Source organism: Prochlorococcus marinus str. MIT 0918 (genome assembly GCF_027359415.1).
GTDB lineage: Bacteria > Cyanobacteriota > Cyanobacteriia > PCC-6307 > Cyanobiaceae > Prochlorococcus_E > Prochlorococcus_E marinus_C.
The window spans coordinates 1371101-1486443 of record NZ_CP114780.1 but is presented as its reverse complement, the minus strand read 5'-3'; the positions used below and the strand labels follow the sequence as shown (position 1 = coordinate 1486443).

Below are 115343 nucleotides of genomic sequence, written 5' to 3'. Positions count from 1 at the left end.
AGAGAAAAAATTTCAATAATAACTAAAAGTATTGAGGGTTGAATTTGAACTCGTTTAACATTTTACAAAAAATATTTCGTAGAAATATACGAGCAGTAAGAATTTGGAAATCAGTGTTTTTATTACTATTTTTTCTATGGTATGACTCTCAAAAATGGAGCTATGTAACTGGCTTTCAAATTCACAAACAAGAAAAACGGCAAAAGGACAGAGCTAAATGGCTCAAACAAGAACTACTTGCTCTTGGCTCTGCATTTATAAAGCTTGGCCAATTAATCTCATCAAGACCTGATATCTTGCCCAAAAGTTGGATTATCGAATTAGCAGGCTTACAAGATAAAGTCCCACCATTTAACTTTGAGACAGTTCAAAGTTTATTAGAAATCGAATTAGGCGAACGCTGTAAAGAAATTATTGATCTGGATGAGGTCCCCATTGCTGCAGCATCAATTGCACAAGTTCATAAAGCATGCTTACGAAGTGGAAGACAAGTCGTTTTCAAGATTCAACGCCCTGGGTTAGAAAACTTCTTCAAGCTTGATCTTGAGGTCATGAAACAAGTTGCGGTTTTACTTCAAAAAAGTAAATATTTCAGCAAAGGTCGTGATTGGATAGCGATCGCAGATGAATGTAAAAGAGTTTTACTTAAAGAACTAGATTTTCGAATAGAAGCTCAATATGCAGCAAGGTTTCGACAACAATTTCTAGAAGATCCACAAATTAAAATTCCTGGAGTGATATGGGAATTAAGCTCACAAAAAGTTATCTGCTTAGATTATCTCCCTGGTATTAAAATCAATAATCAAGAGGAAATTTTAAAGAATGGTCTAAACCCTAAAGAAATTGCAGAACGAGGAGCATCCAACTATTTAAAACAACTTATTGAATTTGGTTTTTTTCATGCAGATCCACATCCTGGAAATTTAGCTATTTCTTCTGATGGCTCAATTATCTTTTATGACTTTGGAATGATGGGAATGGTCTCAGATGGTTTAAGAGAAAGACTTGGTAAAATGGTACGTGCTGCAGCATTAAAAGATGCCTCAAAACTAGTAAAAGAATTTCAGGAAAGTGGCCTACTTGAAGAAGGTATAGATTTAGGCCCTGTAAGAAGATTAATTAGAATAATGCTAAAAGAGCGTCTGACTCCTCCATTTGGCAAAGATACTATTGAAAAATTATCGGCAGATCTTTATGAATTAGTTTACAATCAGCCTTTTAGACTACCTGTTGAACTAATTTTTGTTATGCGCGCCCTCTCCACTTTTGAAGGAGTAGGAAGAAGTCTTGACCCAAGCTTTAATTTAATAGCGATAACAAAGCCATACTTAATTCCTCTCATGACATCAAACAATCCTAATGATCTCATTAATGAAATAGGTAGACAATTTGGTGAAATAGGGACGAAAGCTGTTGGTTTGCCAAAGCGTTTAGATGAAAGCCTTGAAAGACTTGAACAAGGAGACCTTCAACTTCAAATAAGACTGGGTGAGTCTGACAGGCAACTTCGTAGAATGATTAATGCGCAACAATCAATGGGGCAATCTATTTTACTTGGATGTCTTGGAATATCAGCAGCACTTTTAGGTTCTAGCAATAAGGCTATTTATTCATTATTACCTATCGCTATTGCGTTCCCAATAACAATGGGTTGGTTAAAGTTGCAATTGAAAATTAGAAAAGAAGAAAAACTTGAAAAAATTCAAGGTAACAAGTAAAAACCCCTTTTAACTCATTGATTGTTAATTAAAAAATTCAAATCGCTTTTCCTCTTGGTCCCAACCCTTTGGATCCTGCATATACTGCCTGTGCTCCTAATTCATCTTCAATACGAAGCAGTTGATTATATTTCGCCACCCTTTCACTTCTACTTAATGAACCAGTTTTTATTTGTCCAGCCCTTGTCGCAACGGCAAGGTCTGCAATAGTGGTATCCTCTGTCTCACCACTTCTATGACTAATAACACTTGTATATCCTGATCTAGTTGCAAGATCTATAGCTTGCAAGGTCTCTGTTAGAGAGCCAATCTGATTGACTTTTATAAGAATAGAATTAGCTATATTCTTGTCAATTCCTTTACTTAAACGAGTTGAGTTGGTAACAAATAAATCATCTCCAACAAGTTGAATTTTTCCACCTAATTCCCTAGTCAAAATTTCCCATCCGTCCCAATCATCCTCAGCCAATCCATCTTCTATAGAAATGATTGGATAAGAATTAACTAACACTTTTAACTCTTCTATCATTTCTTCACTAGAAAAATTACTGCCTCCAAAGCTATAAAAACCATCTTTGAAAAATTCAGTACTGGCCACATCCAAAGCTAATGAAACATGTTCTCCCGGAATAAAACCAGCTTTCTCTATTGCTTGAACAAGCAAATCCCCTGCCGCTTTATTACTTGAAAGATTTGGAGCAAAACCACCTTCATCTCCAACTGCTGTAGATAAACCCTTATCACTCAGAAGATTTTTTAGAGTATGAAAAACTTCCACGCCTATCCTCAACGATTCTCGAAAAGTCTTAGCACCATGAGGAACTAACATAAATTCTTGAAAGTCAAGATTGTTGGCAGCATGAGCACCTCCATTAATTACATTCATTAATGGCACCGGCAATAATGTAGACATAGGATTGCCCAAGTAACGATAGAGAGGCATATCAAGAGCATTAGCTGCAGATCTTGCCGTAGCAATACTTACAGCAAGGATTGCATTTGCTCCAAGATTCTCTTTATTAGCGGTTCCATCGAGCTCCTGCATTACAGAATCAACAGTAACTTGATCAAACGCTGATAAACCGCAAAGAGAAGGAGCTATACGTTCTTCAATATTTTCAACTACTTTTGTAACTCCCTTCCCCATATATCTTTTGCCACCATCTCTAAGTTCATGGGCCTCATAGGCCCCTGTACTTGCGCCACTGGGGACAATTGCTCTTCCCTTTGCTCCTCCTTCTAGTAAAACTTCAGCCTCAACAGTGGGATTCCCCCTTGAGTCTAGAACCTCTCTCGCAAAGATTGTATCAATTACTAGATCAAGAGAATCAATCACGTGAAAAATTAGCTTTTCTTCAATCTTATGAGTTCTTAGACCCATTGAGTCACTATTTTTTAAGTTTAAGGTATTTGCAAAGCTTGGAAGAAGCGAAATTATTAAAGGAAAAAGATATAAATTATCCAAAAATAGGCATCACAACATGCAAATACTTCACACAATGCTGCGTGTTGGAGATTTAGAAAAATCCATTTGGTTTTATACCAAAACACTTGGCATGAAACTTTTAAGGCAAAAAGATTATCCCGCTGGTCGATTTACGCTTGCATTTTTAGGATATGCGTCAGAAGAGGAGGGCACAGTACTTGAACTTACTTACAACTGGGATACAAAGAATTATGATTTGGGCAATGGTTTTGGTCATATTGCTCTTGGAGTTGGAAATATATATGAAACATGTGCATCAATTAAAAAAAATGGTGGCACAGTAACTAGAGAACCTGGGCCAATGAAACATGGGACAACAATTATTGCCTTCATAGAAGATCCAGATGGCTACAAAATTGAATTAATTGAAATTTCCTCAAGAAATTTGAACCAATAAATCAGATCTCTTATATGACCAGCCAAAAACAAACCATGTCCAAAAGCTTAACCACTAATCCTGACTGTTTTAGTGATGATGCATGGAATCTAATCCTTGCTAGCGAAGAAGAAGCAAAAAGGTGGAGACATGAATACTTAGATATAGAACACCTGCTTCAAGTCCTTTTTACAGAAAGAATCTATCAGGAAACAATTAATGCATTACCAATTAATCAAGCTGAACTTTTAGATAAGTTAGAAGAGTTTCTTGCAAGTATAGAAACTACAAAATCAAATAAATTATTTGTTGGGGAAGATCTAGAAATTCTTTTCGATACAGCAAATAATTTTCGCTGCAGGTGGGGTTCAAAGTTCATAGAGATATCACACTTACTTATAGCTATTGGAAGAGATAAAAGAATTGGTACTGAAATTTTTAACGAGTTAGGCCTCACTAGTGAAATTTTAGAAGGGGAATTAAGGCGGTTACCTAAAAATATCAAATCGAAGAAAATATTAAATAGAAATACTACGAATAGCAATTTTTCAATTAAAAATGATCAAACCAGGGAAATCAAACCGTCCAATATCATTAGGAGTGATTCAGTTGAGATTGTAAAACCATTAAAAATAGAAAATCAGCCTAGTCCATTAGAAATCTATGGGAAGGATCTTACTCTGGCAGCTAAAAAAGGAGAATTAGATCCTGTCATTGGTAGAGAAGAAGAAATTCATTTAACTATTAAAGTTTTATCTAGAAGAGGTAAAAATAATCCTATTTTAATTGGCGCACCAGGAGTAGGGAAAACAGCTATAGCTGAATTATTAGCACAAAAAATAGTAGTTGATGAAGTTCCTGATTCAATAAAATCTTTGCAACTTATTTCATTAGATATTGGTGCATTAATAGCAGGTGCAAAATTTAGAGGTCAATTTGAAGAAAGACTTAGATCTATTCTTGAAGAAGCAAGCAAAACGAAATCAGGTGTTGTTTTATTTATAGATGATTTGCATACAATTCTTAGTCCTGAAAGATCTAGTACTGATGCTGGAAGTATATTAAAACCAATTTTGGCCAAAGGAGATATTAGATGTATTGGTACAACTACTCCAGAAAATTATCGTAGAACAATTGAAAAAGATCAAGCATTGAACAGACGGTTCCAACAAATAATGATTAAAGAGCCAAATATTGACTTAAGTGTAGAGATTTTACGAGGAATTAAAGAGCGTTATGAGAGCCATCATGGAGTTAAAATTACTGATGAAGCTTTAATTGCTGCAAATCGTTTTGCAGACAGATATATAAGTGATCGTTGCCTGCCTGACAAAGCTATTGATCTGATTGATGAAGCATCAGCACAATTAAAGATGGAAGCTAATAACAAACCAAAGATTATTTTAGCAACTGAGTCTAAAATTAATGAGTTAGAACTTAAATTAATAGATAGAGAAAAATTTAGTCAATTAGGAGAAATAGAAAATATTGAGAAAGAAATAGATTTAACAGCTATACATCTAAATAATTTGCTTAAGAAATGGAAACAAGAAAAAGAACTAATGGAAGAATTAAATGAATTAAATAAAGATGAAGAAGACACTAAAGTATTACTCGCAAAAGCAGAAGAAGAAGGGAACCTGGAAGAGGCTGCAAGACTTAAAAATGAAACCTTAAATGATCTCAAACAAAAAATATATGAAATTAACTATTCTATTGAAAATGATAATACACTTATAAAATATCAAGTTGAAGAAGAAGATATTGCAGATATAGTTGCTCGTTGGACTGGAATACCGGTCAACAAAGTCCTTGCGGGAGAAAAACAAAAGCTATTGGACTTAGAAAAAGATTTGGCAAATAAAGTAATTGGCCAGCCTGAAGCTGTAAAAGCAGTTGCTGCAGCAATAAAAAGAGCTAGAGCCGGCATGAAAGACAAACGAAGACCTATAGGCTCCTTCCTCTTTTTAGGGCCTACAGGAGTAGGTAAAACAGAGCTTGCTAAAACTTTGGCTGCTTCATTATTTGACGAGTCTGAGGCACTGATAAGACTAGATATGAGTGAATTTATGGAAAGGAATGCTGTCGCAAGATTGATAGGCGCACCTCCTGGATATGTTGGATACGAAGAAGGTGGACAATTAACCGAATCAATTCGCCGAAAACCATATTCAGTTCTTTTGTTAGACGAAATAGAAAAAGCTCATTCAGATGTATTTAATATTCTTTTACAAGTCCTTGATGATGGACGATTAACTGATTCTCAAGGAAGAACGATTGACTTTCGCCATACTGTTGTTGTAATGACAAGCAATCTTGCAAGCAGAGCAATCTTAGAGAATGCGAAGTTATTACAACAACAAATCCAAGCTGAAAATGATCTTGAAGCAAACCTTGATGCAACTATTGAAAAAGCATTAAATCAACAATTTCGACCTGAGTTCTTAAATCGCATAGATGAAATCATTCGCTTTAGTCCTATTAACAAAGAGAATTTAAAGAAAATAATTCAACTTCAATTAATAGATCTCACAAATCTACTTGCTGAACAAAATTTAGAATTTCGAATTGATAACGCAACTATAGAAGCACTGGCGCTAGAGGCCTATGAACCTGAGTATGGAGCAAGACCTTTAAGCAGAATTCTTAGAAGGCGCATAGAAAATCCCTTAGCCACAAAATTATTAGAAGATAAATTTATAGGAGCAAAAGCTATTAGAGTAATAACTTCTGACGAAAATCCAAATTCTTTAGAATTTTTGGCAGAAAATTAAAATAATGATATCTAGACTATCAATTAGGCTATTAGCTTGCCGGATGAATAATTCTCCTGCATGCAGGCCATATTAGCCTCAAGCTTAAACACCGTGACAAGTTCAACTCCTCAAGAAAGCCCAAAACCAGATTCTATTGATAGTGAAGATAAACCTTCAATTAACAAAGGTTTTCTTAGCTCAACTATCGATGAGTTAAAATTAGTTGTCTGGCCCAGTCGGCAACAACTTTTTAGTGAATCAATAGCCGTAATATTAATGGTTTCACTATCTGCAGCATCAATTGCAGCTGTAAGCCGTTTTTATGGTTGGGGCGCATCACACATTTTCCGTTGAACCAAGAATTTTCAACTTTTCCATCCACCTAATTCCTCTTAACAGTGTCAGAGATTGATCCCACGATTCAAGAACCCTTAGAGATAATGGATCTACCTAATTCTCAAGTAGAAGACGAAGGTATTTCTTCAGCTAAAACCAGTATCGCAAGATGGTATGCAATTCAGGTTGCATCCAGTTGTGAAAAAAAAGTCAAAGCCACACTTGAACAAAGAGCAGTGACTCTGGGAGTTAGCAATAGAATTATAGAAATTGAAATTCCTCACACACCTGCTGTAAAATTAAAAAAAGATGGCAGTAGGCAATCTACCGAAGAAAAAGTATTCCCTGGATATGTACTTGTTCGAATGATCCTTGATGAAGACACTATGATGGCTGTTCGGAGCACTCCTAATGTAATTAATTTTGTTGGAGCTGAAGATCGTCGCTCTACTGGGAAAGGAAGAGGTCATATAAAACCAAGACCACTAAGCAGGCAAGAAGTAAATAGGATTTTCAAACGAGCAGCAGAAAAGAAAACTGTTGTTAAGCTTGATTTGACTGAAGGCGATCAAATTATTGTCACTTCAGGACCTTTTAAAGATTTCCAAGGCGAAGTAATAGAAGTCTCTGGAGAAAGAAGCAAACTAAAAGCTCTACTCTCAATTTTTGGAAGAGAAACTCCAGTAGAACTAGAATTCTCTCAAATTAATAAACAGAATTAACTAACTGATTCCTTGTTCATGCATAATTAGTTCTGGGCATACAAACCAATAGGTTGACCAAAACCTTTTAACAAACTTTTCCTTTAACCAGGCAATTCGTAATTAATCCCTTTTCAAGAAGATGGCAAAGAAAACTGTAGCTGTGATCAAGTTAGCCCTGCAGGCTGGCAAAGCTAATCCAGCGCCTCCAGTTGGCCCAGCTTTAGGTCAACATGGAGTCAATATTATGGCATTCTGCAAAGAATACAATGCCAGAACTCAAGATAAAGCCGGTTTTGTTATCCCTGTTGAAATCTCTGTCTTTGAAGATAGAAGTTTTACTTTTATCACCAAAACCCCCCCTGCATCAGTCCTAATTACTAAGGCTGCAGGAATCCCTAAAGGATCAGGGGAATCAGCCAAGGGGCAAGCAGGTAGTATAAATCGTGCTCAGCTTGAAGAAATCGCCAAAACCAAATTGCCCGATCTCAATTGCAACAACATAGAATCAGCAATGAGGGTTATTGAAGGGACTGCTCGGAACATGGGCGTTTCCATAACGGATTAATTTTCTCTTTATTTCCTTTTCAAGTAGGCTTCCCAACTATCAAGGGGGAGACAAATTTGTCGACAGCACCCCTACTCTCTTATGAAAAAACTCTCCAAAAGAATGACAACCTTATCTTCAAAAATAGAAGATAAGCCCTATTCACCTCTAGAAGCAATTTCTCTCGTTAAAGAAAATGCAACTGCAAAATTTGATGAAACCATAGAGGCTCATGCTCGTTTAGGAATTGATCCTAAATATACTGATCAACAAATTCGAACAACAGTTACTCTCCCAAAAGGAACAGGGCAAAAAGTACGTATAGCTGTTATTGCTAAAGGTGAAAAAGTAGCTGAAGCAAGTGCAGCAGGTGCTGATTTAGCTGGTGAAGAAGAATTAATTGAATCTATAAACAAAGGAGAGATGAATTTTGATCTTTTAATTGCTACACCTGACATGATGCCAAAGGTAGCCAAATTAGGCCGAGTACTTGGACCTAGAGGTCTAATGCCCAATCCGAAAGCTGGAACTGTCACAACTGATCTTGGGAATGCAATCAAAGAATTCAAAGCTGGAAAACTTGAGTTCAGAGCAGACCGTGCAGGAATTATTCACGTTCGTTTTGGGAAAGCAAGCTTCTCAGCAGAAGACCTTCTAGAGAACTTAAAAGTTTTACATGGAACAATTGATCGAAATAAACCTAGTGGAGCAAAAGGCCGTTACTGGAAAAGTCTTTATTTAAGTTCCACTATGGGGCCTTCCGTAGAGGTAGATATGGCTTCGTTGCAAGACAGTGCAGACGAAGGGTAGCCCCTTTGCTGTATCTTAGAGAGATTGGCTTAGCCAAACGGGCATGCGCCCGGCCTAAGACAGCAGGTTTAAAATTACTAAATACCACATTTAGTGATTCTATATAAAAGTCCTGCCGAGGTAGACGCAACACGATTTTCCTAATTGGTTTGAATCGACAGCGGCCTCGTCTCTTTCACTAGAGAAAATACGGCCGTATGTCCGGCTTCTTCCCCCGATTCGATCCAATTAACTATGGGCCGCACGCTGGAGAGCAAAAAACAAATTGTCGAAGAGATTAAAGGCCTCCTCGATAAAGCTGAAATGGCTTTAGTTCTTGATTACAGGGGCTTAACCATTAAAGAAATGTCAGATCTGCGAACTCGATTAGAGCCCAGCAGCGGCATTTGCAAGGTAACTAAAAACACCTTGATGCGCCAAGCAATTAATGGTAATTCTTCTTGGTCAGGCCTTGAATCGTTGTTAAGTGGCACAAATGCATTTGTTCTTGTAAAAGGCGATGTAGGTAGTGCTCTGAAAGCTGTCCAAGCTTTTCAAAAGGAAACCAAAAAATCCGAAACAAAAGGCGGCCTCTTTGAAGGCAAACTCCTTAGTCAGGACGAAATAAAAGCAATAGCTGCATTGCCTTCCAAAGAAGTCCTTATGGCTCAAATTGCTGGTTCAATCAATGCGATTGCTACAAAAATTGCAGTTGGCATTAATGAGGTTCCTTCTGGTCTAGCCAGATCACTAAATCAACATGCTGAGAATACTAAAAGTTAACTCAGCTCAACCTTCGACTAAATCTTTTTCTCCCTAAATATCTGCCGTATTCAAATCATGTCTTCAAAAACAGACGAGATTCTCGAGTCCTTAAAAAGCCTTTCATTACTTGAAGCCTCAGAGCTTGTTAAGCAAATAGAAGAGGCCTTCGGTGTTTCCGCCGCCGCATCTGCTGGCGTTGTCATGGCTGCTCCTGGCGCCACTGGTGGCGATAGTGAAGGTGCCGCAGAAGAAAAAACCGAATTTGATGTAGTGCTCGAAAGTTTTGAGCCATCAGCAAAAATCAAAGTCCTAAAAGAAGTTAGGAATGCAACAGGGCTAGGATTAGGAGACGCAAAAGCTATGGTTGAAGCTGCTCCTAAAACTATTAAAGAAGGTGCATCCAAAGAGGATGCAGAAGCCCTTAAGAAATCTATAGAGGATGCAGGCGGAAAAGTAACTCTTAAGTAAATTCCAATTGCTTCTGACTAAGAATTTCTACAACCAATAACAAATGCCGGTCACAATGACCGGCTATTTTTTTCACATGATCAAACAGCATGGTCTAGTAATCGCAGCAGCCACTGATGGGGCATGTAGTGGAAATCCAGGCCCAGGAGGATGGGGTGCAATATTACGTTTTGAAGACGGGACCATAGAAGAGTTTGGAGGTTTTGCAGAAAATACAACGAATAATCGTATGGAACTTTATGCAGCTTTATCGATTTTAAAAAAACTAGAAAATCTCCCTAGACATCCAAATCTAAAAATTCGTACTGACAGCAAATATCTTATTGATGGCTTTGAAAAATGGATAATAGGATGGAAACAAAAAGGTTGGAAAACTGCTGCAGGTAAAAAAGTACTCAATCAAGATCTTTGGAAAGCATTAGACAACTCTCGGTTGCCGGATGTGTCTTTAGAATACGTAAAAGGTCATAGTGGCGATCCTGATAATGAAAGAGTCGATTATATAGCTGTGAGCTTTTCAAAAAGGATTGCGATACAACTGCAATGTGATCATAAAAATCAAAATGAATAGTAGATCACGTTCACAACTGTTCTCCAGTGAATCAATTTACAAGCAACTCATCAGTCCAATACTGGCTAAAGATGAAGGTCTAGACGCAGAACAGTTAACTCAATTCACCCTTAACAATCTTGGCAAAATCTCTTTACTTCGAAAATGGCCTGTCATATCTCAAGGCCTAGCTGTTTTAGCTAAGGAATTACAACGTAAAGACAATAAACTAGAGCAAAGATTATTTGGATGTCATTTTAAAAATCCTATAGGTCTTGCAGCAGGTTTTGATAAAAATGGAATTGCAGCTTGTATTTGGGAAGATTTTGGATTTGGATTTTCAGAGCTTGGGACAGTAACTTGGCATGCTCAAGAAGGAAATCCAAAACCTAGACTTTTTCGCCTTTCAAAAGAAAAGGCTGCTTTAAATAGAATGGGTTTTAACAATAATGGAGCAAAAGAACTAAGAAAAACTCTAGAAAGGCAAAGAATTGAATCCCCAGGGAAGAGATCTTCTATTGTTGGCCTCAACTTAGGCAAATCAAAAATAACTCCTCTTGAGCAAGCTGGTGATGACTACGCCTCTTCATTAGAACTTTTATCAGATTTTGCTGATTATGTAGTGATTAATGTGAGCTCACCCAACACACCAGGGTTAAGGAAGTTACAGGATTCTACTCAATTACGAAAATTAATTAAACGATTAAGGAGAATACCTTCTTGCCCTCCTTTGCTGGTAAAAATTGCACCTGACTTAGACAATCACCAAATTGATGGGTTAGCTCAAGTAGCTTTTGAGGAAGGATTAGCGGGAATTATTGCTGTTAATACTAGTCTCAATCGTTTAGGCCTTGAAGAAAGAATCATTTCACAAACCGGAATACCTCTAAGTAAAGAAGAAGGGGGGCTCAGTGGTCGCCCTTTACGAAACAGAGCAGTGGAAATCATACGACGGCTACGTAAAAACTCAGGGAAAGAGCTTCCTTTAATTGGAGTCGGTGGAATTGACTCCCCTGAAAGTGCCTGGGAACGTATTACAGCTGGAGCTTCTCTTATCCAAATCTATACAGGGTGGATTTTTCAAGGGCCAATCTTAGTACCTAATATTCTTGAAGGGTTAACATCTCAACTTAGTCGTCATGGATTTAAAAATATCTCAGAAGCTATTGGAAGCGATGTGCCATGGATTTAAAAGCTAATCAGTATAATAATTCACTATCAGCATACATGCTTCAACATGGTGGAAATCTAGAAGAAGAAGCAAAAAATTTAGGAGTAGATATAAATTCACTTATAGATGCGAGTGCATCTATAGTCCCTTTTTCATTACCTTCAAAATTACATCGACATTTGCATGAAGCAATTGATAGCCAAATAATCAGATCCTATCCAGATCGAAATCACAACGACATACGAGAAGCACTTGGCCGTTATCATCAAGTTTGTCCGACCATGATCCTACCTGGGAATGGTGCGTCAGAATTAATAACTTGGGCAGCACATGAAGCATCAATACATGGAATCAGCATATTACCTTACCCAGGGTTTTATGATTATAAAAGAGCTCTAGATTGCTGGGGTGGAAAATACATCCAGAAACCACTGCCTCTACATTGGGATAAAGAATATCCTAAACCTTTCCCATGGGCAACTAAAGCAAAAGTGCTTTGGATAACTAATCCACACAACCCTACTGGTCACTTTTGGAGTAGGCAATCTATAGAAGAACTACTAAAAAATAATAGTCTTATTATCTGTGACGAAGCTTTCTTACCATTAGTCCCTAATGGAGACAAAGAGTCATTAATACCATTAGTAAAACATTATCCAAATTTAATTGTCCTTAGAAGCTTAACCAAGCTATTTGCAATAGCGGGATTAAGAATAGGGTATGCAATTAGCTCTGAAGAAAGACTTTGGCGATGGCAAGCATTAAGAGATCCCTGGCCTGTTAATGGATTATCTATATCAATAATAAAGGTCTTAATGAATGAAAAACAAATCCTGACAAAAAGAATTAAAAAGGTCCATCACTGGGTAAGAAAAGAAGGCGAATGGCTTCACGAAAATCTTCAAAAAATCCCGGGTATTATTTCTCACCCCTCATCAACTAATTTCCAGCTAATTGAAAGCTATAAGTCCCTATCAAAACTAAGAGAACAACTTGGTTATAAAAATATTTTAGTGCGCGATTGTAGATCCTTTAAAGGGTTAGGAGAAAATTGGCTGCGTATTAGTCTTCAGAGTAAATCAAATAATCGACGTATTGTAGATACAATGAAAAAAATAATCACACATAGCTTATAAGTATTTTTACTAATTTCAAATGGGCTTTTGAACTAGCTATTCTTTTCATTCCTTTACTCATTTGTTCTAACAAGTCATTCTGAATAGAATTGTTAGATAAATAGCCTCGGAATAAAAGTTCTATAGTCTTCTGTAATGTTTTTGAGCTGGATTGATGTTGATGAATAATAAATGCACCTCCATGTAATGCTGCATATACAGCATTACATTCTTGATGGTTATCTGCTGCATATGGATAAGGAACAAAAATTGCAGGAGTACCACATACAGCAAGTTCGCTTAAAGCACCAGAACCGGCTCTAGTAATTACAAGATGAGCATGTTGAAATAAGCCAGGGATATCATTAGTAAAAGTCTTTTCAACTAAATTTCGATTCTTAATTCCTAATGCCGAATTCTCACCTGTAATATGAACAATTCGAAACCCTCTGCTCAATAAGGTAGGTAATATCTCTTTAATAATGTTATTTAACCCTACAGCTCCTTGACTACCACCCATCACAACAATTAATGGAGAACATCCTTGAGGTACCCATCGAGGTAATGCATGTTTGAGAAGAAATGATTTTCTAACAGGTGTCCCAGTACAAATCGTTTTGCAACTTATTAATTTTTCTTTTGCATGAGGTATCCCCAAGGCAACCTCATCACAAAAAATTCCCAAGAGCCGTGTTACTTTTCCAGGGAAAGCATTAGATTCATGTAAAATAACTTTCACGCCACAAATTTTTGAGGCAATTATTGCAGGGGCCGCAATATACCCTCCTGTTGAAAATACAACTTGAATTCGTTTCCTCCTAATCAAACGAATAACCAAAAAACTAGATGCAATTAACTTGATCAATTGAAAAACCTTCTTTAGACCATTCCCTTGTAAACCATCAACTGGTATTAATGTCATCTGAAATTTTTTTGGAACTAATACGTTCTCCAAACGACTAGGCACCCCTAACCAGCTTATTTCCCAAGAAACAGGCAATTCTTCTGCTACTGAAAGAGCAGGGAAAATATGTCCCCCTGTACCACTAGCAGCAATAAGAAGCCTAACCATAAAAACAGTACTCAAAATGGTCTACGGTTAAGTTATAGGTAACTAAAAACTCACTAGGTGCACAATTTACTTAAATCTATTTTTTCTTCAGGATTAATGGTCATGTTGGCTTTCTATCCAAGCACTTTGGTCGAAGCCAATGAAATTGAAGCCTTTGGCAATAAAGTAGAAAAAGCATTAAATAGCAAAAAAAAAGCGGATCTCTACCAATTATTTGCAACTAAAATAGCTGATGAACTATATCAAAAATATAATTATTTTAGGGAATCATTTCCAAATGCAAAATGGTCTATAAAACATTTAAAAAGTAAGTCAAATGCAAAGCAAATGCTATTAATAGATATAAAAGGTAAAGAACAAATAGGTGCATATGAATACTCACTAAAAGCCGAGAAAGTAATTGCTGTTAAGCTTAGTGATATGAAAGCTATTGCTACAGAATTAATTAGTGAATACTCAATATTAAAAACAATTAATAGCGACATAGATATAACAATAGGTATACCGAATATAGTTCTTACAGGAAGTAGTTATGATATTGATATTATAGTGAATAAACCCCTAAAAGATTCAATTTTAGCAGGTGGTTTAATAGCTATAAATTCAAAAGATTTACACTCAAATAATCATCAAGAAATTGAATTAGTGCCAATGGAATCTGGAGGAATCTTTAAGAAGGTAAGGGCTCCTTTAAAACCAGGTATACAAAGGTGGGGGGCTCTTTTAGCCCATCCAAATGGGATTGTATCTATAACTAAAGCAGTTAAAATTGTATCTAAAAAAGAAAATTTAATCCTTAAATAATTACAGATAACTTTGCTAGAAAAATATTGTTTAATTAAGCTTGATTGTCAAGCGCTGCAACCCCTGGCAAAACCTTCCCCTCAAGCAACTCAAGACTAGCTCCTCCACCAGTAGAAATATGAGACATCTTGGATGCAAGCCCAGCCTTTTCTACTGCTGCAACAGAATCACCTCCTCCAATAATTGTGCAGCATCCTTTAGCACTCAATTCAGCCAATGTTGTTGAAATTGCATTTGTTCCATTCGCAAATTTATCAAATTCAAAAACACCCATAGGACCATTCCAAATAACAGTTTGACAATCACCTAAAGCTTTTTGGAATAGCTTTATTGATTCAGGTCCTATATCTAAACCCATCCATCCTTCTGGTATTGAATCTATGTCTGAAATCTGACTGTCAGCATCTGGAGCAAAATTGTCTGCTAAGACGACATCATTAGGTAAAAGCAACTGCACCCCCTTAGCTTTTGCCTTTTGTTCTAAAGATCGAGCAAGCTCCAGCTTGTCATCTTCTACTAAACTTTTGCCTACGGACAAACCTCTAGCTTTATAAAAGGTAAATATCATTCCTCCACCAATTAATACCTTGTCACACTTATCAATCAAAGACTCTAAAACTCCGATTTTACTACTTACCTTAGAGCCACCTACAATTGCAGCTAAAGGACGCTTAGGTGAATCGATAGCCCCTTGCAAATATTGCAACTCTTTTTCCATTAAATATCCTGCAACACTTGGATTTAAAAAGTTTGTCACTCCTTCAGTGGAAGCATGAGCTCTATGCGCTGCACCAAACGCATCATTCACATAAATCTCAGCTAAAGCGGATAATTGTTTTGAAAACTCCGAATCATTTTTTTCTTCCCCTGCAATAAATCTGACATTCTCCAAAAGAATAACTTCTCCATTACTCATTTCTTGGACTTTTGCTTTTGCATCAGGACCAATGCAACTATCAGTTTTTGCAACAGTCTGGTCTAGTAATTCACTCAATCTTTTAGCGACTGGGGTAAGGCGCATACTTTCATTCACCTGACCTTTAGGTCTGCCAAAATGAGCTGCAAGAATTACTTTGGCTTGATTCTCCATTAAATGTTTAATAGTTGGGAGAGCTGCACGAATTCTTGTGTCATCGGTTATCGAACCTTCTTCATTAAGAGGGACGTTAAAATCAACCCTAACTAAAACTTTCTTCCCACTGAGGTCCTCAATTCCGAGACTTGAGAGAGAACGCTTTGACATGACTTAACTTAAAATCTTGATCGCCGACAATAACCCGATACAAGTACAAATGGATTCTGAAGGAGCCAGACAATTCACCTGGCCACAACGTTAAACTCTGAAAACCATTGGTATTGCAAGAATTAGGTTTTCTAGTAATACTGTTTCTTATTACAATGAGATTAAAATGATAGATCTAGAACAAGAATTTATGTCTATATCACAAAAATAATTTTCAGAGAAGAAGCAAGTTTCAAAACTATGAAAAGTCCAAAAAGAAATAAAAGTAGAGTTAACAAGAACCTCTGAATTAAAGCCGTCAATAGATAGCAACCTGCATATGATCATTTCTGATATTTCCCAAATAATCATAATTCATGTAATTATTATAAAAAGAAAGATTAATCTCCATAAAAACCATCAAAGTACGCTCTCCAAAGTGATCAAAATTGCATCTTCTCAAATTTAAAGCCTTCGTGAAAATGCAACTTATTCAATGGTATCCAGGCCACATAGCAAAAGCCGAAAAACAACTTACTACTCATCTAGAAAAAATAGATCTAGTTATCGAAGTAAGAGATGCTCGAATTCCACTTGCCACTTCACATCCTTATCTTCAGAAATGGATCAAAAACAAAAAGCATTTAATGGTGATCAATCGAAAAGATATGATTTCAAACAAGGCTATAACTTCGTGGGATAAATGGTTTAAACAGCAAGGGCAACCATTTTGGTGGTGTAATGCTAAAAATGGTGATGGAATAAAGCAAATTAAAGAAGCAGCTATTGAACTTGGAGAAGAATTGAATCAAAGACGATCATTTAGAGGTATGCGTAATAGAGCAGTCAGAGCACTTACTCTTGGATTCCCAAATGTTGGGAAGTCCGCTCTAATCAATAGATTAGTCAATAAAAAAATTGTGCAAAGTTCAAGAAAAGCTGGGGTAACAAAATCTCTGAGATGGGTTCGAGTTGGACAACAACTTGATTTATTGGATTCACCTGGTGTATTACCTCCTAAATTAGAAGATCAAGAAGCTGCGATCAAACTTGCTATATGTGATGACATCGGACAAGCTTCTTATGATGTTGAATCAGTAGCAATAAGATTCTTAGAGATAATGAATGAAATCAAACTAATAAATATTGCTGGCATACAATCAGATATCCTTAATAGCCGTTATGGAATAGATATTAAAAAACATCGCACCAATCCACATCTATGGCTAGAAGATGCAGCTAACTATCACACGTCAGGGGATAAATGTAGAATGGCACAAAGACTACTAGATGATTTCCGCAAGAAACTAATTGGTCCCATTTCTCTGGAACTTCCATAAAATTACAAATGTCTGAAGATCCAACACAATCATTTGGGAAAGGAGAAGGGGAGCTAATAGCACTTCATTACTCTAAACCTTTACCTATGCGTCTAGATCGATGGTTAGTCAGCAAGCGGCCTGATGAAAGTAGAGCAAGGGTCCAGAAATTCATTGAAAATGGATTAGTGCTTGTTAATGGAAAAGAAGGAAAAGCTAAAACACCTCTTAGAGAAGGAGATGAAGTTCAATTATGGCAACCACCTCCTGAACCATTACCATATTTGAAACCACAAAAAATGGATTTAAATATCCTTTTTGAAGATGAGCATATTATTGTTATTAACAAACCAGCAGGTTTAACAGTACATCCAGCACCAGGCAATAAAGATGGCACACTAGTTAATGGATTATTGCATCACTGTTCTGATTTGCCAGGAATAAATGGAAAGCTTCGCCCTGGAATAGTGCATCGACTTGATAAGGATACAACAGGCTGCATTGTTGTAGCAAAGTCACAAGAAGCTTTAGTTAAGCTCCAAGTTCAAATTCAAAAAAGGATTGCATCTAGAAAGTACATGGCTATAGTACATGGCGTCCCTAAAGGAGATAAAGGCTCTATTATTGGCGATATAGGTAGACATCCGGTTGATAGAAAAAGATATGCTGTCGTTAGTAATGACACTGGGAGGTATGCATGTACTCATTGGGAACTCATTGAGAGACTTGGTGATTACTCTCTTTTAACGTTTCAATTAGATACTGGTCGAACTCACCAAATTCGTGTTCATTCTGCTCATATTGGACATCCAATTCTAGGAGACCCTACATATAGCCGTTGTAAGAAATTACCAACTAATGTTAAAAGTCAAGTTTTACATGCTCGCCATCTCGGATTAAAGCATCCTATCAAAAATAATGAGATGCTTTTTGAAGCTCCATTACCGCATACATTTGAAAAGATTCTGACTATCTTGAGAAAATAAATTACTTAACTAATTAAAAGATCTCACTCTTGGTGAAGAACTCACTAATTTTTGAGTGAAAGTAGTAGTTGGAGAACTTATTATTTGCTTAGCAAAACCTTCTTCAACAATTTTACCTTTATTTAAAACAATGATTCTGTGACAAAAAGAACTTGCCACAGCCAGGTCATGAGTAATAAAGAGAATTGCTAATCCTAAATTAACTTGTAATGAGCGAAGTAATGATAAAACATCCGTTTGAATCTCAGCATCTAACATGCTTACACTTTCATCACAAATAAGAACTTTCGGTTTCATCGCAAGGGCTCGAGCAATAGCTACTCTTTGTTGCTGACCACCTGAAAGCTGATGAGGAAAACGATTCTGAAAATCTTGTGCTGGAATAAGACCGACTTGCTCTAAAAGCAACCTTGTTTGTTCTTTTGCACTTGCTTTGTTGGCCAAACCATGAATAAGAAGAGGGTCAGAAATAGCTTCTAATACTGTCATCTTAGGATTTAAAGAAGCAAAAGGGTCTTGAAAGACCATTTGGATTACTTGTTTAGCTTTTTTTAGAGAGTTGTCATGTGAATCTCTTAAATTTCTTCCATACAATTTAACTTCGCCTCCCCTAATAGGAGTTAAACCTAAAAGAGCTCGACATAAAGTACTCTTCCCACATCCAGAAACTCCAACCACACCAAGCGTTTCTCCAATACTTAAAGAAAAACTAATTTCATCAATTGCCTTGACCCAAGTGTTTTTCCAAGGTACTCCTGGCAAAGGATGCCAACATCGTAATCTGTCAACTTCAAAAATGACCTCCCTTTTCTGGTCGAATGATTGAGAACATTCTTCACGCGCTATAGCTGCACTAACCAATTTCTTAGCAAGAACTGATTGAGGAGAAATAAAAAGCTTGCGATTTGATTGCTCTTCAACAATTTTTCCTTGGTCAAGGATTGCTATTCTTTGAGACCACTTTGAGGCAAGAGCTAAGTCATGAGTAATCAATAAAAGAGAACTCCCCAACTCATCACATAAAATACTTAATTCGCTCATAATCTGATTAGCTATTACAACATCAAGGCTTGAAGTTGGTTCATCAGCAATGATTAAAGGAGGGTTTAAGGCAATTGCCAAAGCAATGCATAAGCGCTGACGCATACCACCACTAAATTCATGAGGATATGCATTAAACCTTTGAGGATTAATGCCAACTTGTTCTAATAATTTTTCTGATTTAAGTTTCTGAACAGTCAGTGATTGGTTTTGTTGATGAGCCTTGAAGGTATCTAAAAGGTGTTCTCCAATAGTCATCAATGGATTCAAACGTGAGCCAGGATCTTGAAAAATCAATCCAATCAATTCACCTCTTAGTCTTTTCAAATCTTTTTCATTCAGGCTCAAAAGATCTTTATTTTTCAATAAAAGTTGTCCTCTACAAATACTGCCTGATGGAAGTATTTGTAATAAAACTTTCGCAACAGTGCTTTTACCAGACCCTGAACTTCCTATTAAAGCAAGGCGTTCACCTGCCTTAAGACTCATATTCAGATCCTCTAAGACCCAATCAGAAGAACCTGGATAAGAAACACTTAAGCCTTTTATATTTAAAACATCGTTTTGAGAACAATTCATAAGTTTTAGCAAGGCTGCTTACACATGAATAAAATAAATTAAAGTCTTTGGCCTGATGCTAAACGCCACATCTGCGTCTAATGAAGCACAGACCAATTTGTCCTGGGATTTGCCCATGTTTGCAGGGCCTCAACTTAGGTCTGACGGAATCAAACTCCCAGAAGATTATGGGATTGAGTTGCCAGAATGGTTGATCAATTGCTTAGAAGTAGTTCCTCCTGCCGTAGGTGAATGCTGCCCTACAGATTCAAAAGCATTACTAGCTTGTTCGTTTGATCTCGCTTTTAGACTACATAAAGGTCAATTTCGCGCAAGTGGAGATCCATATATCGTTCACCCTTTGGCCGTAGCAAACTTATTAAGAGAAATAGGAGCAAGCCCTAAGGTCATAGCAGCCGGTTTTCTACATGATGTTGTGGAAGATACCAGTATCACACTTGAATTATTAGAAGGGTATTTTGGTAATGAAGTTAGTGGATTAGTTGAAGGAGTAACTAAATTAGGCGGTATTCACTTCCCCAACAGGACTGAAGCTCAAGCAGAAAATTTACGGAAAATGTTTCTTGCCATGGCCAGAGATATTCGTGTTGTTCTGGTGAAATTAGCGGATAGATTACATAACATGCGTACTCTTGATTCACTTCAAGCAGATAAACAACAAAGAATTGCACAAGAGACCCGAGAGATCTATGCTCCACTAGCCAATAGATTGGGAATTGGACGTTTTAAATGGGAGTTAGAAGATCTTGCTTTTAAACTTTTGGAACCAGATCAATATAGAGAGATCCAACAGGAAGTAGTGACTAAAAGGAGTGAACGAGAGAAGCGTTTAGCACAAACAGTTGAACTTCTACGAGAGCGATTACAAAATTCTGGTCTAAAAAAATTTGAAATCAGTGGAAGACCTAAACATCTGTTTGGTATCTGGAGCAAAATGCAAAGACAAGATAAAGCATTTCATGAAATTTATGATGTAGCAGCCTTAAGAATTATTGTTCCTAATTTAGAAAGTTGTTATAGAGCTCTAGCAGTTGTTCATGACACCTTCAGGCCTATACCTGGTCGTTTCAAGGATTACATAGGCCTTCCAAAGCCTAATGGATACCAATCTCTTCATACAGCGGTGATAGGTCGTCATAGGCCAATTGAGGTGCAAATCAGAACACCTGAAATGCACCAAGTAGCTGAATTTGGAATAGCCGCTCACTGGAAATATAAAGAAGGTGGTTCTCCTGCTGTAGGGAATACAGAAAAATTTAGCTGGTTGCGTCAATTAGTCGACTGGCAACAAGAAGAAAATAGCTCTGATCATAATGACTATCTTTCATCAATCAAAGAAGATTTATTTGACGAAGAGGTTTTTGTGTTTACTCCTAAAGGAGATGTCGTAGGCTTAAGGAAAGGCTCTACAGCTATAGATTTTGCTTATAGAATTCATTCAGAGGTAGGTAATCACTGCTATGGAACACGCATTAATGACAAACTATGTCCATTAGCAACAAAGTTAAACAATGGTGATTTTGTAGAGATTATTACAACTAACACAGCACATCCTAGTCTTGATTGGCTTAATTTTGTAGCCACTCCAACTGCCCGAAATCGTATCAGACAATGGTACAAAGTTAGTCATAGAGATGAAACGATTCAAAGAGGTAAAGAGCTGTTAGAACGCGACCTGGGCCGGAAAGGACTTGATTCATTACTTACCAGCGAAGCAATGAAAAAAGTTGCTGAGCGGTGCAATCTTAAAACTACTGAAGATTTACTTGCTGCACTTGGTTTCGGAGCAATTACTCTCCATCAAGTACTAAATCGGCTACGAGAAGAGATTCGACTACAAAATATGAATACACATATTCCTGAAACCAATAATGAAATTGCTAAGCAAGTCTCGACCAATGCAGAATATGCATCCCCTAAAGAATCCTCTGTAAAAACGTCTCCTATTCTTGGTTTAGAAGGGTTAGATTATCGCTTAGGAGGATGCTGCAGTCCTCTCCCTGGAGAAGAAATAATTGGTACTGTTGCACTTGGCAATCATGGGATAACTATTCATCGACAAAATTGTGCGAATATTAGTAACATACCCAGCGTCAGACAATTACCTGTTAAATGGAATGAGGAATTATCGAGTCATGATACAAAGTTCTCTACTCAACTAAAAATCGAAGTAATTGACCGAGTTGGTGTTCTTAAAGACATTTTAATGCGATTATCCGACAGTAGTATTAATGTTAGTGATGCACGTGTTCAGACTTCCTATGGGAAACCTGCATGTATTGACCTTAGAATTGAATTAAAAAGTTCAGCGCAGCTAGCCATGACCATAAATAAAATTCGCGCAATGGCTGATGTCATAGATATTGCCAGAACAGGACTAAGTTAATAACTCAATAATTATTTTTTATTACTAAATAATAGCTATTACCTACATGAATAACTAAGTATTAAAAAATCAAGATTATATAAATAGTTATTTATATAATCTTGATTTAGCTTTAAAAAATTGATATGAAATACAGCCAAATAATAATCCAAATAATAATCCGACAATTGTTGATCCTAATAAGATTCTACTACTAATAATCCAACCTTGGGTCCACAATCTATATTGAGTCAGTTCTCCCAAACTACTTAAATTATTAACTTCACCTAAAAAAAACTTTCCAACTTTATAGTTGAACCAATAAAGAGGAATATATGTAAAAGGATTACTAATCCAAGTTCCTGTTATCGCAAGGAAATGATTTCCTCTAAAGAGACTTGCCAAAAAAATCCCAATCAAAGACTGGAATCCAAACAGTGGGAAGCATCCGCTAAAAACGCCCACCCCTACCCCACGAGCTCGATAGGCTGGAGTACCATGCTCTTCCCAAAACCAACGAACAACATTCCTAACCTTTTTAATTAATCTAAAGAAGACATCAATCATGTTAGAGCCTACAGGTTTTGAAAAAACTAGCCTCCTAGTGATAGTAGACAACGGAAGAAGAATGTAAATTTATGAACTCTGCATTCACTACAGAAGAAACAATCGCAGCAATCGCATCTGCAGTTGCCCCAGGACAGGGAGCAATTGCAATTATCAAAGTCTCGGGGCCATCATCTCAACAAGCCGTCAAAAGCATTGTGACCATCCCAGGAGAACAATTGTGGAAGAGTCATCGAATTTTATACGGACATGTAATAAACAAAAAGACTAAAAAAAAGATAGACGAAGTTTTAATCTTAATAATGGAAGGACCTCGAAGCTTTACTGGTGAAGACGTAGTAGAGATTCATTGTCATGGTGGTCTCATTGTTGTTCAACAAGTCCTTGATCTTTTACTTACACAAACCAATACACGAAGAGCTCTGCCTGGGGAATTTAGCCAGCGTGCAGTCCTAAATGGAAGGCTTAACCTTACTCAAGCCGAAGCAATCAATGACTTAATCAGTGCAAGAAGTGAAAAGGCAGCACAACTTGCCATAGCGGGTATTAATGGGGAAATTACTACTCAAATCAACTCATTAAGAGACAAACTTATTGATCAACTTAGTGAAATTGAAGCAAGAATTGACTTTGAGGATGATCTCCCCAATCTTGACGAACAAACTTTAATCGCAGAAGTAATATCCATAAAGGAAAACCTTTATAAGCTTATTTCTGATGCTAAGCAAGGTTCTTTCATAAATAATGGATTGAAAATTGCGCTTGTAGGAACCCCAAATGTCGGAAAAAGTTCACTGCTAAATCTTCTTAGTAAAAAGAAACGAGCTATAGTTACAGATTTACCAGGTACTACAAGAGATCTTTTGGAAAGTGAAATTGTACTAGAAGGAGTTCCTATCACATTATTAGATACTGCTGGCATTAGAGAAACACAAGATGCAATTGAACAAATCGGGATCTCTCTTAGCCAAAAAGCTTTAGTGGTAGCAGATGTAATTGTATTGATTTTTGATATCAGCCAAGGATGGACTAAAAATGATCAAAAACTTTTAAATGAAATCCCAAAAGGAACGCCAACACTCTTATTGGGCAATAAATCAGATATTCAAATTAAATCGACAATAGTAAAGCCTGATGCAACAATTAGTGCATTAACAGGAGAAGGTGAAAGTGAAATGATTGAAGCTCTATTAAAATTATGTGATGCCAACAAGATCGAAAGTCTTGAGATTGCATTAAACCAAAGACAACTGGACCTAGTTCAATTAGCCGCAAGTGCGTTAGAAAAAATTGAGACTGTAGCAGAGCAAAAACTACCCTGGGATTTTTGGACTATAGATTTACGAGAAGCGGTTTTCAGACTAGGTGAATTAACTGGTGAAGAAATAACCGAAGCAGTGCTTGATCGAATATTTTCAAAATTTTGTATTGGTAAATAAAAGAATCTATATTTAAATATTAAATTAGATTTTTATAGTATTACTTACGAAAACACTCAACTTTTCAAATCGAACACCTCGTCACTCTTACCTTTTCTTTTCTAAAATCTTGAATATACTTCCACCAACAATCAATCATCTTTTAGATATTTGGCTTAATGAAGATGTAGGTCGCGGAGACCTTACTCAGACAGCCATTAGCAATGACATTGTTAATGCACATTGGATAAGTAAACAAGAAGGGGTCTTTTGTGGCGGAGACATAGTTAAAACCCTATATAAACGTCTAGATCAAAATGTCAAAGTGGATTTAAAAAAAAAGGATGGGGAAAATTTTAAAATAGGAGAGAAAATCTTGGAGCTTCAAGGCCCTGTGTCTGTTCTATTGGCAGGTGAGCGTACATCTCTTAATCTTGCAATGCATCTCTCAGGAATAGCTACAAAAACACAAAGTCTCGTTTTCGAGCTGAAAGGGACTGGAGTTCGATTAGCAGACACAAGAAAAACAACTCCTGGACTCCGTCAATTAGAAAAATATGCCGTCAGATGTGGTGGTGGTTTAAATCATAGATTGGGGCTAGATGATGCAGCTATGCTAAAAGAAAATCATATCGCCTGGGGCAAGGGTATTAATCATTCCATTAAATGTCTTCGAGAATCAATTCCATGGACTACAAAAATTATTGTCGAGGCAGAAACAAAATCCCAAGCAAAAGAAGCTGTTATGTCAGGTGCTGATGGAGTACTTCTTGATGAGATGACTCCAGTAGAAATAGTTCATCTTGTTCCGCATTTGAGAAAATTAGCAGCACAAATTTCTAAAGAGATAGTGATAGAAGCCTCAGGGATTGACCCTTTAGAAATTAAAAACTATGCCTCTACAGGTGTTGATATTATTTCAAGCAGTGCTCCCATCACTAAAAGCACTTGGATAGATTTCAGCATGCGCTTCAATTCAAATACAATTAATTAATAATGCAAAGAGTTTTCCAATTATTAAAAAAAGAAATTGAAAATACAATCTTAAGTATTTTCCCTGAGACAAGATGCTCTGAAACAAAATCCGGCTTTATTTTAGACTCTCACATAGTGCCAGCATCCAAACCAGAGTTTGGAGATTTTCAAATTAATAGTGCACTTAGTTTAGCTAAGGTTATCAAACAACCTCCACGTCATATTGCCGAAGCAATTGTAAAAAAACTTGAGCAAAATCAGTCTTTCAATGATTTCTGTCTGCCAGCTCAAATAGCGGGGCCAGGTTTTATAAATCTAACAATTAAAAATAACTGTTTAGCCGATGAGATACAAACCCTACTTAAAGATAGTCATCTAGGAGTTCCTCGGGCAACCAGTGAAACATTAAAAAATACAGTAAAGCCTACAATTATTGATTTTTCCAGTCCAAACATTGCAAAAGAGATGCATGTTGGACATTTACGTTCAACAATTATTGGAGATTCAATTGCCCGTATTTTAAAATTTCGTGGCCATCCAGTTATTCGTTTAAACCATGTAGGAGATTGGGGAACGCAATTTGGAATGTTAATTACATACCTAAAATTAGTTGCTCCAGAAGCATTAAAAACAGCAAATGTAGTTGACCTTGGTGATTTAGTCGAATTTTATCGTCAAGCAAAAAAAAGGTTTGACGAAGACACTGATTTCAAAGCATCTTCGCGTAAAGAAGTAGTCAAATTACAAGCGGGGGATGAAGAAAGTCTAAGAGCTTGGAACTTATTATGTGAACAATCTCGTAAAGAATTTCAAATACTTTATAATCAGCTTGAAATCGATCTTAACGAAAGAGGCGAGTCTTTTTATAATCCTTATTTAGAACAAGTAGTTCTAGAACTAAAGCAATTAGACTTGTTAGTTAGTGATCAAGGCGCTCAATGCGTTTTTCTAGAGGGTATAACTTCAAAAAATGGTCGCCCCCTACCGCTAATTGTACAAAAATCTGATGGAGGTTTTAACTATGCCACAACAGACTTAGCAGCTATCCGTTATCGTTTTCAAGCCAAACCAAATGGAGATGGAGCAGACCGCATCATTTATGTAACGGATGCTGGCCAAGCTAACCATTTTTCAGGTGTATTCCAAGTTGCAGAGCGTGCAGGATGGATTCCAGAGTCTGGCCGCTTAGATCATGTTCCATTTGGTCTTGTCCAAGGAGAAGATGGAAAGAAATTAAAAACTCGTTCTGGTGATACAGTTCGCCTCAAAGACCTTTTGAACGAAGCAGTTAATCGTGCTAAGCAAGATGTAGAAAAGCGATATCAAGAAGAAGGACGAATAGAAAGTCCAGAATTTATAAATGAAGTCGCAACTAAAATTGGTATTGGAGCCGTAAAATATGCTGACCTTAGTCAAAACAGAATTACTAATTATCAATTTAGTTTTGATCGAATGCTCTCACTACAAGGGAATACTGCACCATATCTTTTATATGCTTTAGTTCGGATCAAAAGTATTTGTAAAAAATCAGGAGGGTTCAAATCTTCCAACCTTAACCTTGAATTTCATCAAGTTCAAGAGTGGAACCTCGTACGACAAATTTTGAAGTTTGATGATGTCATTATTGAGGTTGAAGAAGAGTTATTACCTAATCGTCTGTGCAGTTATTTATATGAATTAAGCCAGGTATTCAATCGTTTTTATGATCAAATACCTGTTTTAAAAGCGAAAGATCCTTCAAGATCTTGCCGTTTAATACTATGTCAACTGACTGGAGATATATTAAGTACAGGCTTAAATCTTCTAGGTATTTCAACTTTGGAGAGAATGTAGTGGAACCTAATACAGATTTCCCCTCTCAAAAGCCTCCTTTAGCATGTAGTGAAGTAGAGGGAATGCTTCCTTATTCAGCCCCTTTGGAAGGTCGGAGGCTCCTGCTACGTCTTGATTTTAATGAAAATACTATTGGCCCTAGCCCAAAAGTTATAGAAGCGATTAAAAACATCTCCTCAGAACAAATTTCTATTTATCCTGAATATGATGGTTTGCAAGAAGCAGTTTCTCAAAACCTCAACGCTTCAGGGCTAAGTCATTTACTTACTCCTAAAGAGGTAGGCCTCTTTAATGGCGTTGATGCTGCAATCCATTCAATTTTTTATGCTTATGGAGATAAAAAGAAAAAATTTCTCACAACACAACCAACTTTTGGTTACTACCAACCTTGTGCTTCGATGCAAGGAATGGAAACCATTCAAATTCCATATGAAGGCAACAGATTTTCTTTTCCTTTTAACAAAATCTACCAATCTTTAATCAAACATAACCCGAAGATATTAATTATATGCAACCCTAATAATCCAACAGGCACTCATTTATCTCCGACGAAAATTATTGAATTAGCGAAAATATCTCCTCAAACACTAATAGTCATTGATGAACTCTATGAAGCATTCTTAGGAAAGAGTGTCTTGTCAACAATCAATTTCAAGGCAGTCCCAAATATTGTTGTACTAAGGTCACTTTCCAAAACATCTGGACTTGCAGGATTGCGCATAGGGTTTGCCATAGCTCATCATGAAGTAATTGATCGTATTTATCGTGTCACTGGTCCTTATGATGTTAATAGCTTTGCGGTAACTGCAGCATTTGCAGCTCTTAAAGATCAAGCATACATCGATGATTACGTCGCAAAGGTACTCAAGGCTAGGGAATGGATAAAAGATCAATTAGAAAGTCACAATATAAAGCATCATCTAGAAGCCGGTAATTATTTCTTGCTTTGGCCAAACAGATCAGTTAATAGCGTAGAATCATCTCTAAAATCATCAGGGATACTAGTCAGAAGCATGGCAAACAAACCGCTTCTTAATGGTTCTCTGCGTGTCAGTATTGGAACGACTAGTCAAATGAAAAGCTTTTGGAAAGCATATCTACAAGCAGACGATATTAAGGCATTAAATGAATAGTGGTCTTTTGAGGAAGACTCCTTGGAACACTATAGGTTTTACCAACATTACGAACTTCTATCCCTTTAGTAGCTTCTAAGAATGGCTTAATACCTGATTGATCACAGTTTTTAAGTGTTTTACCTCGAAGATATTGTACTGGTATAACAATTTTTGGATTCAATTCATTAATCACTGCTGCAGCTTCTTTAGCGTTATATACTTTAGCTCCACCTCCCACTCCGATAACCAAAATATCAGGGCGTCCTAAAAGTAACTTATCTTGATAGTTAATAGGGCCAGCAATACCTCCTAGATGTGTAATATTAACTCCTTGTTGTTGCCATTGCCAAAATGTACCATAACCAAAACGCCTTCCCCCTAAACGGTCATGCAATGCAGAGAAGCCTTCCAAACGTAAACGACCAATCCTATAAGAACCGGGTTTGACAAAAAATACACCTTTTTTATTCCAATGTCCTTCATCTGCCAACTCAGAACTTGCAAGAACAATATCTGCATGAACATTGGGCTCGGCTAAACCTTCCGCACACCCCACAGCTTTAAATGGATTTAATAAAACTGAATGTCCTCCTCCCTTAATTAATAATGAACTATGGCCAAAACTTGTAATTTCTAAAGCTTTCACAATACTTGGTAAAGTCAACGCTGTAGTTGTCATTACTAAGAAAGAACATACTGGCTTAAAAATGGATCGTAATAGCAAGAGTTTACCTATCATAAATCAAAAAAGAAAAAGAAATTTTAGGATTTTGCTAATCCTAAAAAGTTACTTAATAAGTGATGACCAGATTGTGTAAGAACACTTTCAGGGTGGAACTGAACTCCAAACAGATTCTGATATTTTCTATGTCGAATACCCATAATTGTGCCATCTTCAAGCCATGCAGTAACCTCAAGACATTGTGGTAATGATTTCTTTTCAGCTATTAAACTATGATATCTAGTTGCTACAAGTGGATCAGATATACCTTTGAAAATCCCTTGACCATTATGAAAAACTTTGGAAGTTTTTCCATGCATTAACTCATTAGCTCTTACAACTTTGCCACCAAAAGTTTGTGCAATTGCTTGATGCCCTAAACAAACACCAAGAATAGGCTTCAAGCCGGACAATTCACTCAAAATCTCTAAACAAATACCTGATTGATTCGGATCTCCTGGGCCAGGAGAAAGTACCACTGCATCAGGTGATAATGATTGTATTTCCATTAATGAGATTTCATCATTACGTTTCACCAAGATATCTTGAGCAACAGAGTATTTTGTCGATAACTCTCCAAAATACTGAACAAGGTTAAAAGTAAAACTATCGTAATTGTCAATAACTAAAAGCATAAAATCAATCCATGTTAAAAGCCAATTCTCTTTAAAAACGAGGGTGCAATCAAAAGAAGTGCTATGACAAAAGAAGCTACCGAAGCTACCAAAACAGATGCTGCAGCACAGTCTTTAGCTATACGAGCTAAAGGATGAAAACGTCTTCCAATTGCAAGGTCAACTACTGCTTCTATAGATGTATTTATTAATTCTAAGACTAAAACAGTTGCAATGGTAATAACTAAGATAGCTACATCGTGAATTGGCAATTCCAACCAAACAGCGAAAATACTAACTAATAAACCAATAACAATATGAATACGAAAGTTTCGTTGGCTCAAAAAAGCATATCCTAAACCTTGAGCCGCATATTTAAAGCTCGCTGGTAAATCTTTAGCAATCGCCCATGCACCTCGTCTTGAGATTTTCTCACGTTGAGTAGCTATATCTGAAACCTTATCAGCTTTATTTAAATTTGAATCAGATGTAATCATTGATCAAATGTAATACATGTTTCAAGCGTCGGTAAAAGCTTGGTATCAAGTAATTTTTCTTGAAGGCACAACATTTCTTTAAGTCTTTTTGAGGAAGGATGGTCCCATCCAAGCAAATGTAAGAAACCATGACTTACTAACCATCTTAATTCTGAAACGAAAGAATGCTCATGCAATTTTGCTTGTTGTTGCGCCATGTCTACTGAAACAATGATGTCACCCAACTCTACAAATTGATCATACGGAGAAATAATATTTTCATCAATCACAGGGAATGAAAGTACATCTGTGGGCTTATCAATATGACGCCATTGTGCATTCAATTTTTGAATGGAAAGGTTATCAGTAAATACCAAACCAATACTAAAATAATTATGTTCTCTAATTATCTTAGGGCCAATCACTGAAGGAATCTGACGTAAAGTCGTAATCCAATTTTTAAACTCCAAGGTCCAAAAATCAACGTTGATTAAACAGTCGACTCCTTTACTATCTTGTCCATCAGTAAAATTATCTAACTCGTAAGCCTTAAATGCTAGATCCACATCTAAAAAATCTTTTGAAATTAGTGGCTTAGTCATCAATATATTAGTGAGGGAATGATGGTCTTCCAAGAACAGCTATAAATACAATAAAAGCGATAAAACCAATAGCTGTAAAACCAAAATGAATTAGACTTTGGCCACCCTTTCTAACCATATTTTTCATGGCTAATTTAATAAAGCTTGGAGGTGGGGTTCTCTTATTAGAAGTTGTTTCAGAAGAATCGTGGTTCATTAAAATTTAATTATGAGTTTGATTGTTTTTAGTCTCAATTCCTTGTAAAAGGAGAGATTGAATAAATAAATCCAAATCCCCATTCATCACAGCTTCAACATCATTGGATTCTTTAGAAGTACGTAAATCCTTAACCATTTGATAAGGATGAAAAACATAATTTCTAATTTGATTACCCCATGCTGCTTCCACTATGTCACCTCTTATATCTGCAATTTCTGCAGCTCTTTGTTCTTGTGCAATAATCATCAATTTTGCCTTTAATAAAGCCATCGCCTTTTCCTTATTTTGAAGTTGAGATCTCTCTTGGGTACAACGAACAGCTAACCCAGTAGGGATATGAAGAATACGCACTGCTGTCTCAACTTTATTAACATTTTGTCCTCCAGCACCACCTGATCGACTCGTAGTTATTTCTAAATCCTTTTCAGGAATCTCTAGCTGAACATTATCATCTAATTGTGGCATAACTTCAACGCCTGCAAAGCTTGTCTGACGTTTTGCATTTGCATTAAAAGGTGAAATCCGAACCAAACGATGGGTTCCTTTCTCATTTTGCAAATAACCATAAGCATATCTGCCTTCTATCTCAATTGTTGCACTTTTGATACCGGCCTCTTCACCTTCGGAAAGTTCAGTAAGTTTTACTTTCATTCCATGCCCTTCTGCCCATCGAGTATACATACGTAATAACATCTGAGCCCAATCTTGAGCATCTGTGCCTCCAGCACCAGCATTTATAGCCAATACTGCTCCTTCTTTATCATAAGGACCACTTAACAAACGCTCCAATTCCCAAAGATCAAGTTCTGCTTGCAATTTATTCAGTCCAACTTTAGCCTCTCCCAGCATTTGCTCATCAGGTTCAAGATCATAGAGCTCTAAAGAAGCGTTAGCATCATCTATAGCACTATGCCATTGGGCTAATTTAGTTAATTGGTCCTTAACCTCATCAAGTTGGCGCATCTGTTTTTTCGCCTTCTGCTGATCAGTCCAAAATTCAGGTTGCGCAGCAATCTGCTCAAGATCTTGTTGAAGTGCATTTAAACGAGGTACGTCAAAGACAGTCTTGAGAATTCTTCAGACGCTTAGTTAAAACAGAAATTGTTTTCTTAAAATCAGTAAGATCTTGCACAAGTAAAAATAAAAAAACAACTATTAACTTTAAATTTTACCAACCATCCTTAGGATAAGCAGCAACCTATTGCTTAACTATGGCAAAAGTTGAAATCTACACCTGGCAATATTGTCCATTTTGTATTCGTGCAAAAGCTTTGCTTGATAGTAAAGGCATTCAATATGAAGAGCTCCCAATAGATGGGAACCAAGAAGCTCGCCAAAAAATGACCGAGAGAGCTAGTGGGCGCACAACAGTGCCTCAAATCTTCATTAATAATCAAGGAATTGGAGGGTGTGATGAACTTTATTCTCTTGAAGGCTCGAATGAATTAGATGCCCTAATTGAGCAGCATCAATAAATGCCATGAAACAATTATTTGTCCTTGATCCTATTGAGCTAATCAATCCTGCAAAAGATTCAACTGCAGCCTTGATAGAAGCAGCTCATAGAGCTTCTATTGAGGTTTGGGGATGCACCCCTGCAGACCTTCAAGCAATCGGAGCAAAAGCTAGAGTTGTAGCCAGAACTATTATCCCTGATCCATGGATAACTCTAGGAGAACCAGTGAATCTTGATTTAAATGCATTTGATTGCATTTGGATGCGCAAAGACCCTCCTGTTAATGAAGCTTTCTTATATGCAACTCATTTACTAGAAGTAGCAGAACGGGATGGAGTATTAGTTCTGAATAAACCTTCTTCCCTTAGAGCATGGAATGAAAAGCTTGGGGCACTAAGGTTCAGCAAATTAATGGCCCCTACATTGGTAGCAAGTAGGGTCAACGAATTAAAGGATTTTGCAAAAGAACAAGGCGAAGTAGTTTTAAAGCCTTTAGGTGGAAAAGGAGGTCAAGGTGTGATTCGAGTAGCTAATGCAGCAGAAGGCATTGATGCATTACTTGAACTAGTCACAACTCAAGAACAAATGCCTGTAATGATGCAAAAATTTCTTCCTAAAGTTACTGAAGGCGATAAACGAATTCTATTAGTCAATGGGGATCCATTTGGTGCGATAAACCGTAGACCAAAATACGGGGATTTTAGAAGTAATCTTGCTTTAGGAGGTAATGCTGAAGCTACAGAGCTAACAGTTCGAGAAAAGAACATTTGTGATGAATTAGGCCCTTCTCTTAAAAATGAAGGTCTATTTTTTGTAGGGATTGATGTAATTGGAGGAATGCTTAGTGAAATAAACGTCACAAGTCCAACAGGCATAAGAGAAGTCGAACGATTAATGAATATTCCTCTTGCCGATCAAGTAATTCAATGCCTATTAAAAGATATTGCTTGATTTTGTAACCCAAGATCAAATTGATTAGCTAACACAGCAAGTTTTAACCCCACTTCTTGTAATTCTCCCTCTACCGAAGAACCTTTAACTAATCCAGCCCCTGCAATTAAATGCAAATTTTTACCTTGGGTATATCCATATCTAATAGCAACTCGAAATTCGGCATTACCAGAATTATCTATCCAACCAATTGGAGCAGCGTAATATGCTCGATCAAATGGTTCAAGTGTTTGCAACCATTGCATTGACTTGCTTCTTGGAAAACCAGCTACAGCAGGGGTAGGGTGTAAAGTTTGAACTAAGTCAAGAGGGGTAAACCCTTGGGCTTTAGCTTTAATTGGTGTATGCAGATGAATCAAATGACCATGTCTGGCTACACGAGGGCATCTAAGTCGAATAGGAGATAATCCTTTTTTAACTAATTGGTTTTGAATTGAAGAAACTACTAATTCATGTTCTCTTAAATTTTTTTCAGATTTAAGCAAATCTTCACCGCTATCATCGCTACGTGCAGTTCCAGCCAAAGCATCGGTCTGTAAATTTCCTTGTTTCATACTAAGCAAGCGTTCCGGAGATGCTGCAAAGAATGATTCATCATTAGACCGCTTCCAAAGGAAGCGACAACTCCCTTTTTGCTTTTTTCTTAAATTCGAAAGTAATTCTATAGGGTCTAATGGATTCTTCAATAAAACTGATTGTCTAACTGCAAGTACTAATTTCTCAAGCTCACCAGACTCTACTAAATTAATTCCTGTTTTTAAAGCCAAACGATAATTTTTTTGCCAATCCTGAACAGTATTAATAGCAGTCCAACTTTTAATTTTTATAGAAGTTGAATTTACTAAAGATTCCAACAAGTTTTCACGCATCAACCAAATCTGCTCTACAAAATCCCTTATATCGGCTTCATGAGCAATCACAGAATTCAACCTGAGCCATCCACTCCCAGCCTGGGCAGTCAACTGCCATCTAGGCAAGACAGCCTGTACAGCAGGGGTTGCCTTAGCTACCCTTTTAGAATCAGTAGTTTGTTCAAAAAATGTAAATGCATACAAAATCCTTGGTTTCGCCTGGATTGGCACGTCAGGGGAAAGATCAACCAATCTTGTAAAAGTCTCATCACTGAATCTTTGAGCTAATTCAAACCTACGTTGGCCAATTAATTCAAAATTCTGACATTGTCCTGAGGCAGCAATAGAAATTCCAGGAGCTTGATCCCACAAAAAACCAAACTGATGTTGATTGCTAATTCTAGATAATTGCTTCAGCGGATCTATCAGATCAATTGGTAAAGCAAGGCTCAATAAACATTGATCAGGCCGCCTTAAATTCCAGCCTCGTAAAGAAGCTTGCAAAATTTCACTAAATGTCAAGCTGATCTTCATTCCTAATTAGGTAATGATAAAAGAGACTAATGAAATGTATAAACCGTAACCCAGCCTAGGAGGAGTAGATCAAAATCCTATGAAAGACAAAAATGCTGTTGCATCACTTCATTCTTCAAAAAAACAAAGAAGGCACTTATGGAAAAAAGCCATTAAATGGCCACTGTATTCAGTGGCCATTATGCCGGTATTATTAGCAGCAGGATGGACGATAGGAGCAAGAGAAGATTTACGGTTAGACCAATTACTTGGATTTCTAATAGCTTCTATTTTTCTTTTAATCTGGGAAAACTTAACTAATGATCTATTTGATTCAGCAACAGGAGTTGATGAATTTAAGTTCCACTCTGTCGTTACACTAACTGGAAAAAGACGATTAGTTCGAAACCTTGCCTATTTTGCACTTTTACTAGGATTGTTATTAATTCTAATTCTGGCACTAAGAAGTCATGTTGCTGTTTTTTTATTAGTAATAGGCAGTTGCGCCCTTGGTTATCTGTATCAAGGTCCTCCTTTTAGACTCGGATATCAAGGTTGGGGAGAACCTCTGTGTTGGATTGCATTTGGGCCCTTTGCTACAGCTTCAGCACTTTTAGTTATCTCAACTAACGCAAACGTAATCCCTTGGAGTACAGCGACTTTACTAGGAGGAGGGCCAGCTTTGGCAACTACATTAGTACTATTTTGTGCCAATTTTCATCAAGTGGTCGAGGATTCTGCACATGGCAAAAAGACATTATTAGTGCGCTTAGGGACTCATAGAGCTTCTGATTTAGTACCTTGGTTTGTAATACTAACTTTTGGATTGGAATTCATCCCAATCATTTATGGTCACTGGCCAATTACATCTTTATTAGGATTAATTGGATTGCCGCCTGCCATTAAATTAATTCGTTTACTTAAAAAGCACCACAACCATCCTGAAATGATTAGTGAAAGTAAGTTTTTAGCCTTACGTTTTCAAACATTAAATGGAATTGGATTAGGCATTGGGTTAGGAATTAATCCTTTCTTTGAGCAAGGGTTTTTAAGCTAAAATAAATGAATCTACAACTCAAATCTAAGCCCTTCTCATTCCCTTTAACTAAACCACTCCAAACTTCAACAGGAGTTATCAAAGAAAAAAAAGGCTGGTTAATTAAACTTCGAAATGACAGAGGGAGAATAGGCTGGGGAGAAATTTCCCCATTGCAAATATCAGAACTACAAATATGCGCAAGAATAATAAATAATCTAAGTACTACAACTTCTCGCGAAGCCTTAGAAAAAAAAATAAAAACATGGCCAGGCTCTCTTGGATTTGCCATTGGAGCTGCTTTAGCAGAAATAGATGGTTTAATCGGTAGCGAATCCAAACAAAATTGGCTAAAGGTCTCTTCATCTGCATTATTATTGCCTACTGATAAATCGCTAATATTAAGCACACTCGATTCATTTCTAGAAAAAAATCAACTGTTACAAAAAAGTCTTACTTATAAATGGAAAGTCACTAATTCTTCTAATAACTTCAACATTAATTTAGTAAAGCAAATACTTTTTCGAATACCTAAAAATTCACTGTTAAGGATAGATGCAAATGGTTCCTGGAATCGCAAGCAAGCTAAAGACTGGGCAGATCTATTACATAATGAGCCTAAACTTGAATGGCTAGAACAACCTCTTCCTTTTAATGATATTGAAGGGTTACAAGAATTAGCAAATCAAATACCTGTTGCTCTAGATGAATCACTAATACTCTACCCTTCATTAAGAAAAACTTGGAAGAATTGGCAAGTAAGACGGCCACTATTAGAAGGGGATCCAAGAGATTTGCTTGCCGAGCTAAGTACAAAAAATAGTTATAAAACAATCAGTACATGTTTTGAAACTGGAATTGGTCGACGTTGGGTAGAACATTTCGCAGCATTGCAGCAAAAAGGAGCTACTCCTACCCAGCCTGGGTTGGCTCCAGGCTGGTGTCCCAATGGACCACTTTTTTCCTATAACCCACAATTAGTGTGGGATGCTGCATGAACCAGCTAAAATCTATAAGCTGGACAGGGGAAGATCCTGAAGAATATATCAAGGAACTTGCTCAAGCAATTGACAAAGGCTGTTGGGTCGAATTGCGCTCGGGTAATAAACAACAAAGCATTCTTAAAGAAAACTTATTACCTCATGAACCAGGGATAATTATTCAAGGGGGGGGAACTAGTGGAAGATATCAATTATGTCTACATCCTTATAGACATCTAGATCAATCAGCATTAGCAACTGGTCAATGGTTGCAATCTATTTCGTTAGACCCAAAAAATTGTCAAATAGTAAATGGGCTGCCCATGTGCCATGTAAGTGGACTACTACCTTGGTGGAGAAGTCGATGCTGGGGTGCAAAATATATATCTATAAAGCCTGCAATAATGAATAACCCTTATGAACTAGAGGCCCAATCACTTAGTTTAATTGATCAGAACAAAAGTCCACTAATTACATCTTTAGTACCAACTCAACTCACTCGTCTCATTCAGCATCCTTCTGGAATTCGTTGGTTACAATTATTCTCCGTAATTTGGGTGGGAGGATCAGCTATTTCACAGCACATAGCCAAACAAGCCAGAATCCTAAATATTCGTTTAGCACCTTGTTATGGCACAACTGAGACAGCAGCTATGATTACCTCTCAAAATCCAGAGCATTTCTTATCTGGAAATAATCTTTTAGGCATACCTTTAAATGATATTCAATTGCGAATTGGAATTAATAATGCACTACAAATTCGAACAAAGAGGATAGCTAAATTTTTAACAGAAAATGGCGAGCTCAAATCGATTGCAAGTAACAATGGATGGTGGGAATCAGGAGATGCTGCAGAATTAGTTATTGATAATCAAATGCAACAACTCAAAATTCTTGGAAGAAGAGATACAGCTATAAATTCTGGTGGGGAAATTGTTTTCCCAGAACAATTACAAATCAAGCTTCTAGAAGCTGCTCAAAAAAAAAGCATTCCAATAGATTCCTTATTGCTTCTACCTATAAAAAATATGGAGTGGGGAGAACGAATAGTTGCACTTGTAAGATTCAATGCAGAAACAATCAACATTAGCCATCAACCATTTTTATCAAAATTGAAAAATATTACTAATGATTGGTTACCTTATGAAAAACCAATGAATTGGTTCAATTGCCCAGAATTATCAAGAAATAAATTAGGCAAATGGGAACTTCAAAAATGGCAAGCCTGGGTCAAGGCTAAAGAGAACTAATACCGTGGTTAACAGCAGCTGATTCTAACCAGAGATGAATCTTATTTGGCAACTCACACAAAGAACGTGTATCTGGATTGATCGACCGATGTCTTATTAAAGCAACTGCAACATTGGACCGATCTGATTGGAACTTGTATTGAACTTCAAAACTACTAATGTCTAATCTGACTGGACAAAGCTCAATAGCCAATTTTTCACTAATGCGAATGGGAGAAAAAAAATCCGCTTCACAATGAACAATTGGCAATGCAATCGATAAGTCTACTGCTAAATCTTTAGAGGATGGAAATATCTCAACTGCTTGAAGCCCATAGTTCTCAAGACTTTCTTCCCAAGCTTCATGACACCATCTAAGTAAATGGTGAAAATGAATTACCCCTGCAGCATCAGTATCACCAAACCGAACAGTACGCTGTAAATGCAAAAAATCTTCCCTCTTAATAGATTTCACAATAATCAGCGGTCAACAGAACCCATAATTACGTCTATTGAGCCAAGAATTGCCATAATGTCAGCCACTTTTGCACCCTTCAAAATATGAGGAAGGATTTGCAAATTATTTAGATCAGCAGCACGTATTTTAAATCGCCATGGAGTGACATCATTATTTCCTTGAATAAAGACACCTATTTCCCCTTTACCTGATTCTAAACGCGTATAAAGTTCACCTTGAGGAATTTTGAATGTTGGAGCAACTTTTTTAGCAACATATTGATAATCAAAACCTGCAAAAGGACTAGTTTTTCCTTCTTTCATTCGTGAAGCCTCAAGATTTTCTGTAGGGCCTCCAGGAATCATTTCACAAGCTTGTCGTAAAATTTTTAACGATTCACGCATTTCCTCAATTCTGACTCGATAGCGGGCATAACAATCACCTTCTTTTTCACAAGCAATTGCCCAATCAAAATCGTCATAACACTCATAATGATCAACTTTTCTTAAATCCCAAGCCACTCCAGATGCACGCAACATTGGTCCGGACAAACTCCAATTCAGTGCTTGATCTTTCGATATCGCACCTAAACCTTCAATACGACGTCTAAAAATTGGATTATTAGTAATTAGTTTTTCATATTCATCAATCTTTGGACCAAACCAATTGCAGAAATCTTGGCATTTTTCAAGCCAGCCCCATGGCAAATCAGCAGCAACACCACCAATGCGAAAATAATTATTATTAATTAATCTTTGACCGGTTGCAGCTTCCCAAAGGTCATAAATCATTTCTCGCTCTCTAAAAATATAGAAAAATGGTGTTTGGGCTCCCACATCTGCCAAAAACGGTCCTAACCAAAGCAGGTGATTTGCGATTCTATTTAATTCCAACATTAATACTCGAATGTAGCTAGCTCGCTTTGGAATAGATATATTTGCCAAGCGTTCTGGTGCATTTACCACAATTGCTTCATAAAACATCCCAGCCGCATAATCCATTCGACTTACATAAGGCACATACATTACATTTGTTCTATTTTCAGCAATTTTCTCCATGCCACGATGTAGATAACCAATGACTGGCTCACAATCAATTACATCCTCTCCATCAAGTGTGACTACTAAACGCAAAACACCGTGCATCGAAGGATGATGGGGGCCAAAATTAACCACCATTGGCTCCGTTCGCGTTTCAAGCTGCGACATGGTGCCAAACACATAAAGGGATACTTTAGATATTAGGTAGTTGTTATGAAAGAAGAATCAAAGGTTGTCACATCCAATTTCAAACACACACCTGTTTTGGCTAAAGAATTATTGGAAGCAATTAGCAAACTCCCCAATGTATTACTGGAAAAAGGCATGATGGTTGATGCAACTATTGGAGCTGGGGAGCATGCTGCCTTAGTACTTAAAAGTTTTCCAAGTTTTAACATTATTGGCTTAGATCAAGATCCAAATGCCATTGAAACAGCATCCAAACGACTTCTTTCCTTTGAATCCAGAGTAAAACTTATTTCATCTAATTTTGCTGATTTTATTCCCCAAGAAAAAGTTGCTTGTGTTTTTGCTGATTTAGGCGTAAGCAGTCCTCAAATCGATCATGCCAATAGAGGCTTCAGCTTTCGTTTTAATGGACCAATTGACATGCGAATGAATCCAAGCAAAGGCATGACAGCAAAAGAACTAATAGAACAATTAGATGAAAAATCTCTTGCTGATCTGATTTATAAATACGGAGAAGAAAAGTTTTCTAGACGAATAGCAAGAAAAATCAAAAATGACCTTTTAATGAAAGGTCCTTATGAAGGCACTACTGAACTTGCATATGCCATAGGAGGATGTTATCCAAATAAATTAAGGTATGGTCGCATTCATCCAGCAACAAAAACTTTTCAAGCACTACGCATTGCCATTAATAATGAAATAGAAGCTCTTGAGAAACTTTTAAAAACAGCTCCAAATTGGCTTTTACCTGGTGGAATCTTTGGTGTGATTAGCTTTCATTCTCTTGAAGATAGATTGGTTAAACACTCCTTTACAAAAGATGATCGACTTAGACGCCTCACTAAGAAGCCAATTATTGCAAGTGAAAATGAAAAAAACATTAATCCTAGAAGTAGAAGTGCAAAATTTCGAATCGCTATCAAAAAATAGACTCTTAACTAAGTTCTTAAATCCTTTACTACTTTCGAAATAGCTTCTACAGCTAATTCAACCTCATTCAAAGTTGTTTCTCGTCCTAAGCTAAGTCGGAGTGAAGCCTCAGCTTCTTTAATTGTTCTCCCAAGTGACATCAACACATGAGAAGGATATCCGTTGCTACACGCAGATCCACTGCTACAAGTAAGAACCAACCTTAGCTTTTTATGCAAGCGACTACCTTGAACTCCCAAAACAGTGAAATTCAAATTATTGGGTAATCGCTTATCCAAAGAACCATTTATTACTAAGTCAGGGATTTGTAGATTCAAACCTTTCCATAATTGATCACGAAGAAATCTCAAGTTTTGAACATTCATATCCATCTCTTCTATAGCTATTTCAGCTGCTTTAGCAAGACCTATTACTAAAGGAACTGGTACTGTTCCAGCCCTTAAACCATGTTCTTGATCTCCACCCCATTGCAAAGGTTGTAATGGGCAGTTATTACACATAATTAATAAACCAATACCTTTTGGACCATATATTTTATGACCACTAATACTTAATAAATCAACTCCTAATTTGTCAATCTCAATAGGTAAATTACCAAAGCATTGAGTATAATCACTATGAAATATTACTCCACGTATTTTACATAAAGAAGCAATTTCTTCAATAGGTTGCAAGACGCCTATTTCATTATTAGCAGCCATAATACTTACTAAAAATGTATCATCCTCAAAAGCGTCAATTAAAGTCTCTAGTGAAATAATTCCATTTAGATCAGGTATTAATTCGGTGACACGAAATCCTTCTTTCTTCAGTTGTCTCAATGGCTCAAGAACAGAGTGATGTTCAGTTGAAAGTGTTATGACATGCCCAGGACGTCCCTTTTCATATAATTGAGCTCTGGCATGGCCAAGCAATGCCAAATTATTAGCTTCTGTAGCACCACTGGTAAAAATCAACCTTTCTGGAGAAATTTTAAAAAAAGAGGCCAATTGTTCTCGCGCAATGCTTATTGATGCTGAAGCATTAAGGCCTAAACTATTTTGGCGATTAGATGGGTTACCCCAAAACTCATTCCAAAAAGGATTCATAGCTTCTACAACCCTTGGGGAGCAAGGTGTTGTGGATTGATAATCAAAAGCCAGTGGAGATGTCTTCATGAACCAATTTCGTGAAAGTCATCAAAAGAGCAATATCCTTAAAGATATTGATTAAAACTTTTTACCACCGTAATATTCAATTTCATGAGTGATCAACAACAATCAACTCTAGAAGATCAGCCAAAAGCTCGGGTTTTATTAGTTGACGATGAGCCAGGCATTAGGAATGCTGTCCAGGCTTATCTAAACGATGAAGGTTTTGATGTATCAACAGCCGTAGATGGTGAAGATGGACTTCAAAAAGCTCAACAAATACTTCCAGATGTAGTCATTACTGATGTAATGATGCCTAGGTGCGATGGCTACGAACTACTCAAGAAAATACGAGAGGATGAAAGGCTTGGAGGGACCCCAGTTATTTTTTTAACTGCGAAAGGAATGACCATAGACCGTACTCAGGGTTATCAAGCAGGGGTGGATGACTACATACCCAAACCATTTGACCCAGATGAATTAGTTGCAAGAGTTAAGAATGTTGTCAAAAGGCAAGAAAGGTTACTTGCAGAAGCAGCTCGATTCGCAGATACAGATGTTGGGCAAATGGCTAAGCAGATTACAGAAATAAAATCAATGCTTACTCAAAGTGATACAAATGCAACAAGGAAAGACATTGTTATTCCTAGCTTTACCCCTCGTGAGGCTAGTGTTCTGCAACTAGTAGCAGAGGGATTAATGAATAAAGAAATAGCAAGACAACTAGAAACTTCCATCCGCAATGTAGAAAAGTATGTAAGTCGCTTGTTTATTAAGACTGGAACCTCAAGCAGAACTGAACTCGTTAGATATGCACTTGAAAACCACCTTGTCACTTAAAAAAACTCTCACCAAACTAATCTCTACAAAATTCAATTAATTGAGAGAAATAAAAAGGTGCTTGATTCAATTTTCTTCGTTTTAGCTTAAAACCAGATTGCAAAGCAGCATTAACAATACCTTTTTCCCTCAAAATATAAGCACGTGTAGTCTTACTTGGACCAGGGAAAAATTGGCCAATTTTTTTCAATAAAGCTAATAAAGGGGTATAAGGAGCAAAGCTAACAATCAATCTTTTTTCACTTAAATTACATAAATGTCGAACCATTTCTTCAGCCGCTTTTTGAGGGTAATGAATAAATACATCTAAGCAAATAACTGTATGAAATGATCCAGTCAAACTCTCAAGATCAGAAGTATTAAAAGTCATTCTTCTCATATCCAATCCCTGTGACTCAGCTCGCCGCTTCGTCTCTAAAACCATTGCTTCGGAAATATCACTAGCAGCAATCGAACCTGCGCCCAAAGCGACTAGTGGTAAACAAAGACTACCAACTCCACAACCTGCGTCACAAAAACTTGTTTCATTAATCCCTCCTGTCTCTTTAATCCAAGAAAGAACATCATCCACAGTTTTTTGATGCCCTATTCGAATATTACGTTGAACCTTATTCACTTCTTCACTATTGCTATAAATTCGATTCCAACGTTCAAAACCAGTCCCGTTGAAATAAGTAACTACCTCAGCCTTTTCTGACTGCTTCAGTTGTTGCAATCCTTCTTCAACCATGAGAATCGAACATTTAACAAGAAAGATAATACTAAGCGGGAGTCCACTTCAGTAAACTTGACTGTTTATCAGAATGCCATCTAAGTAATGTTTCTAAAGGTTTTCCTATAAAACAATCTTTAATTTGTTTGTTTTTTTGTAAAACCAGTCTAGGCGATACTGTTGCATACCAAATAGCAGCAGAAGGATCTCCAGTCCATTTCGCAAGTCTTTTACATCCTTCCAACAAAGAAATAGTGGTCCCTGCCAATGTTCCATTCTCTAAGCGACAAATACCCTTTTCAATATTTAATAAACGTTTGTCCCATATAAATTGTTTTTCTTCTAAACCATAAGGTGCTAATGCATCACTAACTAAATAGATCTGATCAGAAGCTAACTGCTTGAGAATGACTGCAAGATGAGGATGAACATGAAATCCATCAGCTATTAAACCTAAAGCAATCTGGCCATGATTTAAAGCCTCTGCAATAGGTCCAGGATCTCGATGATGCAACCCAGGCATTGCATTGAAAGTATGAGTTAGCATGCTAATACCTAAATCAAAAGAAAGACTGCTAATTTTGGAATCAGCTCCTGAATGACCTAAAGAAACCAATATTCCTAAATTCTGTAACTTCCTAATCACATCAGAAGCCCCTGGGAGCTCTGGAGCAATAGTTACCAATGAAATATCAGCCTCAAAACCGCTGATTCTTTGATCCAATTCTTCTAAGCTTGGTAAACAAATATATTTTGTTTGATGAGCTCCTCTATAGAACTTAGACAAAAAAGGTCCTTCAAGGTGTGCACCTAAAAGCTTGCATCTATTGTTAGCAGTTTGCTCTCTCGCAAGTCGAAAAACCTCTAAAGCATTCCGCAACGCTGAAACACTACAACTCACCAACGTTGGACAAATAGCCTCTACCCCATCGGCCCAAAGGTAGTCTAGAAGCTCAATTAGTTTAGGTAAATGGTTAGAGTCAATCTCATTAAAAGCTAAGCCTAAACCTCCGTTTATTTGTAAATCAATACCTCTAGGACTAATCCAATCTCCATCCCAGTCTTCATGCACATTAATATCAGAAGCAGTTGACATAGGAGCAATTGAAAGAATCTTTCCATCGTCATCAATGGAAATCCACCACAAATTTTTTACATCGCAATTAGGTGATGAGCTAGGAATTTGAATATTAATCAGATTACGCATATGAATAGATTCGTTTATTGGTTAATGCAAGGTTTAAAAGATCTCGTCATTATTAATAATGAAACACGCATTAAAAACAGTGCCTTCAGCAAATGCTGAACAAAAAGTCTTAGTAGCTGTAGTCATGGGTAGTGACTCTGATTTACCTGTTCTAGAAGCTGCCATTAAAGTTTTAGAGGAATTTAACCAAAAAGTAGAGGTTCGTGTGCTTTCAGCTCATAGAACTCCTCATAGGATGTTTGATTATGCTAAAGAAGCAGAAAATAAAGGAATAAAAATTATTATTGCGGGAGCTGGTGGCGCTGCACATTTACCAGGAATGATTGCATCACTTACCAACCTTCCAGTCATTGGTGTACCAATAAAAAGTAAATCTTTACAAGGTATTGATTCCTTATATTCAATTGTTCAAATGCCTAGTGGGGTTCCAGTTGCAACTGTTGCAATTAATGGTGGTCACAATGCTGGATTACTAGCAATACAGATATTAGCTATCTCAGATTCAAGGCTTAAATTGCAATTGTCACAATATAAAAAAAGACTTTACAGCCAAGTTCTAGAGAAAGATGAAAAACTCAGGACCATAGGTACTAAAAGCTATTTAGAACAAATGGAACTTTAAATAAATTATCCTTCTAAGTAAATATTTTTAATTCCATCATTTTTTGAATTACATCATCTACACATTCATCTAAGTTTTTCAACCCAGTATCTATTTTCAATTCTGGATTTTTTGGCTCTTCATATGGACTAGAAATACCAGTAAAATCAGGTATTTTGCCTGCTCTTGCCTTTGCATACAACCCTTTAGTATCACGGGTTTCACAAACAGCTAAATCAGCTGCACAATAAATTTCTATAAAATCATTCTTTTGAACCAATTGCCTAGCCTTATTTCTATCGCAACGAAAAGGGGACACAAATGCAGTTAATACAATTACACCTGCATCAAGAAAGAGTTTTGCTACTTCACTAATCCGACGAATATTTTCTTCTCTATCAGAATCTGAAAAGCCAAGATCCTTACATAAGCCATGCCTAATGTTATCTCCATCAAGTACATAAGTTCGTAAACCCTTTTGAAACAAAGCAGTATTCACTGCATTTGCCAATGTACTTTTACCTGAACCTGATAAACCTGTAAACCATAATATGGCACTTCTATGTCCTTGTTTTTGAGCAATTGAATCTCTATCAATCGAAGCTTGATGCCAAACGATATTTGTAGATTTTGTATCCATTTAGCAAAAGAAAATTAAAAGTCTCCCAACCAATTTTGACATGCGGCAGGCTTCAATTTAAGCAATTTATCCTCCTGATCGTTTTGGGAGATATCCTTCTTTGAGTAAAAGTTCTAAAACCATTACGACTTGATCCCCCTGCAGTTCAATACTTCCTTCTTTCACTGTCCCTCCAGTGCCACATTTTGTTTTAAATTTTTTTAAAAGTTTTCTTAAGTTAGATTCATTTAAATTCAGGCCATTAATCAATGTTACCGTTTTCCCACCCTTGCCTACTCTTGTTTTTTGGACTCTGACTGACATATCAGCTTTAGTTTCGGGATTTTCAGGAATGTCTGAATTGACTTTTGCTGCAACGTTTTCAAATTCTCTCCAATTTGTTTTAGGCATTTTTATGTAATTCACTAATCTATGTAAATATCTTATTAATTTGTTCAAGTGACAAGGACCAAACCACAAGATGCAGATCTTGCAATAAGTGCACGCCCATCACATCTTGGAAGATTTGGTCAATATGGTGGGCAGTATGTTCCTGAAACTCTTATTCCAGCTCTCTTTGAATTAGAAAAAGCAGTTACAGAAGCATGGAAAGACAAAACATTTACAGATGAATTATCCCATTTATTAAAAAACTATGTTGGAAGAGAAACGCCTTTATATGAAGCCAAAAGGCTAACGGAGCATTATCAAAAAGACAAAACCGGACCAAGGATTTGGTTGAAAAGAGAAGATTTAAATCACACAGGAGCACACAAAATAAACAACGCTCTAGGTCAAGCTCTACTAGCTTTAAGGATGGGGAAAAAAAGAATAATTGCAGAAACTGGAGCTGGACAACATGGAGTAGCCACAGCAACCGTATGCGCTCGTTTTGGTCTCGAATGTGTAATTTATATGGGGGAAGAAGATATGAAAAGACAGGCTCTTAATGTCTTTCGAATGAAATTACTGGGTGCAAAAGTAAAACCTGTTACTGCAGGTACAGCAACACTCAAAGATGCTACCAGCGAGGCTATCCGCGACTGGGTTACCAATGTAGAGTCAACACACTACATACTAGGTTCTGTAGCAGGTCCTCATCCTTATCCAATGCTGGTAAGAGATTTTCACGCAGTTATTGGGGAAGAGACTAAAAGTCAATGTAAACAAGCATTTGGTAGATCACCAGACATATTGCTCGCTTGCGTCGGAGGTGGTTCTAATGCAATGGGCTTATTTCATACATTTGTTGAAGATCAATCAGTAAGAATGATAGGAGTTGAAGCTGCTGGTGATGGCGTCAATACTAATAGACATGCTGCAACTATTACCGAAGGGCGTGTAGGTGTACTGCATGGCGCAATGAGCCTTCTTCTGCAAGATGACAATGGGCAAGTTCAAGAAGCTCATTCTATTAGTGCTGGACTGGACTACCCAGGGGTAGGGCCTGAACACAGCTACTTAAAAGAAATAGGTAGAGCAGAATATGTAGCTGTAACTGATCTAGAAGCACTAAATGCACTACAACTGGTAAGTCAAAAAGAAGGTATTATTCCGGCTTTGGAAACCGCACATGCATTTGCATATTTAGAGAAACTATGTCCATTACTTTCATCTAATACAGAAATTGTTATTAATTGTTCCGGTCGTGGTGATAAAGATGTCAATACAGTAGCCAAGCACCTGGAGTCAACAGGAATGAATTGATAAAAACTTTCCTTTAATAACGAGGGACTGAATCATCTATTTGCATGCTCCAAGCATCTATGCCTCCCTCCAAATTCCAAACGTTATAGCGATCATCCTGTTCTATTAACCAAAGAGCAAAATTCCAGCTGCGTATACCTGAATGACATAAAGCAACGATTGGTTTTTTGAACGATAAATTACTTTTTAAACTTGTGGTCCAAACCGAAGCCTGACTTAAAGGTAGATGAACTATTGGGGAAGGGAACGCCGCAATGTCTAACTCTGCTTGTTCGCGGACATCTACTAAAAGGGGCTGTTTGTCTTTATCTTGAAGCCATTTTTCTAGTTGGCGAGGAGTTAAATTTTGAGGCGTCTTTTGATTCATTTCGTTATTTAAAACACTAAAAGAAAATTCAGCACTTATAAAGAAGATACCTTAAACAAGTAGTTACCTAGAAATGAAGATACAAACTATCTTTATAAGCTTACTTGTCACTATAATCTTCATACTTTCAATTCTACTTGGAACACGTGTCACTTTAAACAATCAACAACCTTCAGATTTATTTCAACAAAGCATTACATTACCTGAAGCTGCAAAATTTGTTCCTAAAAATTCTTATCTAACAATTCATTTTAAAATTAATCTGAATAAAATTGATAACTATATTGAACCATTAACAAATAAAGATAAGAAGAGTATTGCAATCAACAATATCAATGAATTAAGGGATGGTTTATTTAGTCTAATAGGTTTAGATTTCAAAAATGACTTATCAAGTTGGATTGGTTCTGATCTTAGTTTTTCAGTTTTCAATGCAAAGGAAAGTTCAGATCATAAAGAATGGCTATTAATTACCCAATCTATAAATGAACAAAATACTAAAGATTTCATAGATAGGTTCTTGAGAAATCAAACAAATACTGGAGGGGATGTAAAAAAAATAAACTATAAAGATCAAGAAATATTTTCCGCTGTCAGGCCCAATTCTGATTCAGAAGACAATGAAATATCAATGGTATTATTAGAAGATGATCAACTACTTATTTCATCAAATAAAGAAATAATAATTGAGGCAATAAGCACATCAAAAGATACCAGTTTAAATCAACTGCATGACAAAGAATTAAAAGAATTAATAAGTACATTAGAGGATGGAATGGCATTGATAACTGCCTCTCCTAAGGCCTTGGAATTATTATTTAAAACTCCTAAAGAAATTACTACTAAGCTTGCAAACAATAGTTTTGTGGGGTCCATAAGAACCAAAGGCAAAGACATATCTCTTAATAGTATTTTCAATTTTAAACAGCCCTTCATTGGGGTTTCCAATCAAAGCAATCAAGCTATAGAAATGATCAAAAACATACCAATTTCTTCTAAAACTATTGCGATTATTAGCGAGCCAAAAGAAATACTGCAATCCTCGAAAGCTAATATCTATAGTCAATGGTTAGGTCCAGTTGTTAACAACTCATTATCAACTAAGGATTCTAATATAAAAAAAGCAATATTTGAATCAAGTACAGAGCCGTTAATATATATAAGTCAAGAGGATAGCTGGATCATAGAATCAACTCCAGATTTGGATATATCAAATATAGAAGAAATACTAAAGAAAAATAATTATGAGATGAAAAAGATTCTTACAGATAATCATGAATTAGAAGTTTGGTATACTATTGCTCTAGAAGAAATAAATGATATTTATAAAATCAATCCAAAAGTAAGTTTAATTGTGGAGAAAGCGCCTAACAAGATTAAATGGAGCAATGAGATATCAAACTTTGAGAATAAACTAACATTCAAAAAAGACAACCCTATAATAAATACATTCCCTGAAATCCAAAATCATAGCAACTTATTAACTCACCAAATCTATTTAGATCAAAGTACAACTAAAAAAGTACTTAAGAATTGGAAGCCATGGCAACTTTTAAAGGCAATCTCAACAAAATCTACTGACTCACATATTCAGAGGTTGAGCCTAGCCCTAGGAACATATGATGATAATCAAGAAACCCTGCTAAACTTTCAAGCCCAAGCATCTCTTAATTAAAGCCTCTCTAAAGAAACGAACGAATCACTTCATTAAGTAAAATAGGTTAGAAATATTTTTCCGTTAAAAGTTGGAGCATAAAGCAATAGAAAATCAACAAGATTCCAAAACCATGGTTTTGAAACCTGGCCTGGAAGGAGTTCCCGTCACTCAATCATCTATCTGTGATATCGATGGTATTAAAGGTGAGCTTAGATATAGAGGTTATCCAATTGCAGAATTAGCTTCAAAAAGCAGTTTTTTAGAAACTGCATATCTTCTTATATGGGGAAATCTCCCAAGCTCTCAAGAACTGAGAGATTTTGAAAATGCTGTACAAATGCATCGGAGATTAAGTTTCCGAGTTAGGGACATGATGAAATGTTTCCCAGCAACTGGTCACCCTATGGATGCATTGCAATCAAGTGCTGCATCTTTAGGTTTATTTTATTCAAGAAGAGCTATTGATAATCCCGAATATATTTACGATGCGGTAGTCAGGTTAATAGCCAAAATCCCAACAATGGTGGCTGCTTTCCAATTAATTAGGAAAGGACAAGATCCAATACAACCTAGAGACGACCTACCATATTCTGCAAATTTCCTTTATATGCTCACCGAGCGCGAACCAGACCCATTAGCAGCAAGAGTACTTGATAGATGCTTAATACTTCATGCAGAACATAGCCTTAATGCGAGCACATTTAGTGCTCGCGTAACAGCAAGTACTTTGACTGACCCATATGCTGTTATCGCTTCAGCAGTAGGAACACTTGCAGGGCCATTGCATGGTGGTGCAAACGAAGATGTTATAGCAATGCTCGAAACTATTGGCACTCCTGATAAGGCAAATAACTATTTAAATAATGCAATTGCACAAAAAAGCAAAATCATGGGGTTTGGGCATAGAGAATATAAAGTAAAAGACCCTAGAGCATCACTTTTACAAGAATTTGCAGAAGATCTTTTTGCTAGATTTGGTAAAGATGAAATGTATGAAGTAGCAAAAGCAGTAGAACAAAATGCAGGACCTTTGTTAGGGCCTCGTGGTATATATCCAAATGTTGACTTTTATTCAGGACTGGTTTATAGAAAACTAGGCATCCCAAGAGATCTTTTTACCCCTATTTTTGCTATTTCAAGAGTTGCTGGATGGCTCGCGCATTGGAGGGAACAACTTAGTGCTAATCGTATTTTTCGACCTACGCAGATATATACAGGTGAAAAAAATCGAACATGGAAAGCATTAGAAGAGAGAGCTAATAACTAATACGAGTAAATTTGATACACAGTAATTAGTAAGATTTTTCACTACTCTTAAGAGAGATTTTTATTCTCCCTTGAATACAGGCTTAGACATTGAATTGAGCTTCAATAACCTCTTGCAAGGGATAGGTGTTCCTCCAGAGATTTCTCATATTCTTTGGTTGCCACTCCCAATGTTATTAGTGCTATCTGTTGCTTTAATTGGAGTACTAGTTACAGTCTGGCTCGAAAGAAAAATTTCTGCAGCTGCTCAACAACGGATTGGACCCGAATATGCCGGTGCTCTCGGTATTTTGCAGCCGATGGCAGATGGATTGAAGCTCCTTGTTAAAGAAGACATAATCCCTGCAAAAGCTGATAATTTACTATTTACTGTTGGCCCTGTTTTAGTTTTAGTACCAGTAATACTTTCTTGGTTAATTATCCCTTTTGGTCAAAATTTACTAATTAGTAATGTTGGAATTGGAATCTTCTTATGGATTGCATTAAGTAGTATTCAACCTATTGGTTTATTAATGAGTGGCTACGCATCAAATAATAAATATTCTTTATTAGGCGGTTTAAGAGCAGCCGCACAATCAATTAGTTATGAAATACCTCTTGCACTAGCTGTTTTAGCAATTGTAATGATGAGCAACTCTCTCAGCACTATAGATATTGTTAATCAACAAAATACTGTTGGTTTTTTTAGTTGGAATATATGGAGGCAACCAATTGGCTTTTTGATTTTTTGGATATGTGCACTTGCAGAATGTGAAAGACTGCCATTTGATCTTCCAGAAGCAGAAGAAGAATTAGTAGCAGGATATCAGACTGAATATGCTGGCATGAAATTTGCTCTTTTTTATCTAGGAAGTTATATAAATCTGGTTTTATCTTCTTTATTAGTATCAATTTTATATCTAGGTGGATGGGGCTTTCCTATTCCAATTGAATGGTTAACTAACATTCTGGGTGAAACAGCAAATGCACCGGTTGTGCAAATCATTACAGCTTCTATAGGAATAGTAATGACCGTCTTCAAAACTTTTCTTTTAGTTTTCTTAGCAATTTTACTTAGATGGACTACACCAAGAGTACGTATAGATCAATTACTTGATCTAGGTTGGAAATTCTTGCTTCCTATTGCTCTTGTAAATTTACTCTTCACTGCAGCTCTTAAGTTGGCATTTCCTATTGCATTTGGAGGATAAAAAAGAAACCTTCGAATTAGCAATTGAAAACAAAATACAATTTTAAAAGTAAAGGCACTTATTTCTTTAGAAATCCCTGTAATATCAAAGTATTGGGTTATCTAAATAAGTAATTGCATTCACATGACTAGCTTTTTTCAAAAAGTAGCAGATTATAGTCAAAATGCAGTCAGCGCTGGTAAATACCTCTTGCAAGGTCTAGCAGTAACTTTTGACCATATGCGCAGGCGTCCCATTACTGTTCAGTATCCATATGAAAAATTAATTCCTTCAGAAAGATATAGAGGAAGAATTCATTATGAGTTTGATAAATGCATTGCATGTGAAGTATGTGTAAGAGTCTGTCCAATCAATCTTCCAGTTGTTGACTGGGTAATGAATAAAGAGACTAAAAAGAAAGAACTTCGTAATTATTCAATTGACTTTGGAGTATGTATATTTTGCGGAAACTGTGTTGAATACTGCCCTACTAATTGTTTATCAATGACAGAGGAGTATGAATTAGCAGCTTTTGATCGCCATAGTCTTAATTTTGATAATGTAGCTCTAGGCAGACTCCCGACGAACGTTACTACTGATCCATCTGTAATCCCTTTAAAAGAACTTGCTTATCTACCTAAAGGAATAATGGATCCTCATGAATTAACTCCCAACGCAGCTCGAGCAGGTAAATTACCAGAAGAAGTATTGAACTTAATTAACAAGGAAGACGTTAGTGATAACAAAAACGTGGAAATGAATCAATCCAAAATAGAGGAAGAGTAATAATGAATATAGTTAGTAGTACGCAACAAATTTGCTTTTTAATTCTTACAATTATAATTATTGGTGGAAGTCTGGGAGTTGTATTAATAAATAATATTGTTTACTCAGCCTTCCTTTTGGGTGGTGTGTTTATGTCAGTAGCAGGGTTATATCTTTTATTAAATGCAAGTTTTGTTGCTGCAGCTCAGGTATTAGTTTATGTAGGTGCAGTAAATGTTCTCATTCTTTTTGCAATCATGTTAGTCAATAAGCGCGAAGAACTTAAACCAATCAAAGGGTTAAAAATAAGAAAGTTTTTTTCAGGTATTGTTTGTGGTGGACTTCTTTTATTATTATTTCGTGTAGACATCACAACTAAATGGTCTTTACCTGGCCCTAAAGCAATCGGTGAAGAAGCAACTGAAAGGATAGGTGAACATTTATTTACTGATTATCTCCTACCATTTGAACTCGCATCAGTACTTTTGTTAATGGCTATGATAGGTGCAATTGTACTGGCTCGTAGAGATATCTTTATCGACAAAGCTCAAATAAACATTCAACAACAAAATTTAATTGATAATTCTAATAATATAGCTCTTATTGATCAATCAGAAGATTGATCAATAAGAGCTATGTTTAAACTTAATCAAATCAACTGATGATTAACTCTGAAGCACCGATACCTCTCGAAGCTTATTTATTAGTTGCTTCAATATTATTCTGTATAGGTGTTTGGGGGCTCATTAATAGTAGAAATGCAGTTCGAGTATTAATGAGCATAGAATTAATGTTAAATGCAGTAAATATAAATATGATGGCATTCTCTTCTTATATAGATGGTGATCTAATTAGAGGTCAGGTCTTTACTGTTTTTGTAATCACTGTAGCCGCAGCTGAAGCAGCTGTAGGTCTTGCAATTTTACTTTCTTTATATAGAAATAGAACTACAGTGGATATGGAAAGTTTTAACTTACTAAAATGGTAATAAATTAAAAATATGAAATTAGATTTAATATGGTTAATATATAAATCAAAAAATAAACATGCAGCAACAGAAGCAGATTATTGTTCAAAAATACTTAAATCGCAAGGAATAAAAGTAATTATTTTAGAAAGTTGCTCAGAAAACAAATCTTTCCCAATTCTAAACTCTTCCAATAAAGAATTAATACCCGATTTAGCCTTAGTATTAGGAGGAGATGGAACAATACTTGGCGCTGCAAGACATCTTTCAATGCATAATGTCCCTATTTTAAGTTTTAATGTTGGTGGAAATCTTGGTTTTTTAACTCATGATTGGAAGCTATTAAGAGATAAGTCTTTATGGGAAAAAATTCAATTAAATCAATTTAAAATTGAACATAGAATGATGCTCGAAGCATATTTAGAATTTAATTATAAAGAGAATAATCAAACCCAATCCAGAAATCTCTTTTGGGCATTAAATGATATTTATTTCCGTTCTTATCGTGATGAAATCTCTCCAACTTGTTCTCTGGAAATTGAAGTTGATGGTGAAGCAGTAGATATTTATAGAGGAGACGGTTTGATATTAGCTACTCCAACTGGCTCAACAGCTTATGCAATAGCGACAGGCGGACCTATCCTTCATCCTGAAATAGATGCCATCATAATTAGTCCAATTTGCCCAATGAGTCTCTCAAGCAGGCCAATAGTTATCCCATCCCAATCACAATTAGTTATCAAACCATTAGAAGGTAAAAGTCAAAAAGTAAAAATTTGGCAAGACGGAGTTGGTAATGCTGTCCTTACTTCAAAAGACAGATGTTTTATTCAAAAAGCACGTACTGATGCTCAAATGCTTGTTTTAAAAGAAAAACCTTCTTATTACATGACACTAACGCAAAAACTACATTGGGCTGGCAGCCTAGCTAATAGTTCCAAAGTTGATTAATTACAATGGGCAAAGAAATTGAACGACGTTTCATTGTTAAAGGTCAAAACTGGAAAAAATCTATAAATAGCTTTGAAGAGATAAAACAAGGTTATTTATCAACCAATTTTGATGAATGGATTACGAGAATCCGTATCACTAATAACAAAAAAGCTCTACTAACACTAAAAGCATTAATAGGGAAACTAACGAATTATGAATTTGAATATCAAATTCCTATAGAAGAAGCTGAATCAATATGGAAACTTGTCTCAAAAAAAATCATTAAAAGAAGGTATATCATCAACTACCTTTCAAAAGAATGGGTGGTGGACTGTTTTCAAGGCAATAATCACCCTCTAATCATTGCAGAAATTGAATTAGCTACTGAACAAGATCTGATAAAAAAGCCAAATTGGTGCATAAAGGAAATTACAGGTATCAAAAGCCTGAGCAATGCCAGTCTTGCTCAATCTCCAATATCTGATTGGTCTCAAGAAGAAAAACAAAATCTACACATTATGTAGAGAATATAAAGAAGATCCTTTAGATTCTCTTTATATTCCCGATCTCGCTTATTCCCCTTTATTAATGCGCTGATCATTGTCAAAGGAGCTCTCGCCTTGTATGGCTTATATGACATAGACGGAATACTCCGTTTTACATGCTCTGATCGTGAGGCTTGTATAGATTATGCAGAGCTACTGGAAATCGCTGCAGATGAATATTCATTGCTTGACTTGCCAGGGTTTAATCCTTTAGAGATCAACTATCGTTCAAAGAAGGGTCTTCGTCGTCAGGCAAAGAACAGCAATTAAAGCCATCTCGACAGATTTTGCCGTGGTCCATAGCCCAATTCAAAAGCGCGACTCTGTTTTTAGAACCTGTTTTCGTAAACATATTGCTCACATGATTATCTACAGTTCGTTTACTGATAGTTAATCTTTGAGCTATTTCTTGGTTTGTTAAACCATCCGCCACAAGTTCAATAATCTCCATCTCCCTTGCCGAAAGGGACATTTGAACCGATTTGGAGAATTCTCCTGAAAACATGCCCTCCATATCCACTTATCTAATTCATATTACGCAAGCTAGGGTCATTGATAAGTAATAGTAATTTTCTAATAAAAAAGAAATTGGAATCCAACTTACAAAAATCACTAAAATCGCCTGGTATTACGATTACTGCTGAAGTCATGCCCCCCAGGGGAGGGAATGCTTCTCAAACAATTGATACGGCAAAACTTCTTGCAGGGAAAGTAGATGCAATAAATGTTACTGATGGAAGTCGAGCAATTATGAGAATGAGCAGTCTAGCTGTATGCAAATTACTTTTAGAATCAAAGCTTGAACCTGTTTTACAAATAGCATGTCGCGATAAAAATCGAATTGCATTACAAGCTGAAATCCTTGGCGCCAATGCACTTGGAATTAAGAATGTATTATGTCTAACCGGTGATCCTGTTCGAGTAGGCGACCAACCAAATGCAAGACCAGTTCATGACTACGAATCAGTTCAACTGCTAAAACAAATTTCTGCATTCAATCTTGGTCAAGATCCAACATCAGGTTTGTTAAAAGATGGGGCAACAAATTTATATCCAGGAACAGCTGCAGATCCAAATTGCAAAAATTTTGGAAGTCTTAGAAAAAGATTGGAAAGAAAGAAAAATGCAGGGGCTCGCTTTATCCAATCACAGATGGTTATGAGTCCAAACGTATTAGAGAATTTTTGCCGAGAAGTGGCTGAGCCTCTTGAATTGCCTGTTCTTGCAGGAGTTTTCTTATTAAAATCTGCGAAAAACGCTCAATTTATAAATAAAGTAGTTCCAGGTGCATGCATACCAAACGAAATAATTCACAGACTGGAAAATTCAACAAACCCTGCTTTAGAAGGAATATTAATTGCAGCTGAACAAGTAAAAAGCTTTGTGGGAATAGCAAAAGGTGTTCATATAATGGCTATCAAAGCTGAAAGAAGCATTTTATCAATAATTGAAGAGGCAAATATTTAACTTCCTGTACTAATTAGATCTGTACCCAACAGCTCTGCCATCGCTTTTTGTTGAGGAGATGGTTCACCTAAATCTTGTCTACGTGCATCAGTGATCAACCAATCAAGAGCTGCTTCTTGTAAATCAAAGTGATCACCATTTTTATCCACACAATATCGTCCGAAAACTAATTTCTCAACAAGTTGAACCCCTGGTCCTATCCTTGAATAATCGAAAATAATTGAATTATCAATTGTTGATCCTTCGCAAATACAACAACTTGGTCCAATCATGGAAGGTCCAATAATAGTTGTTCCATCTTCAATCCTAGTCATTCCTCCTACATATACAGGTCCTTTCACATTAATTTTATCCCAGTTAGCTGCAACATTTAAACCAGCAAAAATACCTGGCCGAATCTCTTTGCCTGGCACTTCAACTTGCCGTACTTCACCCAAGAGGACACTACGAATTGCCTTCCAATAGTCAGGAACTTTTCCTATATCAACCCACTCAAAATCCATAGATAATGCATAAAATGGAGCTCCAATCTCAACTAACTTAGGGAAAAGATCTGCTCCAATATCATATGGTTGATTTGAAGGTATATAATCAAAGATCTCAGGCTCAAATAAATATATACCTGTATTAATATTATTACTTAAAGCTAAATCAATAGTAGGTTTTTCTTGGAATGCTTTAACTCTATTTTGATCATCACTAACTACAACACCGTAACTACTTACTTGATCTTTAGGGACATTTTTTGTAATCAAAGTGGCTAATGCTCCATTCTCTTTATGAGATTTAACAGCTTTAGAAAGATCTAAATCTATTAATGCATCGCCACATAAAACCACAAAAGTATCATCAAAAAACTTTTGAAAATCTTGGATCTTTTTCAATCCTCCTGCTGATCCCAGAGCATCTCCTATCAATTCACCATCTTGTATTCTCCCTTCAAAACTATATGCAATCTCTACTCCAAATCTTTGTCCATCCCGAAAATAATTCTCAATTTCTTCAGCAAGATGAGAAACATTAACCATTACCTCTGTAAAACCATGTTCTTTAAGAAGTTCTAATAAGAACTCCATAACTGGTTTTTGAAGAATTGGAATCATGGGCTTGGGAATCACATGAGTGATTGGCTGGACACGCGTGCCCTTCCCTGCCGCAAGTATCATCGCCTTCATAGGCGTTCAAGGCCTCCCTATAAATTAGGCCAAATTAGAATGATATATATACCACCTCTTAGGCTGCAGCCGGAGAAGTAGCTGTCACGTCAATATTATTTAAAGGTAATTGAGCAATCATTCCAGGCTCAAGAATTCTTCGCAATCTCAAAGGAGCATATAAAGAACCTTCCTGTTTCAGCTCAATTTTGCCTTGTGAAGATAAAAAAAGCAAAGCCCAAAAAACTCCAACTCGATCACTATCTAAATCTGAAGATGCCTTATCAGCCCAACTCTTTACACATAAATCAAAATCTATCCAATGAAGAGCTTGCTCCCAATTCCCAAGAAATATTCCCAAAGCAGCTGTTGTCTCAGGTAATTTTTCTCTATGAGCAAGAGCAGTCACTTGTTCAATAATTTGCTTATCGCTAAATCGCTTGCTTCTTCTTTTTCTTCTACTTTGAAGCTCATCCGCCTCAATGGTCTCCGCAATAGACTCAAGCTGCTCTATAAGCTCTCCAAGAGAGACCGCTCTCTTGAGTGGGGGTGGAGCTACTGGGCGCCTATATAGATGCCTCTCAGGGTTGCGAGGTAAATCCAGCCTAGGATCAAGCAAACCTTGTTCCGCAAAAGATAAGTCGAAGTTTTCTTCCAAATCTTCAACAGGAAAAGTATCTGACTCCAAAACCTGCGACTTTAAACTTACCAAAACAGAAGCTGCCAAAAAAGCCTCACTACTTTCAGCTAAATCTCTTTCAAAAGATCCGCCAGATACTGATAATGCTTTTCGAGGCAATTCTATTCTTAATCGCAATTGATCCAAAAAACCATCTATCACAGGAATAACATCAATATCCCAAGGATCAATATCACCATTTTCAGCAGCATCTTGCAAAAGGCGTATAGCAAGTCTTGCTCCAGAACTCGAACTAGTTTGTAAACCTTCAGCAGGCAAGATTTAAATCCCTCTGCAGAAAAGTTAACGAGACTATTGGCTTAATGCCATAGAAGAATACAAAGTAAATACTTAATTTTCTAAAAACTACTTCCCAATAGAAAAACTCTTAAAAGAAGAGTCCTTATAATTAGTTGATAAATATTTTTTAAATGAAAAGTCTTAAATTATAAATTACGATTAGAAGTATAGATATTCAACTTAGGAGTTGATTGAGAAGGTAATAGAAGTTTTTTATTACCAAGAATTTTATTAGAGTCAGATGTCATTCTTTCAATAGCAAGAATATCTCTTCCAACTAATCCATCTATAGACATAGAATAAGTCTCTGTCATTATTCTCGGATATAAGCCAATCCCAATAATAGGAACAAGCAGACTAGCAATAATATAAATTTCTCTAGGTTCTGCATCTACAAGTTCCCTTTTAGTTATAAGCTCTACATTTTCCTTACCAAAAAAGATTTCTCTAAGCATAGAAAGTAAATATATTGGTGTAAGAATTACACCTACTGCTGCAAGAGAAGCTATTACAATTCTAAATGGCAAAGTATAAACATCATCTGTTACAAATCCAGCAAAGACCATTAGTTCTGAAACAAAGCCACTCATCCCTGGCAAAGCCAGCGAAGCTAACGAGCAAACAGTCCAAAGTGCAAACATAATTCTCATTTTCTGACCTACACCTCCCATCTCATTCAGTTGAAGTGTATGAGTGCGGTCATAAGTTGCACCTACTAAAAAGAAAAGGCTAGCCCCTATCAATCCATGACTAATCATTTGAAGCATCGCGCCACTAGTTCCTAAAGAACTAAAACTGCCTATGCCTATTAATACAAAACCCATATGGCTTATTGAGCTATACGCTATCTTCCTCTTCAAATTACGTTGAGCAAATGAAGTCAATGCAGCATAAATAATATTTACTACTCCAAGAACTATTAATAATGGTGCAAATTGCGCGTGGGCATCTGGCAACAATTGAGCATTAAATCTTAAAAGTGCATAGCCACCCATTTTTAATAAAATTCCTGCCAGAAGCATATGGACTGGAGCAGTTGCCTCACCATGGGCATCTGGCAACCAAGTATGCAAAGGTACTATTGGAAGTTTGACTCCAAAAGCTATAAGTAAGCCGGCATAACATAATAATTGGAATCCTGTTCCAAAATTTTGATTAGCTAAATGAGTAAATTCAAAATTAGGCGAACCCCCTCCAAAAAATCCCATTGCTAATCCTGCAATAAGAATAAATAAAGAACTTCCTGCCGTATAAATGATGAATTTAGTAGCCGCATATTGTCTTTTTTTACCTCCCCAAATGGCCAACAATAAATAAACTGGTAATAGCTCTAATTCCCACGCTAAAAAGAAAAGAAGCATATCTTGAACTGCAAAAACTGCAATCTGGCCTCCATCCATAGCCAAAATCAAAAAGAAAAATAATTTTGGCTTAAAACTTACTGGCCAAGCTGCAAGGACAGCCAAAGCAGTTATAAAACTAGTGAGAAGAATAAGAGGCATTGATAGGCCATCAGCACCGACAGCCCAAGCAAGTCCTAATTCTGGCAACCAAGACACCCTTTCTGAAAGCTGCAATCCTTCAATGGATGGGTCATACCCTTTTAAATAAGCCCCAATCGAAATTAAAAAAGTAATTAAAGCAATCGCTAGGGCATACCATCTAACTTGTTTCCCCTCCCCTTCATCTGGAATAAAAGGGACTAACAAGGAACCTGCTATAGGAAAAAGAATACAAAGGCTTAGCCAAGGAAAATCTGCCACAATTGGTTCTGGCATTTGTCCAGAGATAGTTGCCCAAATTGAAACTGGCACGCAATCAAACACTTAATAAGTTTTACTCCTCTTTTTGGAGTGTAGAAATACTTACAGCTCTGGCATCCAATCGATAGGGGATGACACACACAAATAAAATTATATAAATAAACTTAATTCCCTAAAACTCCAAAAAGAGCTACTAAAGCAATTACTCCGCCGAAAACTATCAGTGCATAAAATTGAGCTCTACCCGTCTCAAAATATTTCAATCCCTCTCCACTACCTAATGTCAATAAACCAGTTAAATTAACAACACCATCGACAACCTTTGCATCCACTTCTAATACCTCACGAGCAAGCTTTCTACTGCCTCGGACAAATATTTTTTCATTTATATCATCTAGATACCATTTATTTGAGAGGAAGCTATTCACTAATGAAAATCTCTTTGCAAAAATAATGGAAAGGTCTATACGTTTTAAATAATAAGAAAAATATGCTAATAAAATACCGGAAATTGAAATAGTGACTGAAGCCAAAGCCAATGGCAAGAAATCTCCCCAGCTAAAATTTGTTGCCATTTCTATAGCCTCTTCTGAATCTAATAATTTGGCAAAAGCGCTACTCCATGGAATACCTAAAAAGCCAATTAAAACTGATGGAATAGCTAAAACTATTAAGGGTATTGTCATTGGCCAAGTTGATTCATGAATAACTCCTGAAAGATGACTATGAGCATCATCATCATCTTTTTCTTTACTAGCGAACTCTAATAACTGATTTTGCAAATCCTCATTGTTCCCCCTAAAAGTTCCTTCAAATGTAAGGAAATACAATCTAAACATATAAAAAGCAGTCATTCCCGCAGTCAAAAATCCAGCAAGCCAAAGAATTGGGAAAGAATGAAAAGCTTGGCCCAGTATTTCATCTTTACTCCAAAAGCCTGCCAAAGGAGGTATACCGCTAATAGCAATACAACCAATTAAAAATGTAATTGCAGTAATTGGCATTTTTTGACGCAAGCCACCCATGAGTCTCATATCTTGAGCAAGAACTGGTTCATGACCAACAACTTCTTCCATGGCATGAATGACAGAACCCGAACCTAAAAAAAGCATTGCCTTGAAAAAGGCATGAGTGACTAAATGGAACATCCCAGCAATAGGAGCTCCACAGCCCATAGCAAGCATCATGTAACCCAATTGAGAAACAGTGCTATAAGCCAAACCTTTTTTAAGATCCATCTGAGTCAAGGCGATAGATGCCCCTAAAAAACATGTTATGGTTCCAATAACAGCAATTAAAAGATTTATAAGAGGGAATTGGCTATATAAAGGTTCTAGTCTTGCCACTAGAAATACGCCAGCGGCTACCATTGTTGCCGCATGAATTAAAGCAGATATAGGTGTTGGTCCCTCCATCGCATCTGGCAACCACACATGCAATGGGAATTGGGCAGATTTCGCCATAGGACCTAAAAAAACCAAAAAACAAATTAGTAAAGCAGCCCACAGAGGAACAGAACCACCTTCAATAGCTTCAGAAAGGCCAACTGCAATCCCATTAAAATCAAAGCTTCCAGTAGCCCAGAAGAGACCCAGTATTCCCAATAAAAGTCCAAAGTCACCAACTCTATTTACAACAAAAGCTTTTTGAGCTGCATGAGCTGCTCCTTCTCTGTCATACCAAAACCCAACTAACAAATAAGAACACATTCCTACTAATTCCCAAAAAACATATATCTCCAACAAATTTGGGCTAATAATAAGACCAAGCATAGAACTGCTAAACAACGCTAAATAAGTAAAAAACCTGACATAGCCTTTGTCATGAGCCATGTATCCGTGGGAATAAACCATCACCAAAAGAGCAATAGTGGTAACCAAAGCAAGCATTACTGCGCCTAAAGGATCCACCACATAACCCATTGGCAAAGTAAAGTCACCAGCGCTAGCCCAAACAAAGAGATGCTCAACAGGTTGGGCTCCTGAAATTTGTTCAAAAAGAACTGCGTAACTCACAATCGCAGAAGCACCTACACAAGAAAGCAAACCTATTGCGACTGGTTTTTTTAAGCGATTAATAGAACTGTTAAAGCTAATTAACCCCAATCCGGTCAAAAGAGCACCAAAAAGAGGGAGTAATGGAATTAACCAAGCAATTTCAGCTGCTGATGGCATGCTCTTTTTTCATATCCTTGTGAGTGTAGGCATTTCAAGCGAGCACTTCTTGTAACTTCGAAGATAAAAACAATTCTGTGCCAACAGGAATAAAACGATGAGACCACCAAAAGACTGTTACTGCAACTAATATGCCGAATTGAGAAGGCCTCAAAAATTCTTTCCATTGCAACTTTTGTCGGCCATCAATAACAGCAAGAAAAGGGATAATTGATGTATTTCTTTTGATTTCCTCAAATTCTTCCCCAAATCTAGCTCTTAATCTTTTATCACCATGCCAAATCGCAAAAATATGATGAGCAATTAAACCCACCGACGTTACAACCATAAAACTACTGCCTAGCCACAAACCATGAGCAATACACCATATGACTTGTCCTATTGCTTGAGGATGTCTGCTAATTCTAATAATTCCTTGGGCATAAAGCCTAACTTGAGGTTTGGCTATAGCAGGAATTTCTAAAAGATTATATGTTGCAGGATATAAAAATAAAAAGCTAATCGCTGTAGCAATCCAAACGAACGGAATCATTCCAGGAACCCCTTGAAAATTCCATAGTCGAAGCCCATCGTAACGATGAGCTAAAAAATATAAAATCAATAAAACTGCTAGCGGAATACTTACACTAGCAAAAAGCAATCTCCAAATTCTTGGTCCAACTATAGCTTCTGCCCTAATTCTTAAAGCAGCACCACCACTATGAATTACTGCAAAAATAAGCAATAATAAAAGCATTACAAAGCTACTTTGATGCGTATCTTCTGGAAACATTTGTGGCAGAAGTTTTCTCGAACAATTTTTAGTTTCAGAGGGACTTAGAGTTCCCTCTTATAAGTTTGTATGTTTGCTGCCCTTTTGGCAGCCGCTATGGCCGAACTGCCTTTCACTCTAGATCAACTCCGCATCCTCAAGGCAATTGTCAATGAGGGCAGCTTCAAAAAAGCTGCAGAAAGTCTTTATGTCACTCAACCTGCTGTAAGTCTCCAAATTCAAAATTTGGAAAAACAATTAGAAATTACAATCTTCGATAGAGGTGGCCGAAAAGCACAACTCACAGAAGCAGGCAAACTTTTACTCAAATACTGTGAAAGAATTCTGAGTCAATGCGATGAAGCTTGTGGTGCAATAGAAGATCTACACAACTTAAAAGGAGGCTCTCTCATTATTGGAGCCAGTCAAACAACAGGAACATATTTAATGCCTAGAATGATTGGCCTTTTTCGACAAAAGTTTCCTGATGTATCAGTACAGTTACAAGTACACAGCACCCGAAGGACTGGATGGAGTGTGGCTAATGGACAAATTGATCTTGCGATCATAGGCGGAGAACTACCCAATGAATTAAATGAATCTTTGCAAATCATTCCATATTCCACTGACGAAGTAGCGTTGGTTCTTTCCCAAAAACATCCTTTATCTAGATTAAAAGAGCTGACTAAAGATGATTTATATCGTTTAGGGTTCGTAACCCTTGATGCCCAATCAACAACTAGAAAAGTAGTTGATCAATTACTTAAAGATTCTGGCCTAGATATTCAACGTCTTCGTATAGAAATGGAATTAAATTCTCTAGAAGCTATAAAGAATGCAGTGCAATCAGGTTTAGGAGCAGCATTTTTACCAGTAGTTTCTATAGAAAGAGAACTTTTAGCGGGCTCAGTGCATAAGCCAATTATCGCAGATCTTGAAGTTAAAAGAGAACTAAAACTCATTAGCAATCCAGGAAGGTATACATCTAGAGCAGCAAAAGCATTCACTAAAGAAATTTTACCAATCTTTGCTAGCCCAGATAGTCCTATAAGAAATCAATAAATTAAATATAAAAATTATTCTAAAATTGAATGGCTTCTTGATTAACTCGAATCCCTTCATCTTCAACCCCTTTAATAATAAATTTATTATCATTAACATCTGCCTGGTAAACGCATCTCACAATTGGATTATCCCTAATAGATCCTATATAAGCAAAAGTATTCATGCGTTGCTTACACTCTCTAACATCCTCATTCGTAATTGCTCCTTGCTTCTGAAGAAGAGACCAATTCTCTCTTCGAATTACACACCCTGGTTGCAAAGCTGGTTGAGTAACAAAACTTGTAGATGGGTTTAAAGTCGTATACATTTCAATATCAATCACAAAGGCACTCGCTCCCCATTGCCTACAAAACTCAGGGTCAGGTACAGCCATATCTAACTGTTGTTGACTAGCAATATTTCCATCTCCACCTTGCGTAGTACTTGTAATAGCACTGCCAATACCAACCCCTAAAACCAAAACTCCTGCAAGAACAGCAATTGTCCCGCTATTCATATTCACACCTACGCCATCGCTCTTTGGCCCAGCTCTATATGAATTTTCTATAGGATTCCTACTAGCACCTAAAGAAGAAGGATATCTTCTAGAGCCTGAAGATCCAGACCTGGAGCGCCTATAGGGTGGTCGAGTCACAATAAATCTGGGGTTCTAGGAAGACCCATGGAATAATTTAAAACTCGACAATCGGGATTGTAAGTTAACAACCCAGCTTGAAGCATCTTTCTAATAAGAGCCTCAAGCTCTGAACCAATCTTTCTAAGAGTGTAATCACTCAAATCATTACCTGATTCAGCATCAACTAATTCTAGAAATCTTGTCTGAATTTTCTCTATTGACTGCTTTTCCCAAATAAATTCATTATCAGGGTCTAGATCAAGAGTTAGATGATCATTATCCTCGATCAAATTATTGCCATTAGATATAGCTGTAAAAATTCTGACATGCCTAGTAGTGCATTTTAGAAGGGGTTCTGTCATAAAAAACACCAAGAAAAATGGAATTGAAAATAAATAATTAAATATAAAGAAATTTTAGACCCCTTTTCTAATTAGAGTTGCACTTAATCTAAAAAAAAAAGAATGCGCGTTGCGATTGCTGGAGCAGGTCTAGCAGGTCTCTCATGTGCAAAATACTTGGCAGACCAAGGACATACCCCAATTTTATTCGAATCTCGTGATGTCCTAGGCGGAAAAGTAGCAGCCTGGAAAGATGAAGACGGTGACTGGTACGAAACAGGACTGCACATCTTTTTTGGCGCATACCCCAATATGCTTCAACTTTTTAAAGAACTAGGAATTGAAGACAGGCTGCAATGGAAAAGTCATTCGATGATTTTTAATCAACCTGAAGAACCTGGTACATATAGTCGCTTTGATTTTCCTGATTTACCAGCACCACTTAACGGAGTCGCTGCAATATTAAAAAACAATGACATGCTGACATGGGAAGAAAAAATTGCATTTGGAATAGGTCTAATACCTGCAATGTTGCGTGGGCAACAATACGTAGAAGAGTGTGACAACCTTTCTTGGAGCGAATGGCTTAGGGCTCAAAAAATCCCCGAAAGAGTTAATGATGAGGTTTTTATAGCCATGAGCAAAGCCCTGAATTTTATTAATCCAGATGAAATTTCTTCGACAGTTTTACTAACAGCTTTAAATAGATTTTTACAAGAAAAAAATGGCTCGAAAATGGCTTTCCTTGATGGAGCTCCACCAGAAAGATTATGTCAACCAATAGTTGATCATATTGAATCTCTTGGTGGAGAAGTTCACTTAAACAGTCCGCTAAAAAAAATAAATTTAAATACAGACTCAACTGTTAGAAGCTATGTTATTGGTAAAGGTGACCATGAAGAAGGTTCTATTGAAATCCAAGCAGATGCATATGTAAGTGCATTACCAGTAGATTTATTAAAATTAATTATTCCAAATAATTGGAAAACAATTAAACTCTTTGAGAATCTAAAAGGATTAAAGGGAGTTCCTGTAATTAATATTCATCTTTGGTTCGATAAAAAGCTTACAAACATTGACCATTTACTTTTTAGCCGATCACCTTTATTAAGTGTATATGCAGACATGAGTATAACTTGTAAAGAGTATGAAGACCCTGATAGATCTATGCTTGAGCTTGTATTTGCACCTGCTAAAGATTGGATAAATAGAAGCAATGAAGATATATTAGAGGCTACTATGGAAGAACTTAAGAAGCTTTTCCCTATTCACTTTACTGGGGAAAATAAAACTAAATTAAGGAAGTATAAAATCGTAAAAACTCCTCTATCTGTATACAAATCAATCCCTGGATGTCAAAAAATAAGGCCAAGTCAAGAAACTCCTATTCATAATTTCTTTCTTGCTGGTGATTTCACAATGCAAAGATATCTAGCATCAATGGAAGGTGCTGTCTTAAGCGGAAAACTTTGTGCTGATAAAGTTAATAAATCAAAGGAAAAGCTATCATCTTTAACTCAAAATACTTCTCTTGATCAGTGATCAAAAAATTACATTCTTATAATCTGTTTTAATGAATACCAAAAACTTAGGAAATCTAAATAATGCCTATGAAATATGTAGGAAAGAAACCGCAAAGTGGGCTAAAACCTTTTATTTGGGGACATTACTTCTACCACCTATAAAACGAAAGGCAATTTGGGCAATCTATGTTTGGTGCAGAAGAACAGATGAATTAATGGATAGTGCAGAAGCTCAACAAAAATCTAATGAAGAATTAGCAGAGAGACTTGATCAATGGGAATTAAAAACTCGGGAAATATTCAAAGGAAATCTAAAAGATGATCTAGATCATGTTATGGCTGATACATTCCAAAACTTTCCTCAATCTATAGAACCTTATCTAGACATGATTGAAGGCCAAAGAATGGATTTGAATAAAACAAGATACGCAACTTTTCAAGAACTGGAACTTTACTGCTACAGAGTTGCTGGGACTGTAGGGTTAATGACTCAAAAGGTTATGGGAATTGACCCTGCATATACAAATGCACCTTGGAGTAAAAGCCCTGATCCTTCAAAAGCAGCAGTTGCTCTAGGAATCGCAAACCAACTCACAAACATACTCAGAGATGTTGGAGAAGACCGCGCACGAGGGAGAATATATCTTCCACAAGAAGATTTAAAGAAATTTGGATATTCTGAAGACGATTTAATGCAAGGGAAAATCAATACTCAATGGAAACAGCTCATGGCATTTCAATTGCAGAGAGCTAGAGAATGGTTTGAAATTTCTGAAGAAGGTGTTAGATGGCTGTCTGCTGATGCTCGATGGCCAGTATGGACATCTTTAAGACTCTATAGAGGCATTCTTAATTCAATAGAAAGGCTTGACTACGATGTTTTTAATAACCGAGCCTATGTAAATCAATTCATGAAAATAATTGAACTTCCTATTAGTTATTTAATTGCACAAGCTAAATAAATATATTGAATTGCTCCTAAACAGGTGTTTTTTGATTAGCCAATAATTCCTTTAATTTAGAAAGTTCACCAGCCCATCTTGGATCAGGAGCTTCTTTACTAGGAGCATCACTATGAACAACTTTCTTAACATCTTTACGATTAGCAGCCTTCCCTTTGTTACCTCCAGAGTTGCCATTGCGTCTCCCTGAACCTGAATTAGATTCTTTGCGTTCTGATCGTTCAACTCTCAAACTATTTCCATTAAATTCATGTCCATTTAACTTTTCAATTACTTCATTCGCTAACTTTTCATCACTAATATTGGCAAAGCCGAATCCTCGGCATGCCTTAGTATCCCTGTCCAAAACCGCTTTAAAGCGAATCCCCTTACCAATAGTTGAAAAGAGTTGGTCTAACTCCTTGATTTTTAAATTCTGCGGCAAATTACCGATGTAAAGACGAACACTCATAGAACAGAAGGGCTAAGGGAAAGGACCTTATCAGGGAGAAAACTGACTTCCTTTGTGTGTAGTTAATCACAAAAAGGTTTGTTATGTTCCCACCAGTAAAGAGCCAATTTATAAGCTTCTTCGGAATTATGCAATCTTCCAAAGGCTCTTTCCTTACAAAGATAATGAATTAGATCTCCTATCCAAGGTCCTTCAGGAGCCTTAAGAAATGTTTTTAAAGAGTTTCCATCTAATAAAGAATATGGATGAAAAAGAGGATCTTTAAAATCTCGCCAACGTTTTAACCATATCTTTTGATCATCCTGAGAAAGGGTCAAAATCAATGCAGGCAAATGGTTTTCCATCTCAATATGTAACTTAAGACGGTCCAATTCATTTAATCCTCGAAAAGCATAACCATCATTTTTTTCTTGCCAAAATCTCAGCCGATTACAAGCTCGCATTGTTTTACGACTGAACCCCAAATCACTTAATCCTTTTTTACTGAGCAAATTCGTTAAACGTATTAAAGGCAAAGCAATCTCTAATTCTTCATCTGTGAAAGAAGAAACATTTTTTAAAGATAAAGGCCCAAATTGATACTGAATGAAATTTTCTTTCCAGGGTTCGAGCAAATGAATTTCATTCATAATTGGTATCGCATCATCTGCCCAAAAAGCATTGATTAATTTTTCTATCTCTACTTTTATTCTTTCTGAAGGAATCCCAATCAATAATTTTGCATTCTTTCTCAAATAAACTTTTGTTTGAGAATCCAACTCTAAATTCAATTCAGAAATTAATCGAAATCCTCTGAGAATCCTCAACGGATCATTAATGAAATTCTTCTCGTCAATTGCTACAAGTCTTTTATGTTTTAAATCACGAATACCATTTACGGGATCAAAAATTTCAGGTTCAGGAAGAAGTTTTAAAGCTATTGCATTAATTGTATAGTCTCGTCTAATTAAATCTTCGCGTAAATCATTACCAATCTGACTAGCTACATCTATTTTCCAATCATTATAAATATATCTTGCTATATCCCTTTGATCATCAAGAACAACAGTAGTACCTCCATATTTGTTAGATAAAGTCTTGCACAAATGAATTGCACCAATAGGTACTACAAAATCAAAGTCTGAAATAATTGATTCTTTTTTGAATAATGCATCTCTAATTGCACCACCTACTAAACATGTTCCTATAGGAAAATCATTTAATTTTAAAGGCCAATTATCTGAATTTAATCTTTTTAAAATCTCTTTTGCCATATATGAACGATTAGTATTCAGAATAGAGTCAGAGTAAGAGGTGAAAGGAATGTGCATATGTGTTAACTGTCGATGGGTAGATCGATGCAAGGCTTATCACTCCGTAGAAAGACAGCACGGAGTAAAGCATTTAAATCCTCATCCTGATTTTGAGCCTAAAGATCCTATTATCCATATAAGTTTATTAGAGATAGAAAAAGGAAGAGCAGAAATTGAATGGGATGTTCAAGCCTGTAAAAGTTTCTACCTGGATACTGGTAAATGGTTAAGACTTCGTCCTAATGAAAAAATACCAACCTAAATGAATCTCAGGGAGCCAAAAGCAATAGTGAATCCAAATGCAAAGTTCATATTGGCTTTACATAGTTCTACTGAGAATTGTGCCATAGGTTTAATAGAGTTAATAAATTCAAAGGCAATATATAAAAGTACTACTTTTGAAACTGGGCGAAATCTATCCAATCATTTATTTAATTGTATCGAAGAACTCTTACCACGTGATTTATGGAAACAAATTATTCGTCTAGCTGTTGCTATTGGTCCGGGAGGGTTTACTGGAACAAGGTTAACAGTGATTATGGCTAGAACTCTTGCTCAACAATTAGATTGTTCTCTTGACGGTATCAGTAGCTTTGCGCTAATGGCACCTCGACTTTACAAGTCTTTAAACCTAAGAAACAAAGATAAGTCATTTTGGATTACACAGCCCCTAAAGCACAGAGGAATAATAGGTGGCAAATATCAACCATCAAAAAGCGAAGAAAAATCTAAAAATGATCAATTTATTGAACTCATATCTCCTTCTCTTTTATCTAGCAAATTAAATCCAAAACCAGCTATATCTGCTTCAGAAGATATAGCTATAGATATTATTACTCTATTGAACATAAGCTTGAATGCTTATAACAATAAAAGAGTAAGCAAGTGGCAAAATGTTCTTCCTATTTACCCCACTTCTCCCATCGATAATATTCGATGAAAATATTCCGCTATATAACAATCGGAATATCAGCTTGTATAACATGGATAATAATAATCAAGCCCTCAATTACCTTTTTTAAGTCAAGGTTAAATTATCATTCTCCTCAATTAATATTAGTAATTGGAGGTGATATAGATAGGGAAATAGCTGGTCTAAAAGTTGCTAAAGCAATAAACTTACCAGTACTTATTAGCAGCAGTCGTAATCCAGAATACTCCAATTGGCTTAGGGAGAATGAGGATGTTAAAAGTGATCTTTTAAGAATAGATTATAGTTCAAATGATACGCTAAGCAATTTCACATCTATTATTGATAAACTCCATCTAGAGGGAGTAAAGCATCTACTATACATTATAAGTGAAGATAATAGAAATCAATCAAGAGTAGCAAGTCAAATTATTGCAGGGAGTAAAGGAATAATGTTAACAACTTTAGCTATCCCATGCGGTTCATATTGTCAAAAGGAAGATAAAAGAAAAGGGAATATTGATATACTGCGCTCAGTCGCTTGGGTTATAACAGGAAAAGATTTAAAATATCTATTTCCTAAAATAAGTAATGGTAAGTTTATAAATAATTAATTTAAGTTTTTTAATCTATAAGCCCTTGATCAATCATAAAATTAATTGATGATTTTAATTTTTCAGTTACTTCTTCTAAATCAGGTTTTCTTCTACTAATAGGAGGTGGTATTACCTCACCAACTCTTAAATGAATTGGTAAAAATCGTGGAAACAAAAATCCCTTTCTAAGCGCTTTGTGACTATTGATAATTGCAACTGGCAACAAATTCGACTCAGTTCTTGCAGCCAGCAATGCTGCTCCTGCCATAGGGTTATTTACCCTGCCATTCTTCTGACGAGTGCCATCTAAAAACAATCCTGTAGCCCATCCTTGATTCAATTTTGAAGATGCAACTCTAATAGCATGTCTATCACTAGCACCTCTATTTACTGGATACGCCCCACATGCTCTAATAATAGCTGCAAGCAAAGGGATCTTAAATAATTCTGCCTTGGCCATAAATGCAACCGGACGTCCCAAAGCATGTCCTAAAAAAGGAGGATCTAAATGAGACCCATGATTTGCCACTACAACTAACGAGCCATTTTTCGGCACATTATTCGTCCCCGTAATGCGCCCTCGAAACAAAAGCCTAAAAATAGGAAAAACAAAACAATAACTAACAACTAGATAAGCAAAACTAGGCTTTGGAGGGTCTAAATTCAATCTTAATGTCCTAAATCATTTGCAGATGATAGTTGACTAAGAGAAATTCCTGTAATCGATCGCTTAACAAGGCCACTTAAAACTTTTCCTGGTCCTACTTCCACAAATGTTGTGACACCTTCTTTTTGCATAACCTCCATAGTTTCTCGCCATCTAACTCCAGTAATCATCTGTTTCTTGAGCTTTTCTTTTAATATTTTTCCATCTTTTGTAGGTGTTGGATCCACATTGCTTAAAACAGGAAAAACACCGTCATTAAAAACAATCTTATCCAATTCCAAAGCAAAGGATTCTGAAGATTTAATCATAAATGGAGAATGAAAAGCCCCTGAAACTTTTAAAGGAATAACACGCTTGCATTTTAATTGGGTCACAATTAATTCAATTGACTGAGCTTGACCAGATAAAACAACTTGTTCCTTACTGTTGTCATTAGCTATTACAACTCCTTCTGTTAATGCAATGAGATCTTCGAGCTGTCTTCTATCAAAACCGATTAAGGCAGTCATTGCTCCTCCTCCTGCAGCAGCCATCAATTCAGATCTACTTTTAAGCAAACGCAATGCTGTCTCTAAATCAAAAACTTCAGAGGCATAAAGAGCGACTAACTCTCCAAGACTATGTCCAGCAACAAAATTAGGTTCTCGACCTTGTTTTTTTAGATCATCTATCAATAGTGACTCTACTAAAAACAAAGCTGGTTGGGTATTTCTAGTGTCATCTAAATCACCAACCTCATCATGGTTACTTTTTTCTCCTCTACAAATTGCTAACAAATCTCTACCCAAAATTTCAGATGCCAATTCAAATCTTTTTAATGCACCTTCAAGCGAAAGTACTTCGTCAGCCATTCCAACCTTCTGTGAACCTTGTCCAGGAAAAGCCCAGGCAATTGTCATAACTGTTTTTTATAAGATCAAGGGCAGTTTAAGACGGACCATTCCATCTAAACAAAGCAGCTCCCCAACTTAATCCAGCACCAAAACCACTAGTCGCGATTAGATGTCCAGGTTTTACCCTGCCATCTCTAACAGCTTCATCAAGCATAATTGGGATAGTAGCTGCAGAAGTATTTCCATATATTGCAAGATTGCTCAAAACTTTTGTATGAGGAATTGAAAAACGATCTGCTACAGCATTCAAAATCCTTTGATTTGCTTGATGCAAAAGCAACCAATCCAAAGATTCAGGATCTATTTCACATTTGAGTAATAAATCTTGAAGCAGAGATGGCACCTCTCTAACTGCAAATTTATAAACTTCCTGACCATTCATTTCAATATTAGAAAAGCCTCCCTTTTGATTTTGATATGAACTAACTAAAGGATCAAAATCTCTCGTTTGAGGCAAATTCAAACAATCACCCCTGCTTCCATCTGACTTCAATTTGAATCCAATAACAGCATCTTGATTTACTGGAGAGGCTTCAATAGCAATTGCACCTGCGCCGTCGCCAAATAGGACGCAGCTTCTTCGATCATCCCAATCCATCCATGCACTTAATTGATCTGCTCCAATAATGAGTGCTCGTTTAATGGATCCACTTCTAACAAACTGAGTTGCTGTAACAAACGCAAACAAAAAGCCGCTACATGCAGCTGTCAAATCAAAAGCAAATGCATTGCAGGCACCCAATTTGGATTGAACCTGTGGAGCCATTCCAAATAAATCATCTGGAGTGGATGTCGCAACCAAAACCATATCAAGGGTTTCTGGTGCCCATCTCGCCATTTCTAAAGCAGATACTCCGGCTTTAAAGCACAAATCTGATAGTGATTCATTTGGACCAATTATTCTCCTTTCTCGAATACCAGTTCTAGTTTTAATCCACTCATCATTAGTATCAACTCGTGATGCAAGTTGCTCATTAGTGATTTTCTGAGCTGGAGAGGAGCAACCACTGCCTATTACAGACACTCCGAAGTTAGTTGTTGTATTAACAGTCAAAGAAGAAAGTTTTTAACTAAATTCGAACATAAACAGATTAAAACAATTCGATTCAAATCGTTAATGCGCTATTGGTTTTTGAAGTTCTACCAAATCATCCATAACACCATGGTTTGCAGCAGAATGAGCAATTCTTAAAGCACTGACAACTGATAAAGCCTTGCTACTCCCATGACCAATGACACAAATTCCATTAACTCCTAACAAAAGTGCTCCGCCATGTTCAGCATGATCCAAGCGTTTTTTAATTCTTTTGAGATTACTTCTAAGAAAAGCAGAGCCAACTTTGCCACGTCGACCCCTTGGCAATTCTGCTCGTAAGACATCAAGTAAAACACTTCCTACTGATTCAAGAAATTTAAGTAAAACATTGCCAGTAAATCCATCACATACAACAACATCAAATTCACCTGACAACACGTCTCTCCCCTCACAATTCCCCTTAAATTTCAAACGTTCTTCGTGACTTAATAATTCATATGCACGCAGTGAAAGATCATTTCCTTTACATTCTTCCTCTCCAATATTCAACAAACCTATTCTTGGATGATTTACTTGCAAAACATCTCGAGAATAAATATTTCCTAGCAAGGCAAATTGATGCAAGTAAGTAGGTTTGCAATCCATATTTGCTCCTACATCTAAAACTAAAACGGGTTGACTTGGATCCTTAGTTGGAAATAAAGCGCCTATTGCTGGTCTATCTATGCCAGTTAATCTGCCAAGTCTGAAAATGGCAGAAGCCATCATTGCCCCTGAATTGCCTGCAGAGTAAACAGCCATTGCTTCACCATTCTTAACTAAATCCATAGCAAGATTGATACTTGCATCACGTTTACGTCTCACAACTGTGGCTTCTTCGTCCATTCCTACAGAAGGGCCACTTGGAATTAGCTCTATCCTTCCTTCGGCAAGACACTCATTTAATACATCAGTCAGACCAAGTTCTTTAGCTGACTGGAAAATCTTCTCAGATTCACCTACAAATTTTATTCGCAAAGGAAGACGATCTATCGCTTGAAGGCATCCATCTAATATGCTCCCTGGAGCATAATCACCACCCATTCCATCAACAGCTATCCATAGTCTTTCAGAATTTGGTTGAACAGTCTTATCTAAATCATTTATTCCTCCTTGAAGTCTTCTTAAAGGATCAAAAACTAAAGGCTGCAAAGTGCTTCTTGCCATTGATCCAGCACTGGAAACAACTGATCCAGCACTGGAAACAACTGATCCAGCACTGGAAACAACTGATCCAGCAACATTTCCTGCTGCCGAAGCCGAATTAGCCGCCGTATCAACAAGAGTAGTAACAGCGGAATTCCTCCTATACCAAATTACTAACCTTCTTATAGCTTTAGGTCTACTACTTTTAGGGCGAAACTCATTTTCCACTGATTTTAAATATGTTCTGAAGACAAAGGATCTACAATCCGTTGGAACAAATAACCTGTACCTCGAGCAGTAAGGATTAATTCAGGGTTTGCAGGATCATCTTCTAATTTAGAACGTAATCGAGAAATATGAACATCCACCACCCTTGTATCCACATGCCTTTCTGGGGTATATCCCCAAACTTCTTTCAGGATTTCACCTCGGCTAAAAGGCTCCCCAGAGCGGCTCACAAGAAGCTCTAACAAGCTGAATTCCATTCCAGTCAAACGGATACGTTCATCTCCTCGATAAACCTTGCGTCTATTGGTATCAATTCGGAATGAAGCAACCTGAATGACACCTGAATTAGGTAAACCTGCAATTTGCTCTTTTTCTACACGTCTTAAAACACAACGAATGCGTGCTTCCAATTCCTTAGGGCTAAATGGCTTTACTACATAATCATCCGCTCCTAATTCAAGTCCTGTAATCCTATCTGCAACATCTCCCAAGGCAGTAAGCATTACAATCGGAACATCAGATTCCTTACGCAATTCTTGAATAACGCCATAGCCATCTAACTTTGGCATCATTACATCTAGCACAACCAAATCAGGTTCACAATTGTGAAATTGCTGGATGGCTTCATTCCCATTACAAGCTGTGATGACTTGATAGCCGATCATTGATAAACGAGTTTCCAGGATTCTCCTGATACTCGCTTCATCATCAGCCACGAGAATAATTTCCTTAGATTGACTGGTGGCTGCCGTCATTTTTTCTTTGGCTTAGCCCGCTGAATAAAGTCGATCTTAGACAAACCTTTTAAAATCATCTAAAAAACTACTTCATTCAACTACAAAAAACTTTCTTTAGACAAGCGCGTGACACGAACTAGCACTATTTATATCTGCCAAAACTGTGGCGCAGAAACGAAACAATTCTTTGGTCGATGCACCAGCTGCGGTGAATGGAATTCAATAGTTGAAGAGGTGATTTCACCACTAGACTTTAAGGCGAGACGAAAGAATGGACATCGTTCAAAAGTACTGGAAGAAAATCGTTCTCAACCAATTTCTACTTTAAAAAATCAACCTATTGAAAGAATAAGTACCGGGTACAAAGAACTCGATCGTGTACTTGGTGGAGGGATCGTTCCAGGTTCTTTAGTACTAATTGGAGGAGATCCAGGCATAGGGAAAAGCACCCTGCTGTTACAAAGTGCAACTGAAATGGCTCTTTACAAATCTATTCTTTACATCACAGCAGAAGAATCAAGTAATCAAGTGCAACTTCGGTGGAATCGACTTGAAAAAAAAGAATCTAAACTTCACCTATTAGCAGAAACCGATCTTGAATTAATACTTGAAGAAATTGAAAGCTTTAAACCTTCTGTAGCAATAATTGACAGTATTCAAGCATTGCATGAAAAAACTCTAGGTGGCACTCCAGGTTCAGTAACTCAAGTTCGTGAATGCTCAGCAGCACTACAGCGTCTAGCGAAATCCCAAAATATTGCCCTGATTCTTGTTGGTCACGTTACAAAAGACGGGATATTAGCCGGACCAAAAGTCCTGGAACATCTTGTTGATGCAGTTTTAACCTTTGAAGGAGATCGATTTGCAAGCCATAGGATTCTTAGAACGATTAAAAATAGATTTGGGGCAACCAATGAACTTGGTGTATTCGAAATGCAAGGAAACGGACTGAATGAAGTATCTAATCCAAGTAAGCTATTTTTAAGTTCAGAAAATGCATCTGGTGTAGCGACAATAGTTGCCTGCGAAGGAACTAGACCCATTGCTATAGATGTGCAAGCTCTAATAAATAAAAGCAGTTACCCTTCTCCTCGTAGGACAGCAACAGGGATTGAAAGCAATAGACTTCATCAAATTTTAGCCGTTATTGAAAAACATATGAATCTTTCATTATTTCGTTTCGATTGCTATTTAGCTGTTGCTGGAGGTCTAGAAGTTGAAGAGCCTGCAGCTGATTTAGGAATTGCAACTGCGATAATTTCTAGTTACAAGAAAAAGATGGTTCCAAAGGGAACAGTCATTATTGGAGAAATAGGCCTTGGAGGGCAAATACGATCAGTTGGGCAAATACAATTAAGACTTCGTGAAGCAGAAAGGCTAGGATTTAAAACTGCAATTATTCCAAAAAATATTAATCAAAAATCTGAGATAGCAATTTACAACAAAATTAATGTTAAAGAAGTCTCAAATATCAATCAAGCCATAGAAATATGTTTATCAGACTAACTTAGAAAGCAAAAATCATAAATACACATCTATTTTACTTCTACCAGTTGTCTTAAGCCAATTTTCTATATCCAGATATCCCCCTGGATAAAGCCTAACTGCTTTCACCCATACTTCTGCTGCTTTATCAAACCAAATATCACTCTCATCCTGCCTCCCTTCTTGCTGGCAAGTCCGTCCTCTTTTTTCATAAATTAATCCCATATTCTTAAGGCAAGAGGGCTGCTTAGGATTTTCTTCTAAGGCTTTCTTATAGGTTTCTATGGCTCGCTCCTCATCTCCATTACTCATATAAATAATTGCCATATTTTTTAGTGTTTCACCTCTATCTATCGCATTTTCTTCGAGCTTTAGACTCTCTTCATAATTTTCTAATGCTTCAGAATAATCTCCATTGTTCTGTGCTGCAAATCCCTCTCTGTAATAGATGTAGGCCTGTTTCTCTTTTGCTGCAATTGGCATCACCTTGACAATGCCTTCAGCTATTACTGTAAAAGCCTTATCCAAGAAATTGTCTTTGTTATTGCTACTAGGCACGGTACTTACTGTAAACACTTAATTGTTACCATCCTGACCTTATTATTGACTTTATGCTTAAACAACTTAATTGTTTTTAAAAGCAAAGAAAATTTTGAAGAGAATATTACTTCGTCTTAGTCTTAGGGTATAAAAAAGCACATTTCTCCTTGAGTACTAAAACTAAACTCAATGCAAAAAACTCCGTTTTAATAGACGTTGAGGGAATGAAATGTGGTGGATGCGTCAAAACAGTAGAAAAAACTCTTCTGAATCATAAAAATGTTCAGAATGCAAGTGTCAACTTAGTAGAAAGAACTGCATTAATAGAGCTTGAAAATGAAAACACAAATATTGCAGAAATCCTTTTAGAACTTGGGAATAGAGGCTTCCCTGCAAAAACAAGAATTAAAAATGCATTCCAACAACGTATTGAAATAAATCAAAAACAAGAACTTTGGAAACAATGGAAGCAATTAATGGTCGCATTGATTTTGCTGCTTCTATCAGTTCTTGGCCATTTATCTGAAGGAGGAAAACTACCAATACCAGTTATCGGAACATTACCTTTTCATGCTGCTCTTGCAACATTTGCATTATTTGGACCTGGATTAGCAATTCTCAAAAGCGGATGGAAAGCAGCCTCTCATCTAACTCCCAACATGGATTCTCTGGTTGGCATAGGAGTAATGAGTGCATATTTAACAAGTCTGAGTTCACTTATATGGACTGAGTTTGGATGGCCTTGTTTTTTTAATGAGCCTGTAATGCTTTTAGGATTTGTATTACTAGGTAGATTTTTAGAAGAGCGAGCAAGATTTCGAACTGGTAAAGCCTTAAAAGAATTGGCCGAATTACAACCTGAGATAGCAAGGCTTTACATCAATAAAACTCAAATTCGTGAAGTAAGAGTAGGAGCCTTAAAAGTTGGAGAAAAAATTCAATTATTAGCTGGAGACCGTATCCCAATTGATGGAATTGTTATCGAAGGGAATTCAGCTGTTGATAGTTCAAGTCTTACTGGTGAACCCTTACCTATTGAGATAGAACCAGGTAATGAAATAAAAGCAGGTACATTAAATCTCAATGGAACCCTCATAGCAGAAGTTAAGCAAATAGGAGCAGAAACAACTTTGGCAAGAATTATTAATTTAGTGGAACAAGCTCAAGCAAGAAGAGCACCTATTCAAAGAATTGCAGATGAAGTAGCAGGGAAATTTTGTTATGGGGTAGTAGGGCTATCAATAGCTACATTTATTTTCTGGTGGAAAGCTGGTTCATTTATCTGGCCTGAAGTTTTAAATTCATCAGGGCAAGGTCTCATTAATAGCCATCAACATATTTTACATTCTTCACTTGGAGGAGAAGCTCAAACTCCAATAGGTCTTGCAATCCAACTTTCTATTGCTGTATTGGTTATTGCATGTCCTTGTGCACTTGGATTAGCTACTCCAACTGTAATAACTGTGGCTACGGGGAAAGCAGCTCAAAAAGGATGGTTGTTTAAAGGTGGAGATGTGATTGAAAAAGCTGCTGGAATTAAACAAATTATATTTGACAAAACCGGTACATTAACTTTAGGTCGACCAAAAGTACTAGAATGTTTATCAACTAAAAGTGAAACTGAATTAATACAAATAGCAGCCAGTTTAGAAAACAATAGTAGGCATCCAATAGCTTACGCAATTTTAGAAGCTGCTCAGAATAATAATTTAAAACTATTAAATACTGTCAATTCAAAAGATTTTCCTGGCAAAGGAATCACTGGAGAGATAGAAGAGATGAAAGGAATCATTAAGCTAGGAAAAATAGATTGGGTGCTCACAGAATTAACAAAGTTTGACAATGAAATTAGGAAGAAATTAAATAATTCAAAATACAAAGATAATTCTATGGTTGCAATTTCAAGAGATAATGAACTTTTAGGTCTAATTATTATTGATGATAAATTACGGATTGATGCAAATACATCACTTAATCAATTAAGAAATAAAGGGTATAAGTTAATATTAATGAGTGGAGATAGAAAAAGTTCTGTTATTAAAGTAGGAAATGAATTAGGTTTTGAAGAGAATCTTTTAGACTGGGAATTATTACCAGAAGAAAAACTGTATAAATTAGAACATCATCGAAAATTTGGTCCAATAGCAATGGTAGGTGATGGAATTAATGATGCACCTGCTCTTGCTAGTGCAGATATAGGAATTGCAATTGGAACAGGTACGCAAATTGCACAAGATACAGCTGATCTTGTTTTACTAGGTGATCGTCTTGAAAGCTTGCCAGAAGTATTCGTCTTAGCTAAAAAAACCATGCAAAAAATAAAGCAAAATCTCTTTTGGGCATTTGGCTATAACATCATTGCTCTGCCAATTGCAGCTGGAATTCTATTGCCGAAATATGGGATTCTTTTATCTCCACCACTTGCAGCATTATTAATGGCTATAAGTTCAATGACTGTCGTAATAAATGCATTATCTCTTAGGACATTATGAAGGGATTATTCATTGTTCTTGAAGGAATAGATGGATGCGGTAAGACTACACAAATGAAACATCTTATAAAATGGCTTCCAACTAGTGGATTAATTCCAAGAGGAAAGAAATTAATTGAAACTAGAGAGCCAGGAGGAACAATATTAGGGCAATCCTTAAGAAAATTACTACTTAGAAAAACACAAGAAGCGTCGCCAGATCCACTAACAGAATTATTATTATATGCTGCAGATAGATCACAACATATTAACCAAATTATTCTTCCAGCAATTAAAAAAGGAGATTGGGTTATTAGTGACAGATTTAGCAGCTCAACTATGGCTTACCAAGGTTTTGGAAGAGGCTTAGATAAACTTTTGATTCAGCAATTAGAAAAAATTGCTACAAACGGAATCAAAGCAGATATAACTCTTTTCTTAGATATTTCAATTGCAGAGAGTATGAAAAGAAGAAAGAATCAAGCTGAAGACAGAATAGAGTCAGAAGGTGAAGATTTTCTAAATCGTGTTAGACAAGGTTTTACTTCTATTGCAAAAGAAAATAATTGGATAACTATTCCCTCCAATATAAGTCAAGAAATTGTTAGCAAAAATATTGAACAAGTTATTATCAAAGCTTTGGAAAATAAGAAATAAAATTTTTAATGTCTAACAATTATAGTTTATTCGAAGATTTTCCTCATCAACCATTGGCAACTAATATATTACTTGCTTCTTTAAAAGTAAATCATATAGCACCTACTTATCTATTTTCAGGACCAAAAGGAGTAGGGCAAAAAGAAATTGCTATGAGATTTTTTGAAGGAATTATTAATAAAGAAGAGAACTCTATTAAGACAAGGCGGCAATTAGAGAATATGCAACATCCAGATCTCTTAGTTATAGAGCCTACATACTTATACCAAGGGAAAATTATTACACAATCCATTGCTAAAAGCGAAAATTTATCGAGCCATCTTTCCCCTCAAATACGGTTAGATCAGATCCAAGAAATAAAAAAGTTCTCAACAAAAAAACCTATAGAATCAACTATCAGTATGGTTTTATTAGAGGATGTACACCTACTAAATGAATCTGCTTCTAATGCACTTTTAAAAACCATCGAAGAGCCAACTAATGCTATTTTTATATTAATCTCTTCAATGCCTGATAAACTAATAAATACTATAAAGTCAAGGTGTCAAAGAATTGCCTTCAAGCCATTTAGTTCTGAAATATTAAAGAATACCTTAGATGAGTACAGTGAAAAATTAGACTTTGATTCCAAGAGCATACAAGAAGAAATAATTGCTCTTTCTCAAGGCTCGCCTGAGCTATTAATCAAAAACATCAATCTAATTAAAAACATACCTAAAGAAATATTATCAAAAAGTGTTGATCTTCCTAAAGAACAACTAAAAGCATTAATGCTTGCAAAGAATATCACTGATGAACTGAATTCTGAACAACAAATTTGGCTGATTGATTGGATGCAACATTTCTACTGGAGGAAACAATTAGATATAAATAAAATAAAAAGATTAGAGCAACTAAAAACTCATCTAAGATCATCTATCAACCAAAAAATCGCATGGGAAATAGCCTTAATTGATATCATTGATAATTGATTAAACTAATCAATTATTGTTTGTTTGAGTCTTATTAATCTTTGTTAGTATTAAACCTCTCAATTGATTGATCTGATCCAACTGCTTAGGCAATTCTAAACAATAACCTGCACCATATACAGTCTTAATGAAAATAGGCTTCCGTGGATCAGGTTCTAACTTTGTTCTTAAATGACGAACATGTACTCTAATGGTTTCAATATCATCATCTGGCTCATAACCCCAAACTTCCTTAAGAATTAAAGACGGAGGGACAGTTTGACCATGCCTTTGAAGCAGACAATGTAATAGTTCAAATTCTAGGTGGGTTAATCGAACTGGGTTATCAAACCAAATGGCTTCGAATCGCTCCGGAACTAAGGTTAAAGGACCATAACTAAGAATTTCAGGATGACTGCTACTACCCAAAGGTGCTCGATCTATTCGTCTAAGTAAGGCTTTAATCCTTACATGAAGCTCCTCAAGGTCAAATGGTTTAGTCAAATAATCATCTGCACCTGAATTAAACCCTGTGACCTTATCTTTTGTCGCACCTAAAGCTGTAATCATAAGAATAGGTATTGATGCTGTTCGTTCATCTCTCCTTAAACGTTGACAGAGAGTCAACCCATCTACATTTGGCAACATTAAATCTAGAAGAATTAAATCAGGCTGATATTGAAGAGCTAAAGCTTGTCCCTTAATCCCATCTTCGGCACGTTGCACATCAAAACCAGTGTGTTCTAAATGACCTGCAACTAATTCACGCATGTCCTTGTCATCTTCAATTAGCAAAATGCAAGGCTTCATTAGATCAGTCTCGAATACGAATCCTTAGTCATAAAATTACTAATGATTCAGATTTTGTACGATTCTCTCAAGATTTCCGATTTAATGCAGAATTGGGAAAGCCCTCAAAAAGATGCATTCCTACTTGAAGACATTGCAATGAAAGGGTTTTGAATTCAAAAGGGCCTAAATAAACAACCTAAGCTTTATAATTTCTTCCAATTTCGAATCAAATATTGGGTGATTTTTGCTAGATGTTTTAAAAAGGAAATATATTTTTCTCCCAACATGTTCATGATTTTTCAAGGAATATTAGAAATTTAAAAAAGATTTTTGAATCGTACATTCGAAATTTTGAAGTGCATATGCAAAAGAGATTGCATAAAAACTCTTTTTTATCTCTAAAGAAAAATTATTGTTCTAGCCCTATGCAAACAGAAATGTAATGATCTAAACAATCAATAGCTTAATAGCTAGGTCGATTTGAATAAAAATATTTCCCAAGAATACCCCCGTATCACTTAAGAGGTCTTTTGACAGAGTAAAAACTCCCCGGGCGGGATTCGAACCTGCGACCAATCGGTTAACAGCCGATCGCTCTACCGCTGAGCTACCGAGGAAAGCACCTAAAGAACCTAACCTTGATTACCCTCATACCGCAAGTCACTTTAATCTCTTAATTAGTTCATCCCCTGAAAACCATTGTCCAATGCGACCTTTTTGCATAATTGCAGCACCATCACAATATGTAAGCTCTTCCAAACGATGAGTTATCCATAATGCAGTAATTGGTTTTTTATTAGATTTTCTAGAAATTCTATTAACTATTTTCAAAATAGAACTTTGACTGACTGGATCCAATAGAGCAGTAGGCTCATCGAGCAACAATAATTCTGCCTGACTGGCTAAAGCTCCAGCTATTGCAAGGCGTTGCTTTTGACCTCCACTTAAAGTATGAATTGGCCTCTCTGCCATTCCCTCAAGATCAACCTGTTTAAGAGCTTTAGTGATCTGTTCATTTCTTTGAATATGATTTAAACCTTCGGAAATACTTAACAACAAATCACTTGAACAGCTTGGTAAAAGCAATTGATGGTCTGGGTTTTGCAACATTAAAGCTGACTTCAACTCACAATAAAATTCACCAGATTGAGCTTTAATTAACCCACTAATTAAACGAAACAATGTACTTTTACCACTTCCATTACCCCCAACAATCATCCATAACCCAGGGCTTGGGACAGAAAAGCTGCAATCAACTAAGGCCTCAACACCATTAGGCCAAGAAAAAGAAATGCTTTGAAGCCTTAATTTAGGTAAATCTTTTTTGCCGTACAAAATGTTTTTCGATTGATCTCCCATTCTTTTATTGATCTAAAGAAAAGCCTGGTCTTCTATTTCCACCTATCCCAGCAGTCTTTTCATAAATCTGAACTGCTAAAACCTCACTAAGTAAAATAGCTATCTTCTTATCTTTCAATTTTTCACAATCAATCTCTAAGACTTTAGGAACTCCAGTTTGTAATGATTGCTTAATAGAATTGTAAAGAGCGCTTGCATCTCTTAATTCCTTACGTTGAACCGATAATGGAATTGGACTCATTTTCAGAGCTAGTTCAATTGAATACACAAGTAAATTCTCAAACTCATTGATTTTATTGATTTTTTGCCATAAGTGAAAATAAGATATAAATCAATTCACTTTGCATGTCCTAATTAAGTCAACCCATCAAAAAAATAATGCCAATTGCATCTGACATAACAAATTTAGTGGGGAAGACCCCAATGGTAAAACTCAACCGTCTTCCAAAGGCTTATGGATGTAAAGCAGAGATATTCGCAAAATTAGAAAGCTTTAACCCAACTGCATCTGTAAAAGATCGTATTGCTGGTGCAATGGTTGTAGAAGCTGAAGAGCAAGGAACTATCAGACCTGGCAAAACAGTTTTAATAGAACCAACAAGCGGGAATACTGGAATTGCTCTAGCAATGGTTGCAGCTGCAAAAGGGTATCGATTAATACTCACAATGCCTGAAACCATGAGTACAGAAAGAAGAGCAATGCTTCGTGCCTATGGAGCTGAGCTTCAACTCACGCCAGGGGAAGATGGCATTCAGGGTGCAATTGATCTGGCTAAAGAATTAGTTAATTCCATACCAAATGCATATCTTCTACAACAATTTGATAATCCTGCTAATCCAAAAATTCATGAAAAAACCACAGCAGAGGAAATATGGTCAGATTGTGAAGGCAAAATTGATGCCTTCATAGCAGGAGTAGGTACTGGTGGAACAATCACTGGATGTGCACGAGTTCTAAAAAGTAAAAATCCTGAATTACTAGTCGCTGCAATAGAACCATCATCAAGTGCTGTCCTTTCAGGGAAAAAAGCTGGTGCACATAGCATTCAAGGAATAGGTGCAGGGTTTATTCCAAAGGTTCTAGAAACTTCATTAATCGATGAAATAATAGAAGTTGCTGATCAAGAGGCAATGGAAATAGGTAGACAACTCGCCAGAGAAGAAGGACTACTAAGTGGTATTAGTAGTGGAGCAGCTGTATCTGCTGCCTTAAAAATAGGTAAACGACCCACAATGGAAAAGAAACGTTTAGTAGTTGTGTTGCCTAGTTTTGGAGAAAGATATTTATCCACAGCTATGTTCAACAATCTTTCCTCGTTGCATCCAAAAAGAGACAGTTGCATATAAAAATAATTTGAAAATATTAATCATTTATGAAAGATGATCCTTACACAATTCTTGGAGTAACTCCAACTACACCTTTTCCACAGATAAAATCTGTATATAGAGCTCTGGTCAAAAAATATCACCCAGATACTGGAGGAGATCAAAAAACAATCATTAAGATAAATGCAGCTTGGAAATTATTAAAAGAAAAGAATATTCAAAAGGAAAAGGCTACTCTAAATATTGAAAAAGTCAAAGTCAAAGCACATTACAAAGAAAGTTCTCAACAAGATATCGAAATCTCGATATGGTTGAAAGATGTCTATAAACCAATAGACAAATTAATGAATGAAATTATCAATGCTTTTCCAAAACAATTAAAAAAACTTTCGGCTGACCCATATGACGATGTCCTGATGGCAAACTTCTGTCAGTACATATCAAACAGCCAAGGAAAAATTAAAAGAATCAAAGAAATTTATCAATCAATTTCAACACCTCTTGCAGCAAGAACTTTTAGTCTTACCCTCTATCAATGTTTTTCTGAAATAGAAGATGGTCTTATCGAGCTAGAGCGATATACATCAGGTTACGTAGAAACTTATCTGCATGATGGCCATGAAATGCTTCGTAAAGCGAAAAAACAGCTTTTAGCACTGAACCAAGATTGTTTAAATTAAATAATTAAGATTTTGTCCAGGGTTCTAATTGATCAATCCTTAACCAAACATCAGGGACTGGTCTTCGCCAGCGTACTTGACCATAATCGCCTTTAATACTTAATAATTCCCCTGGCCCCTCAAATATATATTCCGGACTTATATCATCACTTGCCATTGACTCAATACTATTTTGATACGCCAAACGATTGACTCGTACTAAAGTACCCTTACGAAAAAGTTTTGGTGTGTTATCAGTAGAAGGATTTTCAGTCATCAAAAAAAAATTGGTTCTAGAGTAAGCAGTATTTAATTTCTAGCATTAATTTTAAATCTTAAACCTATTAATATGGAATGAGTTGTTATGCGTTTACTTCTTCTTGGTTGTACAGGTTTTATTGGGTCAGGATTAGTCCCAAAATTACTCCATTCCGGTCATCAACTATCAATAGTTAGTCGAAAGAAAAAAAATAAAGTCAATCCAGTCCACAATAATGATGGAATTAACTACATACAAGCTGATCTCACGACTTCTTTAAGTTGGCAACAAACAGAACTCCAAACAGCTCTTAAAAATGCTGAAGGGGTCATTAATTTAGTAGGCGAACCTATCGCAGAAAAAAGGTGGAGCAAAAATCATTGTGAAAAAATTATACATAGTCGATTAAAAACAACTGAATTGTTAATCCAAACAATTAAAGAACTAAAAACATCTTTAAAAGTTTTAATCAATGGATCCGCAATAGGTTTTTATGGAACAAGTAGAGAGAGCATTTATACAGAAGAAAGTTTGCAGGGTAAAGACTTTTTAGCTGATCTATGTTTTGAATGGGAAAAAATTGCCAGCATGAAACCTAAAAAAACACGATTAACTATTATTCGGACAGGGATAGTTCTAGAAAAAGATGGAGGAGCTTTAGGTAAGATGCTCCCTGTTTTTCGCGCAGGCTTTGGAGGACCTATTGGCAATGGACTGCAATGGATGAGTTGGATACATAGAAGTGACTATTGTAAAATCATTGAGACTGCGCTTACAAAAAAAGACTGGGAAGGCATCTTTAATGGAGTTAGTCCCAACCCTGTTACCATGTCTGAATTCTCAAAGACTTTGGGCAAAACCCTTAATCGGCCAAATTTATTACCTGTCCCAGGATATCTATTAAAATTACTATTAGGTGACGGGGCTAAAGTCGTTCTTGAAGGGCAAAAAGTTCTCCCTATTCGCCTACAAAAAAAAGGGTTTCAATTTCAATATCGAAATCTCTCCGATGCTTTATTAAATATCACTACATCCTCAAAAACATCATAAATTTTCATAGTTTAATTTCCCGGCAAAAGACTACTAATAGAATCTGCTATAAGTTGCGTTCCTCCTTTTTGCCCAAGCCTAGCTAGACCCTGCTTATGGCATAGCATTTTCAGATGATCATTTTCATTTAATTTAGAAAAAATCATCATGATTAAAGTAGCTGTTTCGATAAAAATGTCTCTTTCATGAGCTTTATTTGTTTCTACACAGAAGACAGTTTCACCAAGCAGCCGTCTCTGCGCCTCCGCAAAAGCGGGAGTGAATTGTGGACCTAAACCAGGTAATTGAATGACTGGTTTGGCAAGACCAACGGCTTGTTCAGCTGCAGTTCCAGCCATTGAAAGCAATGCATCACTACTTTGCAAAAGTTCCACAAAAGAATCGCGATAGACTGTTAGGCAGCACAAACCTTTATTTAAGGTTATTGAGTGTAATTGATTGTCCTTATTAATTACATGCCACCCATGCCGTGCTGTTAATGCAATTAATTCATGGTTTTCAAGCGTATCTACTAAAGCCATATCAAAGCTAATAGTTGGATTCACTAATATTGATTCCGGCAAACAATCCAATACTTTAAGAATCATTAGCAAATTAGTTTCCAATTCAGGTCTGCGACTACCTGGCAATAAACCCAAACGAAAAGTTTTCTTAGGCAATTGTTCTTTAGGGGATAACACCGCATCCATGAAAGGATTACCACAAAAAACAACTGGTCTATTTAATTGTCTACTTAAATCTTCGGAAGTTAATTTATCACGACTAAAAATCCTGAGGAACCTTTTACTTCTCAAACACTGTGCTGCAGGCCATGGCAATCTTAATTTGCCCTCATAATGACTAGAATAAGCAACTAGATAAACAGCGGAGGGTACATGGCTCAGCCATGCAACAAAAACAGGAACTACATCACCAACAACAACTAAGCAATCATAATGCCTTGAAATAGTTAATAATCTCAAATAACTCCAGGCAAGATAAAATAATTGTCCCTGAAACAACTCAGTAAATCGACCAATGAGGCTTGTATAGCCAAGCCCTCCTGTACTAAATTCCTTTCTTAAGCCATGAATAGTGATACCTCTTTTCTCATAGGCATTCCCTTTACCAACCAAAGGAAATGCATCAATCTTGTGTCCTTGCTGTTTCAACTTTAACCCTATCAATGCACCAGATAAGTCTTCTCCATGACCATTGCTTATGAGAAGTAAGTTGGCCAAATCAAAGGCCCAACCATAGTTGAATTTTTTTCAACCCACTCCAATCAGGATTACGATGTAATCCATCTTCAATAGACAATTTCAATTCTTTTTCAAGCTCTGGAACTATTAGCATTGCTCTTTTTACAAATTCAATATGTTCCCTTACTCCCTTAGAGCCTGTTGCGAGAAGAGCAAGAGTTAAATTAATCCTTGATTGAGGATCTTGAGCATTTAATTTAACTGCAATGCGAGCAGACTTCAAAGCATCTTGATTGTGATTACATAGTAATTGCAACCAAGCCAAACAAGTCCAGCCTGCTGAATGATTAGGAGATGAATCAGTAATAATTTCAAAGTCTTTTATTAACTCACTTGCATGTACACCAGATTGATACCTGGACATGGCTTGTTCAAAAAGACTATCTTGACTGGAATCCATAAAATAAAAAAATAATTTAATTCAGCTTTTCTAAGTCTTTAAACCGCAAAAGAACTACCGCATCCACAAGTTTGAGTAGCATTGGGATTCGTAAAGTTAAAACCTCCTCCTATTAATTCATTACTAAAATCTAATTGCATACCATAAATATATAACAAGCTTTTAGGGTCACAAACAACTTTAAAACCTGAACCGTCAATTGTTCTGTATTCATAAACCTTATCACTTTTATCAATATCATCAGCCTGAATAAAGTCCATTGTATAGCTCATACCACTACAACCACCAGAACGAACTCCTACACGAAGCAACTGGCCAGAACCTTTATCCTTACAAAGTCTCGCCAATTGTTCCATAGCAGATTCCGTAATTAATATTCCTTTGCCATCTTGAGCAGAGTGGGGGGCTGTATTTTGCAATGGAGAACTACTCATTTGATTTTTAGCTATACCTTAATGTCACTTTATTAATAAACATTCAATTTTGTCTTCTACAACATTTCGTTTATTGTTCATGTTGTTAAAAAGCTCTTTCCAATAAAGCGATGAAAGTTGCAATAATTGGCGCTGGACTTGCAGGTCTTTCAGCAGCAGTAGACCTTGTGGACGCTGGACACCAAGTTGATCTTTTTGAAGCTAGGCCTTTCTTAGGAGGAAAAGTAGGTAGCTGGGAAGATAAAGATGGGAATCATATAGAAATGGGGCTGCATGTCTTTTTCTTTAACTATGCCAATCTCTTTGCTCTCATGGACAAAGTAGGTGCAAAAGAAAACTTATTACCAAAAGAACATACACATTTATTTGTTAACAAAGGAGGAGAACTCAAATCTCTAGATTTTAGATTTCCTCTTGGAGCACCATTTAATGGCCTTAAAGCATTCTTTACTACTCCACAACTCAATTGGATTGATAAGTTAAGGAATGCTCTTGCATTAGGAACAAGTCCAATTGTTCAAGGTCTAATTGATTACAAAAGTGCCATGAAAACCATAAGAGAACTTGATTCTATAAGCTTTCAAGAATGGTTTATAAATCATGGTGGAAGTCTGAATAGCATAAAAAGAATGTGGAATCCAATTGCTTATGCATTAGGTTTTATTGATTGTGAAACAATCTCAGCCAGATGTATGCTTACAATTTTTTTAATGTTTGCAACAAAAACTAAGGCATCTAAATTAAATCTTCTAAAAGGATCTCCACATAAATGGCTAACTAAACCAATTCTAAATTACATCGAACAACGAGGAGGAAAACTTCATTTGCGACATAGAGTCAAAGAAATCCATTTTGACAATCTTGACAACCCTAAAGTTACAGAAATACTGCTGAATACTCCTGACGGAGACAAGATAATTACAGCTGATAACTATCTTGCAGCTTGCGATGTACCTGGTATTAAAAAAATCATTCCAAAGCAATGGCATGTTTTTTCAGAATTTGCATCAATTGAAAAATTACAAGCAGTACCAGTTGCAACTGTTCAATTACGATATAACGGATGGGTTACCGAGCTAAACAAACAATCATCTCAAACCAATCTCAAGCACCCTCTTGGTCTAGACAATCTTTTATATACAGCTGATGCAGACTTCAGTTGCTTTGCTGACCTAGCTCTGACAAGTCCAGAAGATTATTTCAAAGAAGACCTTGGTTCTCTTTTGCAATGTGTTCTTACGCCTGGTGATCCATGGATACCAAAGTCCTCAACAGAAATAGTTGCTCATGCTGATTCTCAAGTTAGAGAACTTTTCCCATCATCAAAAAATCTCAAATTAGTATGGAGTAATGTAGTAAAACTAACTGAATCTCTATATCGAGAATCACCTGGAATGGAGGAATTTAGACCAAAGCAAAAAACATCAATAATCAACTTCTTCTTAGCAGGTAGTTATACGCGACAAGATTATATAGACTCTATGGAAGGTGCAACAATGAGTGGGCATTTAGCAGCTTCAGCAATTCTTGGTGAACCAAGCAAATTACAAAAAAATTCTTCTGTTTCTTAAATCGACATGGGTCAATGGCTTGAACATACTGTCTTTAGTGAAATCAAAGCACCTGTGGATCAGGTATGGAGAGTATGGAGTGATTTAGATGCAATGCCATTGTGGATGACGTGGATTGAATCAGTCAAAACAATTGACGACGAAACAAAAACCCTTCCAGATTTAACAGAATGGACATTAGCTGCCAATGGATTCCGTTTTAAATGGAAAGCTAAAATTAATACGAGAGTCGACAAACAAAAATTAGAATGGGCTTCAGTCGGTGGTTTACCTACTAAAGGTTCTGTGAGATTCTATGAAGAAAAAGATGACAATACTAGTATAAAATTGATTATTTCTTATGAATTACCTAAAGCTATAGCAAGATTTATGAAGGAAGATATGCTTGGTAAATTAGTAACTAATGAATTACAAAATAATCTAGACAATTTTAAAAGTTTAGTAGAAAGTGGTCGTGGAAAAAATTAAATCGAGCTAGGTTATTTATTTTTCATAGATTGCACCGCAGCTAATACTAAACCTTCAAGATTATATTCTTGAGCCTCTTGATCAATTCTATAAAAATATTTTTTACATCCAATACTAGTCTGAGGTCCTATAGAGATAATTTTAACTCCTGATAATATATCTAACCAATTTTCCCCAAAAGAGTTATTCATTAATTGAGATGTGTGAGCTGCTGTTTTAGCGCTAGTAAAGACAATTCCATGAACTTCACCATTTTGCAATGCTAAAACAGTCCCTTTAGGGATATTTAAAGGACACTTTGATTCATATGCAGGCACTTCAACTACATTAGAACCTGCTTCAGCAAAGGCTTTTGCTAGCAGAGTTCTTCCTCCACTTTGAACTCTAGGAATCAATATTTTTAATCCAAGCCCTGAAACAGGGAAATGTTCTATCAAGCTTTCAGCTACAAATTCTGGTGGTACAAAATCAGGCGATAGGTTAAGCGATTCTAACTTCTTAGCAGTTTTTCTTCCAACACAAGCAATTTTCAAATTCCTTGGTCTATTTGCAAGAGATTTTCCTAATAATTGCAATCGTTTCTCAACAGCGGTAATTCCATTGCTACTAGAAAAAATAATCCAATGAAAGTCTGTCAACTCAAATAAAGCATTATCCAAAAATCCCCAATTATCTGGAGGGCCAATAATAAGAGCGGGTAGATCTAATACTCTTGCTCCCTTTTCCTCAAAAAGAGTACGGGCTTCAGCTTGTTGATCTTGTGATCTTGTAATAACTATTGTCTTCCCAGTTAAAGGTAGATCCGACTCAGTATTCATAAGCTTTTAATGAAACAATGAAATAGTAATTTCATTTAATTAGTAAAATCTATAAACGTATTGTTTGTATTAACAATCTCTTTCTTAGTTTGCAAAAAAGATTGCAAAAGTTTTTCCTGTGCCTTAGGCATTTGGCCAGAAGTATACGCTGCAGGCACAGAAGAATCTAAAATCTCAAGTAATTCTTTCCAAAAATAAAAGCTCCCATATACAACTAAGCCAGATAAAAGGTGATTCTTTTGTAGTTGCTTAACAGCTGCAATCCAAAGAGAAAGGTCTTCCTGATTACCTATAAAAGGGTTACCGCGGACAAAGAATTGCAATAAGATTCGACCTCTACCTAAACGTTCGATAGCCAATGGCTCTTGAGGTTTTGCCTGCCAAGGGTTAACACCATCAGGATGATAAATAATATTTTTGCAGCCCAATCGCTTCGGGATAATTAATGCAGGAGATGAAATAGTAAGAATTGGAGTTGAAGATAAACTATCTACTCTTACTAAATTAATTTGATTGTGAGAACTATCGATATAAGAGTAATGTTTAATTTCTATAGACATATCAATCATCTTATCTGCTAAGTCTAAATGATTTGTATCTTCGAATTCTTTACTTTGAAAAGAACTTTGTCTACAAATCAATTTTGAAAGAGTTTTCTGCAACTTAGAGATTTCTCGTCTTCTTCGATACAAAGATGTCTCTAATCTATTTATAGAAATTCTTCCACTGATTAATGAATCGACTATTGCATTAATTGCAATCATAGGGTCTTCAGGCATAAGAATTAAATCTGCACCAGCCTCAAAGGCCATTACTGCAGCCTCAGCACATCCATATCTTTTAGTAATGGCTTTCATCACTAAAGCATCAGTAACAATAATTCCATCAAACCCCATTTTTTTTCTAAGCAAATTTAGTAAAAACTTTTTAGAAAAAGTAGCAGGATAAGAGGAATCAATATTTTTAAAAAGAATATGAGCCGTCATCACACTATTGACGCCATGGTTAATCAAAGCTTGGAAAGGGATAAGCTCTAAATCATTAAGCCTAGAAATATCATTCTCAATGATTGGCAAATCCATATGTGAATCAACTCTAGTTTCTCCATGTCCTGGGAAATGCTTAGCACAACTAAGAACACCTTCCCCAACCAAGCCTTTATGAAATGCACTAGTCAATGCTGCCACAGCCTCGGGTTCTGAACCCCAGGCTCTCATATTTATAACGGGATTCAATGGATTACTATTTACATCACAAACCGGTGCCAAAACCCAATTCAAACCGCATCGTCTAGCTTGATTGCCAATACATTTCCCATATTCTTCAGCCAACACAAGTGATTCTTTAGGCTTTTGCGAATACCTAAGACCCAAGGACATTGGAGGCGGGAGCCAAGATCCTCCTTCAAAACGCTGCCCAACCCCTTCTTCTACATCAGCACATAAGAGGATTGGGTACTTCGACCAACTTCTAAGTATATTGGTTCTTTCCTTTAATTCATTCACACTGCCTCCATACAAGATTACTCCTCCCACACCTTCTCCTAAAAGTTGTTTTAAACTTTGATTAGATAACTCAAATTGAGGATATTTGCGTTGAGAATCGTATGCATAACCACTCGCCCGAACCACTAATAGCTCAGCCACTTTTTGTCTCAGATCTGTTTTTATTGTCAAAGTAAATCTTCTGATGATACAGAATTCATATTTTTGCTTTTTCTTTCTGCGTCTAATTTATCTAAAAGGTTTAGTACTGAAGTACCTTTTTCCATTCCTTTATCTAGCTTAAACACAACTTCAGGTGCTCGCCTCATTTGCAATCTTCTACCCAACTCTCCTTTGAGAAACGTTTGTGATGCTTCCAAATGAGCAAAAATTTTCTCTTTATCAATTTGATTGCCAAAAATACTTACAAAAATTTTGCAATATTGAAGATCATTTGAAACCTCAACATCTGTAATAGTTATCATTCCTGTTTGTACTCTTTGGTCTCTAATACCATTAAGCAGTAGCTCACTCATTTCTTTTCGAATAAGTGCAGATACTTTTTCAACACGTCGACTTTGAGCCATGATTAAAGCAACGATGAAGGAAAAACCATTCCTCTCACAACAAAAAATAGTGTGAAAAATCCACTTATGAATGCTCCTACAAGAGATATTGCAGTAATAGGATTCTTACTTCTACGAATTAATGGATCAAGAAAAGAAGCAAAAACACCAAGGATGATTGTTATGAGATATTTAGGATATCTAGAAACATTAGAAAAAAACTCGCCCATTTGTATGGTCCTTTAATACCCTTAATAGCTACTCTGAGCTTCTTTGGCCGAAAAATTTATGTTGGAACTCTATCAATTTCAACATTCCCCATTTTGTTTAAAAGTTCGTTTAGGCTTAGCGGCAAAAAAAATCAGTTACAGAACTGTTGAAATCACACCAGGGTTAGGACAAATTGACGTATTCAAACTATCTGGACAAAGGCAAGTACCGATTCTTAAAGATGGAGAAAACGTCATAGCAGACTCCAGTGCAATTATTCAATATCTGGAAAATATTACAAAAGAATCTCCGTTGTTTCCTGAAGACCCTCAAGAAGCATCCATAGTTCAAATTATTGAAGATTGGGCAGATACTACATTTGCAGATTCTGCTCGACTGGAGTTAATTAAAGCTACTTCCATAGACAGCTCTCTAAGAGCAGCTCTCTTCCCAGAATATTTCCCACAGTCCTTTAATGGATTAATAAAGAATTTACCGTATAAATTCATGAACAATTTCACCAATTTAATATCTCAAGAGAAAAGCAATGCATTGATGACAAGTTTGAAAAAATTATCAATCTCAGTTTCTTCTAATGAATGGTTAGTTGGTAATACATTAAGCATTGCCGATATAGCAGTCGCAGCACAATTGTCCTTACTTCGATTCCCAATATCTTCTGGCACAAAACTGTGCCACAAAGGTTGTCCTGGCTTCACTGACAATCCGGAATTGGAATCATTATTTAATTGGAGAGATCAACTTGAAAAAAAACTTTTAGAAACCGATCCAGCAAACCTGTAACCTAACTCACACAATGTCTGATCCAATTATCCGAGATTGCGAAAATTATGTTGTCTTGGAACCTAGTAAAAATGAGCAATTCCTCACTGCTGACGAAACACTAATATGGTTAGAGAAATGGTTAAACAAATTAGAATTTATGCCTAAAGATTTACAAAATAAATCATCTAAAAAAGAAGCTGCTAAAAGATTATTAGATACTGCATGTAATTTAGAAATAAACCCAGGTTTTACTGTTGAATGGTATGCAGTAAGAACTAGTCGTCCTGATTATTAATGATATTTGGTAGCTTATTAAAAATTTGAAAAGCGACTTCTTCAGGGCTTTCATCTTCAACAAATATCTGCAAATCAGATTCAGCATAAAAACGATGACGTTCTTTGAGTATTAAATCAATATCATGTGTTTTCAAAAGAGGTCGATTAGTTTGATCGAATTCCAATCTTTTAAGTAATTTTTCTCGACTGGTATTAATCCAAATAACTATTCCTTGGTGCAATATCCCCCAGTTTTCAGAGCGAAGGACTACACCTCCCCCAGTTGATATAACTAAAGAATGTCTCTTACCAATTTCTTTAAGTACTTGAGTTTCAATATCTCGAAAATTACTTTCACCTTCTTCTCCAAAAATTTGAGCAATAGATTTTTTAGCCACTTGTTCAATCAAATCATCTTGATCAACAAAACCATATTGCATTAACTTAGCTAAATAAGGCCCTGTACTACTCTTCCCTGAACCCATCATTCCAACAAGGTATAAATTTCGACCACCTAATAATTTAGTTAAAGATTTTGATCTCGATAAATTAGTCATAACAACAGGAAAGCATAGAAATCATTAAAATGATGAAACGATGTGAAAATTAAATGGAGAATCAGGTCACATCTAGAAACCAACATGGCCTAGGGAGAAACTGTGTTATCACCCGTCGGGCAATATTTAGTTCTAGTCACAGATATTGGCTCCCAGAGTTATCAGATGATGATAATTCAAAATGTTTTGGTGAGTGTGCCTTAGCTCCTGGTCATGGGCATAATTATGAACTAATCGTTTCGATGGAAGGACAACTGAATAATGATGGAATGGTTCTAAACCTTTCTGATGTAAAACATGCAATTAAAGAAGAAATAACAAATCAATTAAACTTTCGTTCCTTAAACCAAGCATGGCCAGAATTTGATATATCACAATCAATAGGCTGTCTACCAACAACAGAAGCATTAATAAGAGTAATATGGAAAAGATTAAAACAGCATTTACCTTTAAAGTCTCTAAGACTTTATGAACAACCAAGTCTATGGGCAGACTATTTTGGGAACCAGATGGAAGCATTTCTAACTATTAGAAAACACTTTGCCGCTGCTCATCGATTAGCTAGAGAAGAGCTTTCCTTAGAAGAAAATGAAAAAATATATGGGAAATGTGCACGGATCAATGGACATGGACATAACTATCATGTAGATATCACTGTCAGAGGAAATATCAACCCTAGGACAGGAATGATTTGCAATCTTGCCTCACTTCAACAATTAGTAGAAGATTTAATTATAGAGCCATTTGATCATACTTTTCTTAATAAAGACATCCCACACTTTCAAAGCTGTGTTCCAACTGCAGAGAATATTGCTCTTCATATAGCAGACAAGTTAAACCAGCCAATTCAAAAGATAGGAGCCAATCTACATAAAGTCCGTTTACAAGAAAGTCCTAATAATGCTGCAGAGGTATATGCAGAAAATAATGAATTAAATAATATACAAATTAAAAGCTAATTCATAATATTGACTACAAAGCCTTGGGTTCGTCTAGTAATAGCAATTAGTTTAGACGGCCGTCTCGCAGAGTTCAAAGGAGGCAAAAGCAATTTAGGAGGAACTGGAGACAGAAAAGCTCTTGAGAAAGCCTTAGCATGGTGTGATGCTACTTTAATGGGAAGTGGAACACTGAAAGCTCATAAAAATACATGTCTAATTCATAATGAAAAATTAATTAATAAACGCCAAGCAAATGGTCAAACAAAACAACCATTATCTCTAATAGTAAGTAGGCAAACTTCGTTTCCAAATACATGGGAATTTTTTCAACAACCTATAGAAAGGGGTCTAATAAATCCAAATTTAAAGTCAGACTATTTTATAGAAAATGACTTTATTCACAATTTTTGTATGCAACCCACATGGGAAGAAACTCTGAAAGAAATCAAGAAAAAAGGTTATACAAAGCTTCTACTTCTCGGAGGTTCGAAACTAATAAGTTCATTACTATTAGAAGATCAAATTGATGAATTACAATTTACTCTGACTCCAAAAATACTTGGTGGGCAATATACTTGGATACCATCAAACATCAAGAATCTTCCAAGTGAAATAACTGAAGCTAAAGGATGGACAATCAAAGAAATAGAAAATTTAGGGGAAAATGAAATTATGGTTATATATTTAAGAAATCGAACTTGACATCACATATATCTGCCTGCTGGCACAAATCTATTAAAGAAATCCCCAAAAAAGCATTGGAAAGTGTTTTAACTGATGAAGTGATCCCTTTCTTTAAATGGAATTGGTTAAATTGCCTTGAAGAGTCAAAAAGTGTATCAAATGAATATGGATGGCAACCTCTACATCTATCTCTATGGGAAGACAATAAACTTATCGCCTTCGCACCTTTATATTTAAAAAATCATAGCTTTGGTGAATTTATTTTTGATCAATCTTTTGGAAATCTTGCATTGAAATTAGGTCTAGAATATTATCCAAAACTAATAGGAATGAGCCCTTTTAGCCCAGTAGAAGGATACAAATTTTTTATTGCGAATAATAAAGACCATAAATTAATAACAGAAAAAATACTAAGTTTAATTGACAAATTTGCTATAAAAAATAAAATTTTAAGTTGTAATTTCCTATATGTTGATAAAAAATGGGCACAATATTTAGAAGGTCATAATTATTTAAAATGGATAAATAAGCAAAGTTTATGGACTTCACATAGGGAAAAAAATTTTCAAGAATACCTAGAGAAGTTTAATTCTAATCAAAGGCGAAATATAAATAAAGAGCGGAAATCAATAAAAAATAATGGTATTACTGTTGATAGTTTAAATGGTAAAGAGATTGATTTAGAAATGATAGGTTTAATGTATAATTTCTATGAGCAACATTGTTCTAAGTGGGGTCCATGGGGAAGCAAATATCTTACAAAGGAATTCTTTCATCAATTATTAGGAAATAATATAAAAGAACAAATAGTATTATTTAATGCTCATCGTAATAACCCTAAAAATCCTATTGCAATGTCTCTCTGCATTACAAATAAGACAAAATTATGGGGTAGATATTGGGGAAGTAAAGAAAATATAAAAAATCTTCACTTCGAACTCTGTTACTACTCTCCAATCTCATGGGCAATTCAAAATAACATAAAAAATTTTGATCCCGGAGCAGGTGGGACTCAAAAACGCAGACGAGGCTTTTTAGCAACCCCTCGCTTAAGCCTTCACCGTTGGTATGATACAAATATGGAAAAAATTATAGGAGAATGGCTTCCCAAAGCTAATTATTTAATGACTGAGGAAATTAATGCATCAAATAATGAAGTTCCTTTTAAAGAATAAAAAAATCCAATTAAGATTTTTATATATAAATCTAAAATTTTATGAATGAAAATAATCCCACAAAAGAAAGTAAAGAAGAGTTCAATAAAGGAATTTTAGCTTATGATAATGACGATCAACAAACCATATTTAAACTATTTGGTATTGAATTAACTGCTCCAAAAGGATTAAAAAGGCCAAGACTTGTTTATATTTCATTTATTGTCATCAACTTACTCTTGTTAGTATTTCTCAAAAATTTAATTTCCCATTAAACTGATTCTAAATGATTAATCAATAAGTTCGAAATAAAGAAAAATGATAGTTGACCAAAACAAACTCAATATGAAATTTCCAATAATGAACTAAATAATACTTTAGGAATTGTTTCTTTAAGCAAATTAAAAATTATTTATTTTTAATTTAATTTATAATACCAATGAATCAATAAGGCTATGGTCCAAAAGAATCAGGCCCAAGTTATCAATGATATTGATGAGAACTATTCTCAACGTTTTATTCAATTAGATCCTAAAGGATATTTTATTATTAAATTAAATTCAGAATCCAGTGAATTAATAGTTGAACACTTTAGTAACGATATTAATGAGAATGGAATCGCAACTGATCCCATCACAGGAGAACCAATTAAATGCACAGGTATCAGTAAAAGAACTCCAACCAAAATCTTTAAAGGAAAAAGTGCAAAAGAGCTGGGAATAAAAATCACTGAAGAAAATCCGCCTTTAACTATCAGTAAACTTGACCATGCTCTATATCTTGGCAGAGAATTACAAAAAGCCGAAGACTGTCTAATCAATGGAAAACCTTATATTCAAGACTAAAGTCGTAAAACAATAGAAATTAAGAAAAAAATCCTGAATCTGTTCTAATATTTAGAAAAGATTTTCAAAAATGGGAATTTTATTTTATTTAGCACTTGTTGGCGGTGGTCTAGGTGCAGCACTAGCTATCAGCAAGCTGCTAAAAGCAATCAAACTTATCTAGCAAATCCGTGACAAAACAGGTCATTACTAAATCGAATAACGTAAAGGGAGCACCATCATCAAGAGGTTGTTTCATCTACTGAAGTAAATTTATTATTGTTTGTTTTGTGCAGTAAAAACCATATCCTCAACTTTGGCAACTTTACCTGTCAAATCATATAAATCTGCGCCTGTAATTAATACAGGGACCATCATCCCTGGAATTAGTTGTTTGGAATGCTCATCCCAACTAAGTCTTACTGTTCCATCAACTTCTGGAGCAAAGCGATAGCATCTTCCTATTATTTCGCCAATATCATCATTTTTTTTCTCAATTAAAACATCTAAAGTCCTTCCAATACATTCTTGATTTTTTCTAGCAGCAATAGGTTGCTGTATCGAAATGATTTTATCTTTACGAGCCTGAGCAATACCTATAGGGATTTGATTCGACAAAGTTGCTGCTTTGGTACCTTCCTCTGCAGAGAAGGTAAATACACCGATATGATCAAATTCTTGGATTTGCACAAAAGATACAAGATCTTCAAAATGGGATTCGCTTTCTCCTGGAAATCCAACAATTAAAGAGGTTCGAAAAACAGCATCTGGCAACTGTTCTCGAATACTGTCCAGCAAAGCTTTATTTAAATTAGTTTGCCAAGGTCGATTCATCGCTCTTAAAACATCAGGATGACTGTGCTGTAAAGGAATATCAAAATACGGTAAAACATTTGGGACTTCCTTAAATGATTGAATAACTTCAGAAGTTAAGCCCGTTGGATAAGCGTAATGGACACGAATCCAAGGAATTGGAACATCTCCAAGAGCTCTTAAAAGATCGGCCAGAGAAGGACGACCATAAATATCTAGTCCGTAATTAGTAGTTATTTGACTAATTAAAATCAACTCTTTAACCCCTTGCTTAGCTAGCGCTTGTGCTTCAGTAATAATTGATTCAATAGACCGACTTCTTTGATCCCCTCTTAACTTCGGAATAATACAAAATGCACAACGATAATCGCATCCCTCTGCAACCTTTAAATATGCAACTGATTGCTTCGATGTTCTATAACGCGGCAATCTCTCATCACCAACAAAAGTTGGAGTACTTGAAACCTGATTAACTCTTTCCCCTTTCTCTATTCTATTTAAAACATTTAAAATATTTTGATAATCTCCAGTGCCAACAATTGCTTTTGCTTCAGGAATTGATCTAAGTAGATCTTCTTGAAAATGTTGAGCAAGACATCCTGCGATAATTATTTCTTTACCTTCCTCTGCTAATCCAACCAATACGCGAACAGACTCTTCTCTAGCTGGTTGTATAAAACTACAAGTATTAACAACTACAAGAGAAGCTTTACAAGGATCAGTGCTTACTAAATACCCACCCTGATCCAATAACCCCATCATATGCTCAGTATCCACAAGATTTTTTTCGCATCCCAAATGGACAAACGCAACTGTTCGATTATTTTTTGAGGAAGACTTAGTATTTTTTATGGGTTTGATCTTAAAGTCTTCTTCAATCATTGTTTAAATCCTGAACAAAATCAATGACCATAAAAGTAATATGACCGTTCTAAATTAAAAAAAACCAAGCTCATGAAAACTGCAAGAATTACTTTAGCAATCAAATAACTAATGGGGAAAACACGTCTTAAAAGTCGAAGAAGACAAGATCAAGGATCTAAATTAGCCAAAATACTTATTGGGATATTGGCCACAATAGGTGTCATTGATACAGCTTCAATAACATTAACTAGATGGGGGGTCATAACTTCTCTTGCTTGCCCTGGAAATGCACAAGGCTGTGATCAAGTTTTAAATAGTCCTTGGGGGACTATTTTCGAATTAAATAATTTTTCGGTTCCTCTATCTTTTATAGGTTTTTTAGGCTACTCAACAGTACTTATACTTTCCATAATTCCATTTTTCCCATGGTTAACTAGAGAAAAAATAGATTTTTCAAGAATCGCATGGTGGTCTTTATTTTGTATTTCAACTTGCATGACTGCTTTTAGCTTTTTGCTAATGGGAATAATGGTCATACAAATAAAAGCTTTATGTTTTTTCTGTATTCTATCAGCTTTAATTTCGAGCTTTATTTTACTTTTAACAATCATTGGAGGGGGCTGGGAAGAAAGACGAGACTTGATTGTTAGAGGAGTAATTATATCTCTAATAGTATTGTTAGGAGGTTTAATTTGGTCATCTTCAGTCAACCCAAACAAAACAGAAGTATCTATTAATAGCCAAGGAGTCTCACCCCAAGTCGAAAGCAAGAGTAAGCCTGCATCAATTGAACTAGCAAAATATTTAACTGAAAAAAATATTATTTTATATAATGCATATTGGTGCCCACATTGTCATGAACAAAAAGAACTATTTGGCAATGAAGCAACAAAGAGTCTGATTTTAATTGAATGTGCACAAGATGGGAAAAATAACAAATTTGAACTGTGCCAAAGCAAGTTTATAACTAGCTTTCCATCCTGGGAAATAAATGGTCAAATAATAACTGGGGTGAAGAGTTTAAATGAATTAGCAAATATGAGTGGCTATTCTGGTTCACGAGACTTTTAATTTATCTTATTATCTAACAGCTCTTGTAGAGATCGTCTTTCCTTTTACTTGACTTGAATGGCACGTCCAATAAGGTAATGGTATAGGAGAATCTAATCTATAATGACCTCCTCTACTTTCAGACCTAAACAAGCAAGCATTTAAGGTTAATAAGCTTGTTAATTGACGATGATTTAAATCCAGAGCAAGATTTATATTTTTGCGATTAGTTTCATTAAAAGAATTGCAAATATTAGGTTTTTGATTGCTAACCAAATTTAACAATGGATGTTTTGATAAATTATCAAAATCTAAGCTTATTGAATTTACAGCAATTTGCATACCTTTTTGAGAGCGATTCACACCTACTTCTTTCCAAAATAACTTTCTTAAATCTTCAATGGCAATTTTTAAATGATGTTCATCATAAGTTTTATCTATTATTAAATCAGATTGAATATCTTGACAATCTTTAAAATCAACATTTAAAAATGTTGAGCTTAATAGCTCAATGCATGACATTTGCTTAGCAAAAACAAGACATTCCATCAAAGAATTACTTGCTAATCTATTAGCTCCATGTAAACCAGTACATGCAACTTCTCCCACTGCATAAAGTCCTGGAAGTGAAGTAGAGGCATTTAAATTTGTTGCAACACCACCCATCCAATAATGAGCGGCAGGCGCAACAGGAATTAAATGTTTTAATGGATCTATTCCAACATCTCTGCATCTTTGAATAATTGCAGGGAAACGTGAATAAAGTTTTTGCGAAGGAATACCCATTAAATTAAGTCCTACATGACTGACTCCTTGAGCTTGCATCGTGTTTTGAAGAGCACGACTAACTTGATCTCTTGGAGCTAAATCTTTATTTATCAGATGCGAAACAGGGCTATTCCCATGACAATCAACTAATACACCCCCTTCTCCTCTAACTGCTTCCGAAATCAAAAAAGAAGGAAGTCCTTCAAGCGTTAAAGCAGTAGGATGAAATTGAAAAAATTCAAGATCTTCAAGAGCTGCTCCGGCTTTCCAAGCAAGAGCTAAACCTTCTCCACATGCTTGAGCAGGATTTGTAGTATTTGCAAATAAATGACCACCACCACCAGTAGCTAAAACCACTGCTCGAGAAGGTATCCAATAGAGTAATGGCCCATCTAAAACTTGTACACCTCGGCAACAATCATTTTCAACCCATAATTGAGTCACTCTTACTCCTCGTCGATGAAGAATATTCGACTTTTGTTCGACTTGTTCTCTAAGAACATCCACTAAGGCTCTACCAGTTTGATCCTTGACATGTAAAACACGCCTAATAGTATGTGCTGCCTCTAATGTTGTAGATAAGCTTCCATTCGAATCTCTATCAAACTCCATTCCTAATGCCTTAAGTCTATCTACACATTGAGGAGCTTGTTGCACAAGAAAATTTACAGCATCCATATCACATAAACCACACCCTGCTTTAGACGTATCTTCCGCATGCAATAGAAAGCTATCTTCTTGCCTAGTGACTGCTGCAATACCTCCCTGCGCCCATCTACTTGCTGAACTTTTACTAGTATTTCGATTCAAAAGCAATACTTTTAAATGCTTCGGCAACTCAAGACATGTCATTAAACCCGCTGCTCCTGCACCGATAACAATTACATCCCAAGGCCCTTTAGGAATGGGATGTGAATTAATAGATAAGTTCATAAAATATTTAAGGTTTCTTAAATCAATCCACTTAATTTTGGCTGAATTATAGTAGTTACAAGAAATAAACCATCTACCCAAAGTGTTGTTGTTAAAGCAGCACCTGCTACAAGCCATACAGCTCCTGCAGGAGAATTAAGAGTACCTCTTTGATTCATTTGATCTGCAAGAAAAATAATTAATAAACCGGCCACAACAAGACAAAACAAAGATAAGGGATTTAAAAGCTGAATTGAAGTTGCATTTAGTTTATCTGCAGCATCTTCTAAAGATGCTGCTACCACATCAGGCCAAGCATCTATAACCCCTGTTATAACCATCATCAAGTCCGTAAAAGCTGTTCCAAGTAAACATGCCAAATAAAAACCAGATCCAATTCTCCATTTTGTTGACAATCCAACAAAAGCCAATGGAAGAGCTACTGCCTCAACAGGAAGATGAAGTACAGGATACATTCTCAACCATCCCCAAAATAAACATCCTCCTAACCAACTCCCACTAACACCTACAAGCAAAGATCCAACCTTAGTCCATTTATTGCCAACAAACTGAACTAAAGAGGAACCTAAACCCAGTAAAACAAAAGTAAACAACAATGCTGAAAAAGGATAAAAATGAACCCAAGGCGCCTGAAGGAAAACTGGCAAAACGACACAAGAGCTAGCCCAAAACCTCAAGGTACTTGGCCTAGATAAATACTCCTTAGAGAAGCCTGAAGAAGTGTTAGTAGCAAAAAAGGAGCTCAGAACAAAATCAAGTAAAATTGTTTTTTAAGCCTGAATGCATAGGAGAATTGACTCGCATAACAGTCCTATTGCAAGATTTAAAGACTTTACTTTTTTGATGGCATAAAGTTGCTTCTTAAATAAAAAACTATAACCTTCTATATTTGTTGAAGGACTCAAATAATCTATTGGTTAGGACTGGCAAACTAAAAGTAAGGTTTATGTAATCTGTGTGGAATGAAATTTCTCCAGAGATAGATCTCTCAGCAATTCGCGAGAAATCTAATAATTATGGGCCCAAACCTGCCTTAGTGGAATCTGTAGAACCAGGTTCTATAGGGGAAGAACTCGGGTTTGAAGCAGGTGACAAATTGGTTAGTGTAAATGGAATCAAACCTAGAGACCTGATTGATTACCGATATTTAACAGCTGAGGAAACATTAGACCTAGAAATACTAGATAAAAATGAAGTTATTCATAAAATACAAATTGAAAAAGATGTAGATGAAGGCCTAGGAATTAATTTTTCAGAATCATTATTTGACGGACTAAAGCAATGCAATAATGACTGTCCTTTTTGTTTTATAGACCAACAACCCTCAGGGCATCGAGAAAGTTTATACCTGAAAGATGATGATTATCGGTTGAGTTTTCTTTATGGATCTTATTTAACTCTGACAAATTTAACTGAAAAGGATTGGTTACGTATTGAGAAGCAAAGATTATCACCACTCTTTATATCTATTCACTCAACTAATGAAAAATTAAGAATCAAATTATTAAAAAATCCTAGAGCAGGAATGATAATGGAACAAATTCAATGGTTTGCAAAAAGAAAACTTCAATTACATGCACAAATAGTTGTATGTCCTGGAATAAATGATGGGGAAAATCTGAAAAATACATTAAATGACCTTTTTGAATATGGAAAAAGTCAGTTCCCAACAATACTTTCTACAGCAATAGTTCCAGTTGGCTTGACACGTTTTCGCCCAAACAATGACAATCTCAAACCTGTAACGAGTGAATGTGCAAAAGAAATAATTAACTTAGTGGAAGAATTACAAGTTAAGTATCAAACCTCTCTTGGATCTCGCTTTGCTTGGCTATCTGATGAATGGTATTTATTAGCCAATAAAAAGCTACCAAAAAGATTAGAGTATGAAGATATGCCTCAAGAAGAAAATGGTGTTGGAAGTATTCGGTCTTTTCTAGAAAGCATGAATAACGCAACAAAAAAACTTCCTAAAAAAATATCCATTGATAAGAATTACAGTTGGGTAGTAGGGAAACTAGTTGAACAAGCTCTTCATCCTATTGTAGAAAAAATCAATAGAATCGAAGGTTTATCCTTAAAAATGTATGGATTAAATAGCCCTTACTGGGGACAAGAAAAAGTAGTAACAGGTTTATTAACAGGTCAAGACCTAATAGATGGATTAAAGGGTGAAACTCTTGGGGATAAACTATTGCTACCTTCTATAATGCTTCGGAATGGTGAATCAACATTCCTTGATGACATGACAGTTAAACAAGTAGAAAAGAACTTAAGAACACCGATAAAAGTTGTTTATGGAGCCGATGACTTAATTAAGCAAATCATAGAAGTCCATTAAAATATGAACACTCTTATCCCAAGAACTATCATAAAAAGAGTATTGCATCAAATAGTATTCTTTTCTTTAATAATAAATCATGGTGATCACATTGCTCTAGCAAATCAATTGAATTTGCAAAACAAAAACAGTTCTGAAAATAAATTATCATTTAAAACAAAGAAAATACTGAAAGATTTTGTTCAATATCAGAAAATAAAAAATGATAAGTTACAATGGATTGATAATATTAAAGTAAATAAAAAGGAAATAATCTCACTGAAAAATCTAGAAGAAATATTAAAGGAGAACAATCCAGAATTACAAATTCTAAAAAGTCGCATACAACAATCAAAATACTTATTAAAAAGCAGGTTGTCTGAGTGGTACCCTAAGCTAAATCTAACAAGCGCAGGTCTACCTAAATACTTAAGCGGCAATACATATAATGAATTAGGAACTGATACTTCTAGCAGTCAAAGCAAAGCAAGTATAAATGCAAAACTACAGTGGGACTTAATTAATCCATTAAGAATTAAGGAAATTGAAAATGCAAGAAATAATTTAGAGAACGAAAAAATTATTTATTCTATTAAATACCGTGATTTAAACCTAAAAGCTCATGATGCTTTTTTTAAATTACAAAAATCAAGACAAGATATTCTGATTGCTGAACAATCTCTAAAGACTTCAGAGATTTTATTAAAGGAAGCCAATATAAGATTAGAAAGTGGCATAGGTACGAAATTAGAAGTTTTAGAGGCCAAAACACAACTATCTAATGACAAGCAATTCTTAGCAGAGAAACATGGAATTCAAAAGATTGATGAGAGAAAACTGGCTCAATTACTATATCTAAAACCAAATACCTCACCTCAAATAGAAGAAATTCCAGCAATTATTGGTGTGTGGAAAGCATCTATTGAAGAAAGTGTGATTTCATCATATTTATATAGAGAAGAAATCGAACAATTACTTTTAAAAGTTTCTATTAATAATAATAAAGCAAAAATAGCTTTAGCAAGAAATAAACCAAAGGTTTCTATTTATAATAGTTTTGAAAGCTCAATCGCAAAGGGTGAAATAATTTCTCAATCTCCTAGATCTAGTAACACTATAAAAAGCCATAATAATACAATTGGTCTTCAATTTGAATGGCCTATATTTGATGGTGGATATGCAAAAGCAAATTATAATGCTAGTAAAGAAAAAGCAAAAGAAATAGAAGCAGAAATATTAGTGAAAAGAGCAGAGATAAGAAAAGAAATAGAAGAGATTTTTTATAATTTAGAAATAGCAAAGAACAAAATAAAAAATACATATAATAGTATTCAATCTACTAGAGAATCTTTAAGACTATCCTACTTAAGATTAAAAGAAGGTATTGCAACGCAACGTGAGGTAGTGAATAACCAAAAGGATGTTACTCAAGCAGAAGTTAATTATATAAAAGCAATAACAGATTATAATACCAATTTAATATATTTAAAAAACAAAACAGGCATTAATAGTCTTAAAAATTGTCCACGTCCAGAAAACTCGACCAAAAGTTTAAAGACAAACAATTTATCTTCACATCAATCCCAAGACTCTCTATTATTAATTTCATCATGCATGAAATTCTTATAGTTCTACATTTATGGAAAGTAATCAACCAAAACCACTTAGCTTAAATCAACTCAAAGAACTTCATTCGTTAGTAGACGAAGTATCTCAACGACAATTAATGGATTTCGGGCAAATCAATACTGAATTAAAGCCTGATGGGACACTAATAACGAGCTGTGATAGATGGAGTGATAAAAAAATAGTTGATGGTATCTCTAAAATAACTTCAAATCAAGAAGGTATTCTAAGTGAAGAAGGTTCAAAATTAGTTCCTTCTTCAGAAGCATATTGGATAGTTGATCCACTAGATGGGACTACAAACTTTGCTGCAGGAATTCCTTTCTGGGCGATTTCTATTGCACGTTTTATAGAAGGAAAAGCAGAAACAGCAATACTTGATATTCCAGCTTTAAAAAAAAGAATTACTGCAATTAAAAGTAAAGGAGTATTTATTAATAATAAGCAAATACTTTCAAAAAATAATAATCTATCTAAAAGTGATTGTGTATCTGTTTGTAGTCGATCAATAAATATTTTACAGAAAAAAACTCAGCAAAAATTCCCTGGAAAAATAAGACTTCTAGGTGTATCTAGCTTAAATCTTACAAGCGTAGCACTGGGACAAACTTTTGGAGCAATAGAAGCAACCCCAAAAATATGGGATTTAGCTGCAGCATTATTAATTTTAAATGAACTTAATTGCGATATCAAATGGTTAGATATGAATCCTAATAGTATTAAAGCTGGCGATGACCTAACATCAGTGAATTTTCCATTAATTGCGGCAGAATCAAAGCAAGGTCTGGAACTACTAAGTCCATGGGGAGATGTATTAGTGAATCAAATATCTCATGCAAAATAATTATTATTTAAATATATAATATGCTGGTCAAGCTAAACATTCCATGATATTTCCACTAACATTAAAAGATGTGATTCTCTAAATAGTGCTAATTCAAACCAGAAAGGGCATTCGTTGGTTTCTTAAAAGTTTGTGGAAAGCATCGCAAAGATGGAATCGTTGTGATTGTATTGATCTAAGTGCAGCCTTTGCATATTATACTCTTCAGTCTTTTTTCCCAATTTTAATAATTTCATTATCACTGGCGTCATGGTTTCTAGGAAAGCAAGAAGGATTAGATCAACAAATTATTGGCTTAGCCGCTCAGGTATTACCACCTTCAGTAGTTGGCCTAGTAGAAACAACATTAACCAAACTAGTTAATCAAGGTTTTGGTGCTGGAATATTAGGAGCTTTCTTTTTAATTATCACTGCTGGAAATGCATATTTAACTCTACAAAGAGGAGCCGATAGACTATGGGAAGATGCTTTACCATCAGATACAAGTCCTATACCTTTACGCACACAAGCTTTTCGCTTAATTCGTAATCGAATAGAAGCATTTCTAGTTGTACTTTTGGTTGGACTATTAATGGTACTTGATGAAATAGGTTCATATCTCAAAATGATTCCAAGCGCAGTTTGGACAGATTTAAAAGATAACAGTCCACAATTAACAAATACTTTATCAAAGATACCTTTTATTGAAGCTGGTCAAATATTATTTCCATTCATAGGATTTACAATAATGGCATTATTACTTCAGGCTTTAGTACCACGAAGAAGAATACCAATTAGACCTCTAATTCCAGGTGCAATAATGATTGGTACATTACTTACTCTATTAAATTCTGCAGTAACAAGAACAATTCTTTCACTTGGTTCACGTTTTCAGGCATATGGAATTATAAGTGGGGTTCTTGTTTTAACACTATGGATTTGGATTGTAGGTTTAATTATTTATTTTGGTCAATGTTGGAGTGTGGGATTAGTTTCACAGAAAATTAATAGACATAAATTAATTACAATGTTATGAACAGAGGTTACTCCTTTATTATATTTTCAATTCTTTTACTTTTCCTACTTCCTACACCATTAGGAAGATTATTTATAGATATGGCTGGAGGGATAATGATATTATTGGTTATAATAATTTTTACCATAACTGGTGCCAGTTGGTTAGCAATTAGAAATTTTAAATCAAATTTAAAAACCTGCTCAAATTGTGGTGCATCATATTTTTCTCAACAAGAAATTTGTCCTCTATGTAATACAAATCAAAGTAATAATAATACAAGCTATGAAGGAAATCTACCTGCAAGTTCGGCAACTATTGATATTAAAGCTGAAGAAACTAAATAAACTTTATTCTATTTGATTAGGATCAATTGTAATAATTTCTTGCTCTATGTTAGATAATAACTTCTCACAATGTTTAAGGTATAAACTTGCTTCCTGATAACTTTGTTGTAGATCCTCTATTATGAAATTTTCACTTTGTAATTTATTTAATATATCATCTAATTTATTCAGAGATTCTTCATAAGATAATTTTTCAAGCTTAGAATAAAATGAATCATTCTTTTTTTTAGCATTATTATTTGAAGGAAGGTTTTGATTCTTATTTTTTAAATTCATTTTTGATTAATAATAATTATTTGATATCTGTAAAAATAGACTTAACTACTGAATCAGTATAACCATCATTAAATTGAATAGTTAACTCATCATTGATTTTAACATCATTAATAGTTTTTATTAATCTGCCTTTTTTATTTCTTACTATAGAAAAACCTCGTTTTAACAAATTATAAGGAGACACTGCCATTAATAACTTTCCTCGCTGAACTAATTGACTCTTAAATTTATTAAGTAATAAATGCGGATGCAAATCAACTCTCAATTTTTTTCGTCTCTCTATTATTCGATCTTTTTTATTTTGAATCAGCCATGAACAATAATCTTGTAATCTTTGCCTGATCTGAGTGCACTGATTTAATGCCATTTCTCTATGTGGTAACAAATCAACTATTGCCGCTGTTGGAGTAGCTGAGCGATGATCTGCAACAAGATCTGCAACGGTCAAATCATCCTCATGACCAAGTCCTGTAATCACGGGAATAGGAAAATTTGCTAGTAAGCGGCAAAGAGGTTCATCATCAAACACCATTAAATCTTCTCTACTTCCTCCTCCTCTTGCTAAAACTAAAACGTCTACTTTTAACTGAACGTAAGAACCAGAGATATATCCTAAAACAGCATTAATTTTTTTCGCTACTTCTCCTTGAACAGGAATCGGGAAAACCAATAATTTCGCAAGTGGCCATCTTTCTTGAGCAGTACGTATCATATCTGCATAAGCAGAGCTAGGAACGCTAGTACAAATAGCAATACATCTAGGGAAACTTGGTAAAGCCCTTCTTCTTGAATCCTCAAGAAGTCCATCTTTCATTAAATTAGATCGAACTACTTCAAATTTTCTAAGAACAGTTGAAATTGTTGGTCTAATTTGAAGTACTTGAACTACTAAAGTTGCTCTATTTTCCCAAAAATTTAATTTTCCTAGAATTTCAACTCCATCTTGATCAAGAGGTCGATAATCAAGGTCTTTTAAACATGAAGACCAAATCACACTAGAAATACTTGCTTTACCATCAGTGAGAGTTAGCCATAAATGACCATTTTTTAACTGAGACTTTGATACAGTTGCATGCAACAAAAATCTGGGAGGAAATCCTCTTGAAAGCAAATTCCCAATTGCTTGATTGAGATCTTGTACTGAAAAATGTGGAAATGATTCGATATTCAAATTATCCTTTCAAACAGTTCAATGTTAAATAGCTTCGAACATAGGATTGGCAATCAACCAAAACCAATTTGACCAAGAATTCCTTGCCCAGTAAGCAATTCAGTGCTTAATCCAACAACAATTCCAAGCATTGCTAATCTTCCATTCCAAATTTCAGCATAATTTACAAATCCATAACGAGGTTCAATATCTTCAAGTGGCATGATCTTCATGATAATTATCTCAATTGTATCTAGTGAATTAAAAAAAAGTTGTTTATCACGGAAAAAGACCATGAAAGTCTTTAACGAACGTGGCGAGAGCCATCAACTGGATGATAATCCTCACCTGTCAGTTCCTCATAAATAATTGCAGGAAGACCAGTCTCAAACATTGTTTGCAAAGCTTCTTTTAAATAAGGGTTCCATCCACCTGTGCTTACTTTGCCATGACGAACAGTCCAATCCCATGTTCCTTGAAGATCTCGAGGAATTCTTCCTTCTCTATCCCTACGAGCTACTAAATCAAGAGACTCAACTAAACCAACTTGTATAGGTTGTTTCCCATAAGCTGGAGTAAGGCTTAATTCAAGACGAACAGGGTCTTCTTTTAATAAACTCAATCGAAATCTTGGAGGAAGCCTCAAAGATTTAATTACTGCTGCAACAATGCGTGTCCTTTGCTCCACAAAAACCCCCTGGAAAATTCAATGAATACTTATAGGTATTAAGAATCTCACATCTTTTATTCAGAAGAAGACTCTGTTTGCTTTGGAGGATCTAAATCATTGGAAAATCTAACTGTAAGAAGATCCTCATCAGTTATTTTTCCATCTTTATTGAGCAATTCTGGATGAATTGTAAATCGACCGGTTCGATCTTTAGAACTCTGAAAACTCGGATCTTTTAGATCTTGAAAAGCAAAAAAGCCTTTAGACATAACACGGAATGCTTGCCATAAAAGGACTATAACAACAAAAGCGTATACAAATGGGAAAATTGAACTTGCCATGATTTCAAAAATATCAAAAACGGTTAGGTTGCGATATAACTAAAATAATAAACAAAAACTACGCATATTTGTTGAAAGAATACTTGATCAACAAGATACTAATGATAAAGAGCCCTTATTTATGAATTGACTAATGCTTAAATCTTTTTCTTGTTAAAAATATGAAAAACTCTATTTCATAACTAAACTCTTCATAATGGTTGTCATAAAATGAATGCAAAAAACCTTTTCCAACTCCCCTGAAATCAAAGAAAACAAGTAAAATGGCAATTAAAACCTTTTTTGTTATTGCAAAGAAATCTAAGCGTTTCTCTATATATAGTCTGAGCATTATAATTTTAGGGATACAAATTATCTCAAATATAGCTACGCCAATAGTTTCAGCAAAAGACATAAAAGATTTATATAAGCAAACTTCATCAAAAAAATCATTTGTAACTGAGGCAATCAGAAAAAGTGCTCCTGCTGTTGTGACCATTGAAACTCAAAAAAGAGTATTAAATAATCATCGAAATATTATGCCAAGAGGATTATTAATAGACCCATATTTCGAAAGATTTTTTGGTATGCCAAACATGAATTATCCTCGATCAAGTATTCAAAGAGGACAAGGCAGTGGAGTCATATTTTCTTCAAAAGGTTATATATTAACAAATGCTCATGTTGTAGAAAATATAGATACTTTAACGATAGGTCTTTCTGATGGGAGAAGAGTTTCAGGTCGTCTAATTGGGCAAGATTCTCTTACTGATCTAGCAGTAATTAAGATTGATCAAATTGGAAGATGGCCTAAGGCATCTTTAGGAGATTCTAGTGAAATTGAAGTTGGTGATTGGGCAATTGCTGTAGGTAATCCTTATGGCTTAGAAAAAACAGTAACATTAGGCATTATTAGTAATTTAAATAGAAATGTTAACCAACTAGGTATATCAGATAAACGTCTGAATTTAATACAAACAGATGCTGCAATTAACCCTGGAAACTCGGGTGGACCATTATTAAATTCAGATGGAGAGGTTATTGGAATTAACACTCTTGTGCGATCTGGACCTGGAGCAGGGTTAGGATTTGCTATACCAATAAATACAGCAATATCGATTGCCAATCAGTTAGTTTCCATAGGTAAAGCTATTCATCCTATGATTGGCGTCAATCTATCTTATAGAAATGATTATCTAAGAGTAAATAAAAAAAACAAAGGTGACTTAAAAGGAGCAGTAATTATATATATTTTACCTGGCGGTCCAGCATACAAGAAAGGACTAAATATTAACGATATTATTATTAGTGTAAATGGCAAAGAAATTATTGGGCCTAATGATGTTGTTAAGGCTATTAGTAATAATGGAATAAAAGAAGCTATGGCCTTTACAATAATTAGAAATCAAAGAAAATTAAAATTTTATATTACACCAACTGATCTACAAACTTTAAAGCCACGTTAGTGATTTTCTCAGATTAGAGATTAACTTAATTAGTTATTCTTTTTCTTAATAGATTTCTTTTTCCTTTTCAAGTCTCTCTTTAAAAGTCTTTTGGCTTCCTTTTTAGCATCTTCCAATAATTTAACTGCTTCTTCTTCTTGCTGTTTTTTCTTCTCTAAATAATAATTATAATCACCTTGATAGATGAATAACTGACCATCTCTAATTTCAAGAATTTTATTAGCAACTTTCGAAATAAAATATCTATCATGTGAAACGACTATTAATGATCCTTGATATTCTCTAATAGCAGTTTCTAGCATTTCCTTAGCAGGGATATCCAAATGATTAGTTGGTTCATCCAAAAGTAAGAAGTTAAAGGGTTTAATGATAATTGCAGCCAAAGCAAGGCGGGCTTTTTCCCCTCCACTCAAATCTCCTACCTTCTTAAAAACATCTTCATTAGTAAAGCCAAAGTTGCCTAATAAAGATCGAACTTGTGTTTGGCTCCAATCAGGCACTATTGTAAATAAAGTATTAATAACAGTTTGCTGTAAATCAAGTGCTTCAGATTGATTTTGCTCGAAATAGCTTGGAATAACATTATGATTACCTATTTCTATTAAACCATCTTCATATTTCTCTATACCCATAATTAATCTCAATAATGTTGATTTCCCTGATCCATTGGGTCCTAAAATTGCAATATGATCACCTTTCTCAATTTCAAGTTCTGCACCAAGAAAAACAATATTCCCATCATATGTATGAGTTAAGTCTTTAATATTAACTATTTTTTTCCCTGATCTTGGTGATTCTTGAAAACTAAATCTAGGTTTTTTTAAATTGAAAATTGGAGACTCTATCTTTTCTATTTTATTTAACAATTTCTCACGGCTTTTTGCTTGTGTACTTCTTGTAGCACTTGCACGAAATCTATCAATATATTCTTGTTGAGATGTTAGTTCCTTTTGCTGTCTTTCAAAAGCAGATTTTAAAGAATCTTCTTCTAGACTTTTCTGCTCAATGTATGCAGTGTAGTTACCTATATATTTACGAGAAATACCCCTTTGTGTATGAACAATATGCGAACATATTTTATCTAAAAAGCGTCTATCATGGCTAATTATTATCATTGCAGTCTTTTGATCCAACAAATAATTTTCTAGCCATTCAATTGAATCTATATCTAAATGATTGGTTGGTTCATCTAATAATAAAACTTCTGGATCTTGAAGTAATATTTTCCCTAGAGCAATTCTCATTTGCCAGCCTCCTGAGAAATCTCCGACTAATCGATTTGCATCAGCGGAAGAAAATCCAATATTTGCTAATAATTTTTCAATCTTTGCTTCTAGTTCATAACCAT

The 115343-nt window shown here is 35.7% G+C and carries 125 protein-coding genes and 1 tRNA gene (2 of these 126 running past the window's edge); 68 read left to right on the top strand and 58 right to left on the bottom strand.

The genetic code is table 11. From position 1 onward, the window contains the following. Both O5636_RS08025 and O5636_RS08020 read left to right on the top strand, forming a co-directional pair. Positions 1–42: the 3' end of a hypothetical protein gene (locus O5636_RS08025; RefSeq protein ID WP_269622284.1), read on the top strand. Its footprint begins 267 nt before the window's first position; only the last 42 of its 309 coding nucleotides appear in the window; the start codon falls outside the window, past its left edge; its stop codon occupies positions 40–42. 71 nt (positions 43–113) lie between these two features. Further along, positions 114–1718 (top strand): ABC1 kinase family protein, encoded by a 1605-nt coding sequence (locus O5636_RS08020; RefSeq protein ID WP_420063766.1) that lies wholly within the window; start codon positions 114–116, stop codon positions 1716–1718. A gap of 37 nt (positions 1719–1755) precedes the next feature. Here the strand turns inward: O5636_RS08020 and eno are convergent, their stop codons facing one another. Continuing rightward, positions 1756–3054, bottom strand: coding sequence for a phosphopyruvate hydratase (gene eno / locus O5636_RS08015; RefSeq protein WP_269623567.1), 1299 nt, complete (start codon positions 3052–3054; stop codon positions 1756–1758). A gap of 145 nt (positions 3055–3199) precedes the next feature. Between eno and gloA the strand changes: the two genes are divergently transcribed. The 11 genes from gloA (at position 3200) to O5636_RS07960 (ending at position 12799) form a co-directional block, all read left to right on the top strand. Then, positions 3200–3601, top strand: coding sequence for a lactoylglutathione lyase (gloA, locus tag O5636_RS08010; protein WP_269622282.1), 402 nt, complete (start codon positions 3200–3202; stop codon positions 3599–3601). Between the two features lie 35 nt (positions 3602–3636). Continuing rightward, positions 3637–6354, top strand: a complete 2718-nt coding sequence (locus tag O5636_RS08005) for an ATP-dependent Clp protease ATP-binding subunit (RefSeq protein WP_269622281.1) — start codon at positions 3637–3639, stop codon at positions 6352–6354. Positions 6355–6447: 93 nt separating this feature from the next. After that, positions 6448–6690, top strand: a complete 243-nt coding sequence (gene secE, locus O5636_RS08000; protein ID WP_269622280.1) for a preprotein translocase subunit SecE — start codon at positions 6448–6450, stop codon at positions 6688–6690. 86 nt (positions 6691–6776) lie between these two features. Further along, positions 6777–7394, top strand: coding sequence for a transcription termination/antitermination protein NusG (gene nusG / locus O5636_RS07995; RefSeq protein ID WP_420063793.1), 618 nt, complete (start codon positions 6777–6779; stop codon positions 7392–7394). 121 nt (positions 7395–7515) lie between these two features. After that, positions 7516–7941, top strand: a complete 426-nt coding sequence (rplK, locus tag O5636_RS07990; RefSeq protein ID WP_269622278.1) for a 50S ribosomal protein L11 — start codon at positions 7516–7518, stop codon at positions 7939–7941. Positions 7942–8022: 81 nt separating this feature from the next. Further along, positions 8023–8730: a 50S ribosomal protein L1 gene (gene rplA / locus O5636_RS07985; protein ID WP_269622277.1), complete on the top strand. Its 708-nt coding sequence runs from the start codon at positions 8023–8025 to the stop codon at positions 8728–8730. A 234-nt stretch (positions 8731–8964) separates the two neighbouring features. Then, positions 8965–9492, top strand: a complete 528-nt coding sequence (gene rplJ, locus O5636_RS07980) for a 50S ribosomal protein L10 (protein ID WP_269622276.1) — start codon at positions 8965–8967, stop codon at positions 9490–9492. Positions 9493–9549: 57 nt separating this feature from the next. Next, positions 9550–9942 carry a 50S ribosomal protein L7/L12 gene (rplL, locus tag O5636_RS07975; RefSeq protein WP_269622274.1) on the top strand — a complete coding sequence of 131 codons (393 nt, stop codon included), beginning with the start codon at positions 9550–9552 and terminating at the stop codon, positions 9940–9942. Between the two features lie 76 nt (positions 9943–10018). Further along, positions 10019–10513: a ribonuclease H family protein gene (locus tag O5636_RS07970; protein ID WP_269622273.1), complete on the top strand. Its 495-nt coding sequence runs from the start codon at positions 10019–10021 to the stop codon at positions 10511–10513. Beyond that, positions 10506–11684 carry a quinone-dependent dihydroorotate dehydrogenase gene (locus O5636_RS07965; protein WP_269622272.1) on the top strand — a complete coding sequence of 393 codons (1179 nt, stop codon included), beginning with the start codon at positions 10506–10508 and terminating at the stop codon, positions 11682–11684. The genes O5636_RS07970 and O5636_RS07965 overlap by 8 nt, the downstream gene beginning before the upstream one ends. Continuing rightward, on the top strand, positions 11675–12799 hold the full coding sequence (locus O5636_RS07960; protein ID WP_269622271.1) for a pyridoxal phosphate-dependent aminotransferase: 1125 nt from the start codon (positions 11675–11677) through the stop codon (positions 12797–12799). The genes O5636_RS07965 and O5636_RS07960 overlap by 10 nt, the downstream gene beginning before the upstream one ends. Here the strand turns inward: O5636_RS07960 and O5636_RS07955 are convergent. Continuing rightward, positions 12783–13850 (bottom strand): UDP-N-acetylglucosamine--N-acetylmuramyl-(pentapeptide) pyrophosphoryl-undecaprenol N-acetylglucosamine transferase, encoded by a 1068-nt coding sequence (locus tag O5636_RS07955; RefSeq protein WP_269623566.1) that lies wholly within the window; start codon positions 13848–13850, stop codon positions 12783–12785. The two genes, O5636_RS07960 and O5636_RS07955, sit on opposite strands and share 17 nt — an antisense overlap. 102 nt (positions 13851–13952) lie before the next feature. Between O5636_RS07955 and O5636_RS07950 the strand changes: the two genes are divergently transcribed. Then, positions 13953–14654 carry a hypothetical protein gene (locus O5636_RS07950; RefSeq protein ID WP_269622270.1) on the top strand — a complete coding sequence of 234 codons (702 nt, stop codon included), beginning with the start codon at positions 13953–13955 and terminating at the stop codon, positions 14652–14654. Between the two features lie 34 nt (positions 14655–14688). On the opposite strand, the gene O5636_RS07945 is transcribed toward O5636_RS07950, so the two are convergent. Continuing rightward, a complete protein-coding gene (locus tag O5636_RS07945) occupies positions 14689–15897 on the bottom strand; it encodes a phosphoglycerate kinase (RefSeq protein WP_269622269.1) in 1209 nt (402 codons plus the stop codon). Positions 15898–16352: 455 nt separating this feature from the next. Between O5636_RS07945 and ylqF the strand changes: the two genes are divergently transcribed. Next, complete coding sequence (gene ylqF / locus O5636_RS07940) at positions 16353–17216, top strand: ribosome biogenesis GTPase YlqF (RefSeq protein ID WP_420063765.1); 864 nt, start codon at positions 16353–16355, stop codon at positions 17214–17216. 8 nt (positions 17217–17224) lie between these two features. Next, positions 17225–18181 (top strand): RluA family pseudouridine synthase, encoded by a 957-nt coding sequence (locus O5636_RS07935; protein WP_269622267.1) that lies wholly within the window; start codon positions 17225–17227, stop codon positions 18179–18181. 9 nt (positions 18182–18190) lie between these two features. Here O5636_RS07935 and O5636_RS07930 read toward each other — a convergent pair whose 3' ends face one another. Next, positions 18191–19801: an ABC transporter ATP-binding protein gene (locus O5636_RS07930; protein WP_269622266.1), complete on the bottom strand. Its 1611-nt coding sequence runs from the start codon at positions 19799–19801 to the stop codon at positions 18191–18193. 115 nt (positions 19802–19916) lie between these two features. Between O5636_RS07930 and O5636_RS07925 the strand changes: the two genes are divergently transcribed. Next, complete coding sequence (locus O5636_RS07925; protein ID WP_420063764.1) at positions 19917–22187, top strand: RelA/SpoT family protein; 2271 nt, start codon at positions 19917–19919, stop codon at positions 22185–22187. Between the two features lie 87 nt (positions 22188–22274). Here the strand turns inward: O5636_RS07925 and O5636_RS07920 are convergent, their stop codons facing one another. Next, a complete protein-coding gene (locus tag O5636_RS07920) occupies positions 22275–22733 on the bottom strand; it encodes a DUF2062 domain-containing protein (RefSeq protein WP_269622264.1) in 459 nt (152 codons plus the stop codon). Positions 22734–22804: 71 nt separating this feature from the next. Between O5636_RS07920 and mnmE the strand changes: the two genes are divergently transcribed. From mnmE to O5636_RS07900, 4 genes are all read left to right on the top strand, one after another. Beyond that, positions 22805–24172, top strand: coding sequence for a tRNA uridine-5-carboxymethylaminomethyl(34) synthesis GTPase MnmE (gene mnmE, locus O5636_RS07915; RefSeq protein WP_269622263.1), 1368 nt, complete (start codon positions 22805–22807; stop codon positions 24170–24172). 109 nt (positions 24173–24281) lie between these two features. Continuing rightward, positions 24282–25145, top strand: coding sequence for a carboxylating nicotinate-nucleotide diphosphorylase (gene nadC, locus O5636_RS07910; protein WP_269622262.1), 864 nt, complete (start codon positions 24282–24284; stop codon positions 25143–25145). 2 nt (positions 25146–25147) lie between these two features. Then, the gene (gene argS, locus O5636_RS07905; protein WP_269622261.1) at positions 25148–26959 is read left to right on the top strand and encodes an arginine--tRNA ligase; all 1812 of its coding nucleotides are present in this window, start codon (positions 25148–25150) and stop codon (positions 26957–26959) included. After that, entirely contained in the window at positions 26959–28092 is a 1134-nt protein-coding gene (locus tag O5636_RS07900; protein WP_420063763.1) for a pyridoxal phosphate-dependent aminotransferase, read from the top strand. Before argS ends, O5636_RS07900 begins: the two co-directional genes overlap by 1 nt. Here O5636_RS07900 and O5636_RS07895 read toward each other — a convergent pair. The 6 genes from O5636_RS07895 to prfB form a co-directional block, all read right to left on the bottom strand. Beyond that, positions 28073–28753, bottom strand: coding sequence for an MBL fold metallo-hydrolase (locus tag O5636_RS07895; protein ID WP_269622260.1), 681 nt, complete (start codon positions 28751–28753; stop codon positions 28073–28075). The genes O5636_RS07900 and O5636_RS07895 overlap by 20 nt on opposite strands. A gap of 83 nt (positions 28754–28836) precedes the next feature. After that, entirely contained in the window at positions 28837–29430 is a 594-nt protein-coding gene (locus O5636_RS07890) for an anthranilate synthase component II (RefSeq protein ID WP_269622259.1), read from the bottom strand. 14 nt (positions 29431–29444) lie between these two features. Next, a complete protein-coding gene (locus O5636_RS07885) occupies positions 29445–29906 on the bottom strand; it encodes a diacylglycerol kinase family protein (protein WP_269622258.1) in 462 nt (153 codons plus the stop codon). Beyond that, positions 29903–30487, bottom strand: a complete 585-nt coding sequence (ybeY, locus tag O5636_RS07880; protein WP_269622257.1) for an rRNA maturation RNase YbeY — start codon at positions 30485–30487, stop codon at positions 29903–29905. Before ybeY ends, O5636_RS07885 begins: the two co-directional genes overlap by 4 nt. 7 nt (positions 30488–30494) lie before the next feature. Beyond that, positions 30495–30683: a DUF3285 domain-containing protein gene (locus O5636_RS07875; protein WP_269622256.1), complete on the bottom strand. Its 189-nt coding sequence runs from the start codon at positions 30681–30683 to the stop codon at positions 30495–30497. 6 nt (positions 30684–30689) lie between these two features. Then, positions 30690–31818, bottom strand: a protein-coding gene (gene prfB / locus O5636_RS07870; protein WP_269622255.1) for a peptide chain release factor 2 whose coding sequence is annotated in 2 segments (ribosomal slippage) — positions 30690–31742 and positions 31744–31818 — 1128 coding nt in all. Because the reading frame shifts where the segments join, the coding sequence is not laid out codon by codon here. 79 nt (positions 31819–31897) lie between these two features. Between prfB and grxC the strand changes: the two genes are divergently transcribed. Then, the gene (gene grxC, locus O5636_RS07865) at positions 31898–32161 is read left to right on the top strand and encodes a glutaredoxin 3 (protein WP_269622254.1); all 264 of its coding nucleotides are present in this window, start codon (positions 31898–31900) and stop codon (positions 32159–32161) included. 5 nt (positions 32162–32166) lie between these two features. Beyond that, positions 32167–33093, top strand: a complete 927-nt coding sequence (gene gshB / locus O5636_RS07860) for a glutathione synthase (RefSeq protein WP_269622253.1) — start codon at positions 32167–32169, stop codon at positions 33091–33093. Here the strand turns inward: gshB and O5636_RS07855 are convergent. Then, a complete protein-coding gene (locus O5636_RS07855) occupies positions 33066–34478 on the bottom strand; it encodes an isochorismate synthase (protein WP_269622252.1) in 1413 nt (470 codons plus the stop codon). The two genes, gshB and O5636_RS07855, sit on opposite strands and share 28 nt — an antisense overlap. A 79-nt stretch (positions 34479–34557) precedes the next feature. On the opposite strand from O5636_RS07855, the gene menA reads away from it, so the two are divergent. The 3 genes from menA to O5636_RS07840 are packed head-to-tail and all read left to right on the top strand — an operon-like array spanning position 34558 to position 37723. After that, complete coding sequence (gene menA, locus O5636_RS07850) at positions 34558–35514, top strand: 2-carboxy-1,4-naphthoquinone phytyltransferase (protein WP_269622251.1); 957 nt, start codon at positions 34558–34560, stop codon at positions 35512–35514. A 5-nt stretch (positions 35515–35519) separates the two neighbouring features. Continuing rightward, a complete protein-coding gene (locus tag O5636_RS07845) occupies positions 35520–36491 on the top strand; it encodes an o-succinylbenzoate synthase (RefSeq protein ID WP_269622250.1) in 972 nt (323 codons plus the stop codon). Then, positions 36488–37723 carry an AMP-binding protein gene (locus O5636_RS07840; RefSeq protein WP_269622249.1) on the top strand — a complete coding sequence of 412 codons (1236 nt, stop codon included), beginning with the start codon at positions 36488–36490 and terminating at the stop codon, positions 37721–37723. The genes O5636_RS07845 and O5636_RS07840 overlap by 4 nt, the downstream gene beginning before the upstream one ends. On the opposite strand, the gene O5636_RS07835 is transcribed toward O5636_RS07840, so the two are convergent. Together O5636_RS07835 and O5636_RS07830 are read right to left on the bottom strand one after the other, a co-directional pair. Further along, complete coding sequence (locus O5636_RS07835) at positions 37710–38177, bottom strand: acyl-CoA thioesterase (RefSeq protein ID WP_420063762.1); 468 nt, start codon at positions 38175–38177, stop codon at positions 37710–37712. The genes O5636_RS07840 and O5636_RS07835 overlap by 14 nt on opposite strands. A 5-nt stretch (positions 38178–38182) precedes the next feature. Continuing rightward, complete coding sequence (locus tag O5636_RS07830) at positions 38183–39367, bottom strand: NAD(P)H-quinone oxidoreductase subunit H (RefSeq protein WP_269622248.1); 1185 nt, start codon at positions 39365–39367, stop codon at positions 38183–38185. A gap of 45 nt (positions 39368–39412) precedes the next feature. Here O5636_RS07830 and rsmH point away from each other — a divergent pair, with 45 nt between their 5' ends. After that, positions 39413–40318, top strand: coding sequence for a 16S rRNA (cytosine(1402)-N(4))-methyltransferase RsmH (rsmH, locus tag O5636_RS07825; RefSeq protein ID WP_269622247.1), 906 nt, complete (start codon positions 39413–39415; stop codon positions 40316–40318). An 8-nt stretch (positions 40319–40326) separates the two neighbouring features. Here rsmH and O5636_RS07820 read toward each other — a convergent pair whose 3' ends face one another. Beyond that, positions 40327–41475, bottom strand: a complete 1149-nt coding sequence (locus O5636_RS07820) for a cysteine desulfurase family protein (RefSeq protein ID WP_269622246.1) — start codon at positions 41473–41475, stop codon at positions 40327–40329. 84 nt (positions 41476–41559) lie between these two features. Here O5636_RS07820 and O5636_RS07815 point away from each other — a divergent pair, with 84 nt between their 5' ends. Next, positions 41560–42288: a response regulator transcription factor gene (locus tag O5636_RS07815; protein WP_269622245.1), complete on the top strand. Its 729-nt coding sequence runs from the start codon at positions 41560–41562 to the stop codon at positions 42286–42288. Between the two features lie 16 nt (positions 42289–42304). Here the strand turns inward: O5636_RS07815 and bchM are convergent, their stop codons facing one another. Both bchM and O5636_RS07805 read right to left on the bottom strand, forming a co-directional pair. After that, the gene (gene bchM / locus O5636_RS07810) at positions 42305–43018 is read right to left on the bottom strand and encodes a magnesium protoporphyrin IX methyltransferase (protein ID WP_269622243.1); all 714 of its coding nucleotides are present in this window, start codon (positions 43016–43018) and stop codon (positions 42305–42307) included. Between the two features lie 31 nt (positions 43019–43049). Continuing rightward, positions 43050–44207, bottom strand: a complete 1158-nt coding sequence (locus O5636_RS07805; RefSeq protein ID WP_269622242.1) for an N-acetylglucosamine-6-phosphate deacetylase — start codon at positions 44205–44207, stop codon at positions 43050–43052. Positions 44208–44265: 58 nt separating this feature from the next. On the opposite strand from O5636_RS07805, the gene purE reads away from it, so the two are divergent. Further along, a complete protein-coding gene (gene purE / locus O5636_RS07800; RefSeq protein ID WP_269622241.1) occupies positions 44266–44829 on the top strand; it encodes a 5-(carboxyamino)imidazole ribonucleotide mutase in 564 nt (187 codons plus the stop codon). Between the two features lie 13 nt (positions 44830–44842). On the opposite strand, the gene cysC is transcribed toward purE, so the two are convergent. Next, the gene (gene cysC / locus O5636_RS07795) at positions 44843–45448 is read right to left on the bottom strand and encodes an adenylyl-sulfate kinase (RefSeq protein WP_269622240.1); all 606 of its coding nucleotides are present in this window, start codon (positions 45446–45448) and stop codon (positions 44843–44845) included. A gap of 66 nt (positions 45449–45514) precedes the next feature. Beyond that, entirely contained in the window at positions 45515–45838 is a 324-nt protein-coding gene (locus tag O5636_RS07790) for a translation initiation factor (protein ID WP_269622239.1), read from the bottom strand. Between the two features lie 48 nt (positions 45839–45886). Here O5636_RS07790 and trpB point away from each other — a divergent pair, with 48 nt between their 5' ends. Then, the gene (gene trpB / locus O5636_RS07785; RefSeq protein ID WP_269622238.1) at positions 45887–47134 is read left to right on the top strand and encodes a tryptophan synthase subunit beta; all 1248 of its coding nucleotides are present in this window, start codon (positions 45887–45889) and stop codon (positions 47132–47134) included. A gap of 13 nt (positions 47135–47147) precedes the next feature. Here trpB and O5636_RS07780 read toward each other — a convergent pair whose 3' ends face one another. Beyond that, the gene (locus tag O5636_RS07780) at positions 47148–47501 is read right to left on the bottom strand and encodes a rhodanese-like domain-containing protein (RefSeq protein WP_269622237.1); all 354 of its coding nucleotides are present in this window, start codon (positions 47499–47501) and stop codon (positions 47148–47150) included. Positions 47502–47574: 73 nt separating this feature from the next. Between O5636_RS07780 and O5636_RS07775 the strand changes: the two genes are divergently transcribed. The 8 genes from O5636_RS07775 to O5636_RS07740 all read left to right on the top strand — a co-directional run bounded on the left by O5636_RS07775 (position 47575) and on the right by O5636_RS07740 (position 54782). Then, a complete protein-coding gene (locus tag O5636_RS07775; RefSeq protein ID WP_269622236.1) occupies positions 47575–49176 on the top strand; it encodes a DUF3352 domain-containing protein in 1602 nt (533 codons plus the stop codon). A gap of 112 nt (positions 49177–49288) precedes the next feature. Further along, positions 49289–50425 carry a citrate synthase gene (locus O5636_RS07770; RefSeq protein ID WP_269623563.1) on the top strand — a complete coding sequence of 379 codons (1137 nt, stop codon included), beginning with the start codon at positions 49289–49291 and terminating at the stop codon, positions 50423–50425. A 70-nt stretch (positions 50426–50495) separates the two neighbouring features. Beyond that, positions 50496–51614 (top strand): NADH-quinone oxidoreductase subunit NuoH, encoded by a 1119-nt coding sequence (nuoH, locus tag O5636_RS07765; protein WP_269622235.1) that lies wholly within the window; start codon positions 50496–50498, stop codon positions 51612–51614. Between the two features lie 123 nt (positions 51615–51737). Beyond that, positions 51738–52379, top strand: a complete 642-nt coding sequence (ndhI, locus tag O5636_RS07760; RefSeq protein ID WP_269622234.1) for an NAD(P)H-quinone oxidoreductase subunit I — start codon at positions 51738–51740, stop codon at positions 52377–52379. 2 nt (positions 52380–52381) lie between these two features. Continuing rightward, positions 52382–52981 (top strand): NADH-quinone oxidoreductase subunit J, encoded by a 600-nt coding sequence (locus O5636_RS07755; RefSeq protein ID WP_269622233.1) that lies wholly within the window; start codon positions 52382–52384, stop codon positions 52979–52981. A 38-nt stretch (positions 52982–53019) separates the two neighbouring features. Then, positions 53020–53346: an NADH-quinone oxidoreductase subunit NuoK gene (gene nuoK / locus O5636_RS07750; RefSeq protein WP_269622232.1), complete on the top strand. Its 327-nt coding sequence runs from the start codon at positions 53020–53022 to the stop codon at positions 53344–53346. A 12-nt stretch (positions 53347–53358) separates the two neighbouring features. Then, entirely contained in the window at positions 53359–54276 is a 918-nt protein-coding gene (locus O5636_RS07745; RefSeq protein ID WP_269622231.1) for an NAD(+) kinase, read from the top strand. Positions 54277–54281: 5 nt separating this feature from the next. Next, positions 54282–54782 (top strand): CYTH domain-containing protein, encoded by a 501-nt coding sequence (locus O5636_RS07740; protein ID WP_269622230.1) that lies wholly within the window; start codon positions 54282–54284, stop codon positions 54780–54782. A 238-nt stretch (positions 54783–55020) separates the two neighbouring features. Here the strand turns inward: O5636_RS07740 and O5636_RS07735 are convergent, their stop codons facing one another. Then, on the bottom strand, positions 55021–55308 hold the full coding sequence (locus tag O5636_RS07735; protein WP_269623562.1) for a helix-turn-helix domain-containing protein: 288 nt from the start codon (positions 55306–55308) through the stop codon (positions 55021–55023). An 83-nt stretch (positions 55309–55391) separates the two neighbouring features. Here O5636_RS07735 and O5636_RS07730 point away from each other — a divergent pair, with 83 nt between their 5' ends. Beyond that, positions 55392–56270, top strand: a complete 879-nt coding sequence (locus O5636_RS07730; RefSeq protein ID WP_269622229.1) for a methylenetetrahydrofolate reductase — start codon at positions 55392–55394, stop codon at positions 56268–56270. On the opposite strand, the gene O5636_RS07725 is transcribed toward O5636_RS07730, so the two are convergent. The 5 genes from O5636_RS07725 to O5636_RS07705 form a co-directional block, all read right to left on the bottom strand. Continuing rightward, complete coding sequence (locus O5636_RS07725) at positions 56267–57445, bottom strand: nucleotidyltransferase family protein (RefSeq protein WP_269622228.1); 1179 nt, start codon at positions 57443–57445, stop codon at positions 56267–56269. The genes O5636_RS07730 and O5636_RS07725 overlap by 4 nt on opposite strands. A 58-nt stretch (positions 57446–57503) precedes the next feature. Then, the gene (locus O5636_RS07720) at positions 57504–58382 is read right to left on the bottom strand and encodes a segregation/condensation protein A (protein ID WP_269622227.1); all 879 of its coding nucleotides are present in this window, start codon (positions 58380–58382) and stop codon (positions 57504–57506) included. Between the two features lie 167 nt (positions 58383–58549). Beyond that, complete coding sequence (locus O5636_RS07715) at positions 58550–60181, bottom strand: NAD(P)H-quinone oxidoreductase subunit 4 (RefSeq protein ID WP_269623561.1); 1632 nt, start codon at positions 60179–60181, stop codon at positions 58550–58552. A 149-nt stretch (positions 60182–60330) separates the two neighbouring features. Beyond that, complete coding sequence (locus tag O5636_RS07710) at positions 60331–62340, bottom strand: NAD(P)H-quinone oxidoreductase subunit 5 (protein ID WP_269622226.1); 2010 nt, start codon at positions 62338–62340, stop codon at positions 60331–60333. Positions 62341–62374: 34 nt separating this feature from the next. Continuing rightward, positions 62375–63112, bottom strand: a complete 738-nt coding sequence (locus O5636_RS07705; RefSeq protein WP_269622225.1) for an NnrU family protein — start codon at positions 63110–63112, stop codon at positions 62375–62377. 96 nt (positions 63113–63208) lie between these two features. Between O5636_RS07705 and O5636_RS07700 the strand changes: the two genes are divergently transcribed. After that, the gene (locus O5636_RS07700) at positions 63209–64153 is read left to right on the top strand and encodes a LysR family transcriptional regulator (RefSeq protein WP_269623560.1); all 945 of its coding nucleotides are present in this window, start codon (positions 63209–63211) and stop codon (positions 64151–64153) included. A gap of 19 nt (positions 64154–64172) precedes the next feature. On the opposite strand, the gene O5636_RS07695 is transcribed toward O5636_RS07700, so the two are convergent. Together O5636_RS07695 and ndhM are read right to left on the bottom strand one after the other, a co-directional pair. Further along, positions 64173–64652, bottom strand: a complete 480-nt coding sequence (locus O5636_RS07695) for a DUF3172 domain-containing protein (RefSeq protein WP_269623559.1) — start codon at positions 64650–64652, stop codon at positions 64173–64175. Between the two features lie 134 nt (positions 64653–64786). Continuing rightward, complete coding sequence (ndhM, locus tag O5636_RS07690; protein WP_269622224.1) at positions 64787–65134, bottom strand: NAD(P)H-quinone oxidoreductase subunit M; 348 nt, start codon at positions 65132–65134, stop codon at positions 64787–64789. A 102-nt stretch (positions 65135–65236) separates the two neighbouring features. Between ndhM and pds the strand changes: the two genes are divergently transcribed. Beyond that, on the top strand, positions 65237–66655 hold the full coding sequence (pds, locus tag O5636_RS07685; protein WP_269622223.1) for a 15-cis-phytoene desaturase: 1419 nt from the start codon (positions 65237–65239) through the stop codon (positions 66653–66655). A gap of 31 nt (positions 66656–66686) precedes the next feature. Further along, positions 66687–67598, top strand: a complete 912-nt coding sequence (locus tag O5636_RS07680) for a phytoene synthase (protein ID WP_269622222.1) — start codon at positions 66687–66689, stop codon at positions 67596–67598. 16 nt (positions 67599–67614) lie between these two features. Here the strand turns inward: O5636_RS07680 and O5636_RS07675 are convergent, their stop codons facing one another. After that, positions 67615–68049 carry an RNA recognition motif domain-containing protein gene (locus O5636_RS07675; protein ID WP_269622221.1) on the bottom strand — a complete coding sequence of 145 codons (435 nt, stop codon included), beginning with the start codon at positions 68047–68049 and terminating at the stop codon, positions 67615–67617. Between the two features lie 62 nt (positions 68050–68111). Next, complete coding sequence (locus tag O5636_RS07670) at positions 68112–69302, bottom strand: CCA tRNA nucleotidyltransferase (protein WP_269622220.1); 1191 nt, start codon at positions 69300–69302, stop codon at positions 68112–68114. 49 nt (positions 69303–69351) lie between these two features. On the opposite strand from O5636_RS07670, the gene O5636_RS07665 reads away from it, so the two are divergent. From O5636_RS07665 to O5636_RS07655, 3 genes are read left to right on the top strand one after another with little or no spacing between them, the layout of a single operon-like run. Next, a complete protein-coding gene (locus O5636_RS07665) occupies positions 69352–69603 on the top strand; it encodes a Ycf34 family protein (RefSeq protein WP_269623558.1) in 252 nt (83 codons plus the stop codon). Further along, positions 69604–70281: a tRNA (adenosine(37)-N6)-threonylcarbamoyltransferase complex dimerization subunit type 1 TsaB gene (gene tsaB, locus O5636_RS07660; protein ID WP_269622219.1), complete on the top strand. Its 678-nt coding sequence runs from the start codon at positions 69604–69606 to the stop codon at positions 70279–70281. It abuts the gene before it with no gap. Continuing rightward, positions 70278–70865, top strand: coding sequence for a YdcF family protein (locus O5636_RS07655; RefSeq protein ID WP_269622218.1), 588 nt, complete (start codon positions 70278–70280; stop codon positions 70863–70865). Before tsaB ends, O5636_RS07655 begins: the two co-directional genes overlap by 4 nt. Positions 70866–70875: 10 nt before the next feature. Here the strand turns inward: O5636_RS07655 and O5636_RS07650 are convergent, their stop codons facing one another. The 5 genes from O5636_RS07650 to rpaB are packed head-to-tail and all read right to left on the bottom strand — an operon-like array spanning position 70876 to position 75611. Then, positions 70876–71514, bottom strand: coding sequence for a lysophospholipid acyltransferase family protein (locus tag O5636_RS07650; protein ID WP_269622217.1), 639 nt, complete (start codon positions 71512–71514; stop codon positions 70876–70878). Between the two features lie 2 nt (positions 71515–71516). Beyond that, positions 71517–72413 carry an ACP S-malonyltransferase gene (fabD, locus tag O5636_RS07645; RefSeq protein ID WP_269622216.1) on the bottom strand — a complete coding sequence of 299 codons (897 nt, stop codon included), beginning with the start codon at positions 72411–72413 and terminating at the stop codon, positions 71517–71519. Positions 72414–72441: 28 nt separating this feature from the next. After that, positions 72442–73461: a beta-ketoacyl-ACP synthase III gene (locus O5636_RS07640; RefSeq protein WP_269622215.1), complete on the bottom strand. Its 1020-nt coding sequence runs from the start codon at positions 73459–73461 to the stop codon at positions 72442–72444. Positions 73462–73521: 60 nt separating this feature from the next. Further along, complete coding sequence (gene plsX, locus O5636_RS07635) at positions 73522–74856, bottom strand: phosphate acyltransferase PlsX (RefSeq protein WP_269622214.1); 1335 nt, start codon at positions 74854–74856, stop codon at positions 73522–73524. 5 nt (positions 74857–74861) lie between these two features. Further along, positions 74862–75611, bottom strand: coding sequence for a response regulator transcription factor RpaB (gene rpaB, locus O5636_RS07630; protein WP_269622213.1), 750 nt, complete (start codon positions 75609–75611; stop codon positions 74862–74864). Positions 75612–75719: 108 nt separating this feature from the next. Between rpaB and radA the strand changes: the two genes are divergently transcribed. Further along, entirely contained in the window at positions 75720–77099 is a 1380-nt protein-coding gene (gene radA, locus O5636_RS07625) for a DNA repair protein RadA (RefSeq protein ID WP_269622212.1), read from the top strand. A 15-nt stretch (positions 77100–77114) separates the two neighbouring features. Here the strand turns inward: radA and O5636_RS07620 are convergent, their stop codons facing one another. After that, positions 77115–77636 (bottom strand): photosystem I assembly protein Ycf3, encoded by a 522-nt coding sequence (locus O5636_RS07620; RefSeq protein ID WP_269623557.1) that lies wholly within the window; start codon positions 77634–77636, stop codon positions 77115–77117. Positions 77637–77785: 149 nt separating this feature from the next. Between O5636_RS07620 and O5636_RS07615 the strand changes: the two genes are divergently transcribed. From O5636_RS07615 to O5636_RS07605, 3 genes are read left to right on the top strand one after another with little or no spacing between them, the layout of a single operon-like run. Then, positions 77786–80110, top strand: a complete 2325-nt coding sequence (locus O5636_RS07615; RefSeq protein WP_269622211.1) for a heavy metal translocating P-type ATPase — start codon at positions 77786–77788, stop codon at positions 80108–80110. Beyond that, on the top strand, positions 80107–80745 hold the full coding sequence (tmk, locus tag O5636_RS07610; protein WP_269622210.1) for a dTMP kinase: 639 nt from the start codon (positions 80107–80109) through the stop codon (positions 80743–80745). The genes O5636_RS07615 and tmk overlap by 4 nt, the downstream gene beginning before the upstream one ends. Before the next feature lie 8 nt (positions 80746–80753). Continuing rightward, a complete protein-coding gene (locus O5636_RS07605; protein WP_269622209.1) occupies positions 80754–81716 on the top strand; it encodes a DNA polymerase III subunit delta' in 963 nt (320 codons plus the stop codon). Positions 81717–81725: 9 nt separating this feature from the next. Here O5636_RS07605 and O5636_RS07600 read toward each other — a convergent pair whose 3' ends face one another. The 4 genes from O5636_RS07600 to O5636_RS07585 all read right to left on the bottom strand — a co-directional run bounded on the left by O5636_RS07600 (position 81726) and on the right by O5636_RS07585 (position 84114). Beyond that, on the bottom strand, positions 81726–82505 hold the full coding sequence (locus O5636_RS07600; protein ID WP_269622207.1) for a response regulator transcription factor: 780 nt from the start codon (positions 82503–82505) through the stop codon (positions 81726–81728). Between the two features lie 527 nt (positions 82506–83032). Further along, a tRNA-Asn gene (locus O5636_RS07595) sits at positions 83033–83104 on the bottom strand. 43 nt (positions 83105–83147) lie between these two features. Then, on the bottom strand, positions 83148–83846 hold the full coding sequence (locus O5636_RS07590) for an ABC transporter ATP-binding protein (RefSeq protein ID WP_269622206.1): 699 nt from the start codon (positions 83844–83846) through the stop codon (positions 83148–83150). A gap of 4 nt (positions 83847–83850) precedes the next feature. Next, positions 83851–84114 (bottom strand): hypothetical protein, encoded by a 264-nt coding sequence (locus tag O5636_RS07585; protein WP_269622205.1) that lies wholly within the window; start codon positions 84112–84114, stop codon positions 83851–83853. A gap of 110 nt (positions 84115–84224) precedes the next feature. On the opposite strand from O5636_RS07585, the gene cysK reads away from it, so the two are divergent. Next, positions 84225–85193: a cysteine synthase A gene (gene cysK, locus O5636_RS07580; protein ID WP_269622204.1), complete on the top strand. Its 969-nt coding sequence runs from the start codon at positions 84225–84227 to the stop codon at positions 85191–85193. A gap of 26 nt (positions 85194–85219) precedes the next feature. Then, positions 85220–85852: a J domain-containing protein gene (locus tag O5636_RS07575; protein WP_269622203.1), complete on the top strand. Its 633-nt coding sequence runs from the start codon at positions 85220–85222 to the stop codon at positions 85850–85852. Positions 85853–85856: 4 nt separating this feature from the next. On the opposite strand, the gene ndhO is transcribed toward O5636_RS07575, so the two are convergent. Beyond that, positions 85857–86108, bottom strand: coding sequence for an NAD(P)H-quinone oxidoreductase subunit O (ndhO, locus tag O5636_RS07570; RefSeq protein ID WP_269622202.1), 252 nt, complete (start codon positions 86106–86108; stop codon positions 85857–85859). Between the two features lie 87 nt (positions 86109–86195). Here ndhO and O5636_RS07565 point away from each other — a divergent pair, with 87 nt between their 5' ends. Further along, positions 86196–87140 carry a TIGR01777 family oxidoreductase gene (locus O5636_RS07565; protein ID WP_269622201.1) on the top strand — a complete coding sequence of 315 codons (945 nt, stop codon included), beginning with the start codon at positions 86196–86198 and terminating at the stop codon, positions 87138–87140. A gap of 11 nt (positions 87141–87151) precedes the next feature. On the opposite strand, the gene O5636_RS07560 is transcribed toward O5636_RS07565, so the two are convergent. Genes O5636_RS07560 through O5636_RS07550 form a run of 3 tightly spaced genes read right to left on the bottom strand, consistent with a single transcriptional unit; the run spans position 87152 to position 89215 of the window. Next, complete coding sequence (locus O5636_RS07560) at positions 87152–88360, bottom strand: lipid-A-disaccharide synthase-related protein (RefSeq protein WP_269622200.1); 1209 nt, start codon at positions 88358–88360, stop codon at positions 87152–87154. Between the two features lies 1 nt (position 88361). Beyond that, positions 88362–88781 carry a tetratricopeptide repeat protein gene (locus tag O5636_RS07555; RefSeq protein ID WP_269622199.1) on the bottom strand — a complete coding sequence of 140 codons (420 nt, stop codon included), beginning with the start codon at positions 88779–88781 and terminating at the stop codon, positions 88362–88364. Positions 88782–88819: 38 nt separating this feature from the next. Continuing rightward, entirely contained in the window at positions 88820–89215 is a 396-nt protein-coding gene (locus O5636_RS07550; RefSeq protein ID WP_269622198.1) for a HesB/IscA family protein, read from the bottom strand. A 110-nt stretch (positions 89216–89325) separates the two neighbouring features. Between O5636_RS07550 and zds the strand changes: the two genes are divergently transcribed. Beyond that, positions 89326–90786, top strand: a complete 1461-nt coding sequence (gene zds / locus O5636_RS07545) for a 9,9'-di-cis-zeta-carotene desaturase (protein ID WP_269622197.1) — start codon at positions 89326–89328, stop codon at positions 90784–90786. A gap of 6 nt (positions 90787–90792) precedes the next feature. Beyond that, on the top strand, positions 90793–91254 hold the full coding sequence (locus tag O5636_RS07540; protein WP_269622196.1) for an SRPBCC family protein: 462 nt from the start codon (positions 90793–90795) through the stop codon (positions 91252–91254). An 11-nt stretch (positions 91255–91265) separates the two neighbouring features. On the opposite strand, the gene O5636_RS07535 is transcribed toward O5636_RS07540, so the two are convergent. The 4 genes from O5636_RS07535 to O5636_RS07520 are packed head-to-tail and all read right to left on the bottom strand — an operon-like array spanning position 91266 to position 94352. Further along, the gene (locus tag O5636_RS07535; RefSeq protein ID WP_269622195.1) at positions 91266–92072 is read right to left on the bottom strand and encodes a uroporphyrinogen-III synthase; all 807 of its coding nucleotides are present in this window, start codon (positions 92070–92072) and stop codon (positions 91266–91268) included. Between the two features lie 35 nt (positions 92073–92107). Then, entirely contained in the window at positions 92108–93718 is a 1611-nt protein-coding gene (locus O5636_RS07530; protein ID WP_269622194.1) for a glycoside hydrolase family 3 N-terminal domain-containing protein, read from the bottom strand. A 26-nt stretch (positions 93719–93744) separates the two neighbouring features. Beyond that, positions 93745–94143 (bottom strand): 30S ribosome-binding factor RbfA, encoded by a 399-nt coding sequence (gene rbfA, locus O5636_RS07525; RefSeq protein WP_269622193.1) that lies wholly within the window; start codon positions 94141–94143, stop codon positions 93745–93747. A gap of 2 nt (positions 94144–94145) precedes the next feature. Next, entirely contained in the window at positions 94146–94352 is a 207-nt protein-coding gene (locus O5636_RS07520) for a DUF751 family protein (RefSeq protein ID WP_269622192.1), read from the bottom strand. Between the two features lie 58 nt (positions 94353–94410). Here O5636_RS07520 and O5636_RS07515 point away from each other — a divergent pair, with 58 nt between their 5' ends. Both O5636_RS07515 and O5636_RS07510 read left to right on the top strand, forming a co-directional pair. Continuing rightward, a complete protein-coding gene (locus O5636_RS07515; RefSeq protein ID WP_269622191.1) occupies positions 94411–95136 on the top strand; it encodes a glutathione S-transferase family protein in 726 nt (241 codons plus the stop codon). Positions 95137–95149: 13 nt separating this feature from the next. After that, positions 95150–95413, top strand: coding sequence for a chlororespiratory reduction protein 7 (locus O5636_RS07510; RefSeq protein ID WP_269622190.1), 264 nt, complete (start codon positions 95150–95152; stop codon positions 95411–95413). On the opposite strand, the gene O5636_RS07505 is transcribed toward O5636_RS07510, so the two are convergent. Continuing rightward, complete coding sequence (locus O5636_RS07505) at positions 95394–95951, bottom strand: shikimate kinase (RefSeq protein WP_269622189.1); 558 nt, start codon at positions 95949–95951, stop codon at positions 95394–95396. The genes O5636_RS07510 and O5636_RS07505 overlap by 20 nt on opposite strands. Positions 95952–96004: 53 nt before the next feature. On the opposite strand from O5636_RS07505, the gene O5636_RS07500 reads away from it, so the two are divergent. From O5636_RS07500 to O5636_RS07480, 5 genes are all read left to right on the top strand, one after another. After that, complete coding sequence (locus O5636_RS07500; RefSeq protein ID WP_269622188.1) at positions 96005–96910, top strand: 6-carboxytetrahydropterin synthase; 906 nt, start codon at positions 96005–96007, stop codon at positions 96908–96910. A gap of 9 nt (positions 96911–96919) precedes the next feature. Beyond that, the gene (locus O5636_RS07495; protein ID WP_269622187.1) at positions 96920–97594 is read left to right on the top strand and encodes a RibD family protein; all 675 of its coding nucleotides are present in this window, start codon (positions 96920–96922) and stop codon (positions 97592–97594) included. Continuing rightward, positions 97591–98751: a peptidogalycan biosysnthesis protein gene (locus tag O5636_RS07490; protein WP_269622186.1), complete on the top strand. Its 1161-nt coding sequence runs from the start codon at positions 97591–97593 to the stop codon at positions 98749–98751. The genes O5636_RS07495 and O5636_RS07490 overlap by 4 nt, the downstream gene beginning before the upstream one ends. A 41-nt stretch (positions 98752–98792) precedes the next feature. Continuing rightward, positions 98793–99005 carry a hypothetical protein gene (locus tag O5636_RS07485; protein ID WP_269622185.1) on the top strand — a complete coding sequence of 71 codons (213 nt, stop codon included), beginning with the start codon at positions 98793–98795 and terminating at the stop codon, positions 99003–99005. A gap of 180 nt (positions 99006–99185) precedes the next feature. After that, positions 99186–99575 carry a DUF4346 domain-containing protein gene (locus O5636_RS07480; RefSeq protein WP_269622184.1) on the top strand — a complete coding sequence of 130 codons (390 nt, stop codon included), beginning with the start codon at positions 99186–99188 and terminating at the stop codon, positions 99573–99575. 255 nt (positions 99576–99830) lie between these two features. Here the strand turns inward: O5636_RS07480 and rimO are convergent, their stop codons facing one another. Further along, positions 99831–101249: a 30S ribosomal protein S12 methylthiotransferase RimO gene (gene rimO, locus O5636_RS07475; RefSeq protein WP_269622183.1), complete on the bottom strand. Its 1419-nt coding sequence runs from the start codon at positions 101247–101249 to the stop codon at positions 99831–99833. 111 nt (positions 101250–101360) lie between these two features. Between rimO and O5636_RS07470 the strand changes: the two genes are divergently transcribed. Beyond that, positions 101361–102302, top strand: coding sequence for a vitamin K epoxide reductase family protein (locus O5636_RS07470; RefSeq protein ID WP_269622182.1), 942 nt, complete (start codon positions 101361–101363; stop codon positions 102300–102302). A 9-nt stretch (positions 102303–102311) separates the two neighbouring features. Here O5636_RS07470 and nadB read toward each other — a convergent pair whose 3' ends face one another. Both nadB and O5636_RS07460 read right to left on the bottom strand, forming a co-directional pair. Beyond that, complete coding sequence (gene nadB / locus O5636_RS07465) at positions 102312–103982, bottom strand: L-aspartate oxidase (RefSeq protein WP_269622181.1); 1671 nt, start codon at positions 103980–103982, stop codon at positions 102312–102314. A 17-nt stretch (positions 103983–103999) separates the two neighbouring features. Continuing rightward, positions 104000–104659: a DUF3120 domain-containing protein gene (locus O5636_RS07460; protein ID WP_269622180.1), complete on the bottom strand. Its 660-nt coding sequence runs from the start codon at positions 104657–104659 to the stop codon at positions 104000–104002. 278 nt (positions 104660–104937) lie between these two features. On the opposite strand from O5636_RS07460, the gene O5636_RS07455 reads away from it, so the two are divergent. From O5636_RS07455 to O5636_RS07435, 5 genes are all read left to right on the top strand, one after another. Then, positions 104938–106323: a TIGR03279 family radical SAM protein gene (locus O5636_RS07455; RefSeq protein ID WP_269622179.1), complete on the top strand. Its 1386-nt coding sequence runs from the start codon at positions 104938–104940 to the stop codon at positions 106321–106323. A 3-nt stretch (positions 106324–106326) separates the two neighbouring features. After that, complete coding sequence (locus tag O5636_RS07450; RefSeq protein WP_269622178.1) at positions 106327–107931, top strand: TolC family protein; 1605 nt, start codon at positions 106327–106329, stop codon at positions 107929–107931. A gap of 10 nt (positions 107932–107941) precedes the next feature. After that, on the top strand, positions 107942–108772 hold the full coding sequence (locus tag O5636_RS07445) for an inositol monophosphatase family protein (protein ID WP_269622177.1): 831 nt from the start codon (positions 107942–107944) through the stop codon (positions 108770–108772). A gap of 85 nt (positions 108773–108857) precedes the next feature. Next, entirely contained in the window at positions 108858–109787 is a 930-nt protein-coding gene (locus O5636_RS07440) for a YihY/virulence factor BrkB family protein (protein WP_269622176.1), read from the top strand. Continuing rightward, positions 109784–110113: a hypothetical protein gene (locus O5636_RS07435; RefSeq protein WP_269622175.1), complete on the top strand. Its 330-nt coding sequence runs from the start codon at positions 109784–109786 to the stop codon at positions 110111–110113. The genes O5636_RS07440 and O5636_RS07435 overlap by 4 nt, the downstream gene beginning before the upstream one ends. Before the next feature lie 3 nt (positions 110114–110116). Here O5636_RS07435 and xseB read toward each other — a convergent pair whose 3' ends face one another. From xseB to O5636_RS07410, 5 genes are all read right to left on the bottom strand, one after another. Continuing rightward, a complete protein-coding gene (gene xseB / locus O5636_RS07430; protein WP_269622174.1) occupies positions 110117–110389 on the bottom strand; it encodes an exodeoxyribonuclease VII small subunit in 273 nt (90 codons plus the stop codon). A gap of 16 nt (positions 110390–110405) precedes the next feature. Continuing rightward, positions 110406–111560, bottom strand: a complete 1155-nt coding sequence (gene xseA, locus O5636_RS07425; protein WP_269622173.1) for an exodeoxyribonuclease VII large subunit — start codon at positions 111558–111560, stop codon at positions 110406–110408. Between the two features lie 53 nt (positions 111561–111613). Then, positions 111614–111772, bottom strand: coding sequence for a chlorophyll a/b-binding protein (locus O5636_RS07420; RefSeq protein WP_269622172.1), 159 nt, complete (start codon positions 111770–111772; stop codon positions 111614–111616). 71 nt (positions 111773–111843) lie between these two features. Then, entirely contained in the window at positions 111844–112227 is a 384-nt protein-coding gene (locus O5636_RS07415) for a hypothetical protein (RefSeq protein ID WP_269622171.1), read from the bottom strand. A 56-nt stretch (positions 112228–112283) separates the two neighbouring features. Continuing rightward, positions 112284–112550 carry a DUF2973 domain-containing protein gene (locus O5636_RS07410; protein ID WP_269622170.1) on the bottom strand — a complete coding sequence of 89 codons (267 nt, stop codon included), beginning with the start codon at positions 112548–112550 and terminating at the stop codon, positions 112284–112286. Between the two features lie 263 nt (positions 112551–112813). Here O5636_RS07410 and O5636_RS07405 point away from each other — a divergent pair, with 263 nt between their 5' ends. After that, positions 112814–113995, top strand: coding sequence for a trypsin-like peptidase domain-containing protein (locus O5636_RS07405; protein ID WP_269622169.1), 1182 nt, complete (start codon positions 112814–112816; stop codon positions 113993–113995). A gap of 29 nt (positions 113996–114024) precedes the next feature. Here the strand turns inward: O5636_RS07405 and O5636_RS07400 are convergent, their stop codons facing one another. Then, positions 114025–115343, bottom strand: partial view of an ABC-F family ATP-binding cassette domain-containing protein gene (locus O5636_RS07400; protein WP_269622168.1) — the 3' portion only. Its footprint extends 406 nt past the window's final position; the window shows 1319 of its 1725 coding nt (coding positions 407–1725); its start codon lies beyond the right edge, outside the window — the gene reads right to left on this strand; it ends in the stop codon at positions 114025–114027.

Excerpts from the sequence above, each read along its gene's own strand:
- O5636_RS07680 (WP_269622222.1), top strand. The coding sequence starts at position 66,687 with ATGAATACCAAAAACTTAGGAAATCTAAATAATGCCTATGAAATATGT.
- O5636_RS07470 (WP_269622182.1), top strand. The coding sequence starts at position 101,361 with ATGGGGAAAACACGTCTTAAAAGTCGAAGAAGACAAGATCAAGGATCT.
- O5636_RS07505 (WP_269622189.1), bottom strand. The coding sequence starts at position 95,951 with ATGACTAATTTATCGAGATCAAAATCTTTAACTAAATTATTAGGTGGT.
- O5636_RS07410 (WP_269622170.1), bottom strand. The coding sequence starts at position 112,550 with ATGGCAAGTTCAATTTTCCCATTTGTATACGCTTTTGTTGTTATAGTC.
- O5636_RS07725 (WP_269622228.1), bottom strand. The coding sequence starts at position 57,445 with ATGAAGGCGATGATACTTGCGGCAGGGAAGGGCACGCGTGTCCAGCCA.
- grxC (WP_269622254.1), top strand. The coding sequence starts at position 31,898 with ATGGCAAAAGTTGAAATCTACACCTGGCAATATTGTCCATTTTGTATT.
- O5636_RS07960 (WP_269622271.1), top strand. The coding sequence starts at position 11,675 with ATGGATTTAAAAGCTAATCAGTATAATAATTCACTATCAGCATACATG.
- O5636_RS07895 (WP_269622260.1), bottom strand. The coding sequence starts at position 28,753 with ATGACAACTACAGCGTTGACTTTACCAAGTATTGTGAAAGCTTTAGAA.
- rplJ (WP_269622276.1), top strand. The coding sequence starts at position 8,965 with ATGGGCCGCACGCTGGAGAGCAAAAAACAAATTGTCGAAGAGATTAAA.
- O5636_RS07790 (WP_269622239.1), bottom strand. The coding sequence starts at position 45,838 with ATGCCTAAAACAAATTGGAGAGAATTTGAAAACGTTGCAGCAAAAGTC.
- O5636_RS07965 (WP_269622272.1), top strand. The coding sequence starts at position 10,506 with ATGAATAGTAGATCACGTTCACAACTGTTCTCCAGTGAATCAATTTAC.
- O5636_RS07775 (WP_269622236.1), top strand. The coding sequence starts at position 47,575 with ATGAAGATACAAACTATCTTTATAAGCTTACTTGTCACTATAATCTTC.
- O5636_RS07540 (WP_269622196.1), top strand. The coding sequence starts at position 90,793 with ATGGGTCAATGGCTTGAACATACTGTCTTTAGTGAAATCAAAGCACCT.
- O5636_RS07745 (WP_269622231.1), top strand. The coding sequence starts at position 53,359 with ATGAAATTAGATTTAATATGGTTAATATATAAATCAAAAAATAAACAT.
- O5636_RS07670 (WP_269622220.1), bottom strand. The coding sequence starts at position 69,302 with ATGGCAAAAGAGATTTTAAAAAGATTAAATTCAGATAATTGGCCTTTA.
- cysC (WP_269622240.1), bottom strand. The coding sequence starts at position 45,448 with ATGGATACAAAATCTACAAATATCGTTTGGCATCAAGCTTCGATTGAT.
- ndhI (WP_269622234.1), top strand. The coding sequence starts at position 51,738 with ATGACTAGCTTTTTTCAAAAAGTAGCAGATTATAGTCAAAATGCAGTC.
- O5636_RS07830 (WP_269622248.1), bottom strand. The coding sequence starts at position 39,367 with ATGTCGCAGCTTGAAACGCGAACGGAGCCAATGGTGGTTAATTTTGGC.
- O5636_RS07700 (WP_269623560.1), top strand. The coding sequence starts at position 63,209 with ATGGCCGAACTGCCTTTCACTCTAGATCAACTCCGCATCCTCAAGGCA.
- O5636_RS07605 (WP_269622209.1), top strand. The coding sequence starts at position 80,754 with ATGTCTAACAATTATAGTTTATTCGAAGATTTTCCTCATCAACCATTG.
- tsaB (WP_269622219.1), top strand. The coding sequence starts at position 69,604 with ATGAATCTCAGGGAGCCAAAAGCAATAGTGAATCCAAATGCAAAGTTC.
- O5636_RS07515 (WP_269622191.1), top strand. The coding sequence starts at position 94,411 with ATGTTGGAACTCTATCAATTTCAACATTCCCCATTTTGTTTAAAAGTT.
- O5636_RS07705 (WP_269622225.1), bottom strand. The coding sequence starts at position 63,112 with ATGTTTCCAGAAGATACGCATCAAAGTAGCTTTGTAATGCTTTTATTA.
- O5636_RS07855 (WP_269622252.1), bottom strand. The coding sequence starts at position 34,478 with ATGAAGATCAGCTTGACATTTAGTGAAATTTTGCAAGCTTCTTTACGA.
- O5636_RS07950 (WP_269622270.1), top strand. The coding sequence starts at position 13,953 with ATGTTGGCTTTCTATCCAAGCACTTTGGTCGAAGCCAATGAAATTGAA.
- O5636_RS07520 (WP_269622192.1), bottom strand. The coding sequence starts at position 94,352 with ATGGGCGAGTTTTTTTCTAATGTTTCTAGATATCCTAAATATCTCATA.
- xseB (WP_269622174.1), bottom strand. The coding sequence starts at position 110,389 with ATGAATTTAAAAAATAAGAATCAAAACCTTCCTTCAAATAATAATGCT.
- O5636_RS07715 (WP_269623561.1), bottom strand. The coding sequence starts at position 60,181 with ATGCCAGAACCAATTGTGGCAGATTTTCCTTGGCTAAGCCTTTGTATT.
- O5636_RS07500 (WP_269622188.1), top strand. The coding sequence starts at position 96,005 with ATGGAGAATCAGGTCACATCTAGAAACCAACATGGCCTAGGGAGAAAC.
- O5636_RS07590 (WP_269622206.1), bottom strand. The coding sequence starts at position 83,846 with ATGGGAGATCAATCGAAAAACATTTTGTACGGCAAAAAAGATTTACCT.
- O5636_RS07805 (WP_269622242.1), bottom strand. The coding sequence starts at position 44,207 with ATGCGTAATCTGATTAATATTCAAATTCCTAGCTCATCACCTAATTGC.
- O5636_RS07485 (WP_269622185.1), top strand. The coding sequence starts at position 98,793 with ATGAATGAAAATAATCCCACAAAAGAAAGTAAAGAAGAGTTCAATAAA.
- O5636_RS07970 (WP_269622273.1), top strand. The coding sequence starts at position 10,019 with ATGATCAAACAGCATGGTCTAGTAATCGCAGCAGCCACTGATGGGGCA.
- O5636_RS07780 (WP_269622237.1), bottom strand. The coding sequence starts at position 47,501 with ATGAATCAAAAGACGCCTCAAAATTTAACTCCTCGCCAACTAGAAAAA.
- O5636_RS07695 (WP_269623559.1), bottom strand. The coding sequence starts at position 64,652 with ATGAATAGCGGGACAATTGCTGTTCTTGCAGGAGTTTTGGTTTTAGGG.
- O5636_RS07815 (WP_269622245.1), top strand. The coding sequence starts at position 41,560 with ATGAGTGATCAACAACAATCAACTCTAGAAGATCAGCCAAAAGCTCGG.
- O5636_RS07510 (WP_269622190.1), top strand. The coding sequence starts at position 95,150 with ATGTCTGATCCAATTATCCGAGATTGCGAAAATTATGTTGTCTTGGAA.
- O5636_RS07445 (WP_269622177.1), top strand. The coding sequence starts at position 107,942 with ATGGAAAGTAATCAACCAAAACCACTTAGCTTAAATCAACTCAAAGAA.
- nuoK (WP_269622232.1), top strand. The coding sequence starts at position 53,020 with ATGATTAACTCTGAAGCACCGATACCTCTCGAAGCTTATTTATTAGTT.
- O5636_RS07945 (WP_269622269.1), bottom strand. The coding sequence starts at position 15,897 with ATGTCAAAGCGTTCTCTCTCAAGTCTCGGAATTGAGGACCTCAGTGGG.
- rimO (WP_269622183.1), bottom strand. The coding sequence starts at position 101,249 with ATGATTGAAGAAGACTTTAAGATCAAACCCATAAAAAATACTAAGTCT.
- zds (WP_269622197.1), top strand. The coding sequence starts at position 89,326 with ATGAAAGTTGCAATAATTGGCGCTGGACTTGCAGGTCTTTCAGCAGCA.
- O5636_RS07420 (WP_269622172.1), bottom strand. The coding sequence starts at position 111,772 with ATGAAGATCATGCCACTTGAAGATATTGAACCTCGTTATGGATTTGTA.
- nadB (WP_269622181.1), bottom strand. The coding sequence starts at position 103,982 with ATGAACTTATCTATTAATTCACATCCCATTCCTAAAGGGCCTTGGGAT.
- nusG (WP_420063793.1), top strand. The coding sequence starts at position 6,777 with ATGGATCTACCTAATTCTCAAGTAGAAGACGAAGGTATTTCTTCAGCT.
- rpaB (WP_269622213.1), bottom strand. The coding sequence starts at position 75,611 with ATGACGGCAGCCACCAGTCAATCTAAGGAAATTATTCTCGTGGCTGAT.
- rplL (WP_269622274.1), top strand. The coding sequence starts at position 9,550 with ATGTCTTCAAAAACAGACGAGATTCTCGAGTCCTTAAAAAGCCTTTCA.
- O5636_RS07770 (WP_269623563.1), top strand. The coding sequence starts at position 49,289 with ATGGTTTTGAAACCTGGCCTGGAAGGAGTTCCCGTCACTCAATCATCT.
- O5636_RS07755 (WP_269622233.1), top strand. The coding sequence starts at position 52,382 with ATGAATATAGTTAGTAGTACGCAACAAATTTGCTTTTTAATTCTTACA.
- gloA (WP_269622282.1), top strand. The coding sequence starts at position 3,200 with ATGCAAATACTTCACACAATGCTGCGTGTTGGAGATTTAGAAAAATCC.
- O5636_RS07920 (WP_269622264.1), bottom strand. The coding sequence starts at position 22,733 with ATGATTGATGTCTTCTTTAGATTAATTAAAAAGGTTAGGAATGTTGTT.
- O5636_RS07820 (WP_269622246.1), bottom strand. The coding sequence starts at position 41,475 with ATGAAGACATCTCCACTGGCTTTTGATTATCAATCCACAACACCTTGC.
- menA (WP_269622251.1), top strand. The coding sequence starts at position 34,558 with ATGAAAGACAAAAATGCTGTTGCATCACTTCATTCTTCAAAAAAACAA.
- O5636_RS07675 (WP_269622221.1), bottom strand. The coding sequence starts at position 68,049 with ATGAGTGTTCGTCTTTACATCGGTAATTTGCCGCAGAATTTAAAAATC.
- O5636_RS07405 (WP_269622169.1), top strand. The coding sequence starts at position 112,814 with ATGGCAATTAAAACCTTTTTTGTTATTGCAAAGAAATCTAAGCGTTTC.
- rplA (WP_269622277.1), top strand. The coding sequence starts at position 8,023 with ATGAAAAAACTCTCCAAAAGAATGACAACCTTATCTTCAAAAATAGAA.
- rsmH (WP_269622247.1), top strand. The coding sequence starts at position 39,413 with ATGAAAGAAGAATCAAAGGTTGTCACATCCAATTTCAAACACACACCT.
- O5636_RS07925 (WP_420063764.1), top strand. The coding sequence starts at position 19,917 with ATGTTTGCAGGGCCTCAACTTAGGTCTGACGGAATCAAACTCCCAGAA.
- ybeY (WP_269622257.1), bottom strand. The coding sequence starts at position 30,487 with ATGACTAAGCCACTAATTTCAAAAGATTTTTTAGATGTGGATCTAGCA.
- O5636_RS07845 (WP_269622250.1), top strand. The coding sequence starts at position 35,520 with ATGAATCTACAACTCAAATCTAAGCCCTTCTCATTCCCTTTAACTAAA.
- O5636_RS08005 (WP_269622281.1), top strand. The coding sequence starts at position 3,637 with ATGTCCAAAAGCTTAACCACTAATCCTGACTGTTTTAGTGATGATGCA.
- bchM (WP_269622243.1), bottom strand. The coding sequence starts at position 43,018 with ATGGTTGAAGAAGGATTGCAACAACTGAAGCAGTCAGAAAAGGCTGAG.
- tmk (WP_269622210.1), top strand. The coding sequence starts at position 80,107 with ATGAAGGGATTATTCATTGTTCTTGAAGGAATAGATGGATGCGGTAAG.
- ndhO (WP_269622202.1), bottom strand. The coding sequence starts at position 86,108 with ATGACTGAAAATCCTTCTACTGATAACACACCAAAACTTTTTCGTAAG.
- gshB (WP_269622253.1), top strand. The coding sequence starts at position 32,167 with ATGAAACAATTATTTGTCCTTGATCCTATTGAGCTAATCAATCCTGCA.
- ndhM (WP_269622224.1), bottom strand. The coding sequence starts at position 65,134 with ATGACAGAACCCCTTCTAAAATGCACTACTAGGCATGTCAGAATTTTT.
- cysK (WP_269622204.1), top strand. The coding sequence starts at position 84,225 with ATGCCAATTGCATCTGACATAACAAATTTAGTGGGGAAGACCCCAATG.
- rbfA (WP_269622193.1), bottom strand. The coding sequence starts at position 94,143 with ATGGCTCAAAGTCGACGTGTTGAAAAAGTATCTGCACTTATTCGAAAA.
- O5636_RS07710 (WP_269622226.1), bottom strand. The coding sequence starts at position 62,340 with ATGCCATCAGCAGCTGAAATTGCTTGGTTAATTCCATTACTCCCTCTT.
- O5636_RS07575 (WP_269622203.1), top strand. The coding sequence starts at position 85,220 with ATGAAAGATGATCCTTACACAATTCTTGGAGTAACTCCAACTACACCT.
- O5636_RS07600 (WP_269622207.1), bottom strand. The coding sequence starts at position 82,505 with ATGAAGCCTTGCATTTTGCTAATTGAAGATGACAAGGACATGCGTGAA.
- O5636_RS07550 (WP_269622198.1), bottom strand. The coding sequence starts at position 89,215 with ATGAGTAGTTCTCCATTGCAAAATACAGCCCCCCACTCTGCTCAAGAT.
- O5636_RS07435 (WP_269622175.1), top strand. The coding sequence starts at position 109,784 with ATGAACAGAGGTTACTCCTTTATTATATTTTCAATTCTTTTACTTTTC.
- O5636_RS07875 (WP_269622256.1), bottom strand. The coding sequence starts at position 30,683 with ATGAACCACGATTCTTCTGAAACAACTTCTAATAAGAGAACCCCACCT.
- O5636_RS07450 (WP_269622178.1), top strand. The coding sequence starts at position 106,327 with ATGAACACTCTTATCCCAAGAACTATCATAAAAAGAGTATTGCATCAA.
- O5636_RS07955 (WP_269623566.1), bottom strand. The coding sequence starts at position 13,850 with ATGGTTAGGCTTCTTATTGCTGCTAGTGGTACAGGGGGACATATTTTC.
- pds (WP_269622223.1), top strand. The coding sequence starts at position 65,237 with ATGCGCGTTGCGATTGCTGGAGCAGGTCTAGCAGGTCTCTCATGTGCA.
- O5636_RS07885 (WP_269622258.1), bottom strand. The coding sequence starts at position 29,906 with ATGATTACATCTGATTCAAATTTAAATAAAGCTGATAAGGTTTCAGAT.
- O5636_RS07890 (WP_269622259.1), bottom strand. The coding sequence starts at position 29,430 with ATGCTTTTAGTTATTGACAATTACGATAGTTTTACTTTTAACCTTGTT.
- O5636_RS07655 (WP_269622218.1), top strand. The coding sequence starts at position 70,278 with ATGAAAATATTCCGCTATATAACAATCGGAATATCAGCTTGTATAACA.
- fabD (WP_269622216.1), bottom strand. The coding sequence starts at position 72,413 with ATGACAATTGCCTGGGCTTTTCCTGGACAAGGTTCACAGAAGGTTGGA.
- O5636_RS07665 (WP_269623558.1), top strand. The coding sequence starts at position 69,352 with ATGTGCATATGTGTTAACTGTCGATGGGTAGATCGATGCAAGGCTTAT.
- O5636_RS07930 (WP_269622266.1), bottom strand. The coding sequence starts at position 19,801 with ATGAATTGTTCTCAAAACGATGTTTTAAATATAAAAGGCTTAAGTGTT.
- O5636_RS07840 (WP_269622249.1), top strand. The coding sequence starts at position 36,488 with ATGAACCAGCTAAAATCTATAAGCTGGACAGGGGAAGATCCTGAAGAA.
- purE (WP_269622241.1), top strand. The coding sequence starts at position 44,266 with ATGAAACACGCATTAAAAACAGTGCCTTCAGCAAATGCTGAACAAAAA.
- O5636_RS07480 (WP_269622184.1), top strand. The coding sequence starts at position 99,186 with ATGGTCCAAAAGAATCAGGCCCAAGTTATCAATGATATTGATGAGAAC.
- O5636_RS07535 (WP_269622195.1), bottom strand. The coding sequence starts at position 92,072 with ATGAATACTGAGTCGGATCTACCTTTAACTGGGAAGACAATAGTTATT.
- rplK (WP_269622278.1), top strand. The coding sequence starts at position 7,516 with ATGGCAAAGAAAACTGTAGCTGTGATCAAGTTAGCCCTGCAGGCTGGC.
- argS (WP_269622261.1), top strand. The coding sequence starts at position 25,148 with ATGCAAAGAGTTTTCCAATTATTAAAAAAAGAAATTGAAAATACAATC.
- O5636_RS07740 (WP_269622230.1), top strand. The coding sequence starts at position 54,282 with ATGGGCAAAGAAATTGAACGACGTTTCATTGTTAAAGGTCAAAACTGG.
- O5636_RS07565 (WP_269622201.1), top strand. The coding sequence starts at position 86,196 with ATGCGTTTACTTCTTCTTGGTTGTACAGGTTTTATTGGGTCAGGATTA.
- O5636_RS07555 (WP_269622199.1), bottom strand. The coding sequence starts at position 88,781 with ATGGATTCCAGTCAAGATAGTCTTTTTGAACAAGCCATGTCCAGGTAT.
- O5636_RS07735 (WP_269623562.1), bottom strand. The coding sequence starts at position 55,308 with ATGTTTTCAGGAGAATTCTCCAAATCGGTTCAAATGTCCCTTTCGGCA.
- O5636_RS07935 (WP_269622267.1), top strand. The coding sequence starts at position 17,225 with ATGTCTGAAGATCCAACACAATCATTTGGGAAAGGAGAAGGGGAGCTA.
- mnmE (WP_269622263.1), top strand. The coding sequence starts at position 22,805 with ATGAACTCTGCATTCACTACAGAAGAAACAATCGCAGCAATCGCATCT.